The organism is Hydrogenophaga sp. (assembly GCF_018780075.1).
Lineage (GTDB): Bacteria > Pseudomonadota > Gammaproteobacteria > Burkholderiales > Burkholderiaceae_C > Hydrogenophaga.
The window spans coordinates 54,964-151,525 of the sequence record NZ_JADMKB010000027.1 but is presented as its reverse complement, the minus strand read 5'-3'; the positions used below and the strand labels follow the sequence as shown (position 1 = coordinate 151,525).

85 protein-coding genes (1 of these 85 cut by a window edge) are annotated in these 96,562 nt (G+C 68.3%); 48 read left to right on the top strand and 37 right to left on the bottom strand.

Going from position 1 to position 96,562, the window contains the following annotated elements; genetic code table 11:
- A partial coding sequence (locus IV088_RS06715) for a hypothetical protein (RefSeq protein WP_291099489.1) occupies positions 1 to 1,199 on the bottom strand: 1,199 nt, incomplete at its 3' end.
- Positions 1,200 to 1,642: 443 nt separating this feature from the next.
- Positions 1,643 to 2,443 carry a ComEC/Rec2 family competence protein gene (locus IV088_RS06710; protein WP_291099486.1) on the bottom strand — a complete coding sequence of 267 codons (801 nt, stop codon included), beginning with the start codon at positions 2,441 to 2,443 and terminating at the stop codon, positions 1,643 to 1,645.
- 129 nt (positions 2,444 to 2,572) lie between these two features.
- Here IV088_RS06710 and IV088_RS06705 point away from each other — a divergent pair, with 129 nt between their 5' ends.
- The 3 genes from IV088_RS06705 (at position 2,573) to IV088_RS06695 (ending at position 10,036) form a co-directional block, all read left to right on the top strand.
- Complete coding sequence (locus tag IV088_RS06705; RefSeq protein ID WP_291099483.1) at positions 2,573 to 6,082, top strand: DUF2126 domain-containing protein; 3,510 nt, start codon at positions 2,573 to 2,575, stop codon at positions 6,080 to 6,082.
- Positions 6,083 to 6,357: 275 nt separating this feature from the next.
- Positions 6,358 to 8,946 (top strand): circularly permuted type 2 ATP-grasp protein, encoded by a 2,589-nt coding sequence (locus IV088_RS06700; RefSeq protein WP_291099480.1) that lies wholly within the window; start codon positions 6,358 to 6,360, stop codon positions 8,944 to 8,946.
- Positions 8,947 to 9,067: 121 nt separating this feature from the next.
- Positions 9,068 to 10,036: a transglutaminase family protein gene (locus IV088_RS06695; RefSeq protein ID WP_291099477.1), complete on the top strand. Its 969-nt coding sequence runs from the start codon at positions 9,068 to 9,070 to the stop codon at positions 10,034 to 10,036.
- 3 nt (positions 10,037 to 10,039) lie between these two features.
- Here IV088_RS06695 and IV088_RS06690 read toward each other — a convergent pair whose 3' ends face one another.
- Together IV088_RS06690 and ylqF are read right to left on the bottom strand one after the other, a co-directional pair.
- Positions 10,040 to 10,441, bottom strand: a complete 402-nt coding sequence (locus tag IV088_RS06690) for a carboxymuconolactone decarboxylase family protein (protein WP_291099474.1) — start codon at positions 10,439 to 10,441, stop codon at positions 10,040 to 10,042.
- Between the two features lie 25 nt (positions 10,442 to 10,466).
- Positions 10,467 to 11,450: a ribosome biogenesis GTPase YlqF gene (gene ylqF / locus IV088_RS06685; RefSeq protein ID WP_291099472.1), complete on the bottom strand. Its 984-nt coding sequence runs from the start codon at positions 11,448 to 11,450 to the stop codon at positions 10,467 to 10,469.
- A 115-nt stretch (positions 11,451 to 11,565) separates the two neighbouring features.
- Here ylqF and IV088_RS06680 point away from each other — a divergent pair, with 115 nt between their 5' ends.
- Entirely contained in the window at positions 11,566 to 12,036 is a 471-nt protein-coding gene (locus IV088_RS06680) for an SRPBCC family protein (RefSeq protein WP_291099469.1), read from the top strand.
- 18 nt (positions 12,037 to 12,054) lie between these two features.
- Here the strand turns inward: IV088_RS06680 and IV088_RS06675 are convergent, their stop codons facing one another.
- Positions 12,055 to 12,945 (bottom strand): DUF2892 domain-containing protein, encoded by an 891-nt coding sequence (locus IV088_RS06675; protein ID WP_291099466.1) that lies wholly within the window; start codon positions 12,943 to 12,945, stop codon positions 12,055 to 12,057.
- Between the two features lie 379 nt (positions 12,946 to 13,324).
- Between IV088_RS06675 and IV088_RS06670 the strand changes: the two genes are divergently transcribed.
- Complete coding sequence (locus IV088_RS06670) at positions 13,325 to 13,621, top strand: 2Fe-2S iron-sulfur cluster binding domain-containing protein (protein ID WP_291099464.1); 297 nt, start codon at positions 13,325 to 13,327, stop codon at positions 13,619 to 13,621.
- Between the two features lie 7 nt (positions 13,622 to 13,628).
- On the opposite strand, the gene IV088_RS06665 is transcribed toward IV088_RS06670, so the two are convergent.
- The 3 genes from IV088_RS06665 to IV088_RS06655 all read right to left on the bottom strand — a co-directional run bounded on the left by IV088_RS06665 (position 13,629) and on the right by IV088_RS06655 (position 17,260).
- On the bottom strand, positions 13,629 to 14,528 hold the full coding sequence (locus tag IV088_RS06665; protein ID WP_291099461.1) for a dienelactone hydrolase family protein: 900 nt from the start codon (positions 14,526 to 14,528) through the stop codon (positions 13,629 to 13,631).
- Positions 14,529 to 14,632: 104 nt separating this feature from the next.
- Positions 14,633 to 16,189, bottom strand: a complete 1,557-nt coding sequence (gshA, locus tag IV088_RS06660) for a glutamate--cysteine ligase (protein WP_291099458.1) — start codon at positions 16,187 to 16,189, stop codon at positions 14,633 to 14,635.
- Between the two features lie 30 nt (positions 16,190 to 16,219).
- Positions 16,220 to 17,260, bottom strand: coding sequence for a tRNA-dihydrouridine synthase (locus IV088_RS06655; protein WP_291099455.1), 1,041 nt, complete (start codon positions 17,258 to 17,260; stop codon positions 16,220 to 16,222).
- 148 nt (positions 17,261 to 17,408) lie between these two features.
- Here IV088_RS06655 and IV088_RS06650 point away from each other — a divergent pair, with 148 nt between their 5' ends.
- From IV088_RS06650 to IV088_RS06605, 10 genes are all read left to right on the top strand, one after another.
- A complete protein-coding gene (locus IV088_RS06650; protein WP_291099452.1) occupies positions 17,409 to 17,951 on the top strand; it encodes a FecR family protein in 543 nt (180 codons plus the stop codon).
- 133 nt (positions 17,952 to 18,084) lie between these two features.
- Positions 18,085 to 18,603, top strand: a complete 519-nt coding sequence (locus IV088_RS06645) for an OmpA family protein (protein ID WP_291099449.1) — start codon at positions 18,085 to 18,087, stop codon at positions 18,601 to 18,603.
- Between the two features lie 9 nt (positions 18,604 to 18,612).
- Complete coding sequence (locus tag IV088_RS06640; protein WP_291099447.1) at positions 18,613 to 19,101, top strand: HugZ family protein; 489 nt, start codon at positions 18,613 to 18,615, stop codon at positions 19,099 to 19,101.
- Positions 19,102 to 19,106: 5 nt separating this feature from the next.
- Positions 19,107 to 19,751 (top strand): RluA family pseudouridine synthase, encoded by a 645-nt coding sequence (locus IV088_RS06635; protein ID WP_291099495.1) that lies wholly within the window; start codon positions 19,107 to 19,109, stop codon positions 19,749 to 19,751.
- A 25-nt stretch (positions 19,752 to 19,776) separates the two neighbouring features.
- Complete coding sequence (locus IV088_RS06630; RefSeq protein ID WP_291099444.1) at positions 19,777 to 20,544, top strand: SDR family NAD(P)-dependent oxidoreductase; 768 nt, start codon at positions 19,777 to 19,779, stop codon at positions 20,542 to 20,544.
- Positions 20,531 to 21,109 carry a histidine phosphatase family protein gene (locus tag IV088_RS06625; protein WP_291099441.1) on the top strand — a complete coding sequence of 193 codons (579 nt, stop codon included), beginning with the start codon at positions 20,531 to 20,533 and terminating at the stop codon, positions 21,107 to 21,109. The genes IV088_RS06630 and IV088_RS06625 overlap by 14 nt, the downstream gene beginning before the upstream one ends.
- Positions 21,110 to 21,239: 130 nt before the next feature.
- Positions 21,240 to 22,424, top strand: a complete 1,185-nt coding sequence (gene bktB / locus IV088_RS06620) for a beta-ketothiolase BktB (protein ID WP_291099438.1) — start codon at positions 21,240 to 21,242, stop codon at positions 22,422 to 22,424.
- A gap of 198 nt (positions 22,425 to 22,622) precedes the next feature.
- Complete coding sequence (locus tag IV088_RS06615) at positions 22,623 to 24,008, top strand: AAA family ATPase (RefSeq protein WP_291099435.1); 1,386 nt, start codon at positions 22,623 to 22,625, stop codon at positions 24,006 to 24,008.
- Entirely contained in the window at positions 24,005 to 25,561 is a 1,557-nt protein-coding gene (locus IV088_RS06610; protein WP_291099433.1) for a VWA domain-containing protein, read from the top strand. Before IV088_RS06615 ends, IV088_RS06610 begins: the two co-directional genes overlap by 4 nt.
- A gap of 290 nt (positions 25,562 to 25,851) precedes the next feature.
- Positions 25,852 to 26,187 carry a YkvA family protein gene (locus IV088_RS06605; protein WP_291099430.1) on the top strand — a complete coding sequence of 112 codons (336 nt, stop codon included), beginning with the start codon at positions 25,852 to 25,854 and terminating at the stop codon, positions 26,185 to 26,187.
- A 175-nt stretch (positions 26,188 to 26,362) separates the two neighbouring features.
- On the opposite strand, the gene IV088_RS06600 is transcribed toward IV088_RS06605, so the two are convergent.
- The gene (locus IV088_RS06600) at positions 26,363 to 27,430 is read right to left on the bottom strand and encodes an ionic transporter y4hA (protein WP_291099426.1); all 1,068 of its coding nucleotides are present in this window, start codon (positions 27,428 to 27,430) and stop codon (positions 26,363 to 26,365) included.
- Between the two features lie 130 nt (positions 27,431 to 27,560).
- A complete protein-coding gene (locus IV088_RS06595; RefSeq protein WP_291099424.1) occupies positions 27,561 to 28,304 on the bottom strand; it encodes a 2OG-Fe dioxygenase family protein in 744 nt (247 codons plus the stop codon).
- Positions 28,305 to 28,426: 122 nt separating this feature from the next.
- Between IV088_RS06595 and IV088_RS06590 the strand changes: the two genes are divergently transcribed.
- Both IV088_RS06590 and IV088_RS06585 read left to right on the top strand, forming a co-directional pair.
- Positions 28,427 to 28,888: a hemerythrin domain-containing protein gene (locus IV088_RS06590; RefSeq protein ID WP_291099421.1), complete on the top strand. Its 462-nt coding sequence runs from the start codon at positions 28,427 to 28,429 to the stop codon at positions 28,886 to 28,888.
- Between the two features lie 117 nt (positions 28,889 to 29,005).
- Positions 29,006 to 29,851: a DUF2189 domain-containing protein gene (locus IV088_RS06585; protein ID WP_291099418.1), complete on the top strand. Its 846-nt coding sequence runs from the start codon at positions 29,006 to 29,008 to the stop codon at positions 29,849 to 29,851.
- On the opposite strand, the gene IV088_RS06580 is transcribed toward IV088_RS06585, so the two are convergent.
- Together IV088_RS06580 and IV088_RS06575 are read right to left on the bottom strand one after the other, a co-directional pair.
- On the bottom strand, positions 29,852 to 30,094 hold the full coding sequence (locus IV088_RS06580) for a hypothetical protein (RefSeq protein WP_291099415.1): 243 nt from the start codon (positions 30,092 to 30,094) through the stop codon (positions 29,852 to 29,854).
- Positions 30,095 to 30,240: 146 nt separating this feature from the next.
- Positions 30,241 to 31,953, bottom strand: a complete 1,713-nt coding sequence (locus tag IV088_RS06575) for a long-chain fatty acid--CoA ligase (protein WP_291099412.1) — start codon at positions 31,951 to 31,953, stop codon at positions 30,241 to 30,243.
- Between the two features lie 307 nt (positions 31,954 to 32,260).
- Here IV088_RS06575 and IV088_RS06570 point away from each other — a divergent pair, with 307 nt between their 5' ends.
- From IV088_RS06570 to IV088_RS06515, 12 genes are all read left to right on the top strand, one after another.
- Positions 32,261 to 33,289 carry an amino acid ABC transporter substrate-binding protein gene (locus IV088_RS06570; protein ID WP_291099409.1) on the top strand — a complete coding sequence of 343 codons (1,029 nt, stop codon included), beginning with the start codon at positions 32,261 to 32,263 and terminating at the stop codon, positions 33,287 to 33,289.
- Between the two features lie 107 nt (positions 33,290 to 33,396).
- Positions 33,397 to 34,596 carry an amino acid ABC transporter permease gene (locus tag IV088_RS06565; RefSeq protein WP_291099407.1) on the top strand — a complete coding sequence of 400 codons (1,200 nt, stop codon included), beginning with the start codon at positions 33,397 to 33,399 and terminating at the stop codon, positions 34,594 to 34,596.
- Position 34,597: 1 nt separating this feature from the next.
- Positions 34,598 to 35,701, top strand: coding sequence for an amino acid ABC transporter permease (locus tag IV088_RS06560; RefSeq protein ID WP_291099404.1), 1,104 nt, complete (start codon positions 34,598 to 34,600; stop codon positions 35,699 to 35,701).
- Between the two features lie 32 nt (positions 35,702 to 35,733).
- Positions 35,734 to 36,489: an amino acid ABC transporter ATP-binding protein gene (locus tag IV088_RS06555; RefSeq protein WP_291099402.1), complete on the top strand. Its 756-nt coding sequence runs from the start codon at positions 35,734 to 35,736 to the stop codon at positions 36,487 to 36,489.
- A gap of 140 nt (positions 36,490 to 36,629) precedes the next feature.
- Positions 36,630 to 36,962: a hypothetical protein gene (locus IV088_RS06550; protein ID WP_291099400.1), complete on the top strand. Its 333-nt coding sequence runs from the start codon at positions 36,630 to 36,632 to the stop codon at positions 36,960 to 36,962.
- Between the two features lie 78 nt (positions 36,963 to 37,040).
- The gene (locus IV088_RS06545; RefSeq protein ID WP_291099397.1) at positions 37,041 to 38,402 is read left to right on the top strand and encodes a TolC family protein; all 1,362 of its coding nucleotides are present in this window, start codon (positions 37,041 to 37,043) and stop codon (positions 38,400 to 38,402) included.
- Between the two features lie 134 nt (positions 38,403 to 38,536).
- Positions 38,537 to 39,943 carry a copper oxidase gene (locus IV088_RS06540; RefSeq protein WP_291099394.1) on the top strand — a complete coding sequence of 469 codons (1,407 nt, stop codon included), beginning with the start codon at positions 38,537 to 38,539 and terminating at the stop codon, positions 39,941 to 39,943.
- Between the two features lie 25 nt (positions 39,944 to 39,968).
- Complete coding sequence (locus IV088_RS06535; protein WP_291099392.1) at positions 39,969 to 40,496, top strand: cupredoxin family protein; 528 nt, start codon at positions 39,969 to 39,971, stop codon at positions 40,494 to 40,496.
- A gap of 28 nt (positions 40,497 to 40,524) precedes the next feature.
- Positions 40,525 to 40,998 carry a DUF411 domain-containing protein gene (locus IV088_RS06530; RefSeq protein ID WP_291099389.1) on the top strand — a complete coding sequence of 158 codons (474 nt, stop codon included), beginning with the start codon at positions 40,525 to 40,527 and terminating at the stop codon, positions 40,996 to 40,998.
- Positions 40,999 to 41,027: 29 nt separating this feature from the next.
- On the top strand, positions 41,028 to 41,387 hold the full coding sequence (locus tag IV088_RS06525; RefSeq protein ID WP_291099386.1) for a copper-binding protein: 360 nt from the start codon (positions 41,028 to 41,030) through the stop codon (positions 41,385 to 41,387).
- Positions 41,388 to 41,617: 230 nt separating this feature from the next.
- Complete coding sequence (locus IV088_RS06520) at positions 41,618 to 43,177, top strand: PAS domain-containing methyl-accepting chemotaxis protein (RefSeq protein ID WP_291099383.1); 1,560 nt, start codon at positions 41,618 to 41,620, stop codon at positions 43,175 to 43,177.
- A 149-nt stretch (positions 43,178 to 43,326) separates the two neighbouring features.
- Positions 43,327 to 44,661: a TAXI family TRAP transporter solute-binding subunit gene (locus tag IV088_RS06515; protein ID WP_291099381.1), complete on the top strand. Its 1,335-nt coding sequence runs from the start codon at positions 43,327 to 43,329 to the stop codon at positions 44,659 to 44,661.
- Between the two features lie 51 nt (positions 44,662 to 44,712).
- Here the strand turns inward: IV088_RS06515 and IV088_RS06510 are convergent, their stop codons facing one another.
- The 5 genes from IV088_RS06510 to IV088_RS06490 form a co-directional block, all read right to left on the bottom strand.
- The gene (locus IV088_RS06510; RefSeq protein WP_291099378.1) at positions 44,713 to 46,791 is read right to left on the bottom strand and encodes a DUF1631 family protein; all 2,079 of its coding nucleotides are present in this window, start codon (positions 46,789 to 46,791) and stop codon (positions 44,713 to 44,715) included.
- A 112-nt stretch (positions 46,792 to 46,903) separates the two neighbouring features.
- Complete coding sequence (locus tag IV088_RS06505) at positions 46,904 to 47,455, bottom strand: DUF1415 domain-containing protein (RefSeq protein WP_291099375.1); 552 nt, start codon at positions 47,453 to 47,455, stop codon at positions 46,904 to 46,906.
- A gap of 116 nt (positions 47,456 to 47,571) precedes the next feature.
- Complete coding sequence (ettA, locus tag IV088_RS06500) at positions 47,572 to 49,233, bottom strand: energy-dependent translational throttle protein EttA (protein WP_291099373.1); 1,662 nt, start codon at positions 49,231 to 49,233, stop codon at positions 47,572 to 47,574.
- A gap of 147 nt (positions 49,234 to 49,380) precedes the next feature.
- Entirely contained in the window at positions 49,381 to 49,926 is a 546-nt protein-coding gene (locus tag IV088_RS06495; RefSeq protein WP_291099370.1) for a hypothetical protein, read from the bottom strand.
- Positions 49,923 to 52,115, bottom strand: a complete 2,193-nt coding sequence (locus tag IV088_RS06490) for a DUF1631 family protein (protein ID WP_291099366.1) — start codon at positions 52,113 to 52,115, stop codon at positions 49,923 to 49,925. Before IV088_RS06490 ends, IV088_RS06495 begins: the two co-directional genes overlap by 4 nt.
- A 329-nt stretch (positions 52,116 to 52,444) precedes the next feature.
- Here IV088_RS06490 and IV088_RS06485 point away from each other — a divergent pair, with 329 nt between their 5' ends.
- The 4 genes from IV088_RS06485 (at position 52,445) to IV088_RS06470 (ending at position 57,675) form a co-directional block, all read left to right on the top strand.
- Positions 52,445 to 54,244 (top strand): DEAD/DEAH box helicase, encoded by a 1,800-nt coding sequence (locus IV088_RS06485; RefSeq protein WP_291099364.1) that lies wholly within the window; start codon positions 52,445 to 52,447, stop codon positions 54,242 to 54,244.
- A 176-nt stretch (positions 54,245 to 54,420) separates the two neighbouring features.
- Positions 54,421 to 55,083: a response regulator transcription factor gene (locus IV088_RS06480; RefSeq protein WP_291099361.1), complete on the top strand. Its 663-nt coding sequence runs from the start codon at positions 54,421 to 54,423 to the stop codon at positions 55,081 to 55,083.
- On the top strand, positions 55,080 to 56,435 hold the full coding sequence (locus tag IV088_RS06475) for an ATP-binding protein (RefSeq protein ID WP_291099358.1): 1,356 nt from the start codon (positions 55,080 to 55,082) through the stop codon (positions 56,433 to 56,435). Before IV088_RS06480 ends, IV088_RS06475 begins: the two co-directional genes overlap by 4 nt.
- A 154-nt stretch (positions 56,436 to 56,589) precedes the next feature.
- Positions 56,590 to 57,675 carry an endonuclease/exonuclease/phosphatase family protein gene (locus IV088_RS06470; protein ID WP_291099356.1) on the top strand — a complete coding sequence of 362 codons (1,086 nt, stop codon included), beginning with the start codon at positions 56,590 to 56,592 and terminating at the stop codon, positions 57,673 to 57,675.
- 107 nt (positions 57,676 to 57,782) lie between these two features.
- On the opposite strand, the gene IV088_RS06465 is transcribed toward IV088_RS06470, so the two are convergent.
- From IV088_RS06465 to IV088_RS06450, 4 genes are all read right to left on the bottom strand, one after another.
- Complete coding sequence (locus tag IV088_RS06465) at positions 57,783 to 58,877, bottom strand: sialidase family protein (RefSeq protein WP_291099353.1); 1,095 nt, start codon at positions 58,875 to 58,877, stop codon at positions 57,783 to 57,785.
- Between the two features lie 28 nt (positions 58,878 to 58,905).
- Positions 58,906 to 59,205: a MoaD/ThiS family protein gene (locus IV088_RS06460; RefSeq protein ID WP_291099350.1), complete on the bottom strand. Its 300-nt coding sequence runs from the start codon at positions 59,203 to 59,205 to the stop codon at positions 58,906 to 58,908.
- A gap of 22 nt (positions 59,206 to 59,227) precedes the next feature.
- The gene (locus tag IV088_RS06455) at positions 59,228 to 59,611 is read right to left on the bottom strand and encodes a hypothetical protein (protein ID WP_291099346.1); all 384 of its coding nucleotides are present in this window, start codon (positions 59,609 to 59,611) and stop codon (positions 59,228 to 59,230) included.
- A 168-nt stretch (positions 59,612 to 59,779) separates the two neighbouring features.
- Positions 59,780 to 60,388: a DUF4148 domain-containing protein gene (locus IV088_RS06450; protein ID WP_291099343.1), complete on the bottom strand. Its 609-nt coding sequence runs from the start codon at positions 60,386 to 60,388 to the stop codon at positions 59,780 to 59,782.
- A 225-nt stretch (positions 60,389 to 60,613) separates the two neighbouring features.
- Between IV088_RS06450 and IV088_RS06445 the strand changes: the two genes are divergently transcribed.
- The 4 genes from IV088_RS06445 (at position 60,614) to IV088_RS06430 (ending at position 64,801) form a co-directional block, all read left to right on the top strand.
- The gene (locus IV088_RS06445) at positions 60,614 to 61,546 is read left to right on the top strand and encodes a LysR family transcriptional regulator (RefSeq protein ID WP_291099340.1); all 933 of its coding nucleotides are present in this window, start codon (positions 60,614 to 60,616) and stop codon (positions 61,544 to 61,546) included.
- 461 nt (positions 61,547 to 62,007) lie between these two features.
- The gene (locus IV088_RS06440; RefSeq protein ID WP_291099337.1) at positions 62,008 to 62,910 is read left to right on the top strand and encodes a hypothetical protein; all 903 of its coding nucleotides are present in this window, start codon (positions 62,008 to 62,010) and stop codon (positions 62,908 to 62,910) included.
- A 135-nt stretch (positions 62,911 to 63,045) separates the two neighbouring features.
- Positions 63,046 to 63,618 (top strand): RNA polymerase sigma factor, encoded by a 573-nt coding sequence (locus IV088_RS06435; protein WP_291099335.1) that lies wholly within the window; start codon positions 63,046 to 63,048, stop codon positions 63,616 to 63,618.
- 127 nt (positions 63,619 to 63,745) lie between these two features.
- The gene (locus IV088_RS06430) at positions 63,746 to 64,801 is read left to right on the top strand and encodes an ankyrin repeat domain-containing protein (RefSeq protein ID WP_291099333.1); all 1,056 of its coding nucleotides are present in this window, start codon (positions 63,746 to 63,748) and stop codon (positions 64,799 to 64,801) included.
- A gap of 155 nt (positions 64,802 to 64,956) precedes the next feature.
- Here the strand turns inward: IV088_RS06430 and IV088_RS06425 are convergent, their stop codons facing one another.
- Both IV088_RS06425 and IV088_RS06420 read right to left on the bottom strand, forming a co-directional pair.
- Positions 64,957 to 65,925, bottom strand: a complete 969-nt coding sequence (locus tag IV088_RS06425; RefSeq protein WP_291099330.1) for a D-glycerate dehydrogenase — start codon at positions 65,923 to 65,925, stop codon at positions 64,957 to 64,959.
- A gap of 168 nt (positions 65,926 to 66,093) precedes the next feature.
- Entirely contained in the window at positions 66,094 to 66,441 is a 348-nt protein-coding gene (locus IV088_RS06420; protein WP_291099327.1) for an FKBP-type peptidyl-prolyl cis-trans isomerase, read from the bottom strand.
- Between the two features lie 349 nt (positions 66,442 to 66,790).
- Here IV088_RS06420 and IV088_RS06415 point away from each other — a divergent pair, with 349 nt between their 5' ends.
- Positions 66,791 to 67,597, top strand: a complete 807-nt coding sequence (locus IV088_RS06415; protein WP_291099324.1) for a hypothetical protein — start codon at positions 66,791 to 66,793, stop codon at positions 67,595 to 67,597.
- 101 nt (positions 67,598 to 67,698) lie between these two features.
- Here IV088_RS06415 and IV088_RS06410 read toward each other — a convergent pair whose 3' ends face one another.
- The 3 genes from IV088_RS06410 to IV088_RS06400 all read right to left on the bottom strand — a co-directional run bounded on the left by IV088_RS06410 (position 67,699) and on the right by IV088_RS06400 (position 69,973).
- Entirely contained in the window at positions 67,699 to 68,433 is a 735-nt protein-coding gene (locus IV088_RS06410) for a nitroreductase (protein ID WP_291099322.1), read from the bottom strand.
- A gap of 74 nt (positions 68,434 to 68,507) precedes the next feature.
- Positions 68,508 to 68,960, bottom strand: coding sequence for a thioesterase family protein (locus IV088_RS06405; RefSeq protein ID WP_291099320.1), 453 nt, complete (start codon positions 68,958 to 68,960; stop codon positions 68,508 to 68,510).
- On the bottom strand, positions 68,957 to 69,973 hold the full coding sequence (locus tag IV088_RS06400; RefSeq protein WP_291099317.1) for a histone deacetylase: 1,017 nt from the start codon (positions 69,971 to 69,973) through the stop codon (positions 68,957 to 68,959). The genes IV088_RS06405 and IV088_RS06400 overlap by 4 nt, the downstream gene beginning before the upstream one ends.
- 254 nt (positions 69,974 to 70,227) lie before the next feature.
- Between IV088_RS06400 and IV088_RS06395 the strand changes: the two genes are divergently transcribed.
- Complete coding sequence (locus tag IV088_RS06395) at positions 70,228 to 70,770, top strand: phasin family protein (protein WP_291099314.1); 543 nt, start codon at positions 70,228 to 70,230, stop codon at positions 70,768 to 70,770.
- 221 nt (positions 70,771 to 70,991) lie between these two features.
- Here IV088_RS06395 and IV088_RS06390 read toward each other — a convergent pair whose 3' ends face one another.
- Positions 70,992 to 71,912, bottom strand: coding sequence for a patatin-like phospholipase family protein (locus IV088_RS06390; protein WP_291099312.1), 921 nt, complete (start codon positions 71,910 to 71,912; stop codon positions 70,992 to 70,994).
- A 118-nt stretch (positions 71,913 to 72,030) separates the two neighbouring features.
- On the opposite strand from IV088_RS06390, the gene IV088_RS06385 reads away from it, so the two are divergent.
- On the top strand, positions 72,031 to 73,074 hold the full coding sequence (locus tag IV088_RS06385; RefSeq protein ID WP_291099309.1) for an extracellular solute-binding protein: 1,044 nt from the start codon (positions 72,031 to 72,033) through the stop codon (positions 73,072 to 73,074).
- A 214-nt stretch (positions 73,075 to 73,288) separates the two neighbouring features.
- Here the strand turns inward: IV088_RS06385 and IV088_RS06380 are convergent, their stop codons facing one another.
- Positions 73,289 to 73,816, bottom strand: coding sequence for a sigma-70 family RNA polymerase sigma factor (locus IV088_RS06380; protein ID WP_291099307.1), 528 nt, complete (start codon positions 73,814 to 73,816; stop codon positions 73,289 to 73,291).
- 121 nt (positions 73,817 to 73,937) lie between these two features.
- On the opposite strand from IV088_RS06380, the gene IV088_RS06375 reads away from it, so the two are divergent.
- From IV088_RS06375 to IV088_RS06365, 3 genes are all read left to right on the top strand, one after another.
- A complete protein-coding gene (locus tag IV088_RS06375) occupies positions 73,938 to 74,669 on the top strand; it encodes a response regulator transcription factor (protein WP_291099305.1) in 732 nt (243 codons plus the stop codon).
- A 3-nt stretch (positions 74,670 to 74,672) separates the two neighbouring features.
- Complete coding sequence (locus IV088_RS06370) at positions 74,673 to 76,214, top strand: HAMP domain-containing sensor histidine kinase (RefSeq protein ID WP_291099302.1); 1,542 nt, start codon at positions 74,673 to 74,675, stop codon at positions 76,212 to 76,214.
- 79 nt (positions 76,215 to 76,293) lie between these two features.
- The gene (locus tag IV088_RS06365) at positions 76,294 to 77,052 is read left to right on the top strand and encodes a 3-hydroxyacyl-CoA dehydrogenase (RefSeq protein WP_291099300.1); all 759 of its coding nucleotides are present in this window, start codon (positions 76,294 to 76,296) and stop codon (positions 77,050 to 77,052) included.
- A gap of 141 nt (positions 77,053 to 77,193) precedes the next feature.
- Here IV088_RS06365 and IV088_RS06360 read toward each other — a convergent pair whose 3' ends face one another.
- Complete coding sequence (locus IV088_RS06360; protein WP_291099297.1) at positions 77,194 to 79,137, bottom strand: GspE/PulE family protein; 1,944 nt, start codon at positions 79,135 to 79,137, stop codon at positions 77,194 to 77,196.
- 124 nt (positions 79,138 to 79,261) lie between these two features.
- Here IV088_RS06360 and IV088_RS06355 point away from each other — a divergent pair, with 124 nt between their 5' ends.
- Positions 79,262 to 81,115, top strand: a complete 1,854-nt coding sequence (locus IV088_RS06355) for a gamma-glutamyltransferase family protein (RefSeq protein ID WP_291099492.1) — start codon at positions 79,262 to 79,264, stop codon at positions 81,113 to 81,115.
- A 495-nt stretch (positions 81,116 to 81,610) separates the two neighbouring features.
- On the opposite strand, the gene IV088_RS06350 is transcribed toward IV088_RS06355, so the two are convergent.
- Complete coding sequence (locus IV088_RS06350) at positions 81,611 to 83,257, bottom strand: acyl-CoA synthetase (protein WP_291099294.1); 1,647 nt, start codon at positions 83,255 to 83,257, stop codon at positions 81,611 to 81,613.
- 43 nt (positions 83,258 to 83,300) lie between these two features.
- Here IV088_RS06350 and dnaG point away from each other — a divergent pair, with 43 nt between their 5' ends.
- Together dnaG and rpoD are read left to right on the top strand one after the other, a co-directional pair.
- A complete protein-coding gene (gene dnaG / locus IV088_RS06345) occupies positions 83,301 to 85,304 on the top strand; it encodes a DNA primase (RefSeq protein WP_291099291.1) in 2,004 nt (667 codons plus the stop codon).
- Positions 85,305 to 85,597: 293 nt separating this feature from the next.
- Entirely contained in the window at positions 85,598 to 87,934 is a 2,337-nt protein-coding gene (rpoD, locus tag IV088_RS06340; protein WP_291099288.1) for an RNA polymerase sigma factor RpoD, read from the top strand.
- A 404-nt stretch (positions 87,935 to 88,338) separates the two neighbouring features.
- On the opposite strand, the gene IV088_RS06335 is transcribed toward rpoD, so the two are convergent.
- Entirely contained in the window at positions 88,339 to 89,187 is an 849-nt protein-coding gene (locus IV088_RS06335) for a class III extradiol dioxygenase family protein (protein ID WP_291099285.1), read from the bottom strand.
- Positions 89,188 to 89,203: 16 nt separating this feature from the next.
- Positions 89,204 to 89,548: a protocatechuate 4,5-dioxygenase subunit alpha gene (locus IV088_RS06330; protein WP_291099282.1), complete on the bottom strand. Its 345-nt coding sequence runs from the start codon at positions 89,546 to 89,548 to the stop codon at positions 89,204 to 89,206.
- A 94-nt stretch (positions 89,549 to 89,642) separates the two neighbouring features.
- Here IV088_RS06330 and IV088_RS06325 point away from each other — a divergent pair, with 94 nt between their 5' ends.
- Together IV088_RS06325 and IV088_RS06320 are read left to right on the top strand one after the other, a co-directional pair.
- Positions 89,643 to 90,545 carry a LysR family transcriptional regulator gene (locus IV088_RS06325; protein ID WP_291099279.1) on the top strand — a complete coding sequence of 301 codons (903 nt, stop codon included), beginning with the start codon at positions 89,643 to 89,645 and terminating at the stop codon, positions 90,543 to 90,545.
- 70 nt (positions 90,546 to 90,615) lie between these two features.
- The gene (locus tag IV088_RS06320) at positions 90,616 to 91,629 is read left to right on the top strand and encodes a lysylphosphatidylglycerol synthase transmembrane domain-containing protein (protein WP_291099276.1); all 1,014 of its coding nucleotides are present in this window, start codon (positions 90,616 to 90,618) and stop codon (positions 91,627 to 91,629) included.
- Positions 91,630 to 91,646: 17 nt separating this feature from the next.
- Here the strand turns inward: IV088_RS06320 and IV088_RS06315 are convergent, their stop codons facing one another.
- The 5 genes from IV088_RS06315 to IV088_RS06295 all read right to left on the bottom strand — a co-directional run.
- Positions 91,647 to 92,072, bottom strand: coding sequence for a PPC domain-containing DNA-binding protein (locus IV088_RS06315; RefSeq protein ID WP_291099273.1), 426 nt, complete (start codon positions 92,070 to 92,072; stop codon positions 91,647 to 91,649).
- A 60-nt stretch (positions 92,073 to 92,132) separates the two neighbouring features.
- Positions 92,133 to 93,935 carry an arsenical pump-driving ATPase gene (gene arsA / locus IV088_RS06310; RefSeq protein ID WP_291099270.1) on the bottom strand — a complete coding sequence of 601 codons (1,803 nt, stop codon included), beginning with the start codon at positions 93,933 to 93,935 and terminating at the stop codon, positions 92,133 to 92,135.
- 139 nt (positions 93,936 to 94,074) lie between these two features.
- Complete coding sequence (locus tag IV088_RS06305) at positions 94,075 to 95,478, bottom strand: HAMP domain-containing sensor histidine kinase (RefSeq protein WP_291099267.1); 1,404 nt, start codon at positions 95,476 to 95,478, stop codon at positions 94,075 to 94,077.
- Between the two features lie 7 nt (positions 95,479 to 95,485).
- A complete protein-coding gene (locus IV088_RS06300; RefSeq protein WP_291099264.1) occupies positions 95,486 to 96,187 on the bottom strand; it encodes a response regulator transcription factor in 702 nt (233 codons plus the stop codon).
- Between the two features lie 4 nt (positions 96,188 to 96,191).
- Positions 96,192 to 96,562 carry the 3' portion of a hypothetical protein gene (locus tag IV088_RS06295; protein WP_291099261.1) on the bottom strand. 28 nt of this gene lie beyond the right edge of the window, so 371 of the gene's 399 nt are visible here — the last part of the coding sequence; its start codon lies beyond the right edge, outside the window; the stop codon is at positions 96,192 to 96,194.

Genomic DNA, 96,562 nt, shown 5'->3' with positions numbered 1-96,562 from the left:
TGCCTGGAGCAGTTTGACCGGCCACAAGTGGGGCGGTTTGGGGTGGCCATCGGGGCTCCAACACTCCCAGAATCCTCGTCAGGACTGCTTACACAGAGTGGGTTGCTGCTGGCTTGTACAAGGTCAGGCCCAACCAACATCTTCGGGTTGGGGCACCCCTTCGCATCCACAACGAGCTGATGGGTCACGAAGGGGTCGTAGTGTCCTATCGCAGTCTTGTTCACAGCAGCATCGCTGGGGTCACTGTATGACGCGAATGTTGTCGAAAGCGTTCTGCCAATAGGGAACGCGTAACCTGTTGCCCAATCCGCAGAGCTCGTGGCGATGATGAGTCTGGGCGGAGTGCCCTTTCCATGTGGCCACCGCCTCACCAAGTCGAGGTAAGGCTTAAATCGCATCGCTTCAATTGCGGGGTTCACCAGGACCAACACATCCGGTGAAAAACGACGAGTCTGCGGCTCCTGCGGTGCACCTTGAGAAGCCGCGAAGCTAAGCTGGTCAGCAAGAGCCTGGTCAAGAAGTCGCGCACTCAACGCAGAGTACAAAAGCGCCCCGCCAAAGCTGTGCCCAATCGCGACCAATTTCGTGCCGGTTGAGTCGAAGTTTGTCCTGACTTGTTCCAGGCGAAAGAACAGTTCTGTCACGCCCCCGGAGTTCCCGATATTCTGGGCGGCAGCCTTACGGTCCCAGAACGTGAGCGCATAGCTGAGCGGCATCGTGATGCCACTGGATTCGATGGAGTCCCCTCTCCAGCCGACAAAGACTCCCACTACAGGAACCTCTTGACCAGGCGCTTGAGAAAGGCTTTGGGTCTCAGCTGACCTGCCCGCAAACTGCGCGACGAACGTCCTGAACTTGTTTAAGTCGTCGAATGAGTCTTCTGTTGTCCGAGCACTGTGATGCCAGCCATGAACATAGACGAGAACTACGGCACCGGCCCTGGCCGCGCCGGCCACTCCGTCCACAGCGCAGTTCAATTGTGTTCGATTGAACAAGTTTCCATAGTCATCGAACTCAACAACCGCGACCTCCCGATTGGCCAAGACGCACCCCGTCGGACGCAGCTCTGCAGCGATACCCCCTTTGATAACTCCGTGAGCATCCGACCTAGGTGTTGGCTCTGTTTGATAGTGGCGGGTCGGGGTGCAAGCCACTGCCAGAATGCTCGCGAGCAAAACGAGCGCGACTCTCAACTCCATCATTCATCTCCCTGGTATTTACGTTGCGTGAAGCTCCCGAATCAACAAAGGCTCTGACGAACGATTCCATCAGGGCTTCTTAGGGGGTCATGGGAGAAGGACACAACTACTCGAAAGACAAAGTCGCTTCAGTACCTCAACTTTGTCAAATGAGCTCCAGACCCGCAACTATCGTCCGCACAATGTGAAAGTCACTGGGTGGATTCTCTGGCGCCAAAAGCGATGAAGCACCATTTTGGTGCAATCAGTCCCATAACCTAGGACATACACAAAGAGAAGAGGCACCAGCCAAGTTCATGACGCGATAGGTCACGAACAGTCACGGCGCGACAGGAATCCACTCTCGCCCATGCCAGAGTACAACTTTATTGTTTGTTGGTCCTGAGGGTGCATAAGTCCAGAGTACAACCATTTGTTAATTTTTCTCAAAGACTGAGGCTCTTTCATAGAGAGAGCCAGAGTACAACTTTATTGTTTGTCTCCAGGTCGATGGCGCTCTGATCGCCCACCACCAGCGCGGCCAGCACGCCGGCGCTGCGCGCATCGTCCACCCGCTGGTGGATGCGCTCGCTCACCGCCTGCCTCGCGGCCTCCACGGGGTGCCACCCACTGGCGCCCAGAAACACCGGCCGGGGATCACGCGGCCCGTTGCGCACGTAACCGGTGGCGCCGATGCCGTTCTCCCAGAGCCAGCGCTCGCGGTCGAAACCATGGGGGTTGCTGTTGCCGTGCGGACGGCGCAGGCGCACGGTCAGGCGCCAGCGATCACCGGCACGCCAGACCGGCCCGGCGCCGACCGCACCCCGGCTGTACCAGCCCAGCTGCAGCAAGGCGGGCAGGCGCAGGGCCTGACCGCCCCGGGCCGCGGACTCCAGCGCGAACTCGAAGCGCACGCCGTCGGCGCCGCGTTGCGGCAGCGAGGCCACGCGCCCCGTGACCTCGATGTCGATGCCCTCGAGCGCCGGGGGCAGCGCCTGGGCCGCAAAATGCGCGGCCCGCACCCCCGTCAGTCCCCCACCCGCCAGGGCGCCCGCGCACAGGGCGATGCCGACACCGATGGCGGGCCACCCGTTTCCGCGTCGGCCCACCACCAGGGCCAGCCCACCCAGCGCAGCGGCACCCAGCAGCCCGAGCGCATACACCCGCATCGGCCACAGCGCCGCCTGCTGGAGTTGCAGCGCCACGCCCAGCACCCAGCCGGGCAGGACCGCCAGCACGACCCAGGCCATGTTCAGGCCGGGCACGGTGGCGAACTGCCCGCCACCCGTTCATACTGCGATGGCGCGGGACTTGCTAGCCCACGCCTGAGCCCTGCGGGCTGCCATGTCGCCTGCACCACCATTTTTTGCCTCCCTGTTGAAAGTGATCCCAGCATGGCCATCCACGTTGCCCTGAGCCACATCACCCATTATCGGTACGACCGCCTGGTCAAACTCGGCCCCCAGGTGGTGCGCCTGCGCCCCGCGCCGCACAGCCGCACCAAGGTGCTGTCGTACTCGCAGAAGATCGAACCCGCGGGCCATTTCATCAACTGGCAGCAGGACCCGTTCGCCAACTACCAGGCCCGCCTGGTGTTCCCCGAGCCCACCACCGAGTTCAAGGTCACGATCGACCTGGTGGTCGAGATGGCCGTGCACAACCCGTTCGACTTCTTCCTGGAGCCGCGCGCCGAGGAATACCCCTTCACCTACGAAGCCTCGCAGACCCAGGAGCTCGCGCCCTACCTCGCCACCGCGCCGCTGACCGACGAACTCAAGGCCTACCTCGCCCAGGTGGACCTGAAAAAGCGCCGCACCATCGACTTCCTGGTCGATGTGAACCAGATGCTCCAGCGCGACATCTCGTACACCATCCGCATGGAGCCGGGCGTGCAGACGCCCGAGCAGACGCTCAAGCTCAAGAGCGGCTCCTGCCGCGACACCGGCTGGCTGCTGGTGCAGATGCTGCGCCACCTCGGTCTGGCCGCGCGCTTCGTCTCGGGCTACCTGATCCAGCTCGCGCCCGACGTGAAGAGCATCGACGGCCCGAGCGGCCCCGAGAAAGACTTCACCGACCTGCACGCCTGGTGCGAGGTCTTCCTGCCGGGCGCCGGCTGGATCGGTCTCGACCCCACGTCCGGCCTGCTCGCCGGTGAAGGCCACATCCCGCTGGCCTGCACGCCGCAGCCGTCGAGCGCTGCGCCGGTGGAAGGCGCCATGGACAAGTGCGAGGTCGAGTTCGAGCACCACATGGGCGTGACCCGCGTCTACGAATCGCCGCGTGTGACCAAGCCCTACACCGAAGAACAGTGGGAGAGCGTGGTCGCCCTGGGCAAGCAGGTCGATGCCGATCTGGTGAAGCACGACGTGCGCCTCACCATGGGCGGTGAGCCGACCTACGTGGCCGTGACCGACCGCGACGCTGCCGAGTGGAACACCGACGCCCTCGGCCCCACCAAACGCGGCTACGCCACCGAACTGCTGGGCCGCCTGCGCGAGCAATACGGCCACGGCGGTTTCGTGCACATGGGACAGGGCAAGTGGTACCCCGGCGAGCAGTTGCCGCGCTGGGCGCTCTCGATCTTCTGGCGCGCCGACGGCGAGCCCTGCTGGCACAACCCGGCCCTGCTGGCCGATGAGCGAGACGCTGCCAAGTACGACAGCGAAGACGCCCAGCGATTCACCCAGGCCCTGGCACGCAAGCTCGGCCTGTCCACCCACTACATCACCCCCGGTTACGAGGACACCTGGTACTTCCTCTGGCGCGAACGCCGCCTGCCCGTGAACGTGGATCCGTTCGACGCGAAGCTCGACGACGAGCTGGAGCGCGCGCGCCTGCGCCGTGTCTTCACGCAAGGACTGGACGCCACCGTGGGCTACGTGCTGCCGCTGCAAGCCAATGGCCACATCCCACCGTCGGGCAACGGCCAGGGAGGCGAGAGCTACCACCGCGTCTCGGGCACGGTGTGGTCCACCGGCCCCTGGTTCTTCCGCGACGAGCGCATGTACCTCGTGCCCGGCGATTCGCCCATGGGCTACCGCCTGCCGCTCGATTCGCTGCCCTGGGTCTCGGCCGCCGACTACCCGTACCACATCGAGCAAGACCCGCACACCGCGCGCGACCCGCTGCCCAGCGGCGCCACCGTGAAACACCAGGTGTCGCCGCACCAGGTGGGCGGTGGTTTCGCCGAAGGCGGCATGGTGTCCATGCAGGGCGCGGACTTCCATGCCAGCGGCGCGTCCGCCGATGACCCGGCGGCCGGCCAGCCCGGCCCGGGCGCCGCGCCGGCGCAGACCCTGTCGGCGAAGTTCCCGCAGCGCAACGAGTCGGCCGCCTGGCTGACCCGCACCGCGCTTGTGGTCGAGTCGCGCGACCCGCACCGCGCCAATGGCCCCAAGGCCGAAAAAGCCGGCGGCGGCAAGACGCAGCACCTCTATGTGTTCATGCCACCCATGCAGCGTCTCGAAGACTACCTGGACCTGCTCTCGGCGGTCGAGGACACGGCCGAGCAGCTGGGCGTGACCATCGTGCTCGAAGGCTACCCGCCGCCGCGCGACCCGCGCCTGAAGATGCTGCAGGTCACGCCCGACCCGGGCGTGATCGAAGTGAACATCCACCCCAGCAGCAGCTGGGACGAGCTGGTCGAGCGCACCGAGTTTCTGTACGAGGCCGCGCACCAGACGCGCCTGTGCGCCGAGAAGTTCATGACCGACGGCCGCCACACCGGCACCGGCGGCGGCAACCACTTCGTGCTCGGCGGCGCCACGCCGGCCGATTCGCCCTTCCTGCGCCGGCCCGAGCTGCTGGGCAGCCTGGTCGCGTACTGGCACAACCACCCGTCGCTCTCTTACCTGTTCAGCGGCATGTTCATCGGCCCGACCAGCCAGGCCCCGCGCGTGGACGAAGCACGCAACGACCAGCTGTACGAGCTGGAGATCGCGCTGCAGGAGATCGAGAAGAACCGCCAGACCTACGGGCAAAACATGCCTCCGTGGTTGGTCGATAGAACGCTGCGCAACATCCTGATCGACGCCACCGGCAACACGCACCGCAGCGAGTTCTGCATCGACAAGCTCTTCTCGCCCGACTCCAGCACCGGCCGCCTGGGCTTGCTGGAACTGCGCGCGTTTGAAATGCCGCCGCACGCCCGCATGAGCATCGCCCAGCAGCTGCTGCTGCGCGCGCTGGTGTCGCGCTTCTGGCAGAAACCGTTCAGCCAGAAGCTCACGCGCTGGGGCACCGAGCTGCACGACCGCTTCGTGCTGCCCACCTTCATCCGCATGGACTTCGAAGACGTGCTGGCCGACCTCGCCGAGTTCGGCTACCCGCTGGACATGGCCTGGTTCGAGCCGCACTTCGAGTTCCGCTTCCCGCTGGTGGGCCAGGTGGCCGCGCGCGGCATCGAGCTGACCTTGCGCAGCGCGCTGGAGCCGTGGCATGTGATGGGCGAAGAAGGCGCGCCCGGTGGCACCGTGCGCTATGTCGATTCGTCGCTGGAGCGCATCGAGGTGCGCGTCTCCGGCTACAACGACAGCCGCTACGTCGTCACCTGCAACGGCCGAGCCGTGCCCCTGCAGAGCACCGGCACCGTGGGCGAATTCGTCTCGGGTGTGCGCTACAAGGCCTGGAGCCCGCCGTCGGCGCTGCACCCGTCGATCCCGGCGCACGCACCGCTGACCTTCGACATCGTGGACACCTGGATGAACAAGTCCATGGGCGGTTGCCAGTACCACGTGGCCCACCCCGGTGGCCGCAACTACGACACCTTCCCGATCAACGCCTACGAGGCCGAAAGCCGGCGCCTGTCGCGCTTCTTCCAGATGGGCCACACCACGGGCAAGATGAACGTGGCCCCGGCCACGCACAGCCGCGAGTTCCCGTTCACGCTCGATCTCCGGCATTGACCCCTGCGCCGCCCATGCGAGGGGGCGATGCCAGAGGCGACGCACTGCGAACACGTCCAAGCCTGCGCAGGCAGGCTTGGAGCCGCGGCTCTCAGCCCCCCGGGGGGCGCCAGCAGCGGCCCGTCAAAGCAGGTTCCGCGCTGGCCTGGTTGAAGACACTTCCAGCGCGGCGCCGCTGACAAAAAGATGCTCACGTGAAGGACACCACGGGTCAAGGCGATGAAGATGCACCGGCGGCACCACCCGAAGTGCCCGCCCGTGCATACTCCAAAGCCGTGACCCCAGAAGAATCCAGAGACTCCCTGTTTGACGATCTCAGCCCCGACTCTCCCCGGGACTGGGCCTTGTCGTTCTCCATGGCGGCCGACGCGGGCCACCGCGACGAGCTGCGCCAGCCCGGCACCGACGACCTGGCGCCCACCTGGGCCAGTTTCTTCGACCACGTCGGCACCGACGGCCTGGCCGACCTGAACCGCCGCAACGACAACCTGCAGCGCCAGATCCGGGACAACGGCGTCACCTACAACGTCTACGCCGACGCCGCCACCGGCCAGCAGCGCCCCTGGGCGCTGGACCTCTTCCCGATGATCGTGAGCCCGCAGGACTGGGCGAAGATCGAGGCCGGCGTGTTGCAGCGCACCCGCCTGCTCAACGCCATGATGGCCGACCTGTACGGGAAGCGCGAGCTGCTCCAGCGCGCCCTGCTGCCGGCCGCCCTGGTGCAAGGCCATCCGGGCTACCTGCGCGCCATGCAGGGGGTCAAGCCCGTGGGCGGCACCTGGCTGCACATCGTCGCCTTCGATCTGGCCCACGGACCGGACGGTCGCTGGTGGGTGGTGGGCCAGCGCACGCAGGCGCCCTCGGGCCTGGGCTACCTGCTGGAAAACCGCATCGCCATCGCGCGCCAGTTCCCCAAGGCCTTTGCCGGCATGAAGGTGCAGCGCCTGGCCGCGAGCTACCGCGCGCTCATGGACGGCATCAAGGCCATGGCCCCCGAAGGCGAGAACGCGCGCATCGCGCTGCTCACGCCTGGCCCGTACAACGAAACCTATTTCGAACACGCCTACCTCGCGCGTTACCTCGGCCTCACGCTGGTGGAGGGCAACGACCTCACCGTGCGCGACCAGCGCCTCTATCTCAAGACGCTCAGCGGCCTGGAGCCGGTGCACGCGCTGATCAAGCGGCTCGACGACGAGTGGCTCGATCCTCTGGAGCTGCGCTCCGACTCGCGCCTGGGCGTGCCCGGCCTGCTGCAGGTGCTGCGCGCGGGCAACCTGCTGCTGGCCAACGCACCGGGCTCGGCCCCGCTCGAATCGAGCGCGCTGCTGGGCTTCCTGCCCGCGATCAGCCGCCACCTGCTGGGCGAAGAACTGGCCATGCCCTCGCTCGCCACCTGGTGGTGCGGTGAAGACGCCGCGCTGCGCGAGGTGCTGCCACTGCTCAAGGACAGCGTGATCAAGCCCACCTACCCACAGTCGGGCCGCGACACCGCCATGGGCCAGAGCCTGAAAGCGCGCGAGCTCGACGAATGGTCGGGGCGCATGGTGCGGCACCCCGACGACTACACCGTCCAGGCCTGGCTGCCACTCTCGCAAACGCCCACCTGGACCGGCGAGCACCTGATCCCGCGCTCGGCCATGCTGCGCGTGTTCGCGCTGGCCGACGGCCCGCAGAGCTGGCGCATGCTGCCCGGTGGCCTGGTGCGCCTGGCGCCGCGCGGCCAGCTCATGGCGTCCATGCAGCGCGGCGGCAGCAGCGCCGACTGCTGGGTGCAGACCGAAGGCACGGTGGACCACACCAGCCTGCTGCAAAGCGCGCCCAGCACCATGGCGCTGGCGCAGCACAAACGCCCGGTCACCAGCCGCGCGGCCGAAAACCTGTTCTGGCTCGGGCGCTACACCGAGCGCGCTGAAAACAGCATCCGCCTCGCGCAGATCGTGCTCACCCACCTGGGCGGTGAAGAGCCCAACTCCAGGCCGCTGATGGCCTGGCTCTCGGCCACCGCACACGAAAACTCGCTGGTGCTGCCCGACGTGCCCGCTGCCGAACAATCGGCCCGCGTGTTCGCACGCTCGCTCATGGCCGGCCTCTCGCCCGCGCCCGGCACACCGCTGGCCGGGCAAACGTTCAGCGTGGGCTTCAACCTGCGCGCACTCAAGGCCTCGGCGGCGCAGGTGCGCGAGCGCCTGTCGCAAGAACACTGGAACCTGATCGAGCGCACCGAAGCCGGCTTCGCAAGCGACTGCGCCAGCATGGCCGCTGACGCCGAATACGCCACCACCGAAGCCCTGGCCGCGCTGCAAAACGCCAGCGAGCTGCTGGCCGCCATCACCGGCGCACAGACCGACCGCATGGTGCGCGACAGTGGCTGGCGCCTGCTCTCGGTGGGCCGCCACATCGAACGCCTCATCACCCTCTCGCGCGCGCTCATGCTCAGCCTGGAACACGGCTGCCTGCACGACCAGGCCGGCTTCGAGGCCGTGGTGGCGCTGTTCGACAGCACCATCACCTTCCATGCCCAGTACCAGCAGCGCCGCGACATGGTGGCGCTGATCGACCTGCTGGTGATGGACCGCGACAACCCGCGCTCGCTGGCCTGGGTGGTGCAGACATTGAGATCACGCCTGGCCAAGCTCTCGCAAAGCGCCACGCCGCAAGACGCCGTGCTCGCCCAGGGCCTGCCCGACCCCGACACCTGGGTGCTCGCCGACCTGAGCAACTGGCAGCGCCACCCCGAAGGCGAGCGCCACTGGGGCGACCTGGAAGCCCTGCTGGAAGACTGCGAAGACGCGGCCGGCGAACTCTCGGAAGAGATCACCCGCCTGCACTTCAGCCACGCCGACCGCAAGAACCAGAGCTTGTGACCCACCCCCATCGCTTGCTCGCTGCGCGTAGCCGCTCCGCCCTTCAAGGGGCAACACCAGCGGCCCGGCAAAGCCGGTTCCGCGGTGTTCCCGGTCCATACCCAATCACCTCACCCCGGTCATGCTGCTAAGAATCTTGCACACCACCACCTACCGCTACCACGGCAGCGTGGACATGGCGCAGCACATGGTGCACCTCTCGCCGGTGGACACGCCCACGCAGGCGGTGCAGGCCCATGCGCTGCGCGTGAAGCCCGAGCCCGCGGCGCGCAGCCAGACCACCGACGTGTTCGGCAACCAGCGCACCTTTTTCTCGTTGCAGGCCCCGCACGAAACGCTGGTGGTGGAGGCCGACAGCCTGATCGAGACCCATGAGCCCGGCCCCCTGCCCGACGACGACGCATGGACCGCGCTGAGCTGGGAGCGCGCCCGCAACCACTTCCGCTACCGCGCCGGCGCACCCTACGACCCCGCGAGCGAATTCCTGTTCGCCTCGCCCTGTGTGCCGCGCGACGACGCTTTCATCGCCTTCGCCCGCCCGGCGTTCAGGCCCGGCCTGCCGCTGCTCGAAGCGGTGCAGGCGCTGATGGAACGCATCCACGGCGAGATGGAATACAAGACCGCCAGCACCGAGGTGAACACCCCCGCGCTGGTGGCGCTGAAACAGGGCAAGGGCGTGTGCCAGGACTTCGCCCACATCATGCTCGGCTGCCTGCGCAGCCTGGGCCTGCCCGCGCGCTACGTGAGCGGCTACCTGCTCACCCAGCCACCGCCCGGCAAGCCGCGCCTGATCGGCGCGGACGCCTCACACGCCTGGGTGTCGGTCTACGCGCCGCTGCCCGCCAGCACCGACGAGGCCACCGACGGCAAACCCGCCGCGCCCGAGGGCCTGTGGTTTCACTTCGACCCCACCAACAACCGCAGTGGCCAGGGCAGCCCGGGTGAGGAATACGTGACCCTCGCCACCGGACGCGACTTCTCCGACGTCTCGCCCATGCGCGGCGTCATCCAGGGCGGTGCTCGCCACGCGCTGAACGTGGGTGTGACGGTGGCCCCCCCCGAAGAATTCGGCGCCCTGCAGGGCGCCTGACGCTCAACCCCGGTCAAACACCGGGTCCACCGGCACCTGCAACGCGGTCGCCAACTGGTTGGTTTTGGCCGCCAGGGCCACGATGGACATCAGCTCCGCGTGCTGCTCGCGCGTCATGCCCTTGGCCGTGGCCGCCGCCGTGTGTGAGTGCACGCAGTAGCTGCAGCCGTTGATGATGGACGCGGTGATGTAGACCATCTCCTTGGTCAGCGGGTCCAGCGTCGACGGCGTGGCCATCACCCGCTTGACCTCGGCCCAGGTCTGCTCCAGCAGCGCCGGATCAAACGCCAGGTAGCGCCACATGTTGTTGATGAAATTCGTCTGGCGCGTGGCACGGATGTCGTCGAACACGGCCTTGACGCGCGGATCGGATTCGGGGTTTTCAAGGGGAGTGACGGTGGACATGCGGGAACTCCGGTGACGGTGGGCTTCAGCGCGGCTTGCGCGCCGCAGCGCGCTTGTCCGCCTTGGGCTTGCGCTCGGGGCTGATGAGGCCCTGCTCTCTCAGCGCCTTTTTTCGCTCGGCGCGGTCGGCGTCCGACTTCAGGCCGGCGGTCATCCAGCGGCCGAACTGCTCGGGCGTTTCCAGCGTGACGCGGCCGATGTGCAGGTGGCGGAAGTCCGAGATCACGAGTTCGGCGGCCTTCTGCAGGTTGATCTTGCCGCCGCCCGCGAGTGCGCCGCGCTGGCGGCCGATGACTCCGAGCAGCTCGTCTTCGGGCGCCTGGGCGTAGGCCTCGGGCGTGCGGCCCAGTTTGTAGCGGGCTTCGAGCAGCGCTGGGTAATCGGCCTTCAGCAAGGCCAGCAGCTCGTAGGCCACCTCCTGTTCGTCGTAGGCGTTCTTGCCCACCGCGCCGCTGGCGGCCAGGTTGAAGCCGCTCTCGGGCACCACGATGCGCGGCCAGAGCATGCCCGGCGTGTCATACAGGTAGAAGTCGTCGGCCAGGGCGATGCGCGATTCGGTGCGCGTGACGCCCGCTTCGTCGCCGGTCTTGGCCGCGCGTTTGCCTTTGAGGGTGTTGATCAGCGTGGACTTGCCCACGTTGGGGATGCCGCAGATCAGCACGCGCATGGGCTTGACCATGCCGCCGCGCCGGGGCGCGAGCGCGAAGCAGGCCTCGATCAGCGCGCGGGCCGGGGCGGTGTCGCTGGCGTCCAGCGCAATGGCGCGGGTGTTGGGCTGGGCGTTGTAATGGTCCAGCCAGAGCGCGGTGCGCACCGGGTCGGCCATGTCCTGCTTGTTCAGCACCTTGAGCGTGGGCCGCCCGCTGGTGAGCTCGGCCATCAGCGGGTTGGCGCTGCTGCCGGGCAGGCGCGCGTCGAGCATCTCGATCACGACGTCGATCTCTTTCACGCGCTCGCCGATGGCCTTGCGCGTGAGGTGCATGTGCCCGGGAAACCACTGGATGCTCATTGTTTATTCTTTCGGTCGGAGCGGGGATTGTGCGCTGGGGGAAAGCCTCTATCGACGGGGCGGAACAGCGTGCCAGAATGGCCCGATCTTTCCACAACGTCCCCAAAGGAGACCCATGAGCATCACCGTGAAGATCGATCTGGGCTACGAGTTCACCGTCAAGGCCAAGGCCACCGAGGTGTTCGAGTTGCTGTCCGATGTGCCCGCGTCGGTCGCCCATTTTCCCAAAGTCGAGAAGCTCACCGACATGGGCGGCGGCGTCTACCAATGGGAGATGGAGAAAGTGGGCACGGCACAGGTCAACATCCAGACCATCTACGCCAGCAAATACGTGAGCGACAAGGCCAAGGGCACGGTGAAGTGGACGCCGGTCAAGGGCGTGGGCAACTCGCTGGTGGGCGGCAGCTGGACCATCGTGGACAACAAGAAGTCCACCAGCATCGCGCTGGCGATCCAGGGCGAGGTGGAGGTGCCCCTGCCCGGCCTGATGAAGATGGTGGTCGCCCCCATCGTCGAAGGCGAGTTTGAAAAACTGGTCGAAAAATACATCGACAACCTGATCAAGCGCTTCGGCGGCGAGGTCTGAGCCGCCACCCGCAGGGGATCAACCCCGCTGCAGGTACACCTTGACAAAGCTGCTTTTGAGCTGGTCGGCGCGTTGCGGCAGCGCATCGGTCTGACCGTCCTGCGCGGCCTTGAGCAGCGCGTCCAGGTTCTGGCGGATGACCTGGATGTCGGCGTCGCTGGCCTCGGCCTCCACCGCAGTCATCTTGTCGTTGACCTGTGGATACAGCGCCTGCAGCTTGGCCGCATCTTTGGCGTTGCCGGCCTCCAGCATCAGCTCCATCGCGTCGTGGAAGTCCACCAGGGTGACCGAGAGCATCGAGAACCCGTTGCGCTTGAACACCTCCTGAAACACCGGGCGCACGCCCTCCAGCGCGAGGTGCGCCTGCTGCAGATCGCCGGCGCGCACGAGGTCGTTGACCCCCAGGAGCATCCCCGACACCTTGACCAGATCGACGGGGAACTGAGGGTCGCTGCGCAACGCGATCGGCTGCCAGGCGGTGTATTTCTCCTGGAAAGCGGCGTAAGCCGGGAGCAGCTGCTCGTATTGGTCGACGGCCTTCTCGCGCTCGGCCTTGCCGGTGAGAAACAGGGTCTGTTTGTAGAAGCCGTTCATGGCGTTGAAGTCTTCGAGGAAGAACTTGCGGCTGAACATCTGGCTGGCCCAGGCACCCCCCACGGCCACCGCCAGAAGCACCGCGCCCGCCAGCAGCGGCATCACACCGCTGCCCCGGGCCGGGGTCGCCGCCTTGCGCCTGCCCAACACCGCGTAGAGCGGGCAAAAGCGGAGCGCCGCCGTGGCGAGCGCCACCGCACCCACGCCCAGGGCCACCCATTGCCACACGCCCCCGAGCCAGAAATAGGCCAGCAGCAGCGCGAGCACGCCCACCAGCGCGCGAATGAATCGGTCAAGTCCTTGCACGTTGTTCATGGAACGGCTTCTTTCTTCGACGAGGCAAAAATACCCCCACCACTATAAGACAACCCTGCGACAGAGGGTGATGAGTTGTCCCCGCGTTCACTGGACAACCCTGTGAATAACCTCCCGCAAGCGATGTACGGCGCTCGCAAGTGCTTGTGGCCCTAGGGAGTTCTTCAATCTGCCTGCGAAACAGGCAGTGGCACCCCAGTGGTTATCCACTTTTCCCGTGAAACCTTGGACAAGCTTGTGCATAAGTGTGGGCAAGCCTTGTAAAACGACGCCAAGTGCTTGTCACGCATGAACATTCTTTAAATCGCCTGTTCAACAGGCAGTGCGCACATGCCCCGGTACTGCGCATGACCAGGGCAGCTCGGTTAGATTTGTGCACATGTCCACCCCAACCGCGCCCGTCGCTTTTCAACTGCACCTGCCCGACAGGGGTGAAACCTTGGCGGTGCCGGCCGGCGCCACGCTGCTGCAGTCGCTGCTCGGTGCGGGGGTGGTGTGGCCGGCCTCGTGCCGCAACGGCACCTGCCGCGCGTGCATCGGGCAGCTGGTGAGCGGCACGGTGCGCTACAGCGTGGCGTGGCCGGGGCTGCTGCCCGAAGAAAAGGCGCAGGGCTGCGTGCTGCCCTGCGTGGCCTGCCCGACCAGCGACGTGGTGCTCACGCCGCCGGTCGATTGACGCCGCGTCAGCCGCGCAGGTGCTGCGCGAAGAAGGCCATGGTGCGGTCCCAGGACAGCTTGGCGGCGGCCGCGTCGAAGCGCGGCGTGGTGTCGTTGTTGAAGCCGTGCTGCGTGCCCGGGTACTGGTGCGCGGTGTACCTGGCGCCAGCCGCCTTGAGCGCGGTCTCGTAGGCGGGCCAGGCGGCGTTGATGCGCTCATCGACCGCCGCGAAGTGGATCAAGAGCGGCGCCTTGACCTTGGCCGCGTCCTCGACCGGCGGGTGGTTGCCGTAGAACGGCACGGCCGCGGCCAGATCGGGCAACTGCGTGGCCAGCATGTGCGAGATGCCGCCGCCGTAGCAGAAACCCACCACGCCCACGCGCCCGCTGCTGTCGGGCCGCGCCTTGAGCACGCCCGCCGCGGCGATGAAGTCCTGCCGCGTCTTCGCCTGATCGAGTTGCCCGAACAGGGTGCGCGCCTTGTCTTCGTCGCCCGGGTAACCGCCCAGCGGCGTGAGCGCGTCGGGGGCGAAGGCGAGGTAACCGTCCACCGCCAGGCGCCGGGCAATGTCTTCGATGTGCGGGTTCAGGCCGCGGTTTTCGTGCACCACCAGCACAGCGGACAGCTTGCCGCTGGCATTGGCCGGTTTGGCCACGTAGGCCTTGACGGTTCCGTGCCCGTTGGGCGAGGCGAAGTCCACACGCTCGGTGCTGATGCGGGCATCGCCTTGTGGCACCACCTGGGCGATGGCGAAATCCGGGCTGAGCGAGGCAAGGATGCCCGCCGCCGTCAGGCCGCCCACCGCGAACCGGGCCGCCTGATCGAGGAAACCGCGGCGGTCGATGTCGCCATGCACGTAGGCGTCAAAAAGGATCAGCAGTTCCTGATCAAAGTCCGCAGCGGTCAGTCGGGGTGTCCGGGCCATGGGCGTCTCCTGTTGAAAAGACGCCCAGCCTATCGGTCTGCGGTGAGGCCCGCAGTACACCCACGCGCAGTGCGGATTTCAAGGTACCGCCGATGCCTGACCGCTCAGGCCGGCTGGGCGCTCTCCGCCTGCGCCCGTCCCAGGCGGTGTTCCGACACGTACTCCTGGCGGTAGATCTCGAAGGGCATCGTGTCAGCGGCCTCGATGGCACGCTGATCGACCAGCGACTTCGCCGCCATGGCCTCGTAGCGGGCCTGCTGCTTGGACGACCAGGGCAGCGCCAGCAACTGGCTGTGGATCTCGCCCGACTGCTCGCGCGCAAAGGCCACGAAGGAATCGCCGTGGCGCTCCTGCACCGCGCGCAGCACCCGCGCCGAGGGCAAGGTGTCGGGGGCTTGCAGCGAGGCGCGCGCCTGCGCGACGGCCTGGGCGTGATCGTCGCCACCGTGCAGCGCGTCGAGCCGCTCGGCCAGGGGCACCAGCTGGTCGATGATCTCCAGGCCCCACTGCTGCAGTGGCACGCTCTGGCCGTTGCGCTGCAGGTGCAGCCCCGGCTCGCGGCCACGGGCCGCCGTGAGGTGCTGGTTCTGCGCCAGCTCGCGGATCTCTTCCGGTGTGTCGGGCGCGCTGTCGCTGAGCAGGCAGTGCAGCAGGAACACATCGAGGAAACGCAGCGTGGGCGCACCGATGCCGATGGGTTCGAAGGGGTTGAGGTCCATGAGGCGGACCTCGATGTACTCCACGCCGCGCTCACGCAGCGCGTGCAGCGGGCGCTCGCCCTGGTAGATCACCCGCTTGGGGCGGATGGTGCCGTAGAACTCGTTTTCGATCTGCAGCAGCGTGGTCGCGAGCTGGTTGTAGTCGCCGCCCGGGTTGCGAATGCCCACGGTTTCGTAGGCGGGCCAGGGACGGGTGAGTGCGTCGTGCAGCGAGGCCGCGTAACCTTCCAGACCGTTGTAGCTCACGGCCAGCGTGGACTGCGCGTCGCTCTGGTAACCCAGGCGGCCCATGCGCAACGAGGTGCCGTGGGGCATGTGCAGCGAGCCGCTGCTGCCCAGCGGCTGCAGCTCATGCTCACGCCCTTCCACGAAACTCGAGCACACGGCGGGCGAAGCGCCGAACAGCGTGAGCAGCAGGAACGCGTGGCGTCGGAAGTTGCGGATCAGGGCGAAGTAACCGTCGTTGTCCACCCAAGGCAACGACCAGTTGTAGTGGATGCCCGAGATGGTCTGCATGCGGCGGCCATAGCGGTGGCCCAGACCCATGCGGTAGACGCTCTTGGCGCGACCCACGTTGGACGAACCGTAGCGCCCGAGCGGGATGGTCTCGTCGGTGGGCAGGCCACAGGGCATGCTCGACGCCCACATCATTTCGTCGCCCGCGGCCTTGAGGCTGCGCACCGTGAACTGGTGCACCTCGGTCAGCTCATCGAGGCAGGCCTGCACGCTGCCGTGCACGCCGGTGATCAGCTCCAGCTGAGACTCGGAGTAGTCGGTGGTGATGTGCGGGTGGGTGAGCGCGCTGCCCAGCGCCGCGGGGTGCGGCGTGAGCGCGAGTTTGCCGTCCGGCTGTGAGCGCAGGCTTTCTTTTTCGAGGCCGCGTTTCATGCCGCGCAGGCGTTCGTCGCCCAGGGCATTCAGCCGGTGTTGCAGAGAAGTCATAGGGGTCTTGTTCGGGTCCGGGGCCGGAAGTTAACACGGCTGTGCGATTCCTGCTGGCGGCGTGGCGATGGGGTTTTCTGGCAGGAAACGGCGCGCCACGGGCGCCACCGGGCGCACCGGCGTGGCCAGCCCGGCGGTGTTGGACGCCAGCCAGGCCTCGATGTGCGGCGGCTCGGTGCAGGTCCTCAGCGCGTCAAACGCGGCCTGTCCTTCGGGGTAACGTTTGCGCAAATAGTTGAGCCACTGCTTCAGGCGCCCGGCGCGGTGGCGCCGTTCGACCCGGCCGCTCACCTGCTGCCAGTACACCGACAGCAGGGGTGTGATCTCGCTCCAGGGCACGCCGCCCTGCCCTTTGATGGCCAGTGCCAGGCCCGGGTCGGTCACCATGCCCCGGCCGATCATGAGCGCGTCGCAGCCCGTCACCTCGCGGCAGCGCTCGGCATCGGCCACGCTCCAGATCTCGCCGTTGGCGATCACCTGCATGGGGCCCGATGGCAGCGCACCGCGCACCTCGGCGATGCGGTCCCAATAGGCCGGCGGGCGGTAGCCATGGGCCTTGGTGCGCGCGTGGATCACCAGCTCGTCGGCGCCGGCCTGGGCGATCGCCTGCGCACAGTCTTCGGCCCGGTGGTCGTCGTTGAAGCCCAGCCGCATCTTGGCCGACACCGGCACCAGGGCCGGCACAGCGCGCCGCACGGCCTCGACGATGCGGCCGATCAGCTCGGGCTCGTCCAGCAGCACCGCGCCGCCCCGGCTCTGGTTCACCGTCTTGGCCGGGCAGCCAAAGTTCAGGTCCACGCCAAACGGGCTGATCGCGGCCAGGCGCTCGGCGTTGTCGGCCAGGCAGGCCGGATCGGAGCCCAGCAGCTGGGGCCGCACCGGCACACCGGCCCGGGTGCGCCCGCCATTGAGCAGCTCTGGCACCACGCGGTAGAACGCGCGTTCGGGCAGCACGGTGTTGGTCACGCGGATGAACTCGCTCACGCAGCGATCGATGCCGCCGGTGCGCGTGAGCACGTCGCGCAGCGTCGCGTCGAGCAGGCCTTCCATCGGCGCGAGCATGAGGTTCATGGGGGTTGGCATGGGTGGCCGGCGCGGGAGCTCAGGCTCCGGCCAGGGGCTCGATTGTAGGGAGCCCGGGCGTGAACGATGCCCTTGCCCGGGACACGGGCGACCCGCTAGGATCGCACGTTGTGCCTTGTTGCCCCGGAGTTGCCCCATGTTTTCACCGCCGCTGATGCGCGCCCATCGAACCTTTCTGGCAGGTCTTTTGCTGAGCGCGTCGCTGGCATCTGCCCAGACCGCGACGCCCCCCGCCGACATGGCTCGAGCGGGCACGTTCAAACAGCTTCAGGGCGAGATTCGGCTGGGCCAGGAGCCGGGCCGCGCAGCGCCCGCGCCGGGCGATGCCCTGCGTCAGGGTGACCGGGTGCGCACAGGCCCGGCCAGTGGCGCCAGCATCGTGCTCAAGGACGGCACGGTGCTGACCATGGGGCCCAACACGACGGTGGACCTCGGCCAGTTCCAGTTTGATTCGACCACGCAGAGCGGCAACTTCGTGCTCGATCTGCTGCAGGGATCGGTGCGCGTGGTGACGGGTTTGCTGGCCAAGGCCAACCCGGAGCGCTTCAAGGTGCGCACGCCCACGTCGGTCGTAGGTGTGCGCGGCACCGACTTCATCGTGGAGGCGATTCCCCAGACAGAGCCCCTCTATTACTACCTGCGCCACCACTGGAAGGACCATAGTAGACTGCGCCGATGACGCCAATTGACAACGCCCGCGTGCAGTGCAACACACTCGGGTGCAAATGATTCCGATGGTCCCAGTACCCCACCGAACGCTCCTGTCTGCCCTCGCGGTCTGCCTGTGCGCAGCCTGCACCCCGACCAGCCGCGTGCTGCTCTTGCCGCAGGAGGGCGTGAAGAGCGCGGTGACCGTCACCTCGTCCACCGCCAGTGCCGAGTTGTCCACCCCCTACGCGGTCGCCGAAATCGGGCGCAAGGGCGAGCTGGAGCAGGCGCTCTCCAGCGAAGCCGAAGTGCGCGAGCGCTACCCGGTGCTGCTGGCACTGCAGCCACCGCCCCCGCAGCGCTACACCCTGAATTTCCAGCCAGGCACCTCGGACCTCACACCCGAGTCGATGTCCAGGCTCGACACGATCCTGGCCGCCGCCCGAGCGCGCAGCGGTGGCGAAATCGTGATCGTGGGCCACACCGACCGGCAAGGGGCGGCCGACGCCAACGACGCGCTGTCGCTGCGGCGCGCCAACGCCATCCGCGACGTGCTGGTGTCACGTGGCTTCAAGACAGAACTCATCGACCCGGTGGGCCGAGGGGAGCGCGAGCCGGTGGTGCCCACCGAAGACGACGTGCCCGAACCCCGCAACCGGCGGGCCGAACTCATCGTTCGTTGAACCACCGGCATGGGTGAACACAGCCTCACCGGGGCCTTGCGGACCTTGTTGTCATCGCGTCGCACCGCTGCGCTGGGCACGCGCGACGCCTCGGGCGAGGTCTTCGTGTCGATGGTGCCGTTTGCCATCGACGCCGATGCGCGGGAACTGATCCTGCACGTGAGTGCGCTGGCCGCCCACACCGGCAACCTTCAGCGCACACCGCGCGTGTCCTTGCTGGTGTGCGCCCCGGAGGCCATGGATGAACCGGTGCACGCCCTGCCACGGGTGACCCTGGATGCCGTCGCCCGCACGGCCGAGCCGGACACCGACGACGCGCGGTCGGCGCGGCGGGCCTACCTGCAACGGTTCCCGGAGGCCGAGCCGATGACCGCGCTGGGCGATTTCCGTTTCGTTCGCCTGCAGCTGCTCGGGGCGCGCCAGGTGGCCGGCTTCGGCGCCGCGCGCAGCCTGCCGGCCGACGAGGTCCGGCGGGCGCTGGCGCCGGCGACGTCGTGAACACCCTGCTGAACCTCGTGCACGCCGACGAGAGCCTGCTGGTCTTCGACAAGCCCGCTGGCCTGCTCGCCGTGCCCGGGCGAGGACCAGACAAGCAGGACTGCCTGAGTGCCCGCGCGCAGGCAGCCTACCCCGATGCGCTGGTGGTGCACCGGCTCGACATGGCGACCTCGGGGCTCGTGGTCATGGCACGCGGCATCGAAGCGCAACGTCGCCTGAGCCTGGCGTTCGAGAAACGCCGGGTGCACAAGCGCTACCTCGCCGTGGTCGCAGGCCACCTGTCCAACCCACAGCCCGACAACGGCTGGAACACCATCGACCTGCCTCTGATCCTGGACTGGATGGCGCGGCCGCGCAGCATCGTCGATCACGACATCGGCAAGCCCAGCCTCACGCGCTGGCGCATCGCCACGGGCGGCACGCCCATCGCAGGCACCACCCGGCTGGAGCTGGAGCCCGTCACCGGCCGCTCGCACCAGCTGCGCGTGCACCTGCAGGCCATCGGCTTCCCCATCGCGGGCGACCCGCTGTACGCGAGCCCGGCCCAGGAGGCCATGGCCGGGCGGCTGCTGTTGCACGCGCAGGCCATCGAGATTCCGCACCCGGCCACCGGCGACACGCGGGCATTCGAGGCGCCCTGCCCGTTCTGACGCCCGGCCCTGTCACACTGGCGCCATGCACGATCTGATCATCCTCACCGGCGCATCGCGCGGCCTGGGTCTGGCCATGGCCCGCCAACTGATCGCCCCTGGCCGCGCGCTGCTCTGCCTGTCGCGCCAGACCAGCCCCGAGCTGGCCGAGCTGGCCCGCGCCCAGGGCGCCACCGTGATGCAGTGGCCGCTGGACCTCGTGGACGGCGAGGGTGCCGCCGCCCGGCTGGCGCCATGGCTGTCGCAGCTCGACGCACCCAGCCTGGCCAGCGCCACGCTGATCAACAACGCCGGCATGATCCCGCGCATCGGCCCGCTGCAGGGCTGCCCGCCCGAGGAGCTGACGGCCGCGCTGCGGGTGGGGCTGGAAGCGCCCATGCTGCTGACCGGCGCGTTCCTGCGCGCCACCAGCGCCTGGGTGGACGCCGGCTGGCGGGGCCACCGCAAGGTGCTCAACATCTCGTCCGGCCTCGGGCGCCGCGCCATGGCCGCCCAGGCGCCGTACTGCGCCGCCAAGGCCGGCCTGGACCACTTCACCCGCTGCAGCGCGCTGGACGAAGCACAGCGCCCGCACGGTGCCAGGCTGGTGTCGCTCGCGCCCGGTGTGATCGACACCGACATGCAGGTGCAACTGCGCGCGGGCGACCCCGAGGCGTTCCCCGACCTGCAGCGCTTCGTGCAGCTGCAACAGCAGGGCCAGCTCAGCAGCCCGGACGAGGCCGCGGCCCGCGTGCTGGCCTTTCTGAACCACCCCGATTTCGGCAGAGAGCCGGTGGCCGATGTGCGCGGCTGACCTGCGCCGACGCAGCCTGGTGGGCGCCGCAGCGCTCGGCGTGGCCACGCGCTGGGCCAGCGCAGCCGACGACAGCGATTTCTGGCGCCAGTGGCGCGCGGGCGGTTGCGTGGTGCTCATGCGCCACGCAGCCACCGAGCCGGGCACAGGCGATCCGCCCGAATTCCGCCTGGGCGACTGCCGCACGCAGCGCAACCTGAGCGAAGAAGGCCGCGCGCAGGCGCGCCGGGTCGGGCAGGCCTTTGCGGCCCAGGGCATCGCCCCACCCACGGTGCGTTCCAGCGAATGGTGCCGTTGCACCGAAACCGCCCAGCTGGCCTTTGGCGCGCACAACGTGTGGCCGGCCACCAACTCCTTTTTCCAGGGTGACGCCGGCCCCGCGCAGACGCGCGAGGTGCTGCAGGCCCTGGCCCAGCACCGCCCGCCCGGCAACCTGGTGCTGGTCACGCACCAGGTCAACATCTCCGCGCTGACCGGCGAATACCCGGCCATGGGCGAGCTGTTCCTGACCCGGCCACCGGCCAGCGACGGGCGGCTCAGCGTCCTCGCCCGCCTGCGCCCCTGACGCCTTGGCGCAGGCTTGCGTGGCCTGCACAAGGCCCGTGTAAGCCAGTCGCGCATACCATGGCGCGTTGATCGTTCGATCAGCGGTCCCTCCGACCTGCCAGCCCATTCCATACACACAGGAGATGAACATGAGCCGAGAAGTTGTTGTTGTCAGCGCCGCCCGCACCGCCATTGGCACCTATGGCGGCAGCCTCAAGGACACGCCGCCCACCGAACTGGCGGCCCTGGTCGTCAAGGAAACGCTGGCGCGTGCCGGCGTGGACGGCAAGGACGTGGGCCATGTGGTGTTCGGCCACGTGGTCAACACCGAACCCAAGGACATGTACCTCTCCCGCGTCGCCGCGGTCAACGGCGGCTGCGCCGAGGGCACGCCCGCGTTCAACGTCAACCGCCTGTGCGGCTCCGGCCTGCAGGCCATCGTCTCGGCCAGCCAGTCCATCCTGCTGGGCGACTGCGACATCGCCATCGGCGGCGGCGCCGAAAACATGAGCCGTGGCCCCTACGCCAGCCTCTCCGCCCGCTGGGGCGCGCGCATGGGCGACACCAAGATGGTGGACATGGTGGTCGGCGCGCTGCACGACCCCTTCCACACCATCCACATGGGCGTGACGGCCGAAAACGTGGCCGCCCAGTTCGGCATCACCCGCGAGATGCAGGATGCGCTGGCGGTCGAGAGCCACAACCGGGCCGAGCGCGCCACCGCCGAAGGCCGCTTCAAGGACCAGATCGTCCCGGTCATGCTCAAGAGCAAGAAGGGCGAGGTCGCCTACGCCACCGACGAGCACTTCCGCCCGGGTTGCAAGCCCGAAGACATGGCCAAGCTGAAGCCGGTGTTCGTGAAGGAAAACGGCACCGTGACCGCCGGCAACGCCTCGGGCATCAACGACGCTGCCGCGGCCGTGGTGCTGATGGAGGCGGGCACCGCCAAGGCGCGTGGCGCCAAGCCGCTGGGCCGCCTCGTGGCCTACGCGCACACCGGTCTGGACCCCAAGATCATGGGCATGGGCCCGGTGTCGGCCTCGCGCCTGGCGCTGCAGAAAGCCGGTCTCACGGTCAACGACATGGACGTGATCGAGGCCAACGAAGCCTTCGCCGCGCAGGCCTGCGCCGTGACTAAGGAACTCGGCCTGGACCCGGCCAAGGTCAACCCCAACGGCTCGGGCATTTCGCTCGGCCACCCCATCGGCGCCACCGGCGCGCTGATCACGGTCAAGGCCCTGTACGAGCTGCAGCGCATCAACGGCCGCTACGCGCTGGTCACCATGTGCATCGGCGGCGGGCAGGGCATCGCGGCGGTATTCGAAAGGGTGTGAACACCCTCCCCCCGCGCCGCTTCGCGTCACCCCCCAGAGGGGGGCGATGCGAGCGGCCTGGCGGAGCCAGTTCCGCCGCATCCTGGGCGGGTGCCCGCGCTCCGGAGACTGTTTTTTGCCGCTGTGCGACTTGTCTTGACTGCGGCGCTGGTGCCGGAAACACTGGCGCCCTTTAACTTTCAATTTTTGCCGCATCCCATGACGCGTGAACACCCCACCAGCGCCACCTGGGCGCCCATGCTGGCCGAGCTGGAGCGCGGCCTGCTGCAGCGAGACGTGGCGGCCCGCGCGCTGTTGCTGGCGGCGTTGGCGGGCGAGCACGTGTTGTTGCTCGGCCCGCCGGGCACGGCCAAGAGCGAGCTGGCCCGGCGGCTGCAGCGGCTGCTGCCGGGCGCGCACTATTTCGAGCGCCTGCTCACGCGCTTCACCGTGCCTGAAGAGCTGTTCGGCCCGCTGTCGCTGCGCGCGCTGGAAAACGACCGCTACGAGCGCCTGACCGAGGGCTACCTGCCGGGCGCGGAGGTGGCGTTTCTCGACGAGGTGTTCAAGGCCAACTCGGCCATCCTCAACACCCTGCTCGGCCTGCTGCACGAGCGCCAGTTCGACAACGGCAGCCAGCGCGTGCCGGTGCCGCTGGTGTGCCTGGTCGGCGCGAGCAACGAGCAGCCGCAGGACGACAGCCTGCTCGCCTTTTACGACCGCTTCCTGCTGCGCGTGCCGGTGCAGCCGGTGGACGACGACCACTTCGCGGCGCTGCTGCAGGCCGAGGCTTTCGACGACCGCCCGGTGCCCGCCGAGGCCCTGATCGACCTGGCACAGATCGAGGCGCTTCGCCAGCGCGCGGCGACGCTGCCGCTGGGCGACGGCGCCCTGGATGTGCTGCTGCGGGCGCGGCAACACGCCGCCGCGTCGGGCCAGGCGGTCTCCGACCGCCGCTGGCGACAGCTCGTGGCGCTGCTGCAATGGCAGGCCGCCAGCGGCGACGCCCCGGCCGTGGGCGAATGGGACCTCTGGGTGCTGCCGTATGTGCTGGCGGCCGACCCGGCCCATGTGCCCGGCTGGACGCGGTTCTTTCTCGACGCGGTGGCGCACACCGCGCCGCAGCCCATCGACGGCCTGGAGCGCGCCGTGATGGCCTTCGAGCAGCAGCTCGACACCGAGCGCCGCACCCCGCCCGACGCGCAGGACGACAGCGCGGGCAAGCTGGCGCTGGCGCGTGCCATCACCCGGCCCGGCGAAGAGAGCGAGATGCTGCGCATCACCAGCGAACGCGCCCAGCGCCGCTACAGCCCGGTGCACATCGACGCGCGCGTCGCGCAGTGCGACGCGCTGCTGGAGCAACTGATGGCGCTGCACAACGAACGGTTGACCCAGGCCCACGCGGTGCTGGGCCAGGCCCGCGCGCACGCCTGGCTGCCGCCGTCCTGGCTGCTGCAGATCGAGGCGGTGCACGCCGAACGCTGCGGCCAGCTCGCCGTGCTCTGCGCGCAGCACCAGTCCACGCGCCACGGCTTTGCGGCGCTGCCGGTGGACGCCGGCGCCACCCCGGTGGCGCCACCGCCCGTGCACTGGGAAACCCCGTGACGGCAACGACCGGCTCGGCCCCAGCGGGCGGGTCGGCCGGCCGCTCGCCACCGCAGGGCGCTCGCGCTGACGCCCCTCCGGTCAGCGGCCCCGCTGAGGCGCTTCCCCCACCCGATGCGCCCTACCACCCTCTCGACGAGCTCCCGCGCGAGCTCTGGCGCTGGGCCGTGGTGTGCAGCAGCGGCGAGGCGCCGCGCCGCCTGCCCGAGCTGGTGTGTTGGGTCCGCGCGCTGCTGGACGGCGCCCTGCCCGATCCGGCGCACGATTTCGGTGATGCCACCGCCACACAGGCGCTGCGCCCGCTGCTCGCCGAGCTCGACCTGCTGACCCTCACCCGCCAGAGCCCCCCGCTCACCCAACAGGTGGTGCAAAGCCTGCTCTGGCACCTCGACAGCCTGATCGACCGACCGGTGGACGAACCCCGGGCGCAAGCCATCGTGCGCATGACCGCCGGCTTCCGCGAGACCTGGGACGTGCAGCGCCAGGGCTGGGACGAGGTGCTGGCCCTGCTGCAATCGCTGGGCGACCTGGCGCACCTGCGCTGGGACGACCTGGCGGGGCAGTTGCACCGCCGCGAGTGGCAGGCAGCGCGCCGCATCGGCGAACTGCTGCAGCGCCTGCCCACGCTCGCCGCCTTCATCGACAGCGTGGGCCGCCGCGAGACCGACCACCGGCAGCCGCCCGCGGTCAGCGCTCGCCCCGACCCGGCACCACAGGCCCCCGCGGCGCGCCACCCCGCCGACGAAGAAGAGCGCCGGCCCGAGCCCACCGCCATCGACGGCGTGCGCCGCTCGCGCCAGCTCGCGCGCATGACCGGCAGCGAGAGCCTGAACCTCACCCACCCCACCCTGCGCCGCCTGTGGCGCGCGCGGTTTGCCGAGGCCCAGCTGCTGAGCTACGACGACCGCGCCCGCGACACCTCGCCGCGCCCCTTGCCCCGCCCCGACCAGCAACCCCGGCGCCAGGTGCCCACGCACGCCGGGCGCGGCCCGCTGATCGTCTGCCTCGACACCTCGGGCTCCATGCGCGACGCGCCGGAGAACGTGGCCAAGGCCTGCGTGCTGCAGGCCCTGCGCAGCGCCCACGCCGGGCGCCGCCCCTGCCGCCTGCTGGCCTTTGGCGGCCCCAGCGAACTGCTGGAGCGCGACCTCACGCTCGACGCCACCGGGCTGGAGCACCTGCTCGACCTGATGGGCCAGAGCTTCGACGGCGGCACCGACGTGCAGACACCGATCGAACGCGCGATCGAACTGGTGCAGACCGCCGGCTGGGAAGAGGCCGACCTGCTGGTGGTGAGCGACGGCGAGTTCGGCGTCACCCACGCCACGCTGCAGCGGCTGCGTGACGCGAAGCAGCGGCTGGCGCTGCGCGCCCACGGCATCCTGATCGGCGACCGGGAAACCATCGGCTTGCTGGAGGTCTGCGACCACCTGTACTGGGTGCGCGAATGGCGGCGCTACGGCAGCGGCGCCGCGACCGTGGGCGAGAACTTTTCGCCGGTGCACAGCCGCAGCCTCACCGCGATGTATTTCCCCAACGCAGTCAGGAGGTAGCGAAGCACCCCCGCCGCGCTGCGCGCGACCCCCTCGAGGGGGCAACGCGGTGCGGCCCGGCGGAGCCGGTTCCGCCGCGTTCACGGCTCAGACATTTCGCACCGGAAGTGGATCTGTGAACACAGGCTGAACAACGGAATCGGACTTTTCGCACGGGTTGGTCCACCGCCGGTCCGCGACAGGGAACCCGCTCTTGCATGGGCGGTCTCAGCCCCCACACTGTGCAGTGACCACCCGGCCTGGCCGGGTGGTGATTCGGTGTGTTGTGTGCGCTCTACAGGAGAAACGCCATGTGGAAACGAGTGTCGGTGCTGTGGGTGGTGGTCAAGGGTGATGTGCGTCGCCTGTGGTTCGCGCTGGGCCATCCGCAGGCGCCGGGTTGGCTCAAGGGCGGCGCCGCTGCCGTGGTGCTGTACCTGGTGTCGCCGGTCGACCTGATTCCCGATGTGCTGCCGGTGATCGGCGTGCTCGACGACCTGATCATCGTGCCCATGGCGCTGCGCTGGCTGCTGGCGCGCCTGCCGGAGCACATCCGTCACTATGCGGACGAACGCGCCGCCGGGCGCCCTGGCACGGCACAGGCAGGCCCCACAACCGAAGGCGCACGGGAACGCATCAAACGTTAAGGCGAGCCAATGCAGTGAGCCGTTCAAAGGCGAAGCCGTATCGCTTCTGTGGTGCCGGAGCACCCTCACTGCGCATGAACCCATGCCGCCCAGGGCACCGCCGGGCTGGCCTTGCCAGACGGCCAGTGCCGCCCCCTTGAGGGGGTCGCGCGCAGCGCGGTGGGGGTGCCTCCCCTCAAGGCACCAGCGACAGAAACAGGAAGGCCGCGAACAGCACCAGGTGCACGGCCCCCTGCATCACATTGGTCCGTCCCGTCGCCAGCGTGATGGTGCTGACCAGGAAGGTGAGCATCAGCAGCACCAGGTCTTTGGGCGCGAGGCCCAGCACCAGCGGCAGGTCGAGCAGCACCGACGCGAGCACGACCGCCGGGATGGTGAGGCCGATGCTGGCCAGGGCCGAGCCCAGGGCCAGGTTCATGCTGGTCTGCAGGCGGTCGGCGCGCGCGGCGCGCACCGCCGCCCAGGTCTCGGGCAGCAGCACCAGCAGCGCGATGGCGATGCCGATCACCGCCTTGGGCGCGCCCATGGCGGCCACGCCCGACTCGATGGTGGGCGACAGCTGTTTCGCGAGACCCACCACGGACACCAGCGACACCAGCAGCAGGCCGAAGCTGGTCCAGGCCTGTGCAGGGGTCGGTGGCTCGGCATGCACGTCTTCGTTCGACGCGTTGGTGGGCGGCAGGAAATAGTCGCGGTGCCGCACGGTCTGCACAAACACGAACACCCCCCACAGCACGAGCGACGACACCGCCACGAACGCCAGCTGCGACACGGTGTAGAGCCCCACACCCGCGCTGGTGGTGAACGTGGGCAACACCAGCGACAGGCCGGCGAGTGCCACCAGCGCGGCCAGCGCCGAGTTGGCGCCATCGAGCTGGAAGGTCTGTTCGTGGTGGTGCAGGCCACCGACCAGCAGGCACAAGCCCACCACGCCGGTGCTGATGATCATCACCGCTGAAAAAATGGTGTCGCGGGGCAAGGTGGCTTTGCCCTCACCCCCGGCGAGCATCATCGAGACGATCAGCGCGACCTCGATCACGGTGATGGCCACCGCCAGCACCAAGGTGCCGAAGGGTTCACCCACCCGGTGCGCCACCACCTCGGCGTGATGCACCGCCGCGATCACCGCGCCGATCAGGGCCAGCGCACACACCGCCAGAAGCGCGGTACCGGGCGTCCCCATGAGAGCGCCCCCCAGCAGGGCAGCGGCGGCGAACGGCACGAGCGTGGGCCATGAAAGCATCAAACATCCTCTCTCGGTGGTGGGGCGCCCGAGCGGACGCACAGGCCACCAAGCGCATTGTCCCGGTCACGGGGCGCGGCCGCTGAAGGGCGCGGTGAAGGCCCTGGAACAGCGCCCTTTTCGGCGCGGCTCAGCCGCCCTGGAAGCCGTCCCGGCGGTAGGTCAGCACCAGCGTGTCGCGCCAGCCGAGTTCGCCAGGTGCCACCGGCTGGATCGGCGTGCTCTCGTGGATCACACGCTCGTCGTCCAGCAGCAGCAACGACCACGGCTCGGTGAGCGTGAAGCGCTGGCCACCGGGGCCGTGCGCGTCAAACACCCGGCTCTCGCCGCCCTTGATGCGGTGGCGCCCGAGCATGAACACCGCCACCAGGTCCACCCCGTCGCGGTGCGCGCCCTCGGGCGTGGGCCGCCCGATGCCGTCGGTGGTGTCGATGCGGAACGGGTGCGCCTCCACGAACCAGGGCCGCTCCCCGCGCAGCGCCGACACCGTCTGCCCCACCGTGCCCAGCAGGCGATGCCAGAGCGGCGTCGCCACCACGGCCGGGTCCATGGGCTCGAACCAGCGCTGCATGCCGCCGTGCAGGGCGTTGTATTCCAGCGGCTGCCAGTGCGCGCGGTGCGGCACCTGCTGGACCGCGCCGCCATCCACCACGAAGCAGCTGTGGCGACGGCGCCGGTAGCGGCCGCCGTCCATCAGGTAGGCGTCGCTCGGCAGGTCGTCCCAGCTCGTGTGCAAGGCACGGAGTTCGTCGGCATCGGTGTGCAGCCAGCGCTGCACATCGCTCGCGCTGACGAGAGCAAAACCCGAGTCACGGAGGGCTGGATCGAGCCCGCTCAGGGAGACATAAGGGGGTGAAAAGGCAAGTCGCGTCATGGCCGGGCAGTGTACCGGCGCCGATTTTGATCGCCCACACACCGCCCGCGCAGTTTCTGCGCTGGATCAAAACCACCGCGTCCGCGCACTGTCAAGCTGCAGGCATTGCCAAGGAGACCGCTATGAATACCGTTGAATGGTCCGATGCCTTGCTGCTGGACTTTGAACCCATGGACGCGGTCCACCGCGAGTTTGTCGACCTGCTCGCGCTCGCCCAGGGCGCGCCCGACGAAGCCCTGGCGAAAGCCTGGAGCGCCGTGGTGGAGCACACGGTGCAGCACTTTGGCCGCGAGGATGCGTGGATGCGCAAGACCCGGTTTGCGTCCGCCGAGAACCACATCCTGCAGCACCGGGTGGTGCTCAACGTGTTGCGCGAAGGCTCGGTCCTGGCCCAGGCCGGCCGGCTGGCGGAGGTGCGTGAAATGGCCGGGGAACTGGCGGTCTGGTTCGCCAAACACACCCAGTCGCTCGACGCGGCGCTGGCCCTGCACATGCGGCGTGAGCCCGCCAGTGTGGCCACCAGTGCCGGCGGTGGCGCCGCGCGCCGGGCGGCGGGCCACCACACCGCCCGCCCCCCGCACTGAACACCCGCGCGCCGCACCACCCCCGGCGCGGCGAAAAACCCTATCCGCGCATGGGGTAAACCACGGGGCTGGCGATATTGGTCAATGGTTATATTTCTCCTTCAACCGGAGACACCCATGGCAACGCCCCTTCACGCCCACGCCGAAGCCGCCGACGAGCCAGCTCCGTCAGACACGGTCGACCCGGCACCGGACGACGAGGCCGCGCGCGGCCCGTCGGTGCTCTCGCTCCCGCTCGCCACCCTGCGCCTGACCGCCCCCCTGCAGTGGCTCCGGCTGGGCTGGGCCGATTTCAAGCGCTGCCCGCGCATCGGCCTGTTCTACGGCCTGTGTTTCTTCGCCATGGGCCACGCGCTGCTGGCGCTGTTCCAGAAAGCGCCTGAGTACCTGCTGGCCCTGAGCGCCGGCTTTCTGCTCATGGGGCCCTTCCTGTGCCTGGGCCTGTACGACGCCAGCAAGGCCATGCAGACACACAGCCACCGCCCTTCCCTGCGCGCCTCGCTGCAAGCCTGGCGGCCGACGCGCGGCACCATGGCCATCTTTGCCGGCGTGCTGCTGATCCTGGAAATGTTGTGGGGCCGTGCGGCCCTGGTGGTGTTCGCGGTGAGCTTCAACACCATGCCCGACAAGGCCAACCTGCTGGCCATGCTGCTCGACCCGGAAAACATCGGCTTCGTGGTCACCTACTGCGTGGTCGGCGGGGTCTTCGCCAGCCTGATCTTCGTCACCAGCGTGATCTCCATCCCGATGATCATGGACCGCCAGGTGGACGCCGTGTCGGCGGGGTTGACCAGCATCCGCGCCTGCCTGCAGAACCCGGGGGTCATGCTGTTCTGGGGCGCGCTCATCACCGGCATCATCGTGATCGCCATGCTGCCCGCGTTCCTGGGTCTGCTGATCGCCGGCCCGGTGATCGGGCACGCCACCTGGCACGCCTACCGGCACATCGTGCCGACCGCCTGATCAGGCCCCTTCGCCCTTCTCCACCGGAGCGGTCTCGCGCCAGAGACGCGCAAGCAGCCACCAGCCTGCCAGGGTATTGAGCAGGGCGAACAGGGTCAGCAGCAGCCGCATCGCCCCGACAGGCTGCAGCACGTACAACGCCGAGGTCATCGCCGACGACATCAGGTTGAGCGCCACCACCAGCCAGAACAGCGGCAGGCGCGGTTGCCAGAGGCGGCGCAGCGATGCGAGGGGGGTGACCATGCGGTTTTGCGTTCAAGCGTGGAAAAATGCGGGGGACAGCTTCCGGCGCAATATGCCTGAACCCAGGATGCGGTGGAACCGGCTCCGCCGGGCCACTCGCATCGCCCCCTTGGGGGTCGCGCGCAGCGCGGCGGGGGGGTGTCTATTCAGGGTTCTTTCTCTTGAAGCAATCGCCACATCACCTTGCCACTGCCGCTCTTGGGCAAGGCATCGACGAACTGCACCACGCGCGGCGCCTTGTACACCGCCATGTGTTCGCGGCACCAGTCCACGATGTCCTGCTCGCTTGTCTGGCCGCGCGCGGCATCGCGCAGCACCACCACGGCCTTCACGCTCTCGCCGCGGTAGCCGTCTTTGGTGCTGATGACACAGGCCTCCGCGATGGCCGGGTGCTTGAACATCAGCGCCTCCACCTCGGCCGGCCAGACCTTGAAGCCGCTGGCGTTGATCATGCGTTTCAGGCGGTCGGTGATGAAGAAATAGCCGTCTTCGTCCACCCGACCCAGGTCGCCGGAGCGGAAGTACCGCTGGCCTTCGAACTGAATGAAGGCCGCCTCGGTGGCCTCGGGCCGCTTCCAGTAGCCGCTGAAGACCGACGGGCCGCGGATGATGATCTCGCCGGCCTCGCCCTGCGGCATTTCCTGCAGCGTCTCCGGGTCCACCACACGCGCCTCCACGCTCAGGAACGGAATGCCCAGGCACTGCTGCTTGGGTGCGTCCGGCGGGTTGTTGTGCGAGGGCGCCGCGGTTTCGGTCAGCCCGTAGCCCTCGGCGTACCGCAGGCCGTACTGCTCAAACAGGCGCTGCGCCACGGCCTGCGGCATGGCCGCGCCACCACCCCCGATGAACTGCAGGCTGGAGAGGTCGTACTGGTCAAAGCGCGGGCTGGCCAGCAGGTCGATCACCATGGTGGGGATGTTGCTCCAGTTGGTGACCTTCCAGGCCGAGATCAGGCGTCCGGCCAGATCGCGGTCCCAGCGCGGCATCAGCACCACCGTGGCGCCGATGTAGATGCCGGCGTGCATGCCCACCACCATGCCGGTGATGTGGAACATGGGCACCACCACCAGCGACACGTTTTCCGAGGTGCTGCCGGCCCAGAGGCAGCCCGCGACCGCGTTGTGCATGATGCTCGCGTGGGTGTGCATGCAGCCTTTGGGCAGACCGGTTGTGCCGCTGGTGTAGGGCAGCACGCACAGGTCGGCGGGCTGGCGGTCGTGCAGCGGGGGCGCCTCGGTGCAGGCCAGGGCCTCGGCCCAGTCGGCCACCGTTCCGCCGGGCATGGCGGGCACGGCATGGCGCGCGGCCAGCCAGTCGCCCCAGGCCGGTGGAATCTCGGCCTGCGGGCCGATGGCGTCGTGGTAGTGCGCCACCACCAGGTGCGACAGGCGCTGCGCCTCGGGCAACGCGGCGTTGGCCTGCAGCAGGTCGCCCGCGAGGTCGGCCGCGCTGATGGCGACCTTCACGTCCGGGTCGGTGATGTAGTGCTTGAGCTCCTCGGCCCGGTTCATCGGGTTGACCGGCACCACGACCGCGTTGGCGCGCAGGATCGCGTAGTGCGCCACGATCCACTGCGGGCAGTTCTGCATGAACAGGATCACCCGGTCGCCCGACCTCACGCCGCGGGCGTGAAGGTGGGCCGCCAGGCGCTCGGCCTGTTCGAGCAGTTCGCGGTAGCTGGTGCGCCGGTCAAAGAACACCAGCGCCGGCTTGTCGGGGTAACGCTGCGCGCTCACCACCAGGTTGTGCCAGAGCGAGGTGGCCGGCGGGGTGATGCGGTGCGGCAGGCGTTTGGGCCAGAAGCGGTAGTGCGGCCGGACGGCAGCGGACGGCACCGGCGGGACGGCGGGGGATGGCATCGGCTTGTCTCCTGATGGTTTTCCGGTCACAGCATACGGTCGGGTGCTGCGAAAAGCACAGCAGGGTTGTCGCTCTTGGGACGGGTTGCCGGGCGGAGGCGCTGGCATGGAACCTGCTGATGCGATCGTCTCGGACCCGGGGTCGGTGGTAGAGCGATGCGGTCATACATTCTTCGCATAGTTTTCCCACGTAAACCCCGATGTCCCAGCCCACGGGGCGGGAATACAGTCGCCCTGCGGGTGCAAACCGCCCCTTTCTGGTGCGGCGCAACCTGACGATCAACCTTTACAGAGAACCGGAGAAACCATGAAATTGAATGCACTGAAACTGGCCGTGCTGAGCCTGGGCACTGCCTCGGCATTGGTGAGCTTGCCCGCCCATGCGGGCAAGACCGTGGACGCCATCAAGGCCCGTGGACAGCTGGTGTGTGGTGTGAACGTGGGCCTGGCCGGTTTCTCCGCCGCCGACAGCGCCGGCGCCTGGACAGGCCTCGATGTGGACTACTGCAAGGCCGTGGCCGCCGCGGTGCTGGGCGATGCCACCAAGGTCAAGTGGGTGCCGCTGACGGCCCAGCAGCGTTTCACCGCCCTGCAATCCGGTGAAGTCGACGTGCTCTCGCGCAACACCACCAACACCCTCTCGCGCGACGCGTCGCTCGGCCTGCACTTCGTGGGCGTCAACTACTACGACGGCCAGGGCTTCCTGGTCAACAAGGGCAAGATCACCAGCGCCAAGCAACTCAAGGGCGCCACCGTGTGCGTGCAGTCCGGCACCACCACCGAGAAGAACCTGACCGACTTCTCGCGCGCCAACAAGCTCAACATCAAGGCCGTGGTGTTCGAGAAGCTGGAAGCCTCCACCGGCGCCTACTTCGCCGGCCGCTGCCAGGCCTACACCACCGACGCCTCGGGCCTGGCCTCGATCCGTGCCAAGGAAGCCAAGGTGCCGGCCGACCACGTGATCCTGCCCGACCTGATCTCCAAGGAGCCCCTGGGCCCAATGGTGCGCCGCGGTGACGACGAGTTCTTCGCCATCAGCAAGTGGGTGCTCAACGGCCTGATCGAGGCCGAGGAATACGGCATCACCCAGGCCAACGTGGACCAGATGAAGACCAGCACCGACCCGCAAGTCGGCCGCATGCTCGGCTCGACCGAAGACCTCGGCAAGCACCTGGGCCTGGACAAGGAGTGGCTGGCCCGTTCCATCAAGGCCGTGGGCAACTACGGTGAGATGTTCGAACGCAACGTCGGTCCCAAGACCGCCATCAACCTGCCGCGCGGCAAGAACAACCTCTGGAGCGCCGGCGGTTTCATGTACGCCTCCCCTCTGCGCTGATCCGTCACCACCGGCACTTGGCCGTCGCAGGCACAAGTGTTCTATGAACCTGGTTTCGTAGGGCACTTGTGCCGTTTTTTTAGCCTTTCATTCTGGAACTGCCTCCCATGCCCCATCAGCCCATGATTGAAGCGCGGCCGCTGCCCGCCAAAAAACGGCGCTCGATGTCCTGGAACAGCCGCGAAGGCCGCAGCGTCATCTACCAGATCGTCGCCATCGCATCGGTGGTGGCCCTGGGCTGGCTGCTGGTGCGCAACACGCTGCGCAACATGCGCGAACGCGGCATCCAGAGCGGCTACGACTTCATGGGTCAGCCGTTCGGTTTCGACATCAGCGAAACCGTCATCCCGTACGACGTGATGAGCACCTACTGGACCGCCTTCTCCATCGGTCTGCTCAACACGCTGAAGGTCGCCGTCATCGGCATCGTGCTGGCCACGATCCTCGGCACCCTGATCGGCATCGGCCGCTTCTCCACCAACTTCCTGGTGCGCAAGCTCTGTTACGGCTACGTCGAGTTCTTCCGCAACGTGCCCATCTACCTGCAGTTGCTGATCTGGTACATCGTGTTCACCGAGATCCTGCCCAGCTTTGAAGAGGCCTGGCAGGTGGGCCACTTCTACCTGAGCAAGAACGGCCTGGCCTTCCCCTGGCCCATCTGGAAGCTGGGACAGACGCTGGCGCTCATCGGCCTCGTGCTGGGCGTGATCGCTTCGGTCATGTACTCGCGCAAGGCGCGGCGGCACTTCGACCTGACCGGCCAGCCAAAGCCGGTGCTGTGGGTGTCGCTGGCGCTGATCGCCGGACTCGCGGTCGCGGGCTGGCTCGCGGGTGGCGCCCCCACCGGCTGGGACCTGCCCGTGAAGGGCGACTTCCAGATCGAGAACGGTGCCGTGTTCAGCCCCGAGTTCACCGCGCTGCTGCTGGGCCTGGTGCTGTACACCGCGTCGTTCATCGCCGAGATCGTGCGCTCGGGCATCGCTTCGGTTTCGCTGGGCCAGCACGAAGCCGCGGCTTCACTGGGCCTGAACAAGGGCCATTCGATGCGGCTGGTGGTGCTGCCGCAGGCGCTGCGCGTGATCATCCCGCCGCTGACCAGCCAGTACCTGAACCTGACCAAGAACTCCTCGCTCGCCGTGGCCGTGGGTTACCCCGAGCTGGTGTCGATCGCCAACACGACGCTCAACCAGACCGGCCGCGCCATCGAGGCCCTGTCGATCGTGATGCTGGTCTACCTCGCACTCTCGCTCATCACCTCGGCGCTGATGAACTGGTTCAACGCCAGCGCAGCCATTCAGGAACGCTGAAATGCAACAGATTTATCAGAACATTCCTGCACGCCCGATGCCGGGCAAGAGCACTGGCGCCGTGGCCTGGCTCAAGATCAACCTGTTCTCCAGCGTCTTCAACAGCGCCATGACGCTGCTGGTGGCGGCGGTGGCCATACTCGCTGTGGTCAAGAGCCTGGACTGGGCGCTGTTCAACGCCGTGTTCGGTGCCCAGCTCGAAGCCTGCAACAACATGCGCGGCATCGGCGCCTGCTGGGGCGTGGTCACCGAAAAGGGCCGCCTGATCGTGATGGGCCGCTACCCGCAGGCCGAACACTGGCGCCCGGTGATCGCCACCGCGCTCATGCTGGGCGTGGTGGGCATCAGCTGCATGCCGCGTTTCTGGAACCGTTGGCTGGGGCCCATCTGGGTGGCCATGCTCGTGGTCTATTTCATCCTCATGAAGGGCGGTGTGCTCGGCCTGACCGCGGTGGACACCGACCAGTGGGGAGGCCTGCCGCTGACCGTGATGCTGACCGTGGTGTCGATGACCATGGCCTTCCCGCTGGCGATCTTCGTGGCGCTGGGCCGGCGCTCCAACATGCCGGCCATCAGAACCATCTGCACGCTCTACGTGGAGCTGATCCGCGGTGTGCCACTGATCACGGTGCTGTTCATGGCCTCGTTCATGCTGCCGCTGTTCATGCCTGAGGGCGTGAGCGTGGACGTGCTGATCCGCGTGGTGATCGCCATCACGCTGTTCTCGGCCGCCTACATGGCCGAGGTGGTGCGCGGCGGCCTGCAGGCCCTGCCCAAGGGACAGACCGAGGCCGCGGCCACCCTGGGCCTGAGCTACTGGCAGGCGCAACGCAAGATCGTGCTGCCGCAGGCGCTGTCGATGGTGGTGCCCTCGCTCATGAACACCTTCATCGGCATGTTCAAGGACACCTCGCTGGTGACCATCGTCTCGCTGTACGAGCTCACCGGCGCGCTGGCCCTCGCGCTCAACGCCGATGCCGACTGGCGCCCGTTCAAGCTCGAAGCCTATTTCTTCATCACGCTGATCTATTTCGTGTTCTGTTTCGCCATGTCGCGCTACTCACTCTGGGTTGAAAAACGCACGGCCGTGAGCAAGGTCCGCTGAACAAACAACACCCCAAAAAACGAAAGCCTCTCATGACCCAACAAGAAGCCCCCATCATTCATTTCGAAGGTGTCAACAAGTGGTACGCCAGCAATGGCTACCACGTGCTGCGCGACGTCAACCTCAGTTTCGCCAAGGGCGAGAAGGTCGTGATCTGCGGGCCGTCCGGCTCGGGCAAGTCCACGCTGATCCGCTGCGTCAACGCGCTGGAGGAATACCAGCAAGGCAAGCTCACGGTGGACGGCACCCTGGTCGGCGACGACCTCAAGGGTGTCGACAAGGTGCGCCGCGAAGTGGGCATGGTGTTCCAGCAATTCAACCTGTTCCCGCACCTCACCGTGCTGGAAAACCTGATCCTCTCGCCCACCTGGGTGGCCAAGCTGCCGCGCAACGTGGCGATTGAAAAGGCCATGGTGCAGCTGGAGCGCGTGCGCATCGCCGAACACGCCCACAAGTACCCGCTGCAGCTTTCGGGCGGCCAGCAGCAGCGCGTGGCGATCGCGCGCGCGCTGTGCCTCACGCCCAAGATCATGCTGTTCGACGAGCCCACCTCGGCGCTCGACCCGGAAATGATCAAGGAGGTGCTGGACGTGATGATCGGCCTGGCCGACCAGGGCATGACCATGTTGTGTGTGACGCACGAGATGGGTTTTGCCAAGGCCGTGGCCGACCGCGTGATCTTCATGGACCAGGGCCAGGTGGTCGAGCAAAACACGCCCGAAGAGTTCTTCAACCACCCGCAGACCGACCGCAGCAAGGACTTCCTGTCCAAGATCCTGGGGCACTGATGGCCCCTGGGCATCACCGTGGCGTGGCCGGGCTCCTCAACGACCGGCCCACAGGCGTTGGCGCCGCCCTGGCGTTGCGCCCGGTTGCCACCGGTCGCGTCCGCACTGAACTTCTCACGCTCGCCGGTATCATTCCCTGCATGCGTCACTGGCTGCTCATCTTTCTGATCGCCCTGCTCCCCCTGCGCGGCTGGGCGAGTGACGCCATGGCCATGTCGATGCCATCGACGCCCGACGCCGCAGCGCACTGCGCCGAACACCCCCCGGCCGCCGACACCAGCGGTCATGTGGACGCCGCAGCGGACGAACAACAGACCCACACCCTGTGCGATGTCTGCAACGGACCGGCCATGACCGCCGGCCCCCACCCAGGTCCCGCCGCCGCGCCGCTGCCGCAGGCGCTGGTGGCGCCCGAGCACAGTGACTTCGCCAGCGCCGTGCTCCAGCGCGGCCACAAGCCCCCCATCGCCTGAACTCACCCACCCGTGGTGCGTCCGCGCGTCCCCCTGCGGGACCGCGTTCGCACCGGTTTGTGAATTCAGGAGATGACCATGACCCCATTCCAGCGGCACCGTCCGCTGCTGCACCGCCTTGCCTGGGCGGGCCTGCTCGCCCTGCCGCTCATGGGCGCCCGTGCCCAGGCGGTGTCCGAAGCGCAGCGCGCCGCCGACCCCGCCACCCCCACCCCGGCCGTCGCCACCGCGCCGGCCCGACCCGCCCCCGTGGCATCACAGCCCCTGCCGGACAACCCGGCCGAGGCGCTGAAGCAGTGGCGAGCAGCCAACGAACGGGTGGCCGCCTTCCCCCGCGGGCACATCGACATCCTGCGCGCCGAGTCCGGTGACACCGCCGGCTCGGCCCAGGCCACCGGCCAACCCGGCCCGCTGTCGCTGAATGACGCGCTGCGCCAGTCGCTGCGCCTGCGGCCCGAGCTGCTGGACAGCCCCCGCGGCAGCGCCCTGGCGCAATCCGGACGCCACCTGGCCCTGCAGAACCATGTGGCCGAGCTGCGCCGCACCTGGGTGGACGCGGTCGCCGCCGGCCAGGCGCAGCGCCTGCAACAGGCGCGGCTGGACGCCGCCCGCAGCGCCGCCGAACTCGGGCGACGCATGGTGCAAGCCGGTAGCTGGAGCCAGGCCCGACTGCTGCGCGAACAGCTTGCCGAGGCCCGGGAAACGGCGTCCTTGCTGCAGGCCCAACAAGCCGCGCTGGGTGCCCGCGAGCGGCTGGCCCGCCTGCTGGGCCTTTGGCAGGGTCAGGCGGTGGCCGAACTCGACCAGCGCCTGCCGGCTGAGCTGGCGGCGCCACCCGCGACGCTGGAGGGCGACGCCCAAGGCATTGAAGCCCGGGTGCTGGCCCAGGACGCCGCCCTGGCGCTGCAGCGCATCGACGCGGTGCGCGACATCGAGGCCACGCCCCCGGCGCAGCGCGCCGCCTGGGACCGGGCGTTGCAGGAAAGCGCCACCGGCCTGGATGCCACCACGCTGCCTGCCGCGCCCCTGAACCTGCGCGACACCCGCCTCGCCAACGACCATGGGCTGGAACGCGCGGTGTCGGCCGAGGCCGGTTTGCTGCGCGCCGCGGTGGCCCGGCGCTCGGCCGCGCGCGAAGCCTGGGGCCGCCTGCAGGCGCAGCACGCGCTGGCGCAGCAGACCCACGCGGTCATCCTGCCGCTGCAAACCGCCCTGGAGCAGGAAACCCTGCTGCGCTACAACGGCATGCTGCAAAGCACCTGGGACCTGCTGGAGGCCAGCCGCGAACGCCTGGCCGCCACGGCCGCGGCCGCCCAGGCCCGCCGCGACTTCTGGCTCGCCCACCTCGACTGGCAACTGCTGCTCGCCGGCGGGGCCTACCAGCCCCCCGGCGCCAGCGCCACCCTGGCGCCCGCCGGCGCCGCCCCCCAAGGACACTGACATGAAGCACCCCCGCAGCGCTTCGCGCTACCCCTTCAAAGGGGGCGACACCAGCCGTCTGGCAAAGCCAGCCCGGCGGTGTCCTCCGACCCGACCGCTTCGCGCGTCGCTTGACCTCACAAAGAAGCACTGACATGCAAAGACGTCAATTTTTTTCCGGCGCCGCGCTCGGTGCCGTGGCCGCCGCCGGTGTGAGCCGCGTGGCGCTCGCCGCGCTGCCCGAGGCGGTGCAACAGACCTCGGCCGACACCGCCGCGCCCTGGACACCCCCCGGCGTCACCGGCGCGGGCCGCCCGTACAACCCGGTGGTCACGCTCAACGGCTGGACCCTGCCCTGGCGCATGGCCAACGGCGTGAAAGAGTTCCACCTCGTGGCCGAACCCGTGGTGCGCGAAATGGCGCCCGGCTTCCTGGTCAACATGTGGGGCTACAACGGCCAGAGCCCGGGACCGACCATCGAGGTGGTGGAAGGCGACCGGGTCCGCATCTATGTGACCAACCGCCTGCCCGAACACACCACCATGCACTGGCACGGCCAGCGCCTGCCCGCCGGCATGGACGGCGTGGGCGGGCTCACGCAGCCGCAGATCCAGCCGGGCAAGACCTTCGTCTACGAGTTCGTGGCGCGCCGGCCCGGCAGCTTCATGTACCACCCGCACGCCGACGAAATGACGCAGATGGCCATGGGCATGATGGGCCTGTGGGTCACCCACCCGAAGGCGAAACACCCGCTGATCGAGGCCGTGGCGCGCGACTACTGCTTCCTGCTCAACGCCTTCGATGTGGAGCCCGGCAGCATGACGCCGCAGGTCAACACCATGCTGGAGCAGAACATCTGGGCCTGGAACAGCCGCGTCTTCCCCGGCATCAGCCCGCTGGTGGCGCGGCTGGGGGAGCGGGTGCGCGTGCGCATCGGCAACCTCACCATGACCAACCACCCGATCCACATCCACGGTATCGAGTTCGAGGTCACGGGCACCGACGGCGGCCCGGTCCCGAAGACCGCGCGCTGGCCCGAGGTGACGACCGACGTGGCCGTGGGCCAGATGCGGCAGATCGAGTTCATCGCCGACGAACCGGGCGACTGGGCCATGCACTGCCACAAGAGCCACCACACCATGGGCGCCATGGGCCACGGCGTGCCGACCATGATCGGCGTGGACCACAGCAGCCTGGTCAAACGCCTGCAGAAAACGGCGCCCGACTACATGGTCATGGGCGAACGCGGCATGGCCGACATGGGCGAGATGCAGATGGAGCTGCCCGCCAACACCTTCCCCATGATGACCGGCACCGGGCCCTATGGCGCCATCGAGATGGGCGGCATGTTCACCACGCTCAAGGTGCGCGCCGACCAGAAAACCGGTGACTACGGCGACCCGGGCTGGTACGCCATGCCGCCGGGCACGCAGGCGCGCGAGGTGCCCACGCCCACCGCCGGGGCCGCCCAGTCACCCGCCACCACCGCGCAGCCCACCCCCGCAGCGCCGCCCAACGCCACGGTGCGCAAGCCCCAGGGCAGCGGCGGCCACCAGCATTGACGTCACCACCAAGAACCCAACACCCATGACACACACCCCCACCACCCGCCGCCGTTTCCAGCAATGGCTGACCCTGGCCCCACTGGCCGCCTGGCTGGCCCACCGCCCGGCCGGCGCCCACGGCGACCGCCATGCGGCAGGCGCCGCCAACGCGCCGGTCGTGAAGGAACAGAAGCCCTGGGGCATTGCCGCCGAGCCCAGGGAAGCGAAACGCAGCATCGAGATCCGCATGAGCGACAACATGCGCTTCACCCCCAGCCACCTCGAAGTCACCGAGGGCGAGACCCTGCGCCTGCGCGCGGCCAACCGGGGCAAGGTGCTGCACGAGATCGTGATCGGCACGCCCGAAGAACTGCAGGCGCACGCCGAGATGATGAAGAAGCACCCAGGCATGGAGCACGACGAGCCCTACATGGCCCACGTGGCGGCCGGGAAACGCGGCGACATCACCTGGACCTTCAACCGGGCCGGCGACTTCGAGTTCGCCTGCCTGATTCCCGGCCACTACGAGATGGGCATGCGCGGCACCATCCGCGTCGCGCCCCGGGCCTGACCCCATACCCTTCCTGATGGAGCACACCATGCAACGACGTTCCCTTCTTCTCGCCGCCCCAGCCCTGCTGGCCACCGCGCTGCCCGCCTGGGCCGCCACGCCACCGGTCAAAGACCTGCCGGTGCTGCAGGTCTGGAAAGACCCCAACTGCGGCTGCTGCAAGGACTGGATCAGCTACCTGCAGCGCGACGGTTTCCAGGTGCAGGTCTTCGAGACCGGCAACACCGCGGTGCGCAAGCGCCTGGGTCTGCCCGACCAGTTCGGCTCCTGCCACACCGCGCTCATCGGCGGCTACGTGGTCGAGGGCCATGTGAACGCGCGCGAGATCCGCCGCCTGCTGGCCGAAAAACCCAAGGCCATCGGCATCGCAGTGCCCGGCATGCCGGTGGGCAGCCCGGGAATGGACGGCCCCGAATACGGCGGCCGCACAGCCCCCTACGACGTGGTGCTGGTGCTGCCCGACGGCAGCGCCCGCGTCTACCAGTCCTATTTCCGCAGCTGATGACCGCCCCACTCCCAGGAGAACACCCCATGTCAAAGACCCTTGTGCTCGCCCTCGCGCTGCTGTCCCCCGCCCTGCCCAGCCTGGCGCAGAACCACGACCACCATGCGGCGCAGGCCGTCACCCCACCGGCAACCGCCGCCACCGCGACCCCGGCCAGCGGCCTGCCCATGGTGGATGCCGAAGTGCGCCGCGTGGACGCGGGCGCGGGCAAAGTGACGCTGAAACACGGCGACATCCCCAACCTGGAGATGCCCCCCATGACCATGGTGTTCCAGGTGCGCGACCTGGCGCAGCTGGGCAAATTGAAGGCTGGCGACAAGGTGCGGTTCACGGCCGACAAGGTCAACGGCGCCTACACCGTGATCGAACTGGAGGCGATGCCCTGAGGACGCACACGAAAGCACGCCTTCGAGCGCCCCCGGTGCGGTCTTTCTGACGGCACCGAGGCGTGTTGAGCCGGAACTGCAGGTCAATAAGGCCTCTGCTCCGGCTTTTTCATGTGCAGTGGCGCACATAGACTGGATTCTCCGAACGGTCTCAATTTGAGACAGACGGACTCAAGTTCACTGTCCCCCCTGACGAAACACAGGTAAGAACTCCACCGGAATCACCAGCCATGCGCACCAACCTGCCCGTCACCCACCAAGAGTTCCTCATTCCGAGCGGGGTCACCCTGGTCTCCACGACCGACCTGCAAAGCCGCATCACCTACTGCAACCCGGCCTTCATCGCCGTCAGCGGCTACTCGCGGGAAGAGCTGATCGGCCAGCACCACAATCTGGTGCGACACCCCGACATGCCGGCCGAGGCCTTTCGCGACATGTGGGCCACGCTGCAAAGCGGCTCGCCCTGGTCGGCCCTGGTGAAGAACCGGCGCAAGAACGGCGACCACTACTGGGTCATGGCCAACGCCACGCCGGTGGTGCAAAACGGCCAGCCGGTGGGCTACATGTCGGTGCGCACCCAGCCCACGCGCGAACAGATCGAACAGGCCGAGACCCTCTATGCCCGCATGCGCGCGGAAGCCGAGTCGGGCCAGACCACGATCGGCCTGCGCAGCGGCCAGCTGGTGCGCAGCGGCCTGCGAGGCCAGCTGCAGCGCTGGATGCGCCCGACCCTGGGCAAGAAGCTCGGCGCCATGACGCTGGGGCTCGCGTTCGGTGTGCAGTTCATGGAAAGCGCCACCGAAGGCCTGCCCGAGGTGTGGCACATGGTGGCCTATGGGGTCACCGGTGTGGTGGCGCTGGCCCTGGCCGCCTTCATGCGCCGCATGATGGTGGGACCGCTGGAACAGGCCGTCACCTTCGCCAACTTCATGGCCGCCGGCGATCTCTCCGCCCGCACAGCCAGCCAGGCCGGCGGGGAGTTCGGCGACCTCTCGCGCGCGCTCAACCAGCTCAACGTCAACCTGCAGGCTGTGGTGTCCGACGTGCGCCACGAGGTCGAGGGTGTGCAGGTCGCGTCCAATGAGATCGCCAACGGCAACCAGGACCTCTCGGCCCGCACCGAAGCCCAGGCCGGCAGCCTGGAAGAAACCGCTGCCTCCATGGAGCAACTCACCAGCACGGTGGAACAAAGCGCCACATCGGCGCGCGAGGCCGGGGTGCTGGCCAGCCGTGCGGCCAACGTGGCGGGCGAGGGCAACGAGGCCATGGCCCAGGTGATCGCCACCATGGACCAGATCAGCCGCTCGTCGAGCCGCATCAGCGAGATCATCCAGGTGATCGAAGGCATTTCCTTTCAGACCAACATCCTCGCCCTCAATGCGGCCGTGGAGGCCGCCCGCGCGGGCGAACAGGGCCGAGGCTTTGCCGTGGTGGCCGCCGAGGTGCGCAGCCTCGCGCAGCGCACCTCGACCGCCGCCAAAGAGATCAAGGTGCTGATCGACGAATCGGCCAGCCAGGTGTCGCAAGGCGGCCAGCTGGTGCACAACGCCGGCAAGACCATGGGCAACGTGGTCATGGCCGTGCAGCAGGTCAACGGCCTGATCGCCGAGATCACCGGCGCCTCGCAAGAACAGTCCATGGGGCTGTCGCAGATCAACCAGGCCGTGGGCCAGCTCGACTCGGTGACGCAGCAGAACTCGGCCATGGTCGAAGAACTCGCCGCGGCCGCCAGCTCGCTGCAGGCCCAGGCCAAGGTGATGAAGGAATCGGTGCAGATCTTCCGGATGTGAGGTAACAAGCCCCCACGCTCCGCCGCTGCGCGGGTCGCTGCCCCCCGAGGGGGCTGTTTTTCCTTGGGGCGGCCCGGCGGAAAAACGCGTTGCCGCTGCGCGGGTCGCGGCCCGTCTTGCCGCTGACGGACGCATGCTAAGGTAGCGGAATGCCCAGCAACATCCGCTACACCCTGCTGTCGTTGCGCGACCTGGCGGCATCCGTGGGGCCTTTCGCGCTGCTCACGGTGCTGCTGCTCGCGCTCACCTACTGGTGGCTCGACCCCAACCCGCCCAAGCGCGTCGTGCTCGCCACCGGCCCGGCCCAGAGCGCCTACGACGAGTTCGGCAAACGCTACGCCGACGCACTCAAGCGCTACGGCATCACCGTGGAATTGCTGCCCTCCCAGGGCTCGTCGGCCAACCTCGAACTGCTGCGCACCGGCCAGGCCGATCTGGGTTTCGTGCAAGGCGGCAGCGCCGACATCGGCTACGACGACGAGGAGTCGATCTCCTCGCTTGGCAGCCTGTTCGTGGAGCCGCTCTGGCTGTTTTACCGCGAAGACTCGGCGCTTCGCCTGCGCCAGCAACCCACCATCCAGTCGCTCGGGGATCTGGTCGGCTGGCGCGTCAACGTCGGCACCGCCGGCAGCGGCGTGCCACGCCTGTTCACCACCCTGCTCGACGTGAACCGCATCGACCGGCAGCAGCTCCAGCTCAGCGAACTGGAGCAAACGCCGGCCACGGTGGCCTTCCTCAACGGCGAGGTCGACGCCGTGGTGTTCGCCTCCGCACCCGAATCGCTGATGGTGCAGATGCTGCTGCAGTCGCCGGGCATCCACCTGCTGAACTTTGCGCAAAGCGAGGCCTATTCGCGGCGCTTCGGCTACCTCACGCCCGTGGTGATGCCGCAGGGCGTGGTGGACCTGTCGAAGAACATCCCCGAACACGACATGCACCTCGTGGCCTCGACCACCGGCCTGCTCGCCGGCGCCAAGACCCACCCGGCGATCCTGCAGCTCTTCGCCCAGACGGCCACCGGCCTGCACGGCGGCGCCAGCTGGTTCAGCCGGGCGCGCGAGTACCCGAACTTGGAGCACAGCGAGGTGCCGATCTCGCCCGAGGCGGTGCGCGCCATCAAGAACGGCCCGCCCTTCCTGCAGCGCTACCTGCCCTTCTGGCTCGCGAACCTGGTCGAACGCATGTGGCTGGCCATGGGCCTGATCCTCGCCCTGGCCCTGCCCCTCTCGCGCATCGTGCCGCCGCTCTACACCTTCCGCATCCGCTCGCGTGTGTTCCGCTGGTACGCCGAACTGCGCAGCATCGAGCAGCGCCACATGGACCACCAGGACGAACCCACGCCGGTGGACGACCTGCTGGCGCAGCTCGACCGGCTGGAGGAGAAGGTGGAGCAGGTCGTGGTGCCGCTGTCGCACACCGACGAGCTGTACGCCCTGCGCAGCAACATCGGTCTGGTGCGCAAGAAGCTGCTGAGGAAAAACTGAGCGCCGCGGCCCCGCCCGGACGGCGGTGCCGGCAGCCAGCGCACACCGTGCCTACGGCTGCAGGGCGCTGTTGATGCAGGCCTGACGCGCCACGGCATCCAGCGCGTCGTCGACCATGCCGTGGTTGGCCACCACGCGCAGCCGGTCCTGGGCCAGCAGGCGTTCCACGCCGCGCCTCGTCATGGACAGGGAGCGCCCGTCCGACCCGGTGAACAGGAACATGGTCCCGTGGGGGCTGGCCCAGGTGACCTGACAGCGCAGCGCGCGGCCCTCGTACCAGACATCGACCCAGGCGCCCACGGGCAAGACCTGGCCCCCCTCGCGGGCCACCGCCTCTTTGGCATCGGACCAGTCCCTCGGCATGATCTCGGTGTCCACGAAGGCCGGCTGCGTGTCCATCAGCGCGTCCTCCATGAAGCCGGTGTCGCGCGCTTCGACCGGATGCATCCAGGGCTCGTCGGCCTCCGGCTCGAACTGATGGCTGGGTGGCGAGTCCTCGACGGGCGCTTCCCGCTGGGTCTTGTACGCCGCCTCGTGCAGCCCCATCAGGGCCGAAAAAAACGACTCGCTCTGGGTGCGCGGGTAATCGATGGCATCCAGGCCCTCGCGCAAGGTGCGCAGCAGGCCGGGAATGATCTTGATCAGGCGGGGCCGGTTGCGACTGGCCTGCGCCAGCTGAGAAGACCACAACAGGTCGGGCACGATGTCGGTGTAACCCGCCGCAGACGCCAACGACACGGACGCCACCGATTTTTCGGCCGCGTCCATGCGCGCCTGAGCCACCACCTGCGACCAGGGCCCGGTCAGGAAACGCCGCACCACGCCGGGTGCACGCTCGAAATCGTTGCGTGCCCGGAACTCGGTCGCCACCCGTTCGGCCAGCAGGTTGCGCTGCTCCACGCGCATCAGGGTCTGCACGGCCAGCCCGCGGGCCTGCGCCTGCCTGGGCACCAGGGCCTCGGCCCGCGAGCGCGTCAGCAGCTCCAGCAGGCCGGGAAAACGGTCGGGCAGATCGGCCCCCGAGCTCTGCAGCGCGCGCACGATGTCATGCACCTGTGTGGCAAACGGTTGGTACCCCGCATCCTGCTCGCTGGTGAACGCCAGGCCGCGCTCGGCGATGGCGTCGAGCAGGCGGCGCGCGGGGTTGTGCCGGTCGGCAAAAAACCGGGGATCGCTGCGCGCGAGCAGCAAGAGTGCCGGCTTCATGCCCTGCAGCATGTCGCGCAGGGGGGCCAGCAGGCGTTCGTCGGTGGTCAGGCGCCGCAGCATCAGCGTGACCACCTCGGCCGCCAGGGTGCGCACCATGGCGTTGCCCGAACCCGAGGCGCCCTGGTCGCTGGGGCCGCTGCCCGACTGGTCGAGGTTGCCCACCAGCAACTGGTGCAGGTGGTCCAGGGTGAGCAGCGCATCGGGGCCGCGCACCGCTTCCGTCGACACCGATTCACTGCGGACGCTGCCCTCCGGTGCCGGTGTGCGGCCTCGGGGCGTCTGGATCACGGTGTAGCCCGCGGGCTCAATGCCCCTGCTGTCGAGCAGCGCGCTCAGGCGCACGTACATGTCCCGCAGCTCCTCACCAAAGGCCACGGCACCGGTCTGCAACCAGCGCGAACGCACCGCCGGCTCCACGTGCAATCCGTTGAGCGCGCGCATCAGGGACGTCACCACCACCTCGGAGCGCAGCGGGTTGGCCTCGATGCGCACCCGCTGCAGACCCCTGGCGCTGCTCATGCGCGCGTTCAGGGCATTCAGCGCCTCGTCGGCCGATATCTTGATCACCTGCTGCACACGGGCGAGTTCCACGGTCTCCTGCACCTGTTCATCGCCCATGAGCTCCAGTTCGTCAAAGCTCAGCGACTTCAGGCTGCGGGTCGGGTTGGTGGTCGACGGCAAGGCGCCTTCCACCGATTCGGCGAAGGCCTCCAGAAAGCGTGCCGCAATCAGCTCGTGGTGGCTCTCCAGCGTGGTCCGGGCCTGACCCAGGGCCTGCTTTTCCTGCGGGCGGCTGGCGGCGCTTTCGCGTTGTTGCAGCGCCTCCCGCAGCTTGGTGAGCCAGCGCGGGATCCACGCGCGCGTCTGCACGAGGGCTTCCTTCAGGCAGGCATCAAAGGACTCGTTCGGGCTGGCGTCCATGCGACCGGATACCTTTCATCTCCAGAGATGGAGCAAGGGTTGGTGTGCCTTCCAGTATCCCCATCCAACCCGGCGCGCGATACCCGGATGTGCGCGCCCAACCCCGGCCAGTTCAGGGTTTTGCCAGCAGTGCCTGCCAGCCCGAAGCACCCAGTGCCCGCAGGGTCTCGATGTTGCGCTCGACAATCTTTTCGGCGTCGCCCGCGTCGGACGCCACCGCACGCTCCACACTCTCTTCGCGCAGCAGGTGCAGCGTCGGGTACGGCGCGCGGTTGGTGGCGTTGCTGATGTCGTCGGGTTCGGCCCCGTCAAACTGGAACAGGGGATGGAAGCTCGCCACCTGGATGGTGCCTTCCAGTTCGTGCTCGGCCACCACGTCGTCCACCACGCCCATGAAGTCGTTGAACACGAAAAAATCCGGGAACAGCGTGGGGTGCACCAGCAGCGTGGTGTCGATCTGATCGGCCGGCGTGTTCACCAGCAGGTCCAGCTCGCGGTCCAGTTCGTCGAGAAAGGCATCCAGGTGCCTCGCCCGGCTGACCACGATGCGCACCTGGTTCTTCACATACACCGAACGCGCGAACGGACACAGGTTCAACCCGATCACCGCCTTCTCGATCCAGCGGCGGGTGTCGGCGAGCACTTGTTGATCGGTGAGTTCCATGGTGTTTCCGGAGCGATGGGCAGTTCAACCAAGAATGCCGCGGAACTGGCTTCGCCAGGCCGCAGGCATTGCCCCCCAGTGGGGGGTGACGCACCGCAGGCGCGGCGCAGGGGGCGTCAAATAGATTTGAAGCGCGCGCGCTTAGGACGGGCACCCTCTTCACCCAGACGGCGCTTCTTGTCGACCTCGTACTCGGAGAAGTTGCCGTCGAAGAAGTACCACTGCGAGTTGCCTTCGCAGGCCAGGATGTGGGTGCAGATGCGGTCCAGGAACCAGCGGTCGTGCGAGATCACCATGGCCGAGCCGGCGAACTCCAACAGCGCTTCTTCCAGCGCGCGCAGGGTTTCCACGTCCAGGTCGTTCGAGGGTTCGTCCAGCATCAGCACATTGCCGCCCTGGGCCAGGGTCTTGGCCAGGTGCAGGCGGCCGCGCTCACCGCCGGAGAGGTTGCCCACCAGCTTCTGCTGGTCGTTGCCCTTGAAGTTGAAGCGGCCGATGTAGGCACGGCTGGGCATGATGAACTTGCCCACGATGATGTTGTCCAGGCCGCCGGACACGTCCTGCCACACGGTCTTGCTGCCGTCCAGGCTCTCTCGGCTCTGATCCACGAAGGCGAGCTTGGCGGTCTGGCCGATCTCGACCGAGCCGGAGTCCGGCGTTTCCACGCCCTGGATCATGCGGAACAGTGTGGACTTGCCGGCGCCGTTGGGGCCGATGATGCCGACGATGGCGCCCGGGGGCACCGAGAAACTCAGGTTGTCGATCAGCACCCGGTCACCGAAGGACTTGCTCACGCCCTTGAACTCGATGACCTGGTTGCCCAGGCGCTCGGCCACCGGGATGAAGATTTCGTTGGTCTCGTTGCGCTTCTGGTAGTCGACGTCGCTCAACTCCTCGAAGCGGGCCAGACGCGCCTTGCTCTTGGCCTGGCGGCCCTTGGCGTTGGAGCGCACCCACTTGAGTTCTTCCTTCATCGCCTTGGTGCGGGCGTCTTCCGACTTCTGCTCGGTCTCCAGGCGGCGTTCCTTCTGGTCCAGCCAGTCGGAGTAGTTGCCTTTCCATGGGATGCCTTGTCCCCGGTCGAGTTCCAGAATCCACTCGGCCGCGTTGTCGAGGAAGTAGCGGTCGTGGGTGATGGCCACCACGGTGCCGGGAAAACGCTGCAGGAAATGCTCCAGCCACTCCACGGACTCGGCGTCCAGGTGGTTGGTGGGTTCGTCGAGCAGCAGCATGTCGGGCTTGGAGAGCAGCAGCCGGCACAGGGCCACGCGGCGCTTTTCGCCCCCCGACAGGTTCTTGATGATGGCGTCCCAGGGCGGCAGGTTCAGTGCGTCAGCGGCCAGCTCCAGCTGCAGATCGGCATTTTCCGAGCCCGAGGCGGCGATGATGGCTTCGAGCTCGGCCTGTTCGGCCGCGAGGGCGTCGAAGTCGGCGTCCTCGTCAGCGTAGGCGGCGTACACCTCTTCCAGGCGCTGCTTGGCGGCCAGGGCGCCGCCGATGCCTTCTTCCACCGCCTGGCGCACGGTCTGTTCGGGGGAAATCTGGGGTTCCTGTGGCAGGTAGCCGATGCGGATGCCCGGCATGGCGATGGCCTCGCCCTCGATCTCCTTGTCGATGCCGGCCATGATCTTGAGCAGCGTGGACTTGCCCGAGCCGTTCAGGCCCAGCACGCCGATCTTGGCGCCGGGAAAGAAACTGATGGAAACGTTCTTCAAGATCTGCCGCTTGGGCGGCACGGTCTTGGTGACACGGTTCATGGAGAAAACGTATTGGGCCATTTGGATAAAAATGCTGAGTGACCGAAGGGAACACAGGCCACAGCGCGTCAGCGCTGGTGCGGCTCCGTTTCAACAAAGACGCCTTGCGCCGTTGCTGTCCTGCCGCTGTGCTGCCAAAAAAAGAAGTCTTCGATTATCGCCCGGGCTTCAATCGTCATCCAGGTTGTCTGGCAAGGGCTTGCTGATCAGTTGCTGCATGGCCGGCGGCAAAACGCCCGCCTGCAACCAGTCCGGCAGGGCGTCAGGCAGGTTCCAGCGCGCCTGCCTGAGCACCATGGCCAGCCCCTGGAACCACAGGTGCGTGCCCTTGCGGCTCAGGCGCAGGACCAGCGGTCCGCTGCCGGTGTCGAAGGTCATGTTGACGGATTCGCTGCTGGTCTGGGTGCTGATCTTCTGGCACAGGCGCTCCTGCGGATCGCTCCTGGTGCCCGGCGACTCGTGGCCGGCACGGATCTGGGGCGGGCGCTGCCCCGGAGCCGCCTCGTGGAGCGACAGGTCGTGCTCGATCGACGCCCGGGCTCGGGGGCTGGCGCCACCCTGCTCGCCCGGCGTGGACGCCTCGAACGAGGGAAGCACCGTGCCGAAAATGCTGATGACCATGCGGCGGGTGAACCAGACGGTGCTGTCCTGCTCGTGCACGCGCATCCAGATGCGGTCCTGCGCCGCGTTGTAGCCAAAGGTGGTGGTGGTCACGGGGTGGTTCCAGGCTCAGCGGCGCCATCGGCTTCGCTCTGGTTGCGCAAGGCGAGCTGGGCGACGGCATCGAGCGCGCCCTCGACCATGCCCCCGCGCGACACCACCCGCAACTGATCGGCATGGCGCAGCCGGTCCAGCGTGCGCCGGGTCATGGAGTGGGCCAGCCCCTTGGCGGAGATGAACATGAACAGGCTGCGGTGCGGGCTCGTCCAGGTCAGCTCGGCCCGCACCCAGGCGCCCTGAATCAGCAGGTCCACCCAGGCACCGGTGGCCAGATCGGCGCTGTGAGCATCCCCCGAATCGGGCGCGGCTGGTGCGGCGGGCTCTTCTGACACGTAGCCGGCATCGGTGGCTTCGCTGTTGGCCATCCAGAAGGTTTCGCCGTGTTCTGCGGACGCTGGCACGGCGGCGGAGGCCGGGTCGTCCACCCGCTCGAACAAGGTGGGAATGTCCGCCACTGGCGGCGCGTCACCGGGCTCCGGCGACGCCGCCCGGTCAAAGGCCTGCTCGTGCACGGCCACCAGCATGTCGAAGAGCTGGCCCGTCAGGTCGGGTGGGTATTCGATCAACTGCAAACCCCGCCGCAGTTGCCCGAGCAGGCGGGGCACCAGCTTGACCAGCCGCTCGGTGTCACGCCGGATGAGCTCGATCTGCACGCTCCAGATCAGGTCTTCCGCGACGCGGTCAATCGGCTCGTCCGCTTCGACCGAGGCCACGCCGGCCAGCTGGGACTCGGCCACCACCTGCGACCAGGGGCCACAAAGGAACTGCAGCACGAACTCGGGGATGTCCTTGTCCAGCGTCTGGCGCTGGAAGTCGGCGGCCAGCCGCTCGGCCAGCAGGTGCCGCTGCTCGGCATGCATCAGCGCTCGGGCGGCCTCGGTCCGCATCTGGTTTTTGCTCGCATCGTCCTGCTCCCAGCGCCGGCGAAGGCGTTTGAGCAAGCGGGCAAACACCTCCTCGGTCGCGGCGGCCCGGTTGAGCGAATACACCGCATCGATGATCGAATCCAGCAGCTTGGAGAAACCTTCGTCGTTCTGGCCCTGAAACCCGAGGCTGCGCTGGGTGATTTCTTCCAGCAACTGGCGCGCGGGGTGCCGGCGCTCGCTGAAAAAACGCGGGTCGGCTTGCGACAGTTTGATCAGGATGGGTTCCAGCAGGCCGATCTGCTGCCGGATGGCCGGCAGCAAGCGCTCGTCCTGCGTCAGGTTGTCCAGCATGAGCCGAACCACCTCCTGCCCCAGCAGGCGACCCAGGTTGTTCTCCAGAACAATGGGCAGTTCGGGCTTCGCCGCCGCCTCATCGGTGGAGCTGGCCCGCTGACGCAAGCGACGAATCAGCGGCTCGATCAGGTCCAGGTCCTCCAGCGCCGTCATGGACAGGGGCACCGTGTGCACGAACCCCTGGCCCGTCGATTCCTCATGGCTCAGGTCACCCGCGAGCAGCTGCCGAAGCCGGCCCAGGGTGAGCATCGTCCGCCCCACGGCGCCTTGGGGGCCTTGCTCCCGTTGGGCCAGCAGCGCAGGACCGGCCACCGGTTCCACGCCGTGCACCAGCAGCCACTGGATGAGTTCGCGATAGACCTGCCGCAGGCTTTCACCCAGCATGCCCGCCGCCGGGAAAAACAGCGCGCTGCGCTGCTCGTCGTCGGGAACATGGCGAACCAGCAACTCGCGCAGGGCATGGGCAAATGCGGCGGGCCTGAGCGGATTGAGTTCGGGTTGCACGGTCATCCAGCCCATCAGGCTGCTGACCAGGGCATTGAGCCTGGGCAGCTGCTCGGTGCTGGCGCTCCGGATCGACTGCTCGGCCACGGCAAAGCCGATGGTGGCGTCGATCAGCCGGTCATCGAGCTGCCGCAGGTCGTCAAACCGGACCGACGCCGGTCCCGCGGCATCCAGCACACTGCCGTGGTACAGCACCTCGCGCAACTGCTCGTGCCAGGTGCGCTTGAGCGCATCGGACTCTTCGCTGAGCCGCTCGATCAGCTCCAGCTGGAGGTGCGTCTCGGCCAACGGCGGGGCGCCTGCCCGATCGGGGTCCAACGCCGCTTGCAGGCCTTCGAGCAGTTCGTCGATCATCGAATCGGATATCGACAGCGCGGCTTCGAGGCAGTCCTGCAGCGTGGGGCGCAGGTGGCTGGCGTCGTTGGCCATGCCCAACCGGAGCATCTTGGGAGCGTTCATCGGGGCTGAGTAGAAGTGAGATCGGCGGATTGAGGCGCGGCAGGGAGGCCGCACCCCGGGTGCAAATTCCATGTTCCGCGCCATTATGTGAGCGCGGCGGAACCTTCCGGCAAGCATCTTTCCGTGCCGGCGCGAAAAGACGTGCGACAATGCAACCGTTGTGTTGTATCAGTGACTTCCAACACCAGCACCCTGCTGGAGGGTCGGCGTTCCAAGACTTTGGACCCGCGGACCCACCTTCTGAATCCTGTCTGCCTTCTACTGAACGGTCCCCACCAGGTCCGAACGGGCAGATGCCCCCAGCGCCCTGGACGGGCGCCACACCTTTAATGAACTTCGAAGAACTGAACCTGGCCCCGGCCATCGTCCAAGCTGTGCGCGAGCACGGTTACGAAACCCCCACCCCCATCCAGGCCGAGGCGATTCCCGCCGTGCTGGCCGGGCGAGATCTGCTCGGTGGTGCCCAGACCGGCACCGGCAAGACCGCCGCCTTCACCCTGCCCATGCTGCACCGGCTGAGCGTCGGCGAGCGCGCCAAGAGCAAATTCGGCGGCGTGGCCATCCGCGCCTTGGTGCTCACGCCCACCCGCGAACTCGCCGCCCAGGTCGAAGAGTCGGTGCGCGTCTATGGCAAGCACCTCTCGCTGACCTCCACCGTCATCTTCGGCGGCGTCGGCATGAACCCGCAGATCAATGCCATGAAGCGTGGCGTGGACATCCTGGTGGCCACCCCCGGCCGCCTGCTCGACCTGCAGCAACAAGGTTTCCTGGACCTCTCCGGTGTGCAGATGCTGGTGCTGGACGAAGCCGACCGCATGCTGGACATGGGCTTCATCCACGACGTGAAGAAGATCCTCGCCCTGGTGCCCAAGGAAAAGCAGAGCCTGCTGTTCTCGGCCACCTTCAGCGACGAGATCCGTGACCTGGCCAGCGCCCTGCTCAAAGACCCGCTGCACATCCAGGTGACCCCGCGCAACACCACGGTGCAGCGCATCACCCAGGTGATCCACCCGGTGGGCCGCGGCAAGAAGAAGGCCCTGCTGGTGCACATCATCAACCAGCACAACTGGAGCCAGGTGCTGGTGTTCACCCGCACCAAGTTCGGCGCCAACAACGTGGCCGAGTACCTCACCAAGAACGGCATCCAGGCCATGGCGCTGCACGGCAACAAGAGCCAGGGTGCCCGCACCCAGGCGCTGGCCGGCTTCAAGAGTGGCGACATCCGCGCCCTGGTGGCGACCGACATCGCGGCCCGCGGCATCGACATCGACGAGCTGCCGCACGTGGTGAACTACGAAATCCCGAACGTCAGCGAAGACTACGTGCACCGCATCGGCCGCACCGGCCGCGCGGGCAAGAGCGGTGAAGCCGTCAACCTCGTGAGCCTGGACGAAGAAGGCTTCATGATGGACATCGAGCGCTTCACCAAGCAGGAGATCCCGGTGCAGCGCTTCGAGGAGTTCATGCCCGAACCCGGTGAGCGTGCCGAACCCATCGCCATGGGCCGCCAGACCATCTGGGGCGGCGCCGGCAAGCCACCGAGCCGCGACGTGATGGCCGCCGCCGCCAAGGCCGCCCGCACCGAGATGCTGCAGCGCGTGCGCGAGAAAAAGGCCGACGCGCCGCAAGGCCGTGGCAACGGCAATGGCGGTGGTCAGCGCCAGCGCCCGGCCGCCCAAGGTGACGCCCAGCCGCGAGGCGAAGGTGCCCGCGACGGTCAACGCGCCGACGGCCGCCGCAATGGCGGCCCCGGCCGCAACGGCCCGGCCAACGGTCCCCGCAACGGCCCACCGCGCAGCGGCGGCGCACCACGCAACGCCGAACGCGCCGACCGTGGACCGCGTGAAGACCGTGGTCCTCGCGAAGACCGCGGTGATGGCAGCGAGCGCCAGCCCGGCCCCAATGCCCACCTGGGTCAACTGCGCATCCGCGAACCCCGCGCGCGCGCTGCGGCCCCTGGCGGTCAGCCCGATCCGCTGCGCACCAGCATCGACTCCATCGGTGGCCGCGGCGCACGCAACGGCAACCGCGGCGGTGGTGGTGGTGGCGGCCGCGGGGGTCCACGCGGTGATGCACCGCGCGGCGGCCCGGCCGACCCGTTGCGCACCAGCTACGGACGCATCCGCTGACCCCGTGAATCAAGATGCCACGCGTCAAATTTCATCAGAATGAATGGTTGTTGAAGATGAAGTGAAGCCGGCTGTGGTGGTGGAAGCGAAGCCTTGATCTCGGGGCTTCATTCCAGAAGGCGGGTTCGGACCCGCCTTTTTTTTCGCCTGCCTGCCTTGAAGCCCGGGACGTATCCATGAAATTGCTGCTTGCGGAAGACGATGTCATGCTGGGCACCAGCATGGAAAAGGGCCTGGCCTTCGCCGGCTTTCAGGTGGACTGGGTGCGCATGGGCAACCAGGCCATCGAAGCGCTGAGCACCCACACTTACGACGTGGTCCTGCTCGACATTGGCCTGCCCCAGGTGGACGGGCTGCAGATCCTGCGCTGGATGCGCAAGGAGGGCCAGCACACGCCGGTGATGCTGGTGACGGCGCGTGACGCTGTGCCCGACCGTGTCGCGGGGCTGAACCTGGGGGCCGACGACTACCTCACCAAGCCCTTTGACCTGGACGAGCTGTGCGCGCGCATCCACGCCCTGGCGCGCCGCCCGGCGGGACGCGGTCAACCGCACCTGCAACTCGGCCGGCTGGAGGTGCACCCCATCGAGCGCGAGGCCAAACTGTCGGGCAAGGCGCTGGCGCTGTCGCAACGCGAGTTCGATCTGCTCGCCGCGTTCATGCGCCAGCCCGGTGCGGTGCTCTCGGTGGAGCAGCTCGAAAACCAGCTCTATGGCTGGGGTGAAGAAATCGTCAGCAATGCGGTGGAGGTGCACCTGCACCACCTGCGACGCAAGCTCGGGGAGCCCTGGATCGTCAACGTGCGAGGTGTGGGCTACAAGCTGGTGCAGGTGCCTTGAACTCGATCCGCGCCCGCCTGTTGCTGTGGCTCATCTCGTCGGTGCTGATCACCACGCTGGTGGTGGGCTATCTCACGGCGAGGCTGACCTGGAGCGGGTTCAACAACGTGCGCGATCTCGGCCTGGAGCAGATCGCACAAACGGTGATGCGGCACGACGAAACCCCCGCGCCCCCGGCCGCGGCAGCACCACCGCCCCCCACCGGCCAAGGGTGGTTGGACGACGAAGAGGATCTGGACCAGTTCGTCAGCCAGATCTGGGACAACGCCGGTGAGCTCATCTATTCCTCGCTGCCCAACGTCGGCCCGCCCCTGCAGACGCCCGGGCACCACATCGTCACCTGGCAGGGCCAGAGCTGGCGCCTCTACACGCTGCGTCAGGAAAGACGCACGGTCCAGGTCGCGGTGACCACCGAAATCCGGCGCCAGCACTTCTACGACCTGATGCCCTGGCTGCTGGTCCCACTCGCCCTGCTCGTCACCACGCTGGGCCTGCTGATGCAGGCCGGCGTCAACCGGGCGCTGCGTCCGCTGGAAGACCTGCGCAGCGACATCGAACAACGGGGGTCGGATGGACTGCAGGCCATTCACACCCAGGGCTTGCCGGTCGAAATTGCCCCCCTGGCCCAGACGCTCAACGAGCTGCTGTCCCGCGTGGACACGCTGCTGACCAGCCAGCGGCGGTTTCTGGCCGATGCCGCCCACGAGCTCAACACCCCGCTGGCCGCGGTCAAGCTGCAGGCCCAGCTGGCCCGGCGCGTCAGCCCGGCGGAGTGGCCCGCCGCGCTGGACGAGCTGGACGCCGGCATCGAGCGCGCGACCCGGCTCTCGTCCCAGCTGCTGCAACTGGCCCGCCTCGAACCTGACGCCCGGCAGCCGATGCTGGCCCCGGTTCAGCTGGACGACCTCTTGCGCCAGGCCGTCTCGGCGTTTTCTGCGCGCGCGGAGCACCTGGGCGGTGATCTGGGGCTGGCGGGCGCCGCGACGGTGAGCCTCAACGGCGATCCGCACGCGCTGCGCACCCTGGTGGACAACCTGATCGACAACGCCCTGAACCACGCCACCGCGCCGGTGCGCATCGATGTGAGCCTTCGTGTGGAAGGACACTGGGCCGTCTTGGAGGTCAGCGACACCGGGCCTGGCATTTCGGCGGCCGACCGCGAGCGCGTGATGGAACGTTTCGTTCGGCTCTCACCGGGAGACGGCAAGGGCAGTGGCCTGGGCCTGTCCATCGTGCGCGAGATCGCGGAACTGCACGGTGCCCGGCTGGAGCTGGACGACACGCCGGGCGGCGGACTCACCGTGCGCGTGCGCCTGCCGCTGACGGGCATCCCGCCCCCGGCAGCCCCCTGACGCGCCCCCCGCCGCGCTTCGCGCGCACCCTCCGGGCAGAAACACCGACCGTCCGGCGAGCCGGCCCGGCGGCGCCCTGGTTGGCCCCGTTTCATGCGCAGGGGTGTTGCGGCGCCATGGAAAACCGGTCACGGCGTCTGGTTACAGTGAGGTCATGCCCAACATGATCCTGCCCCCCGTCTCGCGCTTCGCCACCCTGATGGTGGCCAGTTGCAACGTGCTCAACCTGGCGCAGCCTGGGCGCCACTTCTACGACGGCCAGGACCCTTACAGCCAGAACGAGTTCGAGCGCAAGGTGGGCTGGCTCGGCGAGCGTTTCCGGGTGCTCAACGCCGACGTGCTGGCGGTGCAGGAGGTGTGGGACGAGCTCGCGCTGCGCGCCGCCGTGGCCCGCAGCGGTCTGCAGTACAGCACGGTCAGCGTGCCCGGCGCCGAGAACGGACCGGGACAGGTGGGCGCCCAGGGCACGCCCCGCGTTGGCCTCGTGACACGGCTGAAGGTTGAGTCCATCCAGTCGATCACCGACTTCCCCGCTGCGGCCGTGGTGCAGGTCCCCGGCATCGGCCCGCACACCCGCTTCGAGCGCCCGCCGTTGCTGGCCACGCTGCGGATGAAACACGGGCAGGAGGTCGCCGTGATCACGGCCCACCTCAAGTCCAAGCGCCCCAAGTACCTGCAGGACGCGCAAGGCCGCTCGATCGAGGACACGGAAGACCCCACGGTGCAGGCCGTGGGTTCGCTGCGCTCGCTGATCATGCGCGCGGGCGAAGCGCTGGCGCTGCGCCTGAAGGTGGTGGAGTTGCTGCACCGCACGCGCCTGCCGCTGATCGTCATGGGCGACCTGAACGACGGCCCGCACAGCGTGACCACCCAGCTCATCGCGGCGACCTCGCAGGTGGCCTACGACAAGGGCGCGCGCGACAACGCCCTCTTCAGCGCCTGGGACGTGATGGGCGAGGCCGCGCTGCGCCGCGACGTGGCCTTTTCCCACATCCACCAGGGCTACCCCGAGGTGCTGGACCAGGTGCTGGTGAGCGAAGAGTTCGTGGCCACCAGCCGCGCGGCCATCGGTGACGTGCGGCGCGTCGAGGTGTTCAACGACCACCTGTTCGAAGGCCGCGACCGCAGCCGCAGCGACCACGGTTTCGTGCGGGCGCTGCTGCGGCTGCGCTTGCCCGAGACCGGACAAGCGGAGGCCCCCATCCATGTACAAGTTACGGGGGCGCCACCCGGCGCGTGAAGCGATCCAACCCAGGGCACCGCCGGGCCGCCCTTCGACCAGCTCAGGACGGACGGCCAGTGCCGCCCCCCAGGGGGGTAGCGCGAAGCGCTGCGGGGGGGGGCGTTTTACACCCAGCGGACCGACGCCACCGGCGGCAGGTCGTTCGACACCGGGTGCCAGTGCTCGCCCGCGTCGGCGCTCACCCACAGCCCGCCCGTGGTCGAGGCCAGCGCCAGCGTCTGCCCATCGGCGCTCACGTCCAGCCCGTGGCGGTAGACCAGGTGGTAGGCGTGGGTCTGCGGCAAGCCGCTGGAAAAAGTCTGGAAGCTCGCACCACCGTCGTCGGTGCGGGTCACCACCATGCGCCCGTCCACCGGGAAGCGGCAGACGTCGGCCTGCGCGGGCACGAACCAGGCGCGTTGCGGGTTGTGCGGGTCACAGGCCACGGCAAAGCCGAAACCCGACGGCGCGGGCGCCGCGATGCCACGCCAGCACTGGCCACCATCGGCCGAGCGGTAGATGCCGCAGTGGTGCTGCACCCAGAGCACATCCGGGTTGGCGGTGCACTGCACCATGCAGTGAGGGTCTTGTGTGTTGCCGTCGTCGGCGCTCTCGGCGGGCAGGTAGTCGGCCGTCATGCCCTGGGCCGTGAGGGTCCAGTGGGCGCCAGCATCACGCGTCTGCCAGACACCGCCGCAGGACACGGCGACCGTGACATGACTGGCATCGCGCGGGTCCACCAGGATGGAGTGGATGCCCGCGTGGTCATAGCCGCCGCCGAACCACCCGCGCCGCCCGGGCTGGTTCCACAAGGGCGTGTTCAGGGTCCAGCTGGCGCCGGCATCGGTGGAGCGGAACAGCCCGGCCGGGATGCAGCCGGCCCAGAGCACGCCGGGTTGGTCCGGACCACCGGCCGCGAGCGACCAGATCAGGTCCACGCTCCACGGCGTGGTGTCGTCGGCGTCGGGGCCCTCGGTGGGTTTGAGGGGGAACGCCGGCGCGGCCGTTTCCTCCCAGGTCTGGCCCCGGTCGGCGCTGCGGTGCAGCTTGACGCCGAAGTGGCCCAGCCGCAGGGCGGCGTACCAGGCGCCGTCGCGGGCATCGACCAGCACGCTGGTGACCGGCTCGCCCGGGAAGTGGTGGGCGGTGATGGCCCACTCGGCGCCCTCGCCGTGCAGCACGAAGAGGCCCTTGCGGGTGGCGATCAACAGCGTCTGCATCTGAATCTCCTCGCTTCGTTGGGGGCCTTCAGCCGCCGCTGAGGGCCTGCACCACCAGCACCCGGTCGCCCGCCTGCAGCGGCTGGCTCAGCGACACACGGTCCTGCACCAGTTGCCGGTTGACGAACACCGCCACGTGCTTGCGCACCGCGCGCTGGTCGTCGAACACATAGGGCGCCAGCGCGGGCGCGGCCCGCAAGGCGGTTTCGAGCGCCTCACGCAAGGCGCCGGGCGCGACCTGCTGCGGCGCGCAGTCGACGTGGCGTCGCAGGCTGGGGGCGAATTCGACGGTGACCATGGCAATGCAACCGGCGCCAGTGTCGGACATGGCCGACCCGTCGAACAGCGTTTCACCCTCTCACGAAGAGGGTCACCAGCGGCTGATCGCCGACCTGGCGGCTCCAGTGACCGTGGACTTGCGGGTCAAAGGTGGCGCCCGCGGGCAGCGTGTCGGCCGAATAGAAATGATCGCCTGGGCCAAAGGTGCGTGAGCTGCCGTCCTGCAGGCCGATCTCCATCTGCCCCTGCAGCACAAACAGCCACTGCGGCGCCCCGGTGCAGTGGAACTGGCTGCGAAACCCGACCGGGCTCTCGCGCAGCTGAAAACCGCCCGAAGCCATCAACGGCGAAAGGCACGCCGCTGGCGTGCCTTCACTGAGCTCCACGGTCTCTTCGCGAAATCCGGCCCGCCCGTCGGTGCCGGTGTACAGCACCACCTTCTTGAAGCTCGTCATGGTCATCTCCTGTTGCCATCGTGTAGCGCGAGGTTGTACCAGACGGAGGGTGAGACGGGAGGGACGCGGGACAGAAGGGCAGTCCCTCAAGCACACGCCAAGGATCCGGCTTTGCCGGTCCAAGGGCGTGGTCCCCCCAGGGGGAAGCTGCGCAGCAGCGCAGGGGGATCAGTTCTTGTACTTGCTGGGGTACAGCTCGTTCAGCTTGCGGCCGGATTCGCCGTCGGCCACGATGTCACCGGTGCGCTGGGCTTCCTTCAGTTCGGCCAGCACTTCGGCGCGGGTCTTGCCTTGGGCCACGGTGGTCGGGTAGCGGTTCGGGTAGATCTCCTTGAGCGTCCGGCCCGACTCGTTGTCGGCGATCACGTCGCCATTGAGCTGGGCTTCGCGCAGTTCGGCGCGAACGTCTTCACGGCTGAGGCTGGCCGTCGCGGTGGCGGCGGGGTAGCGGCCGGGGAACAGCTGCTTCATCGTCTGGCCCGACTCCGCGTCGGCGATCACGTTGCCGCTGCGCTGGGCTTCCTTCAGCTCGGCCTGCACGTCGGCGCGGGACTTGGCCTGCACCGCCGGGGCGGCGTCGTAGCGGCCGGGGTACATCTGGCGCAGGGTCAGGCCGGACTCGTTGTCGGCGATGACATCGCCGTTGCGCTGGGCCTGCACCAGCTCGGCGCGAACCTGTTCGCGGGTCAAGGGCGCGTCGGCGTCGGCAGCGAAGGCCTGACCGGCCGACAGGGCGGCCACGGCGAGGGCGATGGAGGAGAGGTAAGAGGCTTTCATGGTGCTTCCTTTCAAGAAGTGGTGAGTGGCAAAGTGATCGTGCCGGTCCGTGGACCGGGTGTCTTTTCGTGGCGGTATCGCTTCTTTGCGTTGTGTTTCAGAAGCGTTTTCGCTGCGATGGGTGAACTTTAAAATTTCACGCCAAGAAGAAAAACCACCAGATCAGTGATACTCCGTTGTGGAATTCGCAACAATCAACCCGTTGATGCCCCACACAATCGCCCCATGGACCGTCTGACCTCAATGCGTGTGTTCCTCAAAGTCGTGGACGAAGGCGGTTTCGCGGCGGCCGCCCGCGCGCTGGACATGTCGCCCGCCGTGGTGACCCGTCTGGTGGCCGACCTGGAGGAGCACCTCGGTGCGCGCCTGCTGCACCGGACGACCCGGCGCCAGTCGCTCACCGACGCGGGTGAGGCCTACCTGGAGCGGGTGCGCCACATCCTGCTCGATCTGGACGACGCCGACTCGCTCGTGAGTTCGCACACCCACCAGCTCTCGGGCGTGCTGCGGGTGCTGGCGCCGCCGGTGCTGGCCTCGCACGTGCTCGCGCCCCTGGTCGCGAGCTTTCACCAGCGCTACCCGCAGATCCAGCTCGACATCGACGTGGCCAGCCACCGGGAACCACCGGTCGAGGACTACGACATCACCCTGCTGGGCACCACCGACGGGTTTGACGGCAACGTGATCGCCCGCAAGATCAACGCGACCGAGGCCATCCTGGTGGCGTCGCCGGCCTACCTGGCGCGCCGCGGCACGCCACAGACGCCCCTGGACCTGCCGCGGCACGATTGCCTGCGCATCAAAGCCGAAGGCCCGCGCAGCCGCTGCTGGCGCCTGTTCCGCAGCGACGATGACAACCAGCAGGTCGAACTCGACGTGCAACCCGTGCTGTGGTCCAACCACACCGACACCCTGATCCGTGCCGCGCTGGACGGCACGGGCATCACCTCCACCGCCGTGGAGCTGGCCGCGCCCCACCTCGCCAGCGGCGCGCTGGCCAGGGTGCTGGCGCCCTGGATCACGGGGCGTTTCACGCTCTACGCCGCCCTGCCCAGCCGCAAGTTTTTGCCGCAACGCACCCAGGTGTTTCTCGACCACCTCACCGAGCACACGCGCGCGGGGGTGGCTTTGGCGCTGGCGGGGTGCGACGCTTGCTGACTTCGCTTTTTGTTGTGTGAAGACTTCCGGGGATTCGTGCGCCTGAACCTCGCACAGGCCGATGGCGGCACCCCCGTTCTCAAAGACCAGTGGGCATGCCTGCTGGTTCGCTCAAACGTCACTTCGGGAGCAGGTGGTTTGGGTGAGCGGGCGCAGTCCCCATTCGCGGTTGCCCGCGCGGTGGCGCGCCACAACCGTGTTGATGAAGCAACAACAGCGCGCCCAGGCAGTCGCCCGAGAGGTGGGACGGAGAACGAGCACCCGGACCACCTGCCCCTGCCCCCGCGACCCGAGCGCCGAACGTGAGACCCAACGCGCTGTCAAAAACCTTTTCCAAAGGCCAACCGCAAGCGTTGAAACGCCTCAGCACAACTTGTTGCAAATAAACCAGCGGCGCTTTAACCCCATCACCCCGCCCCGTTCGTTTCAGTCAGCTCCTCAACCTCTTTTCTGGAGCTTTCATGAACGCCACCCGCCACCCCCTGCGCCGCCTCGCCCTCCCCGCCCTCGCCACCCTGGCGTTCCTCAGCGCGCTGCCGGCCCATGCCGTGGGGCGCCTCGCCGACATCCAGATCATCGACCGCGACAGCGGCGAGACCCTGCCGGTCCACCAGCACCGAGGCGAATACTGGGTAGCGGGACGCCCCGGCGCGCGCTACGCCGTGTCGGTGCGCAACGCGCTGAGCGGCCGCGTGATGAGCGTGGTCTCGGTCGATGGCGTCAACGTGGTCTCGGGTGAGACCGCCGCGCTGGAGCAGACCGGCTACGTGCTCAGCCCCTGGCAGCGGTACGACATCACCGGCTGGCGCAAGAGCGACGCCGAGGTCGCCGCCTTCCACTTCACGAACCTCTCGGGCTCCTACGCGGCGCGCACCGGGCGACCTGCCCACGTGGGCGTGATCGGCGTGGCCGTCTTCCGCGAGAAGCTCGCCCCGCCGCCCGCCAGCGTGCCCCTGCCTGAGGCCCCCTCCACCTGGCGCGAACGCCGCGAGCTCAACGAATCGGAGCGCTCCACGCTCGACCGCAGCGCGCCCGCGTCGGCCGCGCCGGCCGCCGAGTCGCCCGCATCGGGCATGGGCAGCGCCAAGAGCCAGTCCCACAACGAAGCGGCCGATGCCGTGCGCCGCCCCGCCAGCCCTGCCCCGCGCCTGGGCACAGGCCACGGCGAGCGCGAGGGCTCCTGGGTCGGTCACACCAGCTTCGAGCGCCGCAGTGCCCGCCCAGACGAAGTGATCCGCATCCGCTACGACAGCCGCATCAACCTGATCGCGATGGGCGTGCTGCCGCCGGACGTGGAACCCATGGCCCAGCCCCAGCCGTTCCCGGGTTCGCGCCGCACGCGTTATGCACCGGACCCCGGTTGACCCCCCCCCCCGCGCCGCCTGCGGCGTCACCCCCCAGGGGGGCGACACTGGCCGCCCGGCAAAGCCGGCCCGGCGGTGTCCTGGGTTGGGGTCACCTCGCTGGCTGCGGGTGTGTAGCCCACCATAATCGGCCGCATGGACGCGGACGCCACCAGCGACGAACACCTCATGCACGCCTACGCCGCGGGCGACACCCGCGCCTTTGAAACCCTGTACGACCGCCACGCCTTGCCGGTGTGGCGCTTCGTGCAGCGCAGCGTGCAGAACAGCGCGGTGGCCGACGATCTGGTGCAGGACGTGTGGTTCAGCGTGGCGCGGCAGGCGCCGTTGTACGAGGCCCGCGCCCGCTTCCGCACCTGGCTGTTCACGCTCGCCCACCACCGCATCGTGGACCACTGGCGCACCCACAAACACCACGCCAGCCTCGACGCCGAGAGCGACGACGGGGCCGCGCTGGCCGACACGCTGGCGGCCGAATCGGGCTTTGGCCCGGAGCGCCGGTTGAGCTCGCGCGAACAGGCCCATGCCCTGCTGGACGCGCTCGCCGCCCTGCCCGCCGTGCAACGCGAGGCCTTTCTGCTGCAGGCCGAAGCGGGGATGAGCGTGGCCGAAATCGCCCAGGCCACAGGCGTGAGTGGCGAAACCGCCAAGAGCCGGCTGCGCTACGCCCGCGCGCGCTTGCGCGAGACCCTGGAGGCGCTGGCATGAGCGCCGTGCCGGGCCGTTCCCAAGCAAGCTCGCACCGCAGCCCGAAGGGCGAAGGTATTCGAGTGAGCGCCGCGCCGGGCCGCCCCAAGCAAGCTCGCACTGCAGCTCGAAGAGCGGAGGTATTCGCATGAACCGCGACCAGAAGCCCGCAGGCGACGACGACCTGCTGTTGCAGCGCTACCGCGAGGCCAACGCGCTCGACGACGCACGACCGGGCGCGGCGCTGCGGGACCAGGTGCTGGCCCACGCGCTCAGCGTCGCGCAGGCGCGAACCACGGCAGCACCGGTGGTCAAACCCAGCGCGGCCAACGACAGCGTGTGGACCTGGAAGGCCTTCGGTGGCCTGGCCGTGCTGGGGCTGGTGGGCCTGCTGGTCCTGCAGTTCGACCGGGGCACGCCCGAGGAGCGCGAGGCCGCGCTGGGCACGTCGGTCCCCCGCCCTGCAGCCCCGCCTTCGCCCGCTGCATCGGCGCCAGCGCCCCTCACCGAGGCCGCGCCGGTCACCCGCGACGCGGCGGTGCCCAGCGCGCCGACGGTTCAGGCACCCCGGCCCGCCGCGGCACCAGCCGCCGCCCCGCGCGCGGCCCCAGCAAGGGTTCAGCCCCCAACGACGGCGAGCAGCGAGAACGTGGTGCGGGCACCCGAATCACCGGCGGCGGCACAGGCCCCTTCGCCCATGGAGGCGCCGGCATCCCCCGCCGCGCCGGATGCGCCGGCGAGCGTGGCCGCGCCCGCCACACCGCCGGCACCCGCCGCCATGGCCAAAGCGGCGCCCGCCGCCGCGCCGATGTCAGCATCACCCGTTCCGCCCACGGCCTCCGCCGCAGCGGCCGATGCGGCACGCGCCGGAGCGGGCGCGGTGGCGAGGGAATCGGCGCGGGCCCGCAACGAGGTCGCCACCGAAGCGCGGCGCGCTCCCGCACCGCCGCCCCTGCATCAGGCGGTGGGCAGCAGCGACGGGGACGGCGTGCGCCGCCTGTTGGCCCAGGGTGTGGACGTGAACGGCCGCGATGCCTCGGGGCGCAGCGCGCTGATGCTGGCGGCGCAACGCGGCGACGCGGCCATCGTGAAGCTGTTGCTGGACGCGGGAGCCGACGCCCAGTTGAGAGACCCACAGGGCCGCAGCGCCGCCGACATCGCCGAGCAGGCCGGCCACACGGCGCTGCTGCCGCTGCTGCGCTGACCCACACCGATGGACCCGACCTCTGCGAGTTTTTCATGGCGCCGGAGCGCCACCCAGACGCATGAAACGGCGCCACCCAGGGCACCACCGGGCCGGCTCTGCCGGACGGCCAGTGCCGCCCCCTTGGAGGTAGCGCGAAGCGCTGCGGGGGTATTTCAATTCAGCGGCGTGAGCGCTTCACCGCGCGTGAAGAAGGCGATCAGGTTGTCGGCCGCGAGATCGGCCATGGCGCGGCGCGTCTTGAGCGTGGCGCTCGCGATGTGGGGCGTGAGCACCACGTTCGGCACGGTCAGCAGGTCCGGGTGCACCTTCGGCTCGCCCTCGAACACGTCGAGTCCCGCCGCCGCGATGCGCTTCTCGCGCAGCGCCACGGCCAGGGCCGCGTCGTCCACGATGCCGCCGCGCGCAATGTTGACCAGCGTGGCCGTCGGCTTCATCTGTGCGATCTCGGCCGCGCCGATGGCGTGGTGCGATTCGGCGCTGTAGGGCACGACCAGGATCAGGTGGTCGGCCTGCGCCAGCAGCTGATCTTTGCTGACATACGAGGCTTGGCACTCGGCCTCGGTCGCCGCGTCGAGCCGCGAACGGTTGTGGTAGATCACCTTCATGCCGAAGCCGTGCGCCCCGCGCCGCGCGATGGCCTGGCCGATGCGGCCCATGCCCAGGATGCCCAGGATGCTGCCGTGCACCTCGGCACCGGCGAACATGTCGAGCGCCCAGCGGTTCCACAGGCCTGCACGCAGAAAGTGCTCGCTCTCGGTCACGCGGCGCGCCGTGGCCATCAGCAGCGCGAAGCCGAAGTCGGCGGTGGTCTCGGTCAGCACGTCGGGCGTGTTGGTGGCCAGCACGCCGGCCGCCGTCATCGCCGGCACGTCGAAGTTGTTGTAGCCCACCGCGATGTTGGCGGCGATGCGCAGCTCAGGGCAAGCGGCCAGCAGCGCGGCGTCGATGCGCTCGCTGCCCGTGGTCATCGCACCCTGCTTGCCCTGCAGGCGCTGCGCCAACTCAACCGGCGTGAATGGCGCGTCCAGATCGTTGGTCTCAACCTCGAAGTGTTCACGCAGCCGCGCCACCACTTCAGGAAACACGGCGCGGGCGATCAGGATGGCAGGGCGAGAGGTCATGAAGGTCTTCCTTGGAACAAGGCAAATGTCGAGAAACCAAGCATCGGCTCGAATTAGGCCCACCTCCGAAGCGCGTGCATTCATCCCGGGATGCGGCGGAGCTGGCTCCGCCAGGCCGCTCGCATCGCCCCCTGGGGGGTGACGCCGCAGGCGGCGCGGGGGGGATCGTCAGACCGCCAGCAGGTCCACTTCGAACAGCAGCGTGGCGTTGGGCGGAATCACGCCGCCCGCGCCGCGCGCGCCGTAGCCCAGCGCGGCGGGAATCACCAGGCGGCGCGTGCCGCCGATGGCCATGCCCTGCACGCCTTCGTCCCAGCCCTTGATGACGTGGCCGGCGCCCAGGGGGAATTCGAAGGGCTGGCCCCGGTCCTTGCTGGAGTCGAACTTGGCGCCTTGCACGCCATCGTTGAAGAGCCAGCCGGTGTAGTGCACCTGCACCGGACGGCCGGCCTGGGCGACTTCGCCGGTGCCGACCACGGTGTCTTCGTATTGCAGGCCGCTGGGGGTGGTGATCATGGAATGTCCTTGTGAAGAAATGAAAACGGAGTGGCGATTATTCCAGCCCGCGCCCCGGTCAGAGGCTGAGCGTTTCTCGGGCGTGTCCGAGCAACGCCCCAAAGCGTGCCCGATCAAGGCGCAAAGCACAGCCATAGCTCGGTCTATGGCGCGCATTTGCAACGCAGAGCGGGTGCGTTTTGGGGTGGTGAGCGGGCATGAGCGAAAGACGCTCAGCCTCTCAGCCCTCGCGCCGCCACACACCATTTCGCACACCTGTTTACACAAGCTTTTCATGGCGAGGGGCAAAGGTTTACCCAGCCGGGGTGTACTGGCATCTCCCAACCACCACGGAGTCAGGAGACCCCACATGAACACCAAGACCGCCACCCTCACCCGCCGCATGGCCCTGGGCGCCCTCGTCGGCGCGAGCCTGCTGACCGCGCTGCCGGCCATGGCGATCGGCCGCCTCACCGATGTGCGCATCGTCAACCGCGACAGCGGTGAGGTGCTGCGGATGTACCGCCACAAGGGCGATGTCTGGGTGGCCGGTGAACCCGGCGCCCGCTACGCCGTGGAGTTGCAAAACGCATCGCGCGGACGCCTGCTCAACGTGGTGTCGGTCGACGGCGTCAACGTGATCAGCGGCGAGACCGCCTCCTTCAACCAGGCCGGCTACGTGCTGACCCCGGGCCAGCGCTACGACGTGAGCGGCTGGCGCAAGAGCAGCCGGGAGATCGCCGCCTTTGAATTCACCAGCTTGCCCCGCTCCTACGCCGCCCGCACGGGCCGCCCGGACGACGTGGGGGTGATCGGTGTGGCCGTGTTCCGCGAACGCGCGCCCTACCGCCAGCCCGTGCCCGAGATCGGCCCCTACGGCCGCAGCGCGCCGGCGCCCGAGACGCAGGGCAAGTCGTCCATGCAGGGCAAATCACACCGCAGCGAACCCGGCCAGGAGCTGGGCACGGGCCACGGCGACCGGGAGCGTGACCGCGTGGGCGAGACCGAATTCGAGCGGCGCAACGACCGACCCGACGAGATCGTGCGCATCCGCTACGACAGCCGCGAAAACCTGATGGCCATGGGCATCATCCCGACCTACCAGCGCCCCAGCCGGGACCGCGAGCCCAGCGCCTTCCCGGCCGCCCGCCCGCGCTACGTGCCCGATCCGTACTGAAACAGGTCCACCCCGTTCACTGCCCAGGTCACCGCCGGGCTGGCTTTGCCAGACGGCTGGTGGCGCCCCCTCAGGGGGTGACGCAAAGCGGCGGGGGGGCTTCAATCCAGCCAGTGTGTGAAGCTGGCCACCGGCTCGCGCGGCGTGTGGAACCCGTTGACCGGATCGGCCGGATCGGCATAGCCCAGCGCCATGCCGCAGACCAGCATCTCGTTCTCGCTCGCGCCGATGTGCGGCAGGATGATCTTGGCGAAGCCGTTCCAGGCCGCCTGCGGGCAGGTGTGCAGGCCGTGGCCGCGCGCGGCGACCATGAGGTTTTCCAGGAACATGCCGTAGTCCAGCAGCGAGCCGCGCCCCATCACGCGGTCCAGCGTGAACATCAGGCCCACCGGCGCGTCAAAAAACCGGAAGTTGCGCTGGTGCTGCGCGTGCATCTTGTCCTTGTCGCCCTTGGTGATGCCGAGCAGGCCGTAGAGGCTCCAGCCGTTTTCGCGGCGGCGATCGATGTAGGGGCTGACCCACTTTTCCGGGTAGTAGTCGTATGCCTCGCGGTACTGCTCGGCCAGCGAGGGATCGGCACGCAGCGCGTCGTGCGCGGCACAGCACTGACTCACCAGCGTGTCGCGACTCTGGCCTTGCAGCACATAGACCTTCCAGGGCTGGGTGTTGGTGCCGGAGGGCGCGCGCGAGGCCACCTCCAGGAGGCGCTCCAGCGTCGCGCGGGGCACCGGCTGCGGCAGGAAGGCCCGGGCCGACAGGCGGCTGGTGATGGCCGCGTCCACACTGGCGGCATCGATCGCGGCCATGGCGGCGGCAGACGGGGGGTTGAGGCTCATGCAAGGTCTCCGTGGTTATTGACGTTTACGTCAACGTCAATTATGTCCAAGATCCGGAAGGCGTGCCTCCGCGGTCAGAGGGCGGTTTCGAGCACCGCCTTGAGCGCCGCCGGCAGCGGCACCGGCCGGCGGGTGTCGCGGTCCACATAGACGTGAACGAAGTGGCCGCAGGCCGCGGCGGTCTCGCAGCCTTCGGCGAACAGGCCCACCTCGTAGCGCACGCTGGATTGCCCCAGGTGCGCCACCCGCAAGCCCGCCTCCACCGTCTGCGGAAAGGCCAGCGGCGCGAAGTAGTTGCACTGGGTCTCGATCACCAGGCCAATGACCTTGCCGCCATGGATGTCCAGCGCGCCCTGTCCGATCAGCCAGGCGTTGACCGCCGTGTCGAACCAGCTGTAGTAGACGACGTTGTTGACATGACCATAGATGTCGTTGTCGCTCCAGCGGGTGCCGATGGGGCGGAAGACGCGGTAGTGGTCGCGGGCCTTGGCCTGCGGGCGGGCGGCGGGGGTGGCGGGGTGGCTCATGGCGCGGCATTCTGCCAGCGGGTGTCGGTCGAGGCTGTCGCCCGCGTCGCCACAGCGTTTCCGCTGCTGGCCGTGCGCCCGGCCAGCGAGGCCCAGCGCGCGTGGTAGCCGAGCGCCACGCGGTAGGTGTTCACCTGCGCCTGCACGGTGGCCTCCATGTCGGTGCCGTAGCCGCCGGCCATGGCAAAGGCCAGCGGCAGCCGGCGCTGCCAGGCCCAGTCCATGACCCGGCGGTCGCGCGCCTCCAGCCCGTCAAACGTGAGTTTCAGGCGCCCCAGCCGGTCGCCCTCATGGGGGTCGGCACCAGCCAGGTAGATCACCAGATCCGGTTCGAAGCGGCGCTCCAGTTCGTCGAGCGCGCGCTCCAGCGCCTCCAGGTAGATCACATCGCCCGTGCCATCGGGCAGCTCCACATCCAGGTCGCTGGGCTCCTTGCGGAAGGGGAAGTTCTTTTCGCCGTGCAGCGAGAGGGTGAAGACAGAGGGATCGTTCGCAAAGATGCGCGCGGTGCCGTTGCCCTGGTGCACGTCCAGATCGACGATGGCCACGCGCAGCGGCCCGCGGGCGCGGTGGGTGCGTGCGTGTTCGGCCTGCATCAGGCGGGCGGCCACCGCGGCGTCGTTGAACACGCAGAAGCCGCTGCCCTTGTCGGCGCAGGCGTGGTGCGTGCCACCGGCGATGTTGGCGGCCAGGCCATCGCCCGACAGGGCTGCGCGGCAGGCCTGGATGGTCGCGCCCACCGAGCGGCGTGCGCGCTCGGCCATGGCCGGGCTCCAGGGGAAGCCGATCTCGCGCTGGGCCGCCGGCGACAGCGTGCCGTGCTGGACGGCGCCGATGTAGGCCGGCGTGTGCACCAGGGCCAGCTCGCCGTCGCTGGCGGGCAAGGCCTGACCGAGCTGGACGGCCGGCCACTCGGCCGCCAGCCGCTCGCGCAGGCGACCGTACTTGGCCATGGGGAACCGGTGCCCGGCAGGCAACGGCAGGATGAAGTGGTCGGCGTAAAAGACGTGCACGGGGGGACTCTGGCGGGGTGGACCATTGTGTCGTGCCCATGAATCCCGGCGGGGCCGCTGCGGTTTAGAAAAGCGACCCTAGAATGTTGCAGCGCAGCAAAAATCACTTGCAGCCGCGCGGGTTGTCCCTATAATTCGGGTCATGTTGCAGTGCAGCAAAGCGAACGAGAACAACAGCGTCGAGACAGCGCGGAGTTCCAGAGCAGCTCTCAACTAAGCCCTCTGTCCCTTTTATACCTATTGGAGTAATCACCATGCTGACCGCTGAACAAATCGTTGCCGCCCAGAAAGCCAACATCGAAACCATTTTCGGCCTGACCCAGAAAGCCTTCGAAGGCGTGGAAAAGCTGGTTGAACTGAACGTTCAAGCCACCAAGGCCGCCCTGAGCGAGTCCGCCAACAGCACGCAAGCCCTGCTGTCCGTCAAGGACGCCCAGGAACTGCTGACGCTGCAAGCCAGCCTGATGCAGCCCCTGGCCGAGAAGACCGTGGCTTACAGCCGTCACCTGTACGACATCGCTTCGGGCACCGGCGCCGAATTCAGCAAGGCCGCAGAAGCCCAGGCTGCTGACGCACAGAAGAAGTTCATGTCGGTCGTGGACAACGCCTCCAAGAACGCTCCCGCCGGTTCCGAAACCGCCGTGGCCGTGATGAAGAGCGCCGTGTCCGCCGCCAACAACGCCATGGAATCGGTGCAGAAGGCTGTCAAGCAAGCCACCGAAATGGCCGAAGCCAACTTCAACACCGTGACCACGCAAGCCGTGAGCGCCACCAAGGCCGCCGCCAAGAAGCGTTGAGTTGACGGGGCTTTGCCCCTTTCATGCCGGTTTTGATCTCCATCAAGGCGGGCATGATTCAAACATCGGAAGATCAGGCCTCGACCTCGAAAGGCGGGCTTGGTTTCCAAGACCGGTTTTTCTGGTTGTCTCCTCGGGTCCTTTTCGAAATTCGGTTTCATCGGACCCCTTAAGCCCCAGCCGCAAGGCCGGGGCTTTTTTTATGGGTTCGCTGAACCCACTCAGTGGCTGGCCAGCGCCCGGTGCCGGGACAACTCCAGCTTGAGGCGCGGCAAGGCCGCCTGCATCGCGACCCGACCGGCATCGATGCTGCGCTGGCGCGAAGTGAAGTCGGCGCTGCCCACCCCCGCCAGCGCCGGCCGCACCACCACGTTGGCCCCGGCCAGCTCCAGCCGGTTGATGCTCTGGCCCATGATGGCCGTCGTTTTGGGCAGCAGGCTCAGCAGGCCGTTGGACGGCAGGTCCTGCGGGTCGGCCGAGATGTCCACCGCCAGCACCACCTCGGCACCCATCTCGCGCGCCTGGCGCACCGGCACCGGCGCGACCAGGCCGCCGTCCACGTACTCGCGCCCCGCGATGGCGACCGGGTTGAACACGCCGGGCACGGCGCTGGACGCGCGCACGGCCTGCGCCGCGTCGCCGCGCCGGAACAGAACGCCCTGCCCTGTGCCGAGATCGGTGGCGAGGATGCCCAGCGGCAGCTTCATCTGCTCGATCAGCTTGCCGCCCACGGCCTGGCGCACGTAGCGCGCGAGCGCCTCGCCGCGCAGCAGGCCGCGGCTGACCAGCGGGAGGATCCAGTCGGTGAGGGTGGCTTCGTCCATGCTCAGGGCCGCGCGTTCCAGCTCCGTGGCGTCCTTGCCGCTGGCGTAGAGCGCGGCCACCAGGCTGCCCGCCGAGGTGCCGGTGATCACGTCGGGGTGGATGCCGTTGGCTTCCAGCACCTGAATGACCCCCACGTGCGCGAAGCCGCGCGCGGCGCCGCCCCCCAGCGCCAGACCCAGGCGCGGCGCGCGCTGGGGCGCCTCCACCACGGGTGGCGGCACGGTCAGCGGTGGCACGGTGGGCGGGGTGTTGCAGCCAGCCATCACCAGCAAGGCCAGCGGCAACGCCCAGCCGAAACGGGTTTTGACCCAGATCAAAGAAAGCTTATCAAGAACTATTCGCATTTCTGTTAGCATCGATTCCCGTGGTTTCCCGAGGCACCGTGCCCGGGGATCCAGCCCCACATTGTCCACGTCCGTCTCTCTGAAAGCCCCCATGAAAAAGCTTGCTTCCCTCACGCTGATCCTGGCCGCCAGCGCCGCCGCCCTGAACGCCCAGGCCCAGGACAAGGTGCTCAACCTCTACTCGGCCCGCCACTACCAGACCGACGAGGCGATGTACGACAACTTCACCAAGACCACCGGCATCAAGATCAACCGGGTGGACGCGGACGACGCCGGCATCGTGGCGCGCCTGCGCGCCGAGGGTGCCGCTTCGCCGGCCGACGTGATCCTGCTGGTGGACGCTGCGCGCATGGCCTCGGCCGACAGCCAGGGCCTGTTCCAGCCGTTCAAGTCCGCCAAGCTGGACGCGGCCATTCCCGCCAACCTGCGCGCCGACGCCACCAAGGACGGCGTGACCTGGACCGGTTTCTCGACCCGCGCCCGCGTGATCGTGTACGACCCGCTGCGCGTCAAGGCCGCCGACGTGGCCACCTACGAGCAGCTGGCCGACCCCAAGCTCAAGGGCCTGGTCTGCACGCGTTCGGGCTCGCACCCCTACAACCTGTCGCTCTTCTCCACCGTGGTTGAACGCCTGGGCGACGCCAAAGGCGAGGCTTGGCTCAAGGGGGTGGTGGACAACATGGCGCGCGCGCCCAAGGGTGGCGACACCGACCAGATCAAGGCCGTCGCCTCCGGCGAATGTGGCGTGGCGCTGACCAACACCTACTACCTGGCGCGCCTGATCAAGTCGGACAAGCCGGACGAGCGCTCGGCGATGGAGAAGGTGCGCGTGGTGTTCCCGAACCAGGGCACCAGCGGCACGCACGTCAACATCGCCGGGGCGGCCATGGCCAAACACGCCAAGAACCGCGACAACGCCATCGTCTTCATGGAGTACCTGGCCAGCCCCTTCGCCCAGGACTACTTCGCCAACGGCAACAACGAGTTCCCCGCCGTCAAGGGCCTGAAGGTCGCCAACCCGGCCATCACGGCCATGGGCGGCGACAACTTCAAGGCCGAGCAGATCCCGCTGGGCGTGGTCGCGAAGAACATGACCAAGGTGCAGCAGATGATGGACCGCGTTGGGTATAAGTAACCCCCCTGCGCCGCTTTGCGGCTTCCCCCCGGAGGGGGGACAACGCGAGTGGCCCGGCGGAGCCGGTTCCACCGCGTTCTGGGGCAACTGCCCCTCTCTCGATCCCTTACCTCTCAGGAGCGCGTGCCTGCCGCCCAGAATGCGGCGAAACCGGCTTCGCCGGGCCGCTCGCATTGCCCCCTTGAGGGGGTCGCGCGCAGCGCGGCGGGGGTGGTCAATTCAACAATTTGCGCGCCCGGTGCAGGCGCACGAAGAGGCTGTCCTGGCTGATCGCCAGGCGCTCGCACACCACCTCGGTGGCTTCGTCGTGCAGCACGCGCCACCGCATCACGTCTCGCAGCCCTTCGGGCAGTTGCTCGATGCGTGCGAGCGTCTGGGCCAGGCGCTCGCGGTGCTCGGCCAGTTCGTCCGGCCGGGCGGCCTGGCATTCGAACTGCAGCGCGTCTTCATCTTCGGTGTCGGCGTCCATCTCGTGGTAGCGGGCCCGGTCCCGGATCAGGTCCACCAGCTTGTTCTTGAGGATGCCGGTGAGCCAGCTGCGCAGCGCGCTGCGGCCTGAAAACGCCGCGCACCCGGACATCACCGCCTCGAACACGTCGTGCACCAGGTCTTCGGCCAGCATCGGGTCGTGGAGCTTGCGCCGGGCGAACCGGATCAGGTAGCTGCGGTGACTCACCATCTCGGCCCAGCAGACGGCGCCGGTGGGGGGTGTGGAGAAGGCAGACAGGTGGGCGGTGTTCATGGCGGCTCCGGTTCGGATGGGGTGCCTCCACTGTGGTGAGCCCAGATCACAGCCCGCTATCGAAAGATCACATTTCGATAACAATCGGGTAAGAAACCGCTCACGCTGCGGACCCATTCCCATGAATGCCATGAAGCAGATCCTGATCGCCGAGGACCAGACCGACATCCGGGACCTGCTGGCCCTGAACCTGCGCGGTGCCGGCTATGGCGTGAGCGAAACCCGCGACGGGCCGTCGGCGCTGGCGCTGCAGACCGAGGCCGGACACGACCTACTGGTGCTCGATCTGATGATGCCGGGCCTGGACGGGCTGGAGGTGTGCAAGACCTTGCGCTCGCGTGGCGACCACACGCCCATCCTGATGCTGACGGCCAAGTCCACCGAGCTCGACCGGGTGCTGGGCCTGGAGCTGGGCGCCGACGACTACCTCACCAAACCCTTCTCCATCGCCGAGCTGCTGGCCCGCGTCAAGGCGCTGCTGCGGCGCTCGGAGCTGCTGCGCGCGGCGCAGGCGGCCCAGAGCCAGGCCGCGGATGCCGGCGCCCCGCTGGTCATCGGCGAGCTGGAGATCCATCCCGTCAAGCGCTTGGCCCTGGTGCGCGGCGTGAACCTCGATTTCACGGCGCTCGAGTTCGATCTGTTGCTGCATTTCGCCCAGCACCCCGGCCACGTGTTTTCACGCGGGCAGCTGCTCAACGCCGTCTGGGGCTACACGCACGACGGCTACGAACACACGGTGACGACCCACATCAACCGCCTGCGCGCCAAGCTGGAAGCCGACCCGCTGCGCCCGGACTTCATCCTCACGGTGCGCGGCGCGGGCTACAAGATGCGCGAGCGCCCGGGGCACTGAGCCATGAAGGTTCGCGCCAAGATCGCCCTCACGATCTTCCTCACGGGTCTGTTCACCGTGCTGGGCGTGGTGGTCGCCATCGTGCTGGCCTACGAGCGCTTCGAACACGAGTCGGCCTACTACCGGGCCGACGCCTTTCTGAAGCGCGTGGTCACGCAGCACAACGACCTGCTGGGCATGCGGGAGCGTTTTGGCGGTGACTTCACCGACTTCCTCGCCAACCTGGTGCTCTACGAACCCGGCACCCAGCTCTACCTGCTGGACACCCAGGGCACCGTGCTCAGCACCACCGGCACCACCCCGCTGCCGCCGGGCTTCAAGGTGCGCATCGGCCCGGTGCTGGAGGCCGCGGGCGACACGCCCATGCCCTATGTGCTCGGTGACGACCCCGAGCACATGGACAAGCGCGTGGTCATCGCGGCGCGCCCCCTTCGGTTCGCCTCCATACGGCCCGACCGGCCGGTCGATGGTTACCTGTACCTGGTGTGCCGCCCCCGCGTGTTCGGTGAGGGACGCATGGCGGCCTTGCGCAGCACGCTGTCGCAACCCGCGGCGCTGATGGTGCTGGCGGTGGTGGCGCTCGCCACCCTGCTCGCCACCTGGGCCACCGCCACCCTCACGCGCCCACTGTCGCGCCTCACACGATCGGTCGGCCGGGTCACGCAGGCCGGGCTCGACGACATGGCCTCGACCGACCCGGACGGGCCGGGCCCGTCGCTCGACCTGCCCGATGCCCAGGGCAACGATGAATTCGGACAACTCGCGCGCGGCATCGACGCGATGCTCCAGACCTTGCGGCGGCAGTGGAGCACGCTGCGGCGCCTGGACCACTTTCGCCGCGAGGGCGTGAGCAACCTCTCGCACGATCTGCGCTCGCCGCTGACCGCCACCACCGCCTGCCTCGAAACCCTCGACGCCCGCTGGGCCGGCGACGCCACCCGTGACGAAGACCGCCGGCTGGTCGCGGTGGCTCTGCGCAACACGCAGAACGCGGCCCGCCTCGTCCAGAGCCTGGGCGACCTGGCCCGCCTGGACGAACCGACGTTCCAGCTCAACGCCGAGGTGCTGGACCTGGGCGAATTGCTGGACGACGTGGTCATGCGCTTTGCCGAGCGCGCGCGCCTTCAGGGCATCCGCCTGCAGGTCGCCGAAGACCCCGGCGCCGCACAGCGCCCCGCGCTCGCGGCGGTGGACATCGAACTGTTCGAGCGCGCGGTGGCCAATCTGGTGGACAACGCGCTCAAGTTCTCGGGCGCTGGCAGCGTTATCCAGCTGAGCGCCGGTCACCACACCGGCGAACACGGCGAGGTGGTCAGGGTGCGGGTCAGCGACAACGGGTCGGGCATGGCGGCCGACGACATTCCCCACCTCTTCGACCGCTTTTACCAGAGCCGGTCCAGCGTGGCCCCCGCCACCGGCGAAGGCGGCAAGGGCCTGGGCCTGGCGATCGTGAAACGCATCGTCGATCTGCACCGCGGCAGGCTGCACGTGTCCAGCGAGCCGGGCCAGGGCACCCAGGTCACCGTGGAACTCCCGGCCGCCTGACGGAAACGGCACACCCGCCCACCGTGGGCGATAATTGACGTTTACGTCAACGTCAAATCACCATTCGAGGAGCACACCCATGGACATTCAAGGCAAGGTTTTCATCGTCACTGGCGGCGCATCGGGCCTGGGCGAAGGCACGGCGCGCATGCTGGCAGCCAACGGCGGCACCGTCGTGATCGCCGACATGCAGGCTGAAAAGGGCGAAGCGGTCGCCAAGGAAATCGGCGGCGCCTTCGTGAAGTGCGACGTCAGCAGCGAAGCCGACGGCCAGGCCGTGGTCGCCAAGGCCGTGTCCATGGGCAAGCTCATGGGTCTGGTCAACTGCGCCGGCATCGCACCGGCCGAGAAGACCGTGGGCAAGAACGGCGCGCACTCGCTGGCCGTGTACACCAAGACCATCATGGTCAACCTGGTCGGCAGCTTCAACATGATCCGCCTCGCGTCGGAAGCCATGTGCAAGAACGAACCCGAAGCCACCGGCGAGCGCGGCGTGATGATCAGCACCGCCAGCGTCGCGGCCTACGACGGCCAGATCGGCCAGGCGGCCTACGCGGCCAGCAAGGGTGGCGTGGTCGGCATGACGCTGCCCATCGCGCGCGACCTGTCGCGCAACGGCATCCGCAACATGACGATTGCCCCCGGCATCTTCGGCACGCCCATGCTGTTCGGCATGCCGCAGGAGGTGCAGGACGCCCTGGCCGCCAGCGTGCCCTTCCCCAGCCGCCTGGGCACGCCAAACGACTACGCGAAACTGGCCAAACACATCATCGAGAACGACATGCTCAACGGCGAGGTGATCCGCCTCGACGGCGCGATCCGCCTGGCACCGCGCTGAGAGGGAACTCCCCCGCCGCGCTTCGCGCGACCCCCTCAAGGGGGCGATGCGAGTGGCCCGGCAAAGCCGGTTCCACCGCATCCGGGGTGGGGCACGTCGCGCCGAGGGGCCGTCCCTGACCGTGCCGGGCTTCCGGCTGGCTCAGCGGTACGCCAGCCGCGCCTGCTTGAGGTCGATGCGGCCCTGCACCACCTTCTCCAGCGCGTCGTGGCGCAGGCTGCGCATGCCTTCGTTCACGGCGGTGTCGAAGATCTCGCCAGGCCGTGCGCGGTTCTGGATCAGCCGCTTGATCTCCCGGCTGTTCTGCAGGATTTCATAGACGCCCATGCGCCCCTTGTAGCCCTTGCCGCTGCAATGCTCGCAGCCCACCGCGTGGCGAACCCGCACCTCGCCGGGGGTGGCCACGCCCGCGGCGTCCAGCAACCGGGCCTGGGCCTGCGGCAGACTGAGGCCGCTGCCCTCGCGGTACTCCTCCAGCAGCGCCGTCCAGGACGTGTCGTCGAGTGCGGTGGTGCTCGCGCAATGCGGGCACAGGGCGCGCACCAGCCGCTGCGCCACCAGCCCCAGCAGCGAATCGGCGAAGTTCATCGGGTCCATGCCCAGGTCGAGCAGGCGCACCACGCTTTCGCTGGCGTTGTTGGTGTGCAGGGTCGAGAGCACCAGGTGACCGGTGAGCGAGGCTTCGATGGCGATCTTCGCGGTCTCGGCATCGCGGATCTCGCCGATCATGATGATGTCCGGGTCGGCGCGCAGGAAGCTGCGCATCGCGCTCGCGAAGGTCAGCCCGATCTTGGCGTTCATCTGCACCTGCCGCAGCCCGGGCTGGGTGATCTCGATCGGGTCTTCGGCGGTCCAGATCTTGCGCTCGGCCGTGTTCACCTCGGCCAGCATCGAGTGCAGCGTGGTTGTTTTGCCCGAGCCGGTCGGCCCCACGGCCAGCACCATGCCGAAGCTGCGCTGCGAAAAGCCGGCGATGGTCTCCAGGTCACGCGGCTGCAGGCCCAGGCGCGAGAGCGGCAGCGGCTTGGCCGACTCGAGCAGGCGCAGCACCACGTCTTCCAGGCCGTCGTGGGTCGGCATCACCGCCACGCGCAGCTCCAGCGCCTGGCCGCCGAACTCGGCGAAATCGATCTTGCCGTCCTGCGGGCGGCGGCGCTCGGCGATGTCCAGCCGCGCCATGATCTTGACGCGAGAGACCAGCGGCCCCCGCAGCTTCGCCGGCAGCCACAGGTAGGGCTCCAGATCACCGTCGCGCCGGAACCGGATCGCGGTCAGCGCCTCGCCCGGGTTGGTCTCGATGTGGATGTCGGAGGCGTGCAGGCGCTGCGCCTCGGCGATCATCTCGTTGACTAGGCGCACCATGCCGGCCGACTCGCTGGCCGAGGCGAGCTGCTCGGCCTCGGCGCCGCTGCCCAGCTCCACCATCGCCTGCATCACCAGGTCGTCCACGAGCACCCGCTCCTGGGCGCTGCCCGCGCCTGGCGGCGCCAGCTTGTGCCACAGCTCGTCGACAACGACCGGTGCGTGGCGAGCGTGGTTCGCGCGTTCCACGCGCTCCTGCACCTCCAGCCGCCGCTCGATGGCCTCGCGGCTGCCCCAGACCAGCGCCACCGAGTGGCCGGTCAGGCTGCGCAGCTGCTGGCGCAAGGCGTCGCTCGTGGGCGCACACGACGCGATGTACAGCTGCTCGTTGGCCATGCCCAGTGGCACCACGTTCAGCGCCTGCGCTTGGCGCAGCGGCAGCAGGTCAAAGGCCTTGGGGTCCCCCTCAAACCCCAGCACCTCGATCTCCACCAGCCCCGCCACCCGCGCCAGCGCGCGGTGCAGTTCGTCTTCGGTCAGCAGGAGGCGCAGCACCAGATCGCCCGAGCGCGAGCGCAGCAGGTCGGGGTCTTCGGCCACCAGCTCGCGCAGGGTGCCCTCGTCCAGCAGGTGCAGTTGACGCAAGGCTTCGCTCAAAACCACGATCGGACGCCGGCGCTGTATGTCCTGTGCGTTGATCAGCTGCGGCAGGGTCTGCACCAGCGCACGCGGTGCGGCGCAGAAAGACCCCGAGTCGGAGCCGGGCGTGATGGTGAGGGTCATCGAATCTCCTGTAGAACACGTGCTGGGCACCCGTGTGCCAGCAAGATCAACATACCCCGAAAAAGTAACAATTTGTTTGACACCGGGCAAGCCTTGTCCGATCCACCCCATGAAAGCCGTGTCCATGCCACATTTTTCACAGGCCCACCGGATCGCGGGCCGCGCCTTGACGGCGGTGGCCATCGCCGTCGCTCTCGCCGCCTGCAGCGCCCCACCGGCGTCCCCCTGGGCGTACCAGCCGCCCGCGCTGACCCAGCAACCCGAGTCGGCCACGGGCTGGAGCGCCAAACCCGGCTGGGCTTTCCCGCGCGAGGCGGTGGCCGCTGCGAATCCGCTGGCCGCCGACGCGGGCGCCCAGGTGCTGCGCGCGGGCGGCAGCGCGGTGGACGCCGCCATCGCCGTGCAGATGGTGCTCACGCTGGTGGAGCCGCAGTCCAGCGGCATCGGCGGCGGCGCCTTCCTGCTGCACCACGATGGCCAGCGCGTGCGGGCCTACGACGGCCGCGAGACCGCGCCCGCCGCGGCCGATGGCCAGCTGTTCATGGGCACCGACGGCCAACCCCTGCCGTTCATGGAGGCCGTGGTCGGCGGACGCTCGGTGGGCACCCCCGGCGCGGTGGCCATGCTGGCGCTGGCGCACCGCCAGCACGGCAAGCTGCCCTGGGCCCAGCTGTTTGGGCCGGCCATCACCCTCGCCGAGCAAGGTTTCGCCGTCAGCCCCCGGCTGCACGGCCTGCTGCAGGCCGAGACCGCGCTCAAGGCTGACCCGGTGGCCGCCGCCTATTTCTACCGCGCCGATGGGCAGCCCCACCCGGTGGGCCATGTGCTGAAGAACCCGGCGCTGGCGGCGGTGCTGCGCGAGATCGCCGTGCAAGGCCCGCGCGCGCTGCACGAGGGGCCGGTGGCGCGCGCCATCGTGGCCAGGGTGCAGCAACACCCCACGACACCCGGCCGCCTCTCGCTGGACGACCTGCGGGACTACCAGCCCAAGGAACGCGAGGCGCTGTGCTTCGACCACCAGGCCCTGCAGCGCCTGCTGCGCGTCTGCGGCTTCCCGCCGCCCAGCTCGGGCGCGGTGGCCATCGGGCAGATCATGGGTCTGCTGGCACGCACGCCGCAGGGCTCGGCGCCGCTGAGCGGTGAGCCGGGCCCGCACTGGCTGCACGGCTACATGGAGGCGTCGCGGCTGGCGTTTGCCGACCGCGCGCTGTACCTGGCGGACCCCGACTTTGTGGCCGCACCCGCTGGCCGCTGGGACAGCCTGCTGGACATGCGTTACCTCGACGAGCGCGCCCGCCTGATCGGTCCGCAGCGGGCGCCACAGGCCCCGCCCGGCCAGCCCGGCTGGGTGGTCAGCGCGCACGCGCCCATGCCCGATCAGCCGGAATACGGCACCAGCCACATCAGCATCGTGGACCGTTACGGCAACGCGCTGGCCATGACCACGACCATCGAGGCGGGCTTCGGCGCGCGCCTGATGGTGAGCACCAACCCCTCGCGCCCCGGCGGCTTCCTGCTCAACAACCAGCTCACCGATTTCAGCTTCACCCCCGCCGACGCGCAGGGCCGACCCGTGGCCAACCGCGTGGAGCCGGGCAAACGGCCGCGTTCGTCGATGTCGCCCACGCTGGTGTTCGACAAGGCCAGTGGGCAGCTGCTCATGAGCACCGGCAGCCCGGGCGGCGCACTGATCATCCACTTCACGGCCAAGACCCTGTTGGCCACGCTCGGCGGTGGTCTGGCGCCCCAGGCCGCCATCGACCTGCCCAACTTTGGCACGCTGGGCGGACCGGTCCTGCTGGAAGCCGGCCGCTTCCCGGCGAGCACCGTGCAGGCGCTGCAGCAACGCGGCCACACCGTGAGCGAAACGCCGATGCCAAGCGGGCTGCAGGCGATCCAGCGTGGTCTGAAGGACGGTCAGGTGGTGTGGCTGGGGGGCGCGGACCCGCGGCGCGAGGGGGTTGTGGCGGGGGATTGAGGCTTCGGGTTTTGTTGGCAGGGCGGCTGTGGTTTGCTGCTGTTCAGGTGCCTGGTTCATCGTTGCCCCACCTTCGGCGCGTGTGCCGTGCTGGCAGGGGCAGGTGGTCCGGGTGTTCGTTCTCCGTCCCACCTCTCGGGCGGCTGCCCGGACGCATTTCCGTTGCTTCATCAACACCGTTGCAGCGCGCACGCTCCGTGGCCACCGCGAATGGGGACTGCGCCCGCTCACCCAAACCACCTACCCCGAAGTGACGTTGGAGCGAACCGTAGGCGCACCCACCCGTCTTTGGGGACGATGGTGGCTCCCCCGGGCGCAGGCCCCATTCGCCGTTGCCACAGAGGCTGCCTACCCGTACGGTGTTGACGCAGCAGCCGTGGCGCCCACAGCCATATGACGGCGAGCGTGGGCCGGAGAACGGGGGTGACACCATTGGCCTGCGCGGGGTGCAGGCGCTTCGTGTAGCGGCGAGGTGCAGGCGCGAAAAACCTGGAATCAAACGTCAATCGCCGCCGCAGACCCCGCCCGCTTGCGCAGTTCGAACTTCTGGATCTTCCCGGTGCTCGTCTTGGGCAGTTCACCGAACACCACGAACCGCGGCACCTTGAACCCGGCCAAGTGCTTCTTGCAATGCGCCACGATGTCTTCCGGCGTGGTTTGCACGCCGAACTTCAGCTCCACAAACGCACAGGGTGTTTCGCCCCACTTGGCGTCGGGCCGTGCCACCACCGCCGCGGCCAGCACGTCCGGGTGGCGGTACAACACGTCTTCGACCTCGATCGACGAGATGTTCTCGCCACCCGAGATGATGATGTCCTTGCTGCGGTCCTTGATCTTGAAATAGCCGTCGGGGTACTGCACCGCCAGGTCGCCGCTGTGGAACCAGCCACCGGCAAACGCCTCCGCCGTCGCCTTGGGGTTCTTCAGGTAACCCTTCATGGCGATGTTGCCCTTGAACATGATCTCGCCCATGGTCTCGCCGTCCTGCGGCACCGGCACCATGGTCTCGGGGTTCAGCACGCGCACGTCGCGCTGCAAGTGGTAACGCACGCCCTGGCGCGCGTTGAGGCGGGCGCGTTCGCCGATGTCCAGCGCGTCCCAGGCCTCGTGTTTGGCGCAGACCGTGGCCGGGCCGTACACCTCGGTCAGGCCATAGACGTGCGTGAGATCAAAGCCCATCTGCTCCATGCCTTCGATCATCGACGCCGGCGGCGCCGCGCCCGCCACCATGGCCTTGATGCCGGCGGGCACACCGGCCTTCATGGCCGCCGGCGCGTTGACCAGCAGGCCGTGCACGATGGGCGCGCCGCAGTAGTGCGTCACGCCGTGCTCGCGCATGGCGTCGAAGATCGCCTGCGGGTCCACCCGGCGCAGGCACACGTTCACGCCCGCGCGCGCCGCCACCGTCCAGGGGAAACACCAGCCATTGCAATGGAACATGGGCAGCGTCCACAGGTACACCGCGTGTTTCGGCATGTCCCACTCCAGCACGTTGCTGATCGCGTTCGTCGCCGCGCCCCGGTGGTGGTAGACCACGCCCTTGGGGTTGCCGGTGGTGCCGCTGGTGTAGTTGAGCGCGATGGCGTCCCACTCGTCGGCGGGCAGGCGCCAGGCGAAGGCCGGGTCGCCACCCGCGAGGAAGGTTTCGTAGGTCGAGGTTCCCACGGGCTGGGATTCACCGGTGAAGAGCGCGTCTTCCACGTCGATCAGCAGCAGCGGTGTGCTGGCCTGGCGCAGCTTGAGCGCCTTGGCCAGGGTGCCGGCGAACTCCGGGTCCACGATCACCGCCTTGGCCTCGCCGTGGTCGAGCATGAAGGCGATGGCTTCTGGGTCGAGCCGGGTGTTCAGCGCGTTGAGCACCGCACCCGCCATGGGCACGCCGAAATGCGCTTCGACCATGGGCGGCGTGTTGGGCAGCATCACCGCCACGGTGTCGTTCTTGCCGATGCCGGCGCGCTGCAGGGCGCTGGCGAGCTGGCGCGCGCGAGCGTAGGTCTGGCGCCAGGTCTGGCGCAGCGCGCCGTGCACGATGGCCAGCCGGTCGGGGTAGACCTCGGCGGTGCGCTCGATGAACGACAGCGGCGAGATCGGGGTGAAGTTGGCCTCGTTGCGGGGCAGGTCCTGGTCGTAGATGCTCGTCATGCGGGTCTCCGGGTTCTTGAAAATCGTGGGGGAGAATAGCCCCGTGGCCATACCGCAGACTTTCATCCAGGAACTGCTCAACCGCGTCGACGTGGTCGACGTGGTGGGCCGCTACGTCCAGCTGAAAAAAGGCGGTGCCAACCTGATGGGCCTGTGCCCGTTCCACGGCGAAAAGTCGCCGTCGTTCAGCGTCAGCCCGACCAAACAGTTCTACCACTGCTTCGGCTGCGGCGCCAACGGCAACGCCATCGGTTTCCTGATGGAACACGCCGGCATGAGCTTCATCGAGGCGGTGAAAGACCTGGCCCAGCAGACCGGTCTGCAGGTGCCCGAAGACGACGCCTCGCCGCAGGACCGCGAGCGCGCCGCCCAGCAGCGCCAGAAGCAGGTGACGCTGAACGACGTGCTGGAAAAGGCTGCGCACGCCTACATGAAGCACCTGAAGGCCTCGCCACGCGCCGTGAGCTACCTCAAGGGCCGCGGCCTCTCGGGCGAGATCGCCAAAACCTTCGGCCTGGGCTACGCGCCCGAGGGCTGGCGCAGCCTGGCGAGCGTGTTCCCGGACTACACCGACCCGCTGCTGGTCGAGTCCGGCATGGTGATCGCGCACGAGGACGAAAAGGGCCAGGACGGCGAAGCGAAACGCTACGACCGCTTCCGCGACCGCATCATGTTCCCGATCCGCAACGTCAAGGGCGAGTGCATCGGCTTTGGCGGGCGCGTGCTCGACAAGGGCGAACCCAAGTACCTGAACTCACCCGAAACGCCTGTGTTCAGCAAGGGCCGCGAACTCTACGGCCTGTTCGAAGGCCGAACCGCCATCCGCGTGGCCGGCTACGCCCTCGTCACCGAGGGCTACATGGATGTGGTCGCCCTGGCGCAACTCGGCTTTGCCAACGCCGTGGCCACGTTGGGTACGGCGTGCACGGCCGATCACGTGCAAAAGCTCTTCCGCTTCACCGACTCGGTGGTCTTCAGCTTCGACGGCGACGGCGCCGGACGGCGCGCCGCGCGCAAGGCGCTCGACGCCGCCCTGCCCCTGGCCACCGACACGCGCAGCGTCAAATTCCTCTTTCTGCCGGCCGAACACGATCCCGACAGCTACATCCGCGCCAACGGCGAAGAGGCCTTCGCCCAGTGCGTCAAAGAGGCCGTGCCGCTCTCGCGTTTTCTGGTCGACGCCGCCAGTGCCGACTGCGACCTGGGCAGCGCCGAAGGCCGTGCCCGCATGGCCAGCCAGGCCCGCCCGCTGTGGAACGCCCTGCCCGATGGCGCCTTGAAACGCCAGCTGATCACCGAGCTGTCCAACGCCATCGGCATCGCCAGCGCCGACCTGCTGCAGCTCTGGCAGCAGACCGGCGGCGGTGCGCGCTCCCCGCGCCCGAACCGCGAACCCCCGGCACCGCAGGAGCCCGGCTACGACGGCGGCAGCCATCACCAGGGCCACGACGACCCTCAGGGGGGTGCTTACACCCCGTCGTACCCCCCCTCCAGCGGCGGGTCGTATGGCGGCGGTGGCAACAGCGGTTACGGCAAAGGCAGCTACGGCAACAAGGGCTATGGCAAATGGCGCAAGGGCCCGCCCCCGCCGCCGCGCATGCTGGGCTCGCGCCGCTCGGGCGGCAGCCGGGCCGACCGAGCGGTGGGCCTGCTGCTGGCCAACGCCCAGGCCTGGGACACGCTTTCCGCCGACGACCACGCCATGCTGGCCCACCTGCCTGCCCCGCACGGCCCGGTGTTCGCCTGGCTCGAAGCCCAACTGCACGAACACGGCCCCCAACCCTGGGCTGCCCTGCGCGAGGCCCTGCGCGGCAACGACCACGAAACCTTCATCTGCGCCGAGGTGGAGCAGGCCACCATGGGCGCGGATTCGGCGCTGGAGCTGGCCGAGCTCGCCGACGTGATGGACCGCCTGCGCGGCGACGCCCTGGAAGCCCTGGCCGGCCTGCTGGCGGCGCGGGTGCAGCAGGGCGACGCCTCGGCCTTCGAGGACTACAAGCGGGTCAATGAACGCATCAAGGCCTTGAAAAGCGCTCCACCGGTATAATCTAGGGTTTTGCACCGCAAGCGCGACAGCAGCACCTCCGGCACAGGCCTGCCCCCAGACAGGGGCGACACGGGAATCCCCCTGGCCACCTCAGCGACCCGCCCGGTCCTGACGGAACCCCGCAAGGACTGCACACCAAATGTTCGCCCACACAGCTTGCAGGCCCATCCTCACCGGCGAGTGATGGGCGTTGTGCCCGACAAAACCACCGTGGATGGTCTGCCCCGCGCGGTTTGTTGTCGGCTTCTGTGAGTCCTGCCGGTTCTTTTTCTGACATTTTTTTTGAGGTCCTCATGCCTGCGAAGAAGTCCAGTACGCCCGTCGTGTCCCACGCAAAAGCCGCACCGCAAACCAGTGCGAAAGCAGCGCCAGCCAAAGCGCCTCCGAAGAAAGCCCCTGTTGTGACGACTCCCAAGACCCCTCCCAAAGCCGCTGCCAAGGCGCCTGCCGCCAAAGCCAACGTGAGCAAGGCCCTCCCGGAAGAGCTCGAATCCGAGCTGGCCGGCACCGGCACCAAGAAAAAGGCCGGTCGCCCCGCCAAGGCAGCCGCCGACAAGCCGGCCGCCAAGCGGGGCCGCAAGCCCAAAGCCGATGCCAGCAAAGGTGGCAGCGATCTGGACGACGCCGACCTGAGCGACATTGAAGAAGATCTGGCCGAAGAGGTCGTCGAAGAAGTCGCCACCGGCGATGCACAGCCGACCGAGAAGGTCAAGCCGCTGCGCATGAAGATCAGCAAGGCCAAGGAGCGCGCGCTGATGAAGGAATTCGGTCTGGACGAAACCGTCCTGTCCGAAGAAGAAGCCAAGAACCGCCGCGAGCGCCTGAAGACCCTGATCAAGCTGGGCAAGACCCGCGGCTATTTGACGCACGGCGAAATCAACGACCACCTGCCCGACAAGCTGGTCGAGGCAGAGACGCTGGAAGTGGTGGTTTCGCTGCTCAACGACATGGGTGTGGCCGTCTACGAGCAGACGCCCGACGCCGAAACCCTGCTGCTGAACAACACCGGCCCGACCGCCGCGACCGAAGAAGAAGCCGAAGAAGAAGCCGAAGCCGCCCTGTCCACCGTGGACTCGGAGTTCGGCCGCACGACCGACCCGGTGCGCATGTACATGCGTGAAATGGGCACCGTCGAACTGCTGACGCGCGAAGGCGAAATCGAGATCGCCAAGCGCATCGAAGGTGGCCTGAACGACATGATGGCCGCGATCAGCGAAAGCCCCGCCACCATCGCCGACATCCTGGCGATGTCCGAAGAGATCCGCAACGGCAAGGTCGTGATCTCGACGGTGGTCGACGGTTTCGCCGACGCCGATGCGGCCGACGACTACGTGGCCGAAGAAGACTTCGACGACTACGACGAAGCCGACGACGACGATGGCAAGGGCGGCTCCAAGGCCCTGACGCGCAAGCTTGAAGAACTCAAGCGCGAGGCGCTGACCCGCTTCGACACCCTGCGCAACCAGTTCGAAAAGCTGCACAAGACCTACGACAAGGAAGGCTACGGCACGCCGACCTACGTGAAGACCCAGCACGCCATCACGGAAACGCTGATGTCGATCCGCTTCACGGCCAAGGCCATCGAGAAGCTCTGCGGCACCATGCGCAGCCAGGTGGACGACGTGCGCAAGAAAGAGCGCGAACTGCGCCGCATCATCGTGGACAAGTGCGGCATGCCGCAGGAGAAGTTCATCGCCGACTTCCCGGCCAACCTGCTGAACCTGAAGTGGGTCGAGAAGCAGGCCGCCGCTGGCAAGCCCTGGAGCGTGGTGATGCAGCGCAACATCCCGCCCATCCAGGAACTGCAGCAGGGCCTGATGACGATCCAGAGCAGCGTGGTGGTTCCGCTGGCGCACCTGAAGGACATCCACAAGCGGATGAACTCGGGCGAGTCCACGTCGCGCGACGCGAAGAAGGAAATGATCGAGGCCAACCTGCGTCTCGTGATCTCGATCGCGAAGAAGTACACCAACCGCGGCCTGCAGTTCCTGGACCTGATCCAGGAAGGCAACATCGGCCTGATGAAGGCGGTGGACAAGTTCGAATACCGCCGCGGCTACAAGTTCTCGACCTACGCCACCTGGTGGATCCGCCAGGCGATCACGCGCTCGATCGCCGACCAGGCACGCACGATCCGCATCCCGGTGCACATGATCGAGACGATCAACAAGATGAACCGCATCAGCCGCCAGCACTTGCAGGAGCATGGTTTTGAACCCGATGCGTCCATCCTGGCCGAGAAGATGGAGATGCCGGAAGACAAGATCCGCAAGATCATGAAGATCGCGAAAGAGCCGATCTCGATGGAAACGCCCATCGGCGACGACGACGATTCGCACCTGGGCGACTTCATCGAAGACCAGGCCAACACCGCGCCCATCGAGGCCGCGATGCAGGCCGGCCTGCGCGAAGTGGTCAAGGAAATCCTCGACAGCCTCACGCCGCGCGAAGCCAAGGTGCTGCGCATGCGCTTCGGCATCGAGATGTCCACCGACCACACGCTGGAAGAAGTGGGCAAGCAGTTCGACGTGACGCGCGAGCGCATCCGTCAGATCGAGAGCAAGGCGGTGCGCAAGCTCAAGCACCCGAGCCGCTCGGACAAGCTGCGCAGCTTCATCGACACGATGTAAGCCGTTTCGGCGTTTTGTTTCGATCCACGGGAGCCTTCGGCTCCCGTTTTTCTTTGGTGCGCCGGGTTTTGTGGTGTGTCTCGCAGAGGTGGGGCGCACTGCTCCGCTCATGTCCCCCGGCCCCGGCCTGCGGCCGGACCCTCCTCCTTTACTTCGCTGCGCAGTGCGCCCCACCTCTGCGAGACGCCTGCGGAAAGGTACGCCTGCGTGAGCACACCAACGTTGCGGCCGGTGCCGGGAGCGTTCGGTGTCCGACGCAGCGAAATAAAGGAGGAGGCGGCCTCCCGCCGCCGGGGGACATTCGCGGAGTCGGATACCGGACGCTCCCGGCACCCGCACAAAAGCCAGAACGAAAAAGGGAGCCAAAGGCTCCCTCCTTCATCCACCAAAAACCCAAAAACAGATCAGACCGCCTCCAGCGCCAACACCCCGGTAGCGGTGTTCGAAATCGGGATGTGGTAATTGCTGTGCACCTTGCGCACCCCCGAACCACCGGCCGTCAGCGCCGCCCGCATCGCCAGCCACATCAACAACTCCACGCCCTGCGTGCCCGCCTTCTCCACCAGTTCCAGATCGCTGAACTGCGTCGCCCACTCGGGGTTCGTTTCCATGCTGTCCAGGAACTGCAGGTCGAACTTCTTGTTGATGAAACCCGCCCGCTCGCCATCCAGCTGGTGCGACAGACCGCCCGTGGCCATCACCGCCACGCGCTTGTCGCTCTGCCAGCTCTGAATCGCCTCGCCCACCGCCTTGCCCAGCTTGTAGACCCGCTTGGCCGTGGGCAACGGGAACTGCACCGTGTTGATGTCGATCGGCACGATCTGCACCGGCGCCACGGCGTGCTCGGGCCAGAACAGCTTGAACGGCAGCGTGCAGGCGTGGTCCACCAGCATCTCCTGGCAGGTCACGATGTCGAATTCCTTGGCGATCAGCTCATTGATCAGGTGCCACGAGAGTTCCGGGCAACCCGGGATCGGCGGCAGTGTGGGAATGCCCCAACCCTCGTCGGCGTTGCTGTAGGTCGCGGCGGCACCCACCGCAAACGTCGGCATCTTGTCGAGGAAGAAGTTCAGGCCGTGGTCGTTGTAGAACACCACCACCACGTCGGGCTTGACCTTGCCCAGCCACTGGTGGATCGGCGGGAAGCCGTCGAAGAAGGGTTTCCAGTAAGGCTCGTTCTGCAGGCCCTTGTGGATGGCGCCGCCGATGGCGGGGATGTGCGATGTGGCCAGGCCACCGATGAGTTGTGCCATGTTCGTGTCTCCTGGTTCAGCACTGGTCGTTCGCGGCCACGAGCTTGGCCTTGAACTGTTCTTTGGTCATGCCCGTCTGCTGGGCGCCGATGTCCTGCATGTCCAGGCCGAAGATGCCGGCGAACTTGGCCAGGTAGTAGGCGTTGCCACCGGCCGCGATCAGGGCCAGCACCTGCTTGGAGCGAATGGCCTCCGCCTGTTCTTGGTTCAGGCCGTGCTGCCGCATGTAGGCCTCGGGGTCGGCCACGAAGGCTTCACGGTTGGCCTTGTGATTGAACGAAAAGCACATCTTGTTCAGGGCGTAGCCCTTCTGTGCCGCGCCGCCGTCGAACGGCGTCGTGCCGGGAATGGTCTTGCTCACTGCGGTCTCCTGCGTGGGGTGGTTTGACGTGTGTCAAGGCACGAGTGTTCCCAGCCCATTGCCAAAGATAAACAGATGAATGATCATCAAACACATGAATGATTTCGATTGGTCGGACCTCGATGCCCGGCTGCTGCAGCTGCTGGTGTCGGTGGTGGAAGCGGGCAGCATCACCGGCGCGGCGCAGGCGCTGGGCGTCACGCAGTCGGCCGTGAGCCACCAGTTGGACAAGCTGCGCGCGATCACCGGCGACGCACTGTTCGTCAAGAGCGGGCGTGGCATCGTGGCCACGGCGCGCGCGGGCGAGCTGGCCGTGCAGGCGCGGGCGCTGCTGCGTCAGCTGCAGGGCTTTGCCCAGACCGGTGCGTTCGATCCCCAGCGCTGGAGGGGCACCGTGACCCTCGCGGCCAACGACTTCCAGCGCGAGGTGCTGCTGCCCGCGCTGGCCCGCCAGCTGCGCGAACAGGCGCCCGGGCTGGCGCTGCGCATCATCCCGTCCGACGTGCCCAGCCTGGAGATGCTGCGCGACGGCGCCTGCGACCTCGCCGTCAGCCCGCGCCCGCCCGAGGGCAGCGACATCGTGCAGAAGCGCCTCTTCGAAGACCGCTACTGCGTCTACTGGGACCCGGCGGTGCGCGAAGGCCCGCATTCGCTGGCCGAGTACCTCGCGGCCGACCACATCACGGTGGTCTACGAACCCCGGCGCACGCTGCACCTCGACCGCACACTCGAAGCCCGGGGTCTGCACCGGCGCTTTGCGGTCATGGTGCCGGGCTTCGCCAGCCTGCCCGCCTTCCTGCGCGGCAGCCCGCTGCTGGCGACCGCGCCCGCCCTGCTGCACGGCCGTTTTCTGAGCGAGTTCGCGCGCGCCGAGGTGCCCACGCCCTGCCCTTCGCTGCCCATGTACCTGATCTGGCACCGCCGCCACCAGGACGACGCCGCGCACCGCTGGCTGCGTGAGCGCATCGAGCTGAGCACCCCGCCAGAGGCCCGTTGACCGGTATCGGATCGTGGGAGCGCCAGCCGATAAAATTTCGCGCTTTGACTTTGTCCCTGGACGCACCCCCATGACCCGCGCAGATGCGTCGACCTTGCCCGCAGAATCCGCCGGCACACCCCCTCGATCCGCCCGCTACCGGGCCCTCAAGCTGATGGCCCTGGCCCTGCTGCTGGGTTCCTGCGCCTACTTCCTGTTCCAGCTCTGGGACAACCTTCACGAGCTACCGCCGGTGCAGTGGGGCTGGGCGGCGGCGTGGGTCATCGGCCTGGCCGTGCTGGGCAACCTGACCAGCGTGCCGCTGATCGCCCTGATGTGGAAGCTGCTGCTGCGCGACCAGGGCGTGGCCCTGCCCTATCGCCGGTCGCTGCAGATCATCGCCGTGTCCCAGATGGGCAAGTACCTGCCGGGCAATGTGGGCCACTTCGCGGGCCGGGTGCTGCTGGGCTCCCAGGCTGGCGTGCCGGCCGGCAAAACCATCGCCACCATGGCCATGGAGACCTTCTGGGTGCTGGGCATCAGCGGCATCTTCGCGGTGGCCGCGCTGATGTTCTATGTGAACGACCTGCACGAAGGCCTGGTCGACAGCAACCACCCGGGTTACCTGGCGGCACTCGCCGTGACCATGCTGGGATCGCCCTTCGTGGCGGTCCGCGTGGTCAACCGCCTGCTTCCCGGCCTCAGCCGCAAGCTGGGACGTGGCCAGTTGCTCGCCGAGCCCCGGCTGGTCACGGCCGTCATGGTGGCCGGGCTGATCGCCCTCTCGTTTGTCGTGCTCGGCAGCGTGGTTGAGCTGCTGGCCTCCGAGCTGTTTCAACACCCGGAAATCGACTGGCTGGAAATGATCCTGCTGTTCGCCGTGGCCTGGACCGCGGGTTTTCTGGTGCCGGGTTCGCCCGGTGGCCTGGGCGTGCGCGAGGCCGTGATGCTCACCCTCATGGGCCCGGCGATCGGCACCGAGACCGCGCTGGGTGTGGCGGTGGTCATGCGCCTGTCGTCCATGGGCGCCGACGCGCTGGCCTTCGGCCTTGGCCTGCTGTTCCGCCCCCCGCCAGCCACGCCGACGGACCTGGACGGGAACTGAAGCCGGCCTGGCAGGCCTCAGGCCCCGCTGGGCCTGACCACCAACTCCGCAAAGCCCGTGGCGGCGTCCGGCTCGCGCGTGAACGCCCATTCGGGCAACAGGGCCAGCAACACCTCGGCCGTGGTGCGCACCCGGCAACCCGTCGCCACATGGCCGCCAAACACCTCGCCCGTGGCGGCCGCCAAGGCCATGTGCAAATGCGAATGGCCCCGTCCGCCATCGCCGGTGGTACCCACCCCCACCGTGCCCGACAGGCTCAGGATTTCCGAGTCCCCGCAGATGCGCAGCGGCTCGCCGGCCCCCGCGAAGCGGATGCGCGCATCCACCAGACTGCCGACGCCCGAGAGCACGAACGCGGCCTGGCACCCCTGGGCGCGCACGGCGGCTTCGAGCGCTTCGCGCAGGTCCTGGCCGGGGGTGAGGCGGAGGGGGAGGGTTTTCATGCGGCACCGTTTTGAATCCGGGCTTTCCGGTGCATCACCGGTTCGCCAGCGCACCGACCATCAGGCCGCGGGAGATGGGCCGGAAGCCTGGACCAATGCGCCCAGCGCTTGCACCCCCACCGGCGACTCCGGCAACCACGGCAACACAAACGTCCGCTTCGCCAGCCCGCCCGCGATCCGCTCGGTCTGCCGGATTTCGCCCGCCAGCCGCGCCTGCAGCAGCGGGTCGGTCGTGCCGGTGGCGGCGATGCTTTTGTTGATGACCCAGGCCCAGGGTTCGATCTGGGCTCGGCGCAGGTCGTCCTGCAGCGCGGCGGCCTGGCTGACCGGGGTGACTTCGGGCAGGGTGACGATGATCACGCGCGTCATGCTGCCGTCTTGCAGGCGCATCAGCGGCGTGATGATGTGCAGACCCTTGCTCTCGGCCTGGCCTTCGTACTGCCGCGTCATCTGCCGGTGGTAGGCACCGGTGGCGTCCATGAGCAGCAGGCTGTGGCCGGTGGGCGCGGTGTCGAGCACCACAAAGGCGCTGCGCGCTTCGTTGACCACGCGGCTGAAGGCGTGGAACACAGCCACCTCTTCGGTGCAGGGCGACTGCAGGTCTTCGAGCAGCAGGGCCTTGCCCGGTTCGTCCAGCGCCTTGCCGCGCGTGGCCATGATCTTGGCGATGTAGGCGGCGGTCTCGGCCTTGGGGTCGATGCGGCCGACCTTGAGGCCCTCCAGGCTGCCGTTCAGTGCCTCGGCCACGTGGGCGGCCGGGTCGGTGGTGGTGAGGTGCACGCTGTGGCCGCGCTGCACCAGGCCCACGGCGAGCGCGGCGGCAATGGTCGTCTTGCCCACGCCGCCCTTGCCCATGACCATGATGAGGCCGTGGCCAACGGCGGCGAGTTCGTCGGCCATGCGGGACAACGGTTCGGCGGGCAGCGCGGGGGTGGCCGCATGGGGCGCGGGGGCGGTCACGTCACCGCCCTGCAGCAGCGCCCGCAGCGCGGGCAGGCCCACGGTGTCGAAAGCCCGCAGCGGCACCTCGTCGCGTGGCAGGCGGGCGAGCGCGTCGGGCATGTCCCTCAGCGCCTGGCGGCCCAGCGCTTCGATGGCGTTGGCGATGGGGTCGCTGGCGCTGATGGCGTGGAACACGCCGTTGACGGCCAGGCGCTGGTTGCCCAGGCCGAGCTGGCGCAGCTCTTCGGCGGTGCGCGCGGCCTCCTGCATGGGGCGCGGGTCGGGCCGGGTCACGAGCACCACGGTGGTGAGTGCGGGGTCGCTCAAGGCCTGCAGCGCGGCATTGAAACGCGCTTCCTGCATCTTCAGGCCCGAGTGCGGGCCGAGGCAGGAGGCACCGCGGTCGTTGCCGGCGAGGAAGCCGGTCCAGGCCTTGGGCAAGCTCAGCAGGCGCAGGGTGTGGCCGGTGGGCGCGGTGTCGAACACCACGTGGTCGTAGGCGCTTTCTCCGCCCTCGCCCGCCAGCAGCGCGGCGAATTCGTCGAAGGCGGCGATCTCGGTGGTGCAGGCGCCCGAGAGCTGCTCGCGCACGGTCTGGCGCTCGTCGTCGCTGGCACCGGCTTCGAGCTGCGCGAGCACGCGCTGGCGGTAGGCCTCGGCGGCGGTGTCGGGGTCGATGTTGAGCATGTCCAGCCCCGGCACACCGGGCACGGCCACGGGCTGGTTGGACAGCGGCACACCCAGCATTTCGTCGAGGTTGGACGCGGCGTCGGTGCTGACCAGCAACACACGCTGGCCCGCGTCGGCCAGCGCGATGGCGGTGGCGGTGGAGAGCGAGGTTTTGCCGACGCCACCCTTGCCGGTGAAAAACAGGAAGCGGGTGGGTGCGGTGGCGAAGCCGGGCAGCGTGCGGGTGTTCATGCGTCCAGCATGGCACATCGCGCGGTCGCCCGGTCTGACCCGCGTCAACGCCAGGGGGGTTTTGGCGACGCTGAACACGTTCATCGTGGCGCGCGCATCCCTGCTGCGGGCGGTCTGCGGCGGCTTGTTCAGCGTGGCCTCAACCCGGCAAGCTCACCGTGACCGCCAGGCCCGGGCGCGCGTTGCGCACCGCGAACGTGCCGCCGTGCGCCTGCGCCACCAGCTTGCACAGGTGCAGGCCCAGGCCCACGCCACCCTGGGCACGGGTGCGTGCGGTGTCGGGCCGGAAGAAGGGTTCGGCCAGGTGCGGAAGCAGGTCGTCCGGCACCCCGGGCCCGTGGTCGCGCACCTCGATCTGGATGCCCTTTCCCTCGGCGCGCAGGTGCAGCTCGGGCGGCAGCGGCGCGCCCGCGCTGTGGCGCAGCGCGTTGTCCAGCAGGTTGCGCAACAGCAGGCGGATGCGTGCCGGGTCGAGTGCGAGCGGGGGCAGGGTCGGGTCGGCGTGGAAGGCGATCTCGGTCCTGGCGTCGGGGCGCATGGGCTGGCGCGCCAGCACCTCGGCCACGACCTCCTGGGCCAGCGCGGCCAGCGCCACCGGCTCGCGCTGCAGCGCGGCGTGTTTGGCCGAAAGACGCTCGCTCTCCAGCAGGTCGGTGATCAGGCCGGCCATGTCCTTCAGGTCGCGCATCAGCGCCTCGCGCTGCGGGTTCACGTCCGCCGTTTCGGGCAGCAGCTCGGTGTTGAGCCGAGCGCGGGTGAGCGGGCTGCGCAGCTCGTGGCTGATGGCGAGCAGCAGCGCGCGTTTGGCTTCGAGCATCCGGTGGATGTCGCGGCCCATGGTGTTGATGGTGGTGGCGAGTTCGCCGAGTTCGTCGGGGCCGTGCAGGCAGCGCTCGGGGATGGGCTGGCTGAAGTCGCCCGCGCCAAAGCGGCGGGCGCCTTCGCCGATCGCGTCCAGCGGCTTGAGCAGGCGGCGCACGTAGAGCCAGGCCAGCAGTGTGAGCACGAGCAACGAGGTGAGCGCGTAGCCGATCAAGCGCGGGCGGCGCACGAACACCTCATCATTGATGCCGAACTGGATGGTGTGACCATCGGCGGTCTCGCGCTGGAGGATGCCGTTCCAGTCTTTGCTGCCGCCCCATTTTTCGCCGTTCTTCTCACCGTTGCGCGGCCCGCTGTCATCGGGTTTGTCGCGCATCCAGTCCGACTCGGCCTGGCCGGGGTGCGAGGCCCAGTTCACCTGCGGCCCGGCAATGCGCACGGTGAGCGGCAGGCGCTCGGTGACGGCCAGGGCGCGCTCCACGCTGGGTTGACCGCCGTTCGTGATCTCGGCCGCGATGCGGTCGACGTAGTCCATGAGCAGCGGGCGCGCGGCCTCGCGCCAGCCCATGGAAAACGCTTTCTGCGCGCCCGTGAAAAACACGAAGGTCATGCCGGCCGCGAGCAGCAGGAACACCAGCACCATGCGCAGCTTGATGGAGTGCGCGATGCGGTGCTTGGCGCGCTTCCACGACGAAGTTGTGCGGGATGGGGCGTCGGTCATGTCGGGGTCACACGTTCAGGCGCCGCAGCGCCAGCGAGTAGCCGGCGTTGCGCAGGGTCTTGATGCAGTCCAGCGGCTCCAGCTTCTTGCGCAGGCGGCTGACCACGATGTCCACCGCGCGGGTGTAGAGGTCGGCCTCGTGGCCGCGCAGCTGGTTCAGGATGTCGTCGCGGCTGAACACCTTGCCGGGCTCGCGGGCCAGCAGGAGCAGCAGCTCGTATTCGGTGCCGGTGAGTTCGATCGCCTGACCTTCCCGGATCACGCTGCGGCGCGCGGTGTCGATCTCCAGCCCGTCAAAGCGCAGCGTGGGGGCGGCGCTCATCGCGGGCGTGTGGCCGTTGCCGTTGGGCTTCAGGCGGCGCAGCACGGTCTGGATGCGCGCCACCAGCTCGCGCGGCTCGAAGGGCTTGGGCAGGTAGTCGTCGGCACCGATCTCCAGCCCGACGATGCGGTCCATCACCTCGCCGCGCGCGGTGAGCATGATGATGGGAATGTCGCTGTCCTTGCGGATGGTGCGGCAGAGCTCGAAGCCGTCCATCTCGGGCAGCATCACGTCGAGGATGGCGGCGTCAAAGCCACCGCTGCGCAGCCGCTCCAGCCCTTCGCTGGGGCGGGTGGCGTGCACCAGCTGCAGCTCGAAACGCTGGAAATAGATGGCCAGCGGCGGGCCGAGTTGCTCGTCGTCGTCGATCAGCAGGATGCGGTTCATCGGGTCATTCTGACAGGCCCCCACGCTCCACCGCTGCGCGGGTCGCTGCCCCCCAAGGGGGTTGATTCGCCTTGGGGCGGCCCGGCGGCAAATCGGGGCCTCCCCGAGCCGCCGCCGCATGGTGCCGCACGATCAGGCGGCGCAGCCGGTGCTGCACCGGCACCCCGAGGGTGTCGAAACGGTCGGCCGCCGAGAGCAGCGCGGGCAGCAGTGGCAAGGCCTCGGCGGGTTGCTGCTGCGAGAGCCGGGCCCAGAGGTCGAGCGCGTGCTGGCGGTCGAAGCGCGGGCCCCAGACCATGGCCAGCAGCTCGGCGTGCGGGTCGTCGGCCCCGGCCAGCAAGGCCGGGGCGTGAACCCGGCTTTGCTGGGCCAGGT

Coding starts and splice junctions, on each gene's coding strand:
- IV088_RS06705 (WP_291099483.1), top strand. CDS start 2,573: ATGGCCATCCACGTTGCCCTGAGCCACATCACCCATTATCGGTACGAC.
- IV088_RS06695 (WP_291099477.1), top strand. CDS start 9,068: ATGCTGCTAAGAATCTTGCACACCACCACCTACCGCTACCACGGCAGC.
- IV088_RS06690 (WP_291099474.1), bottom strand. CDS start 10,441: ATGTCCACCGTCACTCCCCTTGAAAACCCCGAATCCGATCCGCGCGTC.
- ylqF (WP_291099472.1), bottom strand. CDS start 11,450: ATGAGCATCCAGTGGTTTCCCGGGCACATGCACCTCACGCGCAAGGCC.
- IV088_RS06680 (WP_291099469.1), top strand. CDS start 11,566: ATGAGCATCACCGTGAAGATCGATCTGGGCTACGAGTTCACCGTCAAG.
- IV088_RS06675 (WP_291099466.1), bottom strand. CDS start 12,945: ATGAACAACGTGCAAGGACTTGACCGATTCATTCGCGCGCTGGTGGGC.
- IV088_RS06670 (WP_291099464.1), top strand. CDS start 13,325: ATGTCCACCCCAACCGCGCCCGTCGCTTTTCAACTGCACCTGCCCGAC.
- IV088_RS06665 (WP_291099461.1), bottom strand. CDS start 14,528: ATGGCCCGGACACCCCGACTGACCGCTGCGGACTTTGATCAGGAACTG.
- gshA (WP_291099458.1), bottom strand. CDS start 16,189: ATGACTTCTCTGCAACACCGGCTGAATGCCCTGGGCGACGAACGCCTG.
- IV088_RS06655 (WP_291099455.1), bottom strand. CDS start 17,260: ATGAACCTCATGCTCGCGCCGATGGAAGGCCTGCTCGACGCGACGCTG.
- IV088_RS06650 (WP_291099452.1), top strand. CDS start 17,409: ATGTTTTCACCGCCGCTGATGCGCGCCCATCGAACCTTTCTGGCAGGT.
- IV088_RS06640 (WP_291099447.1), top strand. CDS start 18,613: ATGGGTGAACACAGCCTCACCGGGGCCTTGCGGACCTTGTTGTCATCG.
- IV088_RS06630 (WP_291099444.1), top strand. CDS start 19,777: ATGCACGATCTGATCATCCTCACCGGCGCATCGCGCGGCCTGGGTCTG.
- IV088_RS06625 (WP_291099441.1), top strand. CDS start 20,531: ATGTGCGCGGCTGACCTGCGCCGACGCAGCCTGGTGGGCGCCGCAGCG.
- bktB (WP_291099438.1), top strand. CDS start 21,240: ATGAGCCGAGAAGTTGTTGTTGTCAGCGCCGCCCGCACCGCCATTGGC.
- IV088_RS06615 (WP_291099435.1), top strand. CDS start 22,623: ATGACGCGTGAACACCCCACCAGCGCCACCTGGGCGCCCATGCTGGCC.
- IV088_RS06605 (WP_291099430.1), top strand. CDS start 25,852: ATGTGGAAACGAGTGTCGGTGCTGTGGGTGGTGGTCAAGGGTGATGTG.
- IV088_RS06600 (WP_291099426.1), bottom strand. CDS start 27,430: ATGCTTTCATGGCCCACGCTCGTGCCGTTCGCCGCCGCTGCCCTGCTG.
- IV088_RS06595 (WP_291099424.1), bottom strand. CDS start 28,304: ATGACGCGACTTGCCTTTTCACCCCCTTATGTCTCCCTGAGCGGGCTC.
- IV088_RS06590 (WP_291099421.1), top strand. CDS start 28,427: ATGAATACCGTTGAATGGTCCGATGCCTTGCTGCTGGACTTTGAACCC.
- IV088_RS06585 (WP_291099418.1), top strand. CDS start 29,006: ATGGCAACGCCCCTTCACGCCCACGCCGAAGCCGCCGACGAGCCAGCT.
- IV088_RS06580 (WP_291099415.1), bottom strand. CDS start 30,094: ATGGTCACCCCCCTCGCATCGCTGCGCCGCCTCTGGCAACCGCGCCTG.
- IV088_RS06575 (WP_291099412.1), bottom strand. CDS start 31,953: ATGCCATCCCCCGCCGTCCCGCCGGTGCCGTCCGCTGCCGTCCGGCCG.
- IV088_RS06570 (WP_291099409.1), top strand. CDS start 32,261: ATGAAATTGAATGCACTGAAACTGGCCGTGCTGAGCCTGGGCACTGCC.
- IV088_RS06565 (WP_291099407.1), top strand. CDS start 33,397: ATGCCCCATCAGCCCATGATTGAAGCGCGGCCGCTGCCCGCCAAAAAA.
- IV088_RS06560 (WP_291099404.1), top strand. CDS start 34,598: ATGCAACAGATTTATCAGAACATTCCTGCACGCCCGATGCCGGGCAAG.
- IV088_RS06555 (WP_291099402.1), top strand. CDS start 35,734: ATGACCCAACAAGAAGCCCCCATCATTCATTTCGAAGGTGTCAACAAG.
- IV088_RS06550 (WP_291099400.1), top strand. CDS start 36,630: ATGCGTCACTGGCTGCTCATCTTTCTGATCGCCCTGCTCCCCCTGCGC.
- IV088_RS06545 (WP_291099397.1), top strand. CDS start 37,041: ATGACCCCATTCCAGCGGCACCGTCCGCTGCTGCACCGCCTTGCCTGG.
- IV088_RS06540 (WP_291099394.1), top strand. CDS start 38,537: ATGCAAAGACGTCAATTTTTTTCCGGCGCCGCGCTCGGTGCCGTGGCC.
- IV088_RS06535 (WP_291099392.1), top strand. CDS start 39,969: ATGACACACACCCCCACCACCCGCCGCCGTTTCCAGCAATGGCTGACC.
- IV088_RS06530 (WP_291099389.1), top strand. CDS start 40,525: ATGCAACGACGTTCCCTTCTTCTCGCCGCCCCAGCCCTGCTGGCCACC.
- IV088_RS06525 (WP_291099386.1), top strand. CDS start 41,028: ATGTCAAAGACCCTTGTGCTCGCCCTCGCGCTGCTGTCCCCCGCCCTG.
- IV088_RS06520 (WP_291099383.1), top strand. CDS start 41,618: ATGCGCACCAACCTGCCCGTCACCCACCAAGAGTTCCTCATTCCGAGC.
- IV088_RS06515 (WP_291099381.1), top strand. CDS start 43,327: ATGCCCAGCAACATCCGCTACACCCTGCTGTCGTTGCGCGACCTGGCG.
- IV088_RS06510 (WP_291099378.1), bottom strand. CDS start 46,791: ATGGACGCCAGCCCGAACGAGTCCTTTGATGCCTGCCTGAAGGAAGCC.
- IV088_RS06505 (WP_291099375.1), bottom strand. CDS start 47,455: ATGGAACTCACCGATCAACAAGTGCTCGCCGACACCCGCCGCTGGATC.
- ettA (WP_291099373.1), bottom strand. CDS start 49,233: ATGGCCCAATACGTTTTCTCCATGAACCGTGTCACCAAGACCGTGCCG.
- IV088_RS06490 (WP_291099366.1), bottom strand. CDS start 52,115: ATGAACGCTCCCAAGATGCTCCGGTTGGGCATGGCCAACGACGCCAGC.
- IV088_RS06485 (WP_291099364.1), top strand. CDS start 52,445: ATGAACTTCGAAGAACTGAACCTGGCCCCGGCCATCGTCCAAGCTGTG.
- IV088_RS06480 (WP_291099361.1), top strand. CDS start 54,421: ATGAAATTGCTGCTTGCGGAAGACGATGTCATGCTGGGCACCAGCATG.
- IV088_RS06470 (WP_291099356.1), top strand. CDS start 56,590: ATGCCCAACATGATCCTGCCCCCCGTCTCGCGCTTCGCCACCCTGATG.
- IV088_RS06465 (WP_291099353.1), bottom strand. CDS start 58,877: ATGCAGACGCTGTTGATCGCCACCCGCAAGGGCCTCTTCGTGCTGCAC.
- IV088_RS06460 (WP_291099350.1), bottom strand. CDS start 59,205: ATGTCCGACACTGGCGCCGGTTGCATTGCCATGGTCACCGTCGAATTC.
- IV088_RS06455 (WP_291099346.1), bottom strand. CDS start 59,611: ATGACGAGCTTCAAGAAGGTGGTGCTGTACACCGGCACCGACGGGCGG.
- IV088_RS06450 (WP_291099343.1), bottom strand. CDS start 60,388: ATGAAAGCCTCTTACCTCTCCTCCATCGCCCTCGCCGTGGCCGCCCTG.
- IV088_RS06445 (WP_291099340.1), top strand. CDS start 60,614: ATGGACCGTCTGACCTCAATGCGTGTGTTCCTCAAAGTCGTGGACGAA.
- IV088_RS06440 (WP_291099337.1), top strand. CDS start 62,008: ATGAACGCCACCCGCCACCCCCTGCGCCGCCTCGCCCTCCCCGCCCTC.
- IV088_RS06435 (WP_291099335.1), top strand. CDS start 63,046: ATGGACGCGGACGCCACCAGCGACGAACACCTCATGCACGCCTACGCC.
- IV088_RS06430 (WP_291099333.1), top strand. CDS start 63,746: ATGAACCGCGACCAGAAGCCCGCAGGCGACGACGACCTGCTGTTGCAG.
- IV088_RS06425 (WP_291099330.1), bottom strand. CDS start 65,925: ATGACCTCTCGCCCTGCCATCCTGATCGCCCGCGCCGTGTTTCCTGAA.
- IV088_RS06420 (WP_291099327.1), bottom strand. CDS start 66,441: ATGATCACCACCCCCAGCGGCCTGCAATACGAAGACACCGTGGTCGGC.
- IV088_RS06415 (WP_291099324.1), top strand. CDS start 66,791: ATGAACACCAAGACCGCCACCCTCACCCGCCGCATGGCCCTGGGCGCC.
- IV088_RS06410 (WP_291099322.1), bottom strand. CDS start 68,433: ATGAGCCTCAACCCCCCGTCTGCCGCCGCCATGGCCGCGATCGATGCC.
- IV088_RS06405 (WP_291099320.1), bottom strand. CDS start 68,960: ATGAGCCACCCCGCCACCCCCGCCGCCCGCCCGCAGGCCAAGGCCCGC.
- IV088_RS06395 (WP_291099314.1), top strand. CDS start 70,228: ATGCTGACCGCTGAACAAATCGTTGCCGCCCAGAAAGCCAACATCGAA.
- IV088_RS06385 (WP_291099309.1), top strand. CDS start 72,031: ATGAAAAAGCTTGCTTCCCTCACGCTGATCCTGGCCGCCAGCGCCGCC.
- IV088_RS06380 (WP_291099307.1), bottom strand. CDS start 73,816: ATGAACACCGCCCACCTGTCTGCCTTCTCCACACCCCCCACCGGCGCC.
- IV088_RS06375 (WP_291099305.1), top strand. CDS start 73,938: ATGAATGCCATGAAGCAGATCCTGATCGCCGAGGACCAGACCGACATC.
- IV088_RS06370 (WP_291099302.1), top strand. CDS start 74,673: ATGAAGGTTCGCGCCAAGATCGCCCTCACGATCTTCCTCACGGGTCTG.
- IV088_RS06365 (WP_291099300.1), top strand. CDS start 76,294: ATGGACATTCAAGGCAAGGTTTTCATCGTCACTGGCGGCGCATCGGGC.
- IV088_RS06360 (WP_291099297.1), bottom strand. CDS start 79,137: ATGACCCTCACCATCACGCCCGGCTCCGACTCGGGGTCTTTCTGCGCC.
- IV088_RS06355 (WP_291099492.1), top strand. CDS start 79,262: ATGCCACATTTTTCACAGGCCCACCGGATCGCGGGCCGCGCCTTGACG.
- IV088_RS06350 (WP_291099294.1), bottom strand. CDS start 83,257: ATGACGAGCATCTACGACCAGGACCTGCCCCGCAACGAGGCCAACTTC.
- rpoD (WP_291099288.1), top strand. CDS start 85,598: ATGCCTGCGAAGAAGTCCAGTACGCCCGTCGTGTCCCACGCAAAAGCC.
- IV088_RS06335 (WP_291099285.1), bottom strand. CDS start 89,187: ATGGCACAACTCATCGGTGGCCTGGCCACATCGCACATCCCCGCCATC.
- IV088_RS06325 (WP_291099279.1), top strand. CDS start 89,643: ATGAATGATTTCGATTGGTCGGACCTCGATGCCCGGCTGCTGCAGCTG.
- IV088_RS06320 (WP_291099276.1), top strand. CDS start 90,616: ATGACCCGCGCAGATGCGTCGACCTTGCCCGCAGAATCCGCCGGCACA.
- IV088_RS06315 (WP_291099273.1), bottom strand. CDS start 92,072: ATGAAAACCCTCCCCCTCCGCCTCACCCCCGGCCAGGACCTGCGCGAA.
- arsA (WP_291099270.1), bottom strand. CDS start 93,935: ATGAACACCCGCACGCTGCCCGGCTTCGCCACCGCACCCACCCGCTTC.
- IV088_RS06305 (WP_291099267.1), bottom strand. CDS start 95,478: ATGACCGACGCCCCATCCCGCACAACTTCGTCGTGGAAGCGCGCCAAG.
- IV088_RS06300 (WP_291099264.1), bottom strand. CDS start 96,187: ATGAACCGCATCCTGCTGATCGACGACGACGAGCAACTCGGCCCGCCG.